The organism is Cerasicoccus maritimus, assembly GCA_031296935.1.
In the GTDB taxonomy this organism is placed as follows: Bacteria; Verrucomicrobiota; Verrucomicrobiia; order Opitutales; family Cerasicoccaceae; genus Cerasicoccus; species Cerasicoccus maritimus.
Window position 1 is genome coordinate 1 of the sequence record JAVDPD010000014.1, and the last position, 112,569, is coordinate 112,569.

The following is a 112,569-nucleotide window of genomic DNA, read 5'->3' on the forward strand; positions in this document are numbered from 1 at the left end:
GAACGCCATGGCAGACATGGATCGATGCCATACCCTTGTGGAAACAAAAAGTCGATGACCTCAACAACAACAACAACAACAACCAAACGAAAATAGCCTGACACTTTAATCGACCAGACAGCACGATCTGTCAGATCAGATCGTGGCTACTACACATTAGCTTAACTTCGCAATGGTCCAGCGCAGTATTAGCCCGGCGCCGATGCAAACAAAGGTAATTCCCCACACGATCATGGGCACCCAGAATGCGAGAAAAAGGCAGGCAGCCAAGCCGACCCAAGCCAGCCATTTGGGGTATATCCGTTTGTTGGTCGGCAGTTTGAGCGCCGCCGTGTTCATAATCGCGTAGTAAATCAAAACCGTGCAGGCGCTGAATGACCATGCCAGCTTGATCTCCCGCAGCAGGCACAGGACGCAGATTAGCCCAGCCATGCCGAGGATGGCCGCCATTGGCTCGCCGTTCTTGTCGAGCTTGCTGAAAAAATGCGCCACGTCGCCGCGCCGGGCCATCGCCAGCAGCACGCGGGACAGCCCGAGGAGCAGGTTGAGCAACACGCCGATCAGCGCAACGTAGCCCGCAATTTGAAACAGCTTGGTTGGTGCCGCGCCTTGAATCCACGCCCAGGCCACGCCCGCATAAAGCAGCGCCGAGGCGACCAGTGTAATGATCATCGCGCGGGGAATGTTCTTCTTCGGCTCGATGATTTCCTCGCCCATTGTCGCGATGCGGCCGTAACCGGTGTAGGCCACGAAGACGAGTGCACAGGCTTGGAGCACATTCGCGATGCTGAACTCCGGCGTCGCGAGGTCGGGCGCCACCCCTTTGGGGCCAAAGATCAGGCTGAGCAGACCGGCAATGGAAATTGTTAGGATCGCGGCATTAACCTGATTACTGCGGCGCAGGCCGAAGAGGATGGTCGCGGTGACAATTAGCACCGCAATGATCGCGCAGGCCACGTGAAAGTTGGGCCGGAAAAAGGTGCCAATCGCCAAAGCCGCGGTCGCCGCGCTGGCGCTTTTGGCCAGTAGAAACATCATGCCCGCCGTGAAGCCCGCGTAGGGGTGCAGCAGCCGGTAGCCGTATTCGTAAGCGCCACCAGAGACCGGATACGCCGCCGCCAGCTGCGCGCTGTTCAAGCCGTTAACCGTTGCGACAATGGCACCGACTGCAACTGCGAGCAGCGCCCATTCGCCTACCTGTAGCGTGACGAGCGACAGAATCACAAATACGCCCGTGCCCAAAATCGAGCCGAGCCCCAAAAAGACCGCGCCTTTGACGTCCGCGGTGCGCTTCAGCGCTGCTGACTTTTTCGCCATGCGCCCATCAGGCACACGCCCGCTGCGAAAGACAAGCCTGACCTATAAAATTCCGCGCAACTTGTAATGGCGCCCTCCGCGCCGATCCGCTATCCTACAGATATGTCATTAGTGCTCATTGCTGGAATAGTTATCATTGGAATCGTCGTGGCCGTCATCTTTCTGGGAGGTAAAAACGGATGAGCAGCCCCTACCCGCAGCTCGCGGCCGAGCTTGGCGTCCCCTTGCATGGCGGGGATCCCTATCTGCCCGGCATCCCGATTTTAAACCTGCTCAAGCGGCCATATTATGTAGAGGGCCCCTACCGCAATCGCCACCTGAAGATCTATAATTTCTCAAAAGGCAGCGGGAAAAACAGCACGCCCTACCACGCTGTCCGCATTAGCCTCGCGCGGTCAACCGACCTCACTTTCAAACTCAGTTCGGAAGGCTTTTTCGGCTCCATCGGCAAGGTCATGGGCATGCAGGATATTCAAGCCGGCAACGCAGCGTTCGACAACGCCTTCATCGTCAAGTGCAATGACCCCGGCTTCGTCCGGGGCGCGCTGTTGCCGGAAATCCAACAAGGCCTTCTGGCTTGTAAGGAGCACTACCGCGGCTTCGGCTCGATCTCGCTCAACGGCGCTTGGATCGGACCCAATGACTCCACGCTCCACTACGAGCAGCGCGGCTACCTCCGCCGGGATGAAGACCGTCTGCGCGCCATCGCACTCGCCCCCGCCATGAGCGACCTCGCCGACGCCATCGAGGTTTACACTGGGGGCTAAGCTTTTCTCTGGCCAAAGCCCCCGCCTTGGCATCCAATGGGGGTATGAAACATTTCATCATTTCTCTACTCGTCGGCGCGTCGTTGATTGGCGCTGGCTGCTCCGATAAGTCCGATGCAGAAAAAGCCGCCGAAGAAGCCAAGGAATCCACCTCCGAAGCACTCAGCAGCCTCAGCGATAGCATGAAGAACGCGGGCGATGCCGTGAGCGACAAGGCCAAGGAAATCTCCGCCGACATCTCCAACTGGTCTGAAGATCAGAAGAAGCAGGCCATCGCCAAGTTCAAGGAATCAGGCGACGCGCTGGAAAAGCAATGGAACGCCCTCGCCGCCAAGGCAAACGGTCTTTCCGGCGAAACCGAAGACCAGTGGGACCAAGCTGAAGACCACTGGGACGACGCCAAGAAAGCCTACAATGCCGCGCTTACGAACATGCAGGATGCCTCGGCTGATAACTGGGACAAAGTCGAAGCTGAGATGAAGAAGGCCTGGACTTCCATGCAAAGCGCGTTCAAGGAAGCAAGCTCTGCATTGCAAAGTAAGTAAGCACTCACAATCTTTTTCAACCCGGCCGCGGCCCCACCTGGGACCGTGGCCAATGTGTATCATTCTCCCAGACATCCCTGCTGACTATGGCCGCTGGCAAAAAAGAAACCCCGATGATGCAGCAATACTGGCGTTATCGCAAGGAGGACCCCCGCGTCCCCGCCGATGCGCTGCTGCTCTTTCGCTTGGGCGACTTCTACGAAATGTTTCATGGCGACGCCGAGGAAGGCGCGCGCCTGCTCGGCATCACGCTGACCCAGCGCGGCGGCTACCCGATGGCGGGCATCCCCTACCATGCGCGCGACACCTACCTGCCCAAGCTCCTCACACAGGGCGTCAAGGTGGCCATCGTCGATCAGGTCGAAACACCCAAGCCGGGTAAGCTTGTCGAGCGCGACTTAACGCGCGTCCTCACCCCCGGCACCACGCTCGAAGAACACCAGCTCGACGCGCGGCGCAACCACTACCTGCTCGCGCTGACCAGCGACCGCAAAGGCAACTTCCACGCCGCGTGGCTCGACCTTTCCACGGGCGAATTTCAAGTCGCTTCGGAAACCGATCCGGCGAAGCTCATGCCAGTCTTTCACGCGATCGACCCGAAGGAAATTCTCCTGCCGGAAAACACCGCGCTCAAATGGGCGCACAAGGAGGAGCTTCGCGCCTGGCACGAAGACTTCGACTACTACTGTCAGAACCGCCCCGTCACCATTTTGCCCGACTTCCAGTTTGAAGTCGATGCAGGCGCCCGCGCGGTGCTCGACGCCCTCGGCGTGCTCAATCTCAACGGCTTTGGTCTCGATGTGTCGCACCCTGCGCTCGGCAGCGCTGGCTCGCTCATTGCCTACGCGACGGACACCCTTTGCGCGCCGCCCAAGAACCTCCGCCACATCAAGGAATACCATACGCAGCGGACGCTCCTGCTCGATCCGTCGACGATGCGTAACTTGGAGATTTTCCAAAGCTCGCAAGGCGGGCGCACGGGTTCGCTCATCGCCGCAATCGACCAAACCGTCACCGCCGCCGGTGGCCGCTTGATCGAGCAATGGCTCGCCGAACCGCTCCTTGATTTAAAGGAACTCAACCGCCGCCAACAAGCCGTGGCGGACTTCCATGCCGAGCCTGCGCGCTGTGGCGCGCTCACGGATTTGCTCAAGGGCATCCGCGACATCACCCGCATTTTGGGTCGCCTGCAAAACCGCATTCGCAATCCGCGTGAGCTGGGCGGCATTCGCGACACGATCAACGCGATGCCCGAAATTCGCGAAGAGCTTGCGGCGTTCGCCGGCGAAGAGGTGCAAACTTTGCATGGCAAAGTAAGTTCGTTTGACGCCCTGCGTGAGCACCTCGCTCAAGCCCTCGCCGATGAGCTGCCCGGCAATATTGCCGACGGTGGCGTGATCCGCGATGGCTTTGACGAAGACCTTGACCACCTGCGCAGTCTCACGCGCGACAGCAAAACGTGGCTCAGCAACTTCGAAGCGACCGAGCGCGAACGCACCGGCATCAAAAGCCTTAAGGTGAAATACAACGGCGCGTTTGGCTACTTTATCGAAGTCACCAAAGCCAACGCCGCGCAAGCGCCCGAGGACTACATTCGCAAGCAGACGATGAAGAACGCCGAGCGCTTCGTGACCGAAGAACTCCGCGTCAAAGAAAAGGAAATTCTCCACGCCGAGGAGAAGGCGCTCGCCCGCGAAGACCAGCTCTTCCAAGAGCTCGTGGCGCGCATTTTGGAAGACGCATCGGCGCTCGAAGAAACCGCCGCCGCCCTCGCGCAGTGCGACCTCTTCATCGGTTGGGCGCAGCTCGCGCGCGAGTGGGATTACTGCCGCCCCGAGATCGCCGATGACGACGTGCTCGACATCGAGCAGGGCCGCCACCCCGTGGTCGAGCAGATGATCAAGGCGGACCGCCTCGGCCTGCGCGGCGCTCACGGCTTCGTGCCGAACGACACCTTGCTCACCGCTGGCGAAGAGCAGATCGCGCTGCTCACCGGCCCGAACATGGCCGGTAAGTCGACTTACATTCGGCAGGTGGCGCTGATCACGCTCCTGGCGCAAATCGGCAGCTGGGTCCCGGCCAAGCGTTGCCACGTAGGGCTCGTTGATCGCATCTTCTCTCGCGTTGGCGCCAGTGACGAGCTGGCCCGCGGCAACTCGACCTTCATGGTCGAAATGAACGAGACCGCGAACATCCTCAACAACGCCACGAACCGCAGCCTGATCATCCTCGACGAGATCGGCCGCGGCACTTCGACCTACGACGGCTTGAGCATTGCCTGGGCCGTGGTCGAGCACCTGCATGGCGACGAAGAGAAGGGTCCGCGCACTTTGTTCGCCACGCACTATCACGAGATCACGCAGCTCGAAAACACCCTCGCCCGCCTGCGCAATTTCAGCGTTTCGGTGAAGGAGTGGGCTGACGAAATTCGCTTCCTCCACACCGTCATCCCCGGTGCCGCGGACCGCAGTTACGGTATTCAAGTAGCACGCCTCGCGGGGCTCCCGGCAACGGTCATCACCCGCGCCAAAGCGGTGCTCGAAGAGCTGGAAAGCGAAGGCAACGTCCTCCGCGAAACCCTGCGCGAGCCCAACGCCCCGAAGCTTGAACCCAAGCCCAAGCCAAAACGCAGCCCCAAGCCCGCCCCCGCAGACGACGACCAACTGGCGCTGTTTTAGGAGCAACTATTTTTCCAATATGGAGTGCGCCAGTCCCCTGGCGCTTTCCCCGTAAGTTTAGTAGGTCAAGCAGTTGAAACAAAGCGCCAGAGGACTGGCGCACTCCATATTTGCCAAAGTCTTGACTCCACCACGTAGTCGTAGGGATGGAGAGCTTCTTCCCCGCATGAATACTGGGATTGAGGTGCGGATTCTCCGGCGCAAATCGTGATTTTAGAAATATTTTCGCTGGGCGCGATTTTCTCAACCAAGCTCAAAAGCCCATAAGAGCTGTTCGCGCGAACAGCGTTAGGATAAAAATAGGAATGATGCGCCCAAGCGCCTAGATCCCAAATCTAGAGTATTGGGGCGCAAAACGCAGAAATCTTCCATTAAACTGAAAACATAACTTGCAGAAATCCGTCCTTTTCGTCTAAAATAGACATATTAAGGAGAAATAGGCAACATGCAGATATTTACCGCCAACGACGCAAAGCAAAATTTCGGGCAAGTTATGGACAGCGCCTTGCAGGAACCCGTTTCCATCACCAAGCACGGTCGGCCTTCGGTGGTTATCACCTCGGACAGCGAGTATCGTGAATTGCTGAGGATAAAATATGACCGCTTGAAGGCCGACGTTCAGGCCGGATTTGAAGCTCTTGAGCGCGGCGAAGGCATTGCCATTGAGACTGAGGACGACTTGAAGGCAGTCATGGATCAGATCAAGTCTCGTGGTCGCAGCAATTTAGCAAAACGCTCGGAATAATCCATGAAGCTTGTTATTTCACCGAAGGCTCTCAATGACCTTGACGAGCTTTGGCTCTACATTGCTCAAGACGATCCTGTTGCTGCGGACGGAGTCATTGATTATCTCCAGTTGCAACTCCTAAAATTGGCTTCGATGCCTAGCATGGGAAGGGTTCGACCAGATTTATGGCCGGATGCTTATTGCCACTCGACGGGGAAAGAATCATGGCGGAGTGGCTTCTTAGTCTTCTACCGGATTGCTGACTCTCATATCGAGATCGCTCGCATCATTGAAGGCCATAGAGACATCTCACCCACACTGTTCGAATAGACCTTAGATAGGCAGATGCCAATCTTCACACGTAGATCAATCCAAAACAGGATTAATAAGCTCGCGGGTAAAATCAGCGACAGCAAACTCAACCGACTGATCAGCCTTCTGAATATCGAGGGTAGCCAAAGAAATACCCAAAGATACATCGAATGCCTAGCAGCTGTATGGGAAACCATTAGGGCACTGAAACACCATCAATATGCAAATATCAGACAAGACAGCATGAGCATAAAATTCAATGAAAGCGTAACTATATCGTCCCATGTTTTGCTGGAGATATTGGCGGGTAAAAGATCGATTGAGGAACTACATGGCTCCGATCTACCTAACCCCTTTTCAATGGCAATTAACAGTCATAAACAGATATCTTCAATTAAGCTTCTCGCCCAATCAGAGGAAGACGAAGATAAAGTTATTATTGAATTTTGTCAGGACGTTTCCCTTGGCCCTTTTATAAAGCCACAAAAAAATAGTTGATATCGTCAGATCGCGAGCCGAGACAGAGGCCAAACCGCTAGATATTATCTAAGACTTCAAAGAACATTTCTTTTTCGAAATCAGTAAAATTAAGAATATCGGGATCGATACCTCGAAGAGCATAAATGAACGAGTCTACTTCTTCTCCAAGGTCATACTTCCCAACGATCAAATCCGTCAGCTTGTATGGGAGCCCATACTCCTCAAGCGTAGTGACTGCTGGATGCATAAACAAATGCTTAACAGCCGCCCCATACGCAGAATAGTCCCCGGGATTGAGACCGACCGCCCCAAACACTGACGCCTGTATTCTGTCTAGTGCTGCCAAGTAACGAGGAAAATGAAATTCACCCCACTGTCGCAATATTTTCAAAACGCTCTCGATTGCTTCTGATGGGGTCCCGCTTTTAGGATTCTTAATTTCTTCTGCCAATATTTTCTGTATACTCTTTAGCTTTGAAAGCCGGGAAATGTGAAAACATAATTGACTAGCAGAAACGATTCCGTCCTTACCCGATCCTCCCATCAAATGATCGAAGATTAGACGACAGACCACCTGAAGCTGCTCATACCTGGGATGACCTCGCCAGGAAAGGAACTCATGGTATTGCTGAGCATTGTTCATGATTTCGGCAGCTAGATCAACTTGACGGCGCGGATCGACCCCATTGCTTTGCCTAATCACCTCCATTGGCAAATAATCTTGAGCATGCAGGTAGCGCAATTGTTCCAAAGAACGCTCACTTAGATCACCATGGTCAATATGAATCAATAACGACTCAGGGGCATCCTCCGGTTGCGTTATAGATGGAATATCTATGCTAGGCAGTTCAGGGTCAGGCTCAGGATGCAACACATAAACATGCCCGACAAAATGCTGAAACATGCGTCCAGCACGGCCCTTTATGTTATTGAATGTAAACTGGTCAAACTTCTTACTAGCGATCTTGTTCTCATAAATAATTATATTTTTAGCAGAGGTGTTAACACCCTCAATAATCGTCGATGTGCATAGCAGGAAACGAATATTTCCCTGATTAAATTTACGTAATAGGTGGTAAGCGATGGAACGTGGTAATGAACCATGATGCACTGCAAATCCAGCATCTAGCAGTTTGGGTAAAATCCATTCAGGATGATAATTCCGCCTGAGCCATTCTGCCATTTCAGAAGCTGAGGGATCGGCGAATGAAACACCATTTTCTATTAAATACTCAGCAAGCTTATAAGCGCCCTTTGCCGATCTACAAAATATGAGAGTTGGTTCTTCTATTTTCTCACATATCTCCAAAGCATTCTCTTCCTGGGTTCCATCACCTGCATATCGGATCTCTGTGGCGACTGTAGAAAAATTGAACCGATAGAACCTAAAGTTCAAATCAGTTTCATCCACTGTGATGTCTTGAACATTTGGACCGATCAAAAAGAACTGAGCGCCAGACTTGAACAGCTTATAAAAAGCTTGATTAAGGACAAAAGTCCTTTCATCGCCACGCTCAGGGCTAAGCTTGTAGAACTCGTCTAAGACAAAAAACTGAGGATTTATGTTATTCTGAAACTCTACGAATCTTTCTTGCGTGAGGATAAAAATATCTTTTCCAGTCCTGTCCTGGGTTGCATGAGTGATGACCTTGTATTCGCCGGAAAATCGTTTGGTCAACCGACGACGGGTTTCATCGATCAGTGCGATGGTTGGCACAATTACAACGATGCAATTAAACATTTTCGATGCAATCATGGCATCTATAAGCAAGCTCTTTCCAAAACTTGTGGGCGCACTGAGAATTACGCTGATACCATCTAGGAGAGCTCTATACACGCGTGCCTGAGCAGAGTGTAAGTAAATTCCTTCCAAGCCATCAGCCGTATGGTATTCATAGTTGACAAGCTCACCAGTCGTCATTCTTGCGTCTTCAAGTAAATATGGATACAGACCAGCCTTCTGAATTAAACTATCCAAGACATTTTGGTATCCATTAAAAATATGCCTATGTTCCAGTGTCCGAATCAAAAATTCCCTGCCTTGATTCTCGTCTATGCTCCGCGTTGAATCTAAGAGTTTTGAAATTTCAGCAAGAGCAGTGAAGCCATTCCCTGAAAGCCAATCTTGATCTGAAAACTTATTGTAGTTTCCACTCATCTCTGCATCCCCTCTAACTTAGCGTGCAAAAGGTCAACCAAGTCCTTCTTATGATGTAGGGGAACCAAGAATAGGTGAATTCGAACATCGGGCAATTCGTATTCAGAGAACTTTCTGTGAAGATCATGGAATTCTTGGCTCAATGCAGTGCGAAAACCGCCGATGCTGTGATTATCAGCCATTTCCTTTAGCAATTCACCAAACTCATCGGGATCGATGATCGCATCGGCAATCGCGGGGAGGTTTTGCAGATCGCGAGGACGCGTCGTTAAAAAGTGAGCAAGTAGGCCCTTCAGTGGTAATTTGGTATTCTCGGCAAAATAAACGGCTTCGCCCCCGGAGCCTTGAACAACACAACCTGCAACTACAGCGCTAATCAGACTTGCCGCGTTGGGATCGTAAGGATCAATTTCCCAGAGGGGATTGTAAGAGCAACTTCCCAAATTGCCCAACTGAAATGGATTGAGAAAGAAACAGGCATAGCCACGCAGCCGCCGCATCCACGCAGTCACTTTAGCGAACTCACCAGAAGGATCTAGTATGAGACCGCTTCCCCTGAATTTAGCAATAATATGAAACAATGAGTATACGGATTTCCCTGCGCCAGTGAGCCCAAGTAGAAGGAGGTGGGCTGAACTTTTAATCCCTACCCGCCGAGACCTGCTGTCAAATTTGAAACGTGATCTCCCCAAGGCGATTTGGCCCTTTTTCCACCACAGCAGCGGCATTGCCATCTTGCGGAACACACTTTCACCCGCCCATCGCATGGAGGCGCCCGTCCCCTGACGAAACGCATCTTGATACCATTGGCTCCCATTGACCCATTCAATGATATAACAGGCAAAATAGACGGCAGCGAACGCAGACAGGAGGATTTTCGCTCCACTCCAATCGATCTGAGCACCTTCCATCTGGAAATGCGGCAATATGTTGAACCACGCCCACAGTCCTGCCAGACAGAGAAACAGGAACCCCAGCAGTTGCTTCCAAACCGCAAAGGTCAGCGCATTTCGGCGGTGGAACCACTTGAGCAAGTAGAACAGACCGAAGCCAAAGACGATAAAAGGGAAGGAGATCATCAGTAGGAGCGCTCCTCGCTGCATTCCAATCGAGGCGATAACGATTTTGAAATTGTCGAAAGCTGGCACACCGACCAGGTGCTTGAAGCGATGAAAAAAGGCGCGCTTTCGGGCGATCCACTGATCATTGCCTCCACTCTTTTCCCTGAGTTTGGAAAAATTAAAAACTTTTTTCGGGAATTCGCCATATCCATCAAAAGGTTTAAGATCGCCCATAAAATGGATATATCGATCTTGCTTCTGGATTACCGAAATACCAAACTCGTTAATGTCAGATTTGAGCTATACGATGTTACTCAGACCAATGGCTCCAAACCCGATTCCGCCAGAATTGAAAAGCAAGTAAGAGCTTTTCTTGAACTCAAGCGCGACTTCGCTGAATCCATTGACATGAAGGTCTACCTCTACACAAGCTGGCCATTCGGACATTATTATCAGATTGGGCAACGCATCATGTATACCGGACAATTTCTGCCGGTCGATTCCGCGACAAGCGCTCCAATGACTATTATTCGCAACAACCAGACAGCGATCTGGCAGCAATACCAACGTAATGTTGAGAAAATGATAAAGAATGCAACTGATGCAGAAGACGTAATTGAAATTTAAGCTTCAAGAAATTTCCGGCGGCGAGCTTATGCTGCTGTCTGGCTCAGGCCAGGTATCTGGGCGCGCAACCTCATAGCCATACTGTCCCTTCCATCGATAGTAGCGCTGTGCTTGTTCGTCTTCAAGAGATTCGGAAGTTATCGGGCCTCCTCCTCCTTCAAGGGGCAGCTGATACTCAAAGCGCTTCATCAAATCTTCAGCGGCAGCCTGGTAAGTTTCTCCAATTCCAAACCATGCTCGACCATAGCCAAAGACTACTTTCTGCCCCTCATAGCCATGCTGGATTAAAATGGGCAACAGATCGTAGTAAGCAGATACCCAGGGCGCAACTGGGTGGTAACAATCCGGGCGCACCAACAACTCATCATCAAAACTGCCCGGTAACGCATCAAGATCAATAGTGGGAAGATACCAATCGAGTTTTGGCCAACCGTTATAGCGTGCAAATTCACGTTTTAGCTCCTCGCCTTTCAGACGCTTGATCTCATCTCGCGTCAACCTATCTGCACCCATTCGACCCCCTACCTAGCTCATTGGCATCAAGGACTTATCATATCACAAATCCATGCATATGCACAACTCGACCACCACATGACGAGATGTCAGACGTCTAAACAATGTAATTCCCAGATGGAATCACTGACATACCCTCAAATGCACTTCTCTGGCTTTGGGTTGCTGGCCAATGCAATGACACCAATTCAAGAATCAATCCGTCACCTGGACGGCCTTTTCATTCGGGTCTGGCGAAGCGCCGCGAAGAAAATCAACTCCCTCCATACCCGCCAGTGACCCCTCGTTGATTTTCTCCGACGGGCTTCGCCTTATTCATACCCGCAAGGCCGTTGAGGTGACGGCCAACTCTTAAACTGAAAGGTGTCAGCAATGACCAACGAAAACAATAAACCCATCCACAAAATAAATCTTGGGTCAGGCATAACTGCCTCTATCTGGGAAAACTCAACCGACAATGGCGTCCTTCACGCCGTCGAGGTGGAACGTCGCTACCTTCAAGGCGATGAATGGAAAACCAGTAAAACCTATGTCGGCTCACAGATACTCCTGGTATCCAAGGCCTACGAGCTGGCGTTCGATTACATCCAATCTATCAAGTCAAAGAACTAACCTAAAGCAGAGAATGGAGCCGAACTCATCGGCTCCTTTATCGCTGCTACTGGGCAGAATTCACCTGCCGAGTTTTCAAACCGAATAATTCCCGGTCGCTGTCACGATCAAGCTTCTGATCGAGCAATTCTCGCAGCCTATCTCGCCATTGTGTATTATTCTCCGATTCATTCAGCATGATCGCACCGACGAGAACTTTCTTCCGCGTACCAACGAACAGACCGACCGCATCGTTAAAGGCACTGAAATTACTGTTCATGATCAGTTGCTGTCCGAATGCTGTTTCATCGTCTATTGAACGAGGATCAACCATTGAAGCCAGGGCACTATCGACAGCCTCTTGTGGAAAATCTCCCAATTCGTAAACTGCCGCTAGCAAAGCCGCACTCTCGTTATGCTTTTTCGCTGATTCAGTAATTGTATTAATTGCAGATTGGGCTTGGCTAATTTTCTTCTGGTATTTGCGCCCTAAATTCTGCTTCGCACGATTAAATGAGGACTGAGATGCGTAGCTATCTCGTTTGCTAGCAAGATCATCATACTCCTGAGCCCATTCTTGTTGGTAGCCGGCAATGTCGTTCTCGTAATCTTCGATAGTCTTTAGACCATATGGATCAAACTTGGTCCAAGTCTTTTTCCCAAACCCCATCGTATGGAACGTCACTTCACCAACTACCCGGTTTTCGGCCCTGACGCCGATTTGATCGACCCGGAAGAGCTGCCCACTTGGGTCATCGAAAATAACGATGACTTGCTCGCCTTTGACAAGCCGGGGTGGGTCGTCTGCCATCCGTCGAAGAACGGGCCGTGGTCGAGCCTTGTCGGCGCGTGCCGCGAGTGGACCGGCATGGAGACGCTGCACCTCATCGCGCGGCTCGACCGCGAAACGAGCGGCGTGATTCTGCTCGCCAAGCACAAGGCTGCCGCCCGCAAGCTACAAATTGCGTTTCAAGACCGCGCCGTGGAGAAGACTTACCACGCCATTCTCGAAGGCGAAATGGCGGAGCCCGTCGCCGTCGACCAGCGCCTCGCCAAGGACCTGGAGTCCCCCGTCGCGGCCAAGGTGACGGTGCGCCGCTCCAATTCCTCGCAGCGGGCGATTTCCCACTTCACGCCGCTCGTCGCGCAAAATGGCTACACACTGGCCGAAGTGAAACTGGAAACCGGCCGCAAGCACCAGATCCGCGCCCATGCGGAATGGCTGGGCCACCGCGTAGTCGGCGACAAGATTTACGGGCCGGACTCCACGCTGTTTTTGGACTTCATCGAGCATGGCTGGACCGAACGACTGGAGGCCAATTTAGCCATGCGACGGCAGGCGCTGCATTGCACGGAGCTACGTTTTAGTGACGGTTTAACCTTCCGCGCGCCATTGGCCTGGGACATGCGGCAATTTGCCCGCGAACGCATGGGGCTGGCCGATTTGCCCGCTGCCTGCGTAGGGAATTAATGGTCAAATCACAACCGAGGCCTATTGACCCTAATAAATCGTGGTAGTGTGCTTGACCCATTGCTTGCTTCGCACAGAATGTTTTTACCCGTGAACACCATGACGGACACCAGCCGCCCGGCGCTATTTGATCTCGATGGCGCTATAGAGGCGATCAACAATGCGTTGATCGAGCCGAAGACGCGTTTGCGTTTGGTGGAGCCGGATCACGTGGACTACCAGCAGGACGCCTTTCGCAAGTTCCGCGATGTGCTCTCCGAATGGCGTGAGTTCGACAAGCGGGCGAAGTTTACCATCGTAGACGAGCGGGATCGAGCCTGTGGCTTCTTTGAATACGAGCGCTACTGGCAAGGTGCGGATGACTTGGGCCGCGACGACTTTATCGAGCTGCTGCAAATTCAGCTGCGTTTCCCCTTTGTATTCAAGGACGGCACATCGCTCTCCGGCTACTCCGGCAAGCGCGCGCGTGTGAAGCGGGGCGACGAGCCCACCAGTACGCTGTCGCTCAAGGTGGATCACGTCCCCCGGGCGCCGACGCTTTTTTGTCAATTTGGCACAACCTTTGGCTGGCGTATCGCAGACCTTTCGGACACAATGGTAGGCGAACTTTTCCGTTGATGCTATGACTAAATCTGGCTTCGACCCCGCTACGGAAGCTGCTATGTCCAACACCTATCCGCATTATCAAGTGCGTCTTGATGACGGACGGCTGATCGAATTGACCAGCCCTGATCGTATCTTGCCAGAAGCTTGGTCGCGAGTCCAGGGGCTCCCTGAATGGACGCGGCTTTCCTACCACCAATGCTCTAACTGTCCATTCGACGAACTGCGGATCGAGCGTTGCCCTGCTGCCGCTGCCGTCGCCCAGTTGGTGGAAAATTTTACCGAGGTCGTTTCTTTTCAAAAGGTGGACTTGGTCATCGTACGGGCCAATGGACAATACTCCGTTCGTGGCTCGGCGCAGATGGTCGTTTTTGCGATGCTCATGGAGTTCGTTTCCCGCGCCAAGTGCCCGTATCTCTTCGATCCCAGTGCGGACAAGGGCTTCTTCTTCCTGTGCCTGGATGTCGACCAGCTGCTCTACCGGTTTTTCGCGAGTTTCCTGATCCAGCACCATTTACTCAGCTCCGGCGAGCCCGATCCCAACGCCGTCAATTGGCACCGTTTCCAGCAATACATGGGCGAGATCCGCGTGTCGCTGGAGGGCCTGCTGGAGCGTATTCAGGCCTACTGCCATGAGGACGCCAACATCAACGCGCTCACCGGCGCCATCAGCATCAGCAAGCTCCTCGAAGAACACTGGGACGACAGCCTCCGCCTCTTTAAGGACATGACTTTTCACTAATTACAGACCCTCGCACTCACCGAACCAACCACTTATGCACATCATTCGACTCAGCCTTTGCCTTCTTTTCATCGCCATCCTCGGCGCCTGCTCCCGGGTCCCCAAGGTCCAAACACAGGCCAACCCGCAGGCCAACTTTAGCGACATCAAGACCTTCGCTGTCCTGCCGTTGCCCACGCAGATCACCGGCGCCGATCCGGGCGCGATGGTGGAAATCGCCGGCCCAGCCAAGGCGGCGATCGTGGGCGATATGGAGGCCAAGGGCTACCAACAAGTTTCCCAGGCCGACGCGGATATCCTCGTCAACCTTCACGGTGAGCTGCTCCCACGCACGCAGGTGATCGACACCGGCATCGCGCCGCCCCCCGGCTACTACGGCGACCCGTGGATCACTGGCTATCCCTACGCTTCTCAGCAAATCGTCCGCAACTACGAGCAGGGCACGCTGGCCATTGAGATTTCCAAAAACGTCGGCGGTCAGCCGCAGCTGGAGTGGGTCGGCTGGACCACCAGCAAGCGCGCCCCCGGCGCCAAGATCAACGTGGACAACGTTGTCGCCGGCATCCACGAGATTCTCGCCGACTTCCCGCCGGAGAAGTAGTCGTTAATGCTATCTGGTGAAGAGCTAGAGGAGCGCGCCCTTCGCTATTTGGAGGCGGATCGCTTTTCGGATTTCCTTGAGCTTTTTCCCAATCAGGAGCAGGCGTATTTTTACTACGCCGGTTTAATGGCCAAGCGGCATTCTGTTGCGGATCAGCCTAATGCCATTGCGTTTAAGCTCGTTTGGAGGCGTATCTACAACAACTTTTTCTTTCTGTTCTATTTGCGCCACAAGGAGTTTCATTTCGAAACGATCCACTACTTCGAGAAACCGGCGGCTCGGAAAGTGCAATTATGGAAATCACTGGGCGAGCTGGCTCGTTTTGCGGTGTTTCTCATGGCGATGATCGCTGGCGTGCTCCTTGTTTATAGCGTCATCCAGTTTATATTCGCCTGGAATGGGCGCGGAGGTTTTCTCGGACCAACTGCGACGTTCATAGGTATGTTGATCTTTATCTGGCTACAAGTGCTGCTCTACCGCAGTAGCCTTAGCTGGGGGCTTCCCGCTGATATACGTGCGATCGGGCGAGGCTACTTTGAGCTGCGCAAGATCTCCCGCTGTCGCTGAGTTCGCGGGAAGGTGCGTTCTCCGATTGACCTTTGTCCCGCCGTCATTCAACACTGCGGGATGACTGACAGTAGCGAAGTTCGCGTTCGTTTCGCCCCCAGCCCGACTGGGTTCTTCCACATTGGCAGCGCCCGCACGGCGCTGTTCAACTGGCTCTATGCGCGCCACACCAATGGCAAGTTTGTGCTGCGCGTCGAAGACACCGACTCCGCGCGCAACACGCCCGAGGCCCTCGCCGCCCTGCTCGACGGCATGCGCTGGCTTGGCCTGGACTGGGACGAAGGCCCCGAGGTCGGCGGCGATTACGGCCCCTATTTCCAGAGCGAGCGTCAGGACATCTACGCCGAGTATCTCCAGAAGCTGCTCGACGCCGGACGCGCCTACGAAAAGGACGACGCCATTTTCTTTAAGCTCGAAGGCGAGCGCTACGTCGAGTTCGACAAATACAAGAATGCCGAAGTCGAAAAGGTCCGCACCGAGCCCATCACCGTCAAAGATGCCATTCGCGGCGACGTGACCCGCAACGTCGAGACGGACTTCGTCATCCGCCGCTCCAATGGCGACTACGGCTTCCACTTTGTGAACGTGGTCGACGACATTGCGATGAACATCACCCACGTCATCCGCGGCGAAGACCACCTTTCCAACACCGCACGCCACGTGGAAATCTACCAGGCGCTCGGCGCTCAGCCGCCCGTGTTCGCGCACCTGCCGCTCATTCTCAAGACTGACGGCAAGGGCAAGATGTCCAAGCGCGACCAAGGCTCACTGATCGAGGAATACGTGCAGCGCAAGTTCATCCCCGAGGCGGTCCGCAACTTCATTTGCCTGCTCGGCTGGAACCCGAAGGACGGCAGCGAGATCATGCCCATCGGGGACATCATCGAAAAGTTCGACTTCCCCGGTATCCAGAAGGAAGCCGCGCGCTTCGACGAAAAGAAGATGTCCCACATCAACACGGAATACCTCCGCGCACTGCCCGTGGAAACCTTCTGCTGGATGGCCGGCCCCGTGCTCGCCGAAGCCAAGGTGATCGACGAAAGCACCGAGGAAGATTACCTGCACGCCATCCTCGCGATCAGTCAGGAAAAGGCGCGCGATTTCGAAGGCCTGCCCGAGCTCGTCGGCCCGCTCTTCAACGAGGACTTCGCCGTCGATCCCGAAGCGCAAAAGCGCGTCTTCAAAAAGGGCGAACCGCTGACCCGCCTCGCCGAGCTGCTGCCCGTGCTGGAGCAAGTCGACCCCTGGTGCGAAAACTCGCTCGACCAAGCCATCCTCGACCTCGCCGAAAAGAAGGGACAGCGCAAGTTCGACTACTTCCCGATCGCCCGCCTCGCGGTGAGTGGTCAGGCCGGCGGCCCGGACCTGCTCGCGCTGCTGCGCGCCCTCGGCAAGGAACGCGTCATTGCCCGCATGCGCCGCTTTGCGGACATGCAGGAAGCGTAAGCCAGCCTGTAGCAGAGGCGCCGAGCAGGAGGCACCCCGGACTGTAGGTGCTCCGCCATCGCCACAGTTGCCTCACCGCAAGGTCGTGCGGACGCTCCACGCCACCTTCGTATTTCCTGAGCGATTCTATAGTCTACGGTTGACCCCTTGCTCTGCCCCTTGACAATGGCGGCAGCGACAAACCCCGCGAAGAAGCTTTCTCCGAAGCCTAAGCATCCTCGCTCGGTCCAATCCTTTTAAACCGCGTCCTTTCGAGGGCGCGGTTTTTTCATGGACGCCAACAAACCGGATCCAGCATTCTGAATACTTGACTATACATCGATATACAGAAGCATCACTGTGCACTATGAGTATGATACGCTACCGCTCTGATATCGATGGACTACGCGCAATTGCGGTCATCCCAGTTGTCTTATATCATCTAAATCCACAATGGGTTCCGGGCGGATACCTCGGTGTAGATGTTTTTTTTGTTATTTCTGGCTACTTGATTTGCCGAATCATACTTCGTGAAGTGCAGGCTGGTACATTCACATTTAGGAAATTTTGGCTCCGACGTGTTAAGCGACTATTTCCCGTCAGTGCATCGGTCATCTCGGTGTCCATGGTCATCGGTTATTTCACCTTGTTTTACGACGAATGGAAATCGATGGCGATCCAGGCAGCGTCATCATTGCTCTGTGCTTCGAACATCTACTACTGGAAGCACGCGAACAACTACTGGGGAAGCCAAGTGGACGACATGCCTTTCCTCCATACGTGGTCTCTCTCGATCGAAGAACAATTTTATCTTCTATTTCCGCTATTTCTGTTCCTCATCACCCGTTTCCAAAAACAAAAGTATTTATTTTGGATACTGGTTACTCTTGTCTTTTCATTGTCGCTTTCAATTGTCACTTCAATACTGGCGAAGAGTGCAAACTTCTATCTACTTCCCACACGCGCGTGGGAATTGCTACTGGGCTGCGCTCTGGCAGCGAGCAGTCTAAAAAACAGCAATCCGCAAAAGGTAGGTCATTGGTGGTCCGCTCTAGGCCTTGCCGCTATCTTAGCTTCTTTTACACATGGATGGAACTACCATAGTTACAGTTCTGTTGGTCAACTGCTAGCCACTATTGGCAGTACATTGCTGATCTGGAAATGTGCGCCAAATGCAGGGCCAGTCGGCAAGCTGCTCTCTGCCCGGCCAATCGTCTTCATCGGAAAGATTTCGTATTCCCTCTATTTGTGGCACTGGCCTGTAATCATAATCTCCCGCTACATTGATGAATTCAATCCATTAGTTATTTTCTGCGCGGTGCTTGGCTTGTCGGTCATTTCATACTACTTAATTGAACAACAAACCCGCTACTTGAAAAATAGTGCGTTCGGTTTGGTTTTTGCAGGGGGTGTAGTCGCACTGATCGCAACGCTGACCATGCCTTTCTACACCAATCGAGATATGATCAATTATAACAAGCCTACATTCTGGTATAGCGTTAGCCTGAACCCACGCTTGAAAGAAAAAGCCGAATACAACGGACACAATGGCGACTACCGCACGGGCTTGCTACTCGATGATTTACCCGCTGATGGACGGCTCGATATATTGGTGATTGGAGACAGTCATTCCGCAATGTATTTGCCTGCAATTAAGAAAGCCGCAGAACTCAATAATATGACTGTTGGTTATTATGGCAGTGGCGATGGGGCCAGCCCTTTTTTCGTAGAGGGCATGGATAGCGCTAAGCTGCATCCCAAAGACTTTTGGGACCCGAATGTGAGGAAAGAATACGATCAATACCGATTAGACTTCATTGCAAAATATAACCCGCGAATTATCTTCGTAGGCGGACGCTGGGAGTCGTGGCAAAAAAAGCTCGGAAGTGAGAGCCTAGCCTTTCACGTTGATTCGCTGATCAATAGACTCGGCGATAGCAAAGTGTATTTCATCACCCAACCTCCTGTCCTTCCATTTGGAACTGATCGTTTTAACTCTGGCCTTCTCGATCATCCGCGTTGGCGTGGTTTTGAGGAACACAAACATAATACACAGAAACGAAATGATGCTCACGAAACTATTGAAAACATTACTAAACGATATGATAATAGTGAGCTCATTTCAACCGAGAGCATCTTCCAAACTAATAGCTCAATCCATTATCTGGAAGGTAACGAGATTCTCTACACGGACGACGACCATTTGAGCGTTTACGGAGCGTTGAAATGCGTAGAAGTTATTAATAAAGCGCTCAACTAACTGCCTGCGGCCTTATCAGCGCTAAGTAAGCCACAAGTATACGTGCCCATTTCGAGCGCGGCGCTGGCACATATATATGATTCAAGGCTCCGCCACTATTTCTTGTTCCACGATTGGAAGGCCCCAGTGGGCTTTGTTAAACTTACTTGCAGCATAATTTTTCTGGCATCGCCCCAGTAACCAAACGCAGCGGAAAGTCTCACTTTGTCCACCGACGCATTGCCTGTCCGCGCTTTGTGCGGCAAAGTTTTCATGGGTTCGCGGCCTCAAGCATTGGCTACTGCAAATGGGCCTACGCGTTTTATCCCGCGCTCGAGCCAAGGGCAAAAAGCACCATTCCGTCGTGCGATCACTCGCCTGCAAGTGGATGCGCATCATCTTCCAATGTTGGAAAACGCGCACGAGCTACTGCGATGAGAACTACTTGGCCACACTCCAGATTCGCACTCCACAACTGCACCTGCTCACGGTCAACGCGATTCTATAGTCTACGTTTGACCCCTTGCTCTGCTTTCGGTTGTGAATGTCACGTCATTAAAATACCAGAAATCTGTGTAGCAACAAAGCCATTGGTCCATGCGGTCTACATCACTGTTGGATGAGCATACTGCATGTCGTCACTGAATACAGTGAGCTATGCAGGAAGTTAAATTCTCTACGGGCTCACCCAACCTTGTCCTTCGACCCAGATTTCAGCGCTGGTAGAGGTTGTGTTGCTGGACAATGTCACCGTTGGAAAATGAATTTCCATATACCGGTCAACAGTCGAACCGCCCGGATTATCGAAGTGGTTTCCGCTGATGGTCACAGTAGACCAGGTTGCGTCTGGCTCAATGATCAGAGCGTCCACGTAGTTTTCTGGTCCAGTTACGTTGACGCCCGAGAACTGGTTATTCTCCACCTGAAAGTAGCCGAGCGCTTGGTCGGCATTGTTGAAAATCGCGTATTGATCCGAGTCAAGAATCTCGTTGTTGGATATGGTAATGTTTTCTAGGACGCCCATGGAGTCGATGCCCGAGTTTGCTGCTCCGTTTAGCACGTTGTTCGTGATTGCAATGTTGCGCGATTCGTTGAGTATTCGGATGCCTCTGCTCTTGCTGTCTATGATCATATTACCGTCGACAACGACGTCGTTGACGGTATGGCCAGAGCGCCCCAGCAAGGTTATCGCGCCGTGGGCTGAGGTGCTGTGAGCTGCACCGACGACCAAGTTGTCCAGAACCGAAACGTGGCTGACTCCATAGGTCAAATATCGGGAGCCTTCCGAAACAATATGGATTCCAGAACCCGCGCTGCCTTCGATATAATTACCGTCAATGTCGATATTGTCAGCACCGACGCATGTGATCCCGCGGCCATGCGATTGGTAGCGCACGTCATTGGCGTAGATCGAGATATCGCTGCAGATGGTCGGGTTGTCTTTGTAAGAAACCACAGCGATCATGTCGTCGCCTGATTGTCGAACTCGATTGTTCCAAATACCAATGTTATTAGCGCCCCGAGACAGGTGAATGCCATCTGCCAATGTCCCCCAGATCCAATTATCGAAAATTGATCCAGCTGAAGAAGTCAGATTGGTCGAGATGATCCCGACCGAAGCGCTGTCTTCAATATAGCAGCCGCTTATCTCGTAGTTGGTGGCACCCCAAACATGGATCGAAGCAGATTGCGGTGTGGATAAACGCTGGTTCGAGTTCGGAGAGATCAAGCGACACCCTCGAACAAAGACATGACTGCCGCTGAGTCGCACTGAGCTGTTTGCAGGGTCCGTGCCTGCCAACACGCTGATGTATCCATGCCCGAACAGGCTGGCGCCATCAAGCAAGAGATTGGAAGAGTGATTAAAAACACCGGGTGGTACGTAGAGAGCTTTCCCCTGAGAGTTGGCAGCTGCGATCGCACTATTGATGGCTACTAAATTGTCGGTCATGCCGTCTCCAACAGCACCGTAGGCGGTGATGTCGATGGCTGTACTAATATCGGCTGCTGAAGGCGGCGTGTCTCTGAGTAGAATGATGTCGTCGAAGTAAGAAGTCGTGTTGCCGCGAAGGTAAACCCGGCTAAAGCTGTTAAAGCTGCTATCGACAGTCTGGGCGATCGGTTGGCCGTTGATGCGAAGATAGAGTGTACTGCTACTGGCATCCCAGCTTAGCTCGATCAGCGCCATCGGAGCAGTGGTAGCATTGTGGCTGCTGGCGGTGGGGGTCGTCAGCTGTGACCCTTTATCCGACCAAGCTGGCTCAGCGCTCAGCGAGAACTTGCGGATGCTAACATAGCCCTCGCCATTTGCCTGGCCGCTGGTCGCCGAGTCCCATAGCACTCCGTAGCCTTCTTCGCCATCTGCATTGAGGACGCAAGCATAGAGGCCTCTCTGCCAGGTGCTGTGGCTGGCTCTGAACCGGAGCGTCCAGTTGCTCGTCACTGTAGAACCAAGTTCAGCACGGACCACACCGTTGTTGAGGGCGAGGTATGGAACAACCGCCAAGGATGCATTGGCGCTGTTCAAGCTTGGGCTCGATCCACTTACACTTGACCAATTGTCCAGATTTACCATCGGGTCCTCGAAGCTGGTCTGAAACCTCAAATTGTCGAAATATGAACTGGTGTTCCCGCGGAGGTAGATGCGTCGGAAGCTCGAATGGCTGGTGTCGACAGTCTGAGCAATAAGCTGGTCATTGACTCTGAGAGAAATGCTTCCAGTGGATGCTTCCCAGCTAAGTTCGAACTCGGCCATCGGTGTGCTGATTGCTCCATGACCGCTGCCTGTCGGGGTCGTTAGTTCGGAGCCCTTGTCACTCCATTGTGGCTGAGTGGTGAGCGAGAACTTGCGGATGCTGACCACACCTTCACCATTCACCTGGCCGCTGTTGGATGAGTTCCATAGAACGCCGTATCCTTCCGTTCCAGAAGCATTCAGCACGGCAGCGTAAAGACCGCGTTGCCAGGTACTGTGGCTTGCGCTGAAGCGTAGCGTCCAGTCTCCGGACACGGTGTAGGGTAGCTCGACATAGGCGACACCATTATTGAGGACCATATAAGGGATCTCGCTAAGTGCCAGATTCGCACTGCTTTGGCCAGGGCTGGAACCGTTGACTGAGATCCAGCCCGAAAGATCGTCCATTGTGTCCTTATGCAATTCACCATTGGCTGTTATTGCCAAGACAGTTGAAATCACAAAAAAGGAAAATATCGACTGTAAACTTTTCCTGTTATGATACACCTCAAGAGTAAGTGAGGCGACGAGATTAATAGGGCGCATGGGGTGCTGTGGGGTTGAGGGTAATTGCGCAACGTGACTGTTGAACGTTTCAAATAATACTCAACCGGATCAGCACTAGCCATTTTTTTTGCATGCTGCATGCTGCTTTATTCTTTTCAATGCAGGCTTATAACAATGGCATAAAATTGTTCTATATTATTTAGTCTCCCCTTAAGGATGGCAAATTTAGGCTAGGTTTAGTTTTGTTCGCTGGTTGGGAGAGCTTGGCTCCGTTAGCAGGAGTTCCCAGATTCGTTGGATGAGTTGCCAAAGAACCTCGTTTATCCATAATTTGAGGTTCCATGCGGCTGCTGCGAGGGTGAGGTTGATGGCGGCGCCTTTTGCTCCTTTGAGGAAGCAACGCGCCATGCGGAAGTCGCTCTTGAGGTGCCCGATGACCGGCTCGTCGGACAGGTTTTCCAGTTGCTTGAGCAGCAGCAAACCCGCCATCAAACGCGTCGGCAAAGCCGGGCTGCCGATGTCCGAATACAGGTGCTCGAAGCCCCTTTCCAGCGTAGCCCAGTCGATCCGATTGGCAGCCTGATAAAGGGCGTGACGCTGATCCAGCATATGCTCCAAATCCTGATGGAATAATTGAGGTTCCTCTTGAAGGCGCTTTTTCGGCTTCATCAAAGGACCAGATTTTCAGAGTTTAACTCGTTTTACTGGTCATAATAGTGGCCGCATCCAAGAGATAGGTCACTGATAGTCAGATAGATGGTGCGTTTTTCAGGGGCGACTACCTTCGTATTTGTTGGGCGATTCTATAGTCTACGTTTGACCCCATGCTCTGCTTCCATGCTCTGCTTTGACCCCATGCTCTGCTTTCGGAACCGCCGTGATGCGGACTCGTATCTCAGGTGGTGTGAGAGCTGGGAGTCAATGCATCTCGCTACTCGATTCGCTTTGGGGCGTGGAATCTGGAAGCACCCTAGATCTAGTGGCCTCCACCCCTCTTGCTGTTTTTGATCAGTTGTTTGAGCGGATCATAACCCTCCGGCACGGGAATCACCCCGTTGTCTTTCTCGTATTGTGCATACGCCTCGATCAGTTCCTTAACAAGTTCCGGGTTTTCATCAGCCAAGTTGTTCACTTCACCGGGATCTTTGGTGATGTCGTAGAGTTCCCACTCTCCAGTGCCTTTGGGTGGCGGGTTCTTTGACAGTTTGTAATTGTCCCTGAAGACGGCGCTACTGCCTGCCAGTTCATATCCGATTGTAGAACCCGGTGCATGCACCGTCTCTTTCTTTCCGGTCAAAAATCCCCAGGCACTCGTGCCGCTTGGGAGATAAATCTCACGTCCGTTGTATAGGGAACTCGGTTTTTCCACGCCGACCATCTCAAGCACGGTTGGGTAAACGTCCTTCACAAAGGCGAAAACATCGCTCCTCCGGTTGGCAGGAATCTTTCCGGGGAATCGGGCAATAAACGGAACCCGCAGTCCACCTTCTGTAGAGAAGGTTTTGAAATAACTGTGGGGGGAATTCGCGGCATTTGCCCAACCAGGGCCGTAGTCCGCGTATGAACCTTTCTGCCCCATCTTAGAATAGTCGCCATTGTAGTCCTCCAGGTAGGTGTAGGGATAATTTTTCTCATACCACGGGCGATACGCCGGATTCATGGAGAGCAGGTTCGGGTCCGCTCCATTGTCAGCCATGAAAATCACTAGAGTATTGTCAAGTTCACCTATCTTCTCGAGGTAAGTGAGAAGCTTGCCTATGTTGTGGTCCATATTGTCCAGCATACCGGCGTAGGTCTGCATACGGCGGGCGTTGAAGCGTTTTTCTTCGTCAGACAGAGCATCCCAATCTGGAACCTTCCAGTCCTCAACCGTCGTTTTGTTCAGCTCCTCGTCCAGTACTGTCGAGGCGGGAACGATACCCTGCATGATCTGCCTCTCCAGGCGCTGTCGGCGGAGAGCAGTCCAACCGTCGTCGTAGACCCCGTCATACTTGTCGATGAATTCCTTTGGAGCCTGATGCGGGTAGTGCACCGCTTGGTAGCCGAGCCAAACGAGGAAAGGTTTGTCCTCGTCCCGATCTGTCTCGATGTAGTCGATAATCTTCTGGGTCCAGAAATCGGATGAGAACGGTTTTTCTTCAGGCAAGCTGACCAATTCATGGTCTTCAAAGTAGTGGACTCGTTCGTACATCGGGGCATAAGGCGACTCGATCCAGTTGTCAGCGCCGCTTTCTGCAAGCGCAAAGGAGCGCCTGAACCCACGCGCCGCTGGGATTGATTCGGGGGTGCCGCCAAGGTGCCACTTACCCGCCATGTAAGTGTTGTAGCCTGAATCACGCAAAATCGTCGCGATCGAAACGACGCTGTTGTTCAGATGTCCTTCGTAGCCAGGTTGGTCGAACTGATTGTCCGCCATGATTTCGTGCATGTTGCCGAGGCCGGCCCGGTGGTTGTCGACTCCACTGATGAGCATTGTCCGTGTCGGCGAACAAGTCGCTCCGACGTGAAAATTCGTCAGGCTGATTCCTTCGCGCGCAAGCCGGTCGATATTGGGAGTTTTGATCTCGCTGCCAAAGGCTCCAATATCGCCATATCCCATGTCGTCGGCAATCAGGATGACGACATTTGGCGGCTTACCGTTCTCCTCCGCGAAAGAAGGTGAAGTGAAGATGGAGGCCGCAATATAGATCGTGAGGAGTAGGGGCTTGTGTGTTTTATTCATCGTATTTGACTGAAGGAAGAGGGGTATCAGTTGGAAAATGTTAGGATGGTGGCATCGAATTTGGGAAGCAATTTTCTTAGCGAACGCTAAAGCCAAGTGTGGAAATACGCTAGCATTTTCATCATCTGCGCTACGCCGATGACTTCCTCATCATGACCAAAACACGGGCCGAAGCGCTCGCGGTCATGGCGAAAGTCACCGAGCTGCTCGAAGCGCGCCTCAAGCTGATCGTCAACCAAGACAAAAGCAAAGTGGCTCCCTTGAAGGAATGCTCCTTCCTGGGCTTCCAAATCAACCGGAAGAAAATCCGGCGCACCGACCAAGCGATACAACGGTTCAAAACGCGGATCAAGGACATCACCGCCCGCAGTCGTGGCGGCTCAATGTGGCAACGCCTCAACGAGCTGCGCCAGTGCGCGGTCGGCTGGTTCCATTACTTCAAAATAGGCCTAGCCTATGCTGAAGCTCTCCGTCTGGACCAATGGATGCGCCGAAGGGTGCGCCTGTGCTTCTGGAAGAACTGGAAGTGGGCCCGAACGCGTAGGCCTCTGGCGCTTGTCCCGAAACTCACTGGTCTGCCAAGCCCTCAACGACCAACACCTCAAAAACCAAGGCGTCCCGTCTCTGCGGGACCTCTGGGTCGTCTTCAAATACGGCGAGAAGGCCAAAACCTAATCGCCGGTCACTGTCTCTTCGGAACCGCCGTGATACGGACCCGTATGTCCGGTGGTGTGAGAGCGGGGGGAGTCAATGCCCCTCGCTACTCGATTGGCTCTTCATTTTTGGAGCATTTCATCTAATTGGTCGAGGCAATAACGCTTGCCACCTACGTCAAACGAAACCCCTTCTGTGATATCATACTGCTTGAGCACAGCAACTGCCTCGATTAGAATTCTGTTTGTTGCGTTCGGTGATTCATAGCTCAGGTCAACATTCCAACCGCTATTTCCCGTTCCAGATCCAGAGACATCTCCGTATCCTTCAATTCTTTCAAAGATTCCATCTTCTATTTTGTCCAACCCACACGGTAATGGCTCAGTCCCGTAGATGAATATGTAAAGGTCTTCTTTCATTCAGTTCTTAGCCAACGCCAAGCTTTCACATGGACGGTAGCGCAGCTACCGGAATTGTGAACAGCGTCTTGTGTGTGCCCGTCATGGGCGCGTTGTCATGGGGTTCAAGTCCCCTGTTCATGAACTCAGATAAACTCCAAGAACTAGCTGATGGCAACTGCGTAATCGTGAGGTTACGTGGGAAGGAAGCCTATGGCAAAGATATGAGCCCACGGACAGTAACGTCATATAAGGCCGACGATGCGGGTGAGCTGGCACTACCGAGGAACGTAGTGACGACACTCGCCAGCGAAGCGCCAGCAGAACACACAGCGAAATCCGGAGTTCAATGCAGGAGGTAAACCACGGGGTTGTGTATCGGAACAACGCGTTCTTACCCGGGGAGGCCTCGCGATCGTGCGATGTCGGTTTCAATCGACCAGCAAATCATCGCGGTTGTGGCGGCAACGTCATGATTGTATCGCGAGGAGTCAGCCGAGATCATAGTAGCTGCCGGAAGCAAGCCAGGAGTAGCCGCCGACGGGTGACCCGTCCGGTGAAGAGTCTGGAAGCCTTGACCGCAGTGAAGGATCGAACCGGAGGGGCAGTAGGTGACTGTCAGAGTCTCTGTTCGCAGGCGGCTTTGGCACGGAGAATAAATGCTGCTTTATTCCTCGGAACCGTCCGGAACCGCCGGATACGGACCCGTATGTCCGGTGGTGTGGGAGCGGGGGTCAGCGATGGCCCTCGCTACCCGATTATGATTCCTGTTTCCATGCTTTGACGACCTTAAGATGCCAGACCTCTGAATTAACAGAACTAGATACCTGAATCATTCTGTCTAGTTCAACTTCATCCGGGTCTGAAAACTGCAACCCGAGGAGAATGTCCTCCGATTCTGTAATTGATGAGCGAAAGTCCAAAATAGCTTTGATGACAACGGGCATGAGTTCCTCAACAATGTTAACGTTCTCTGATGAATCGTGGCTCCGCTCCCACATTTCATGAACTATATGCTCGATTGAATCGAACTCTTTCAGATCAGTATAGAAATGCGCCCACTCGCAGGCACTCACTTCCGCATAAAGCGATATGTCCGGCCTATTGCGCTGGTAGTCTTTGAGCAGGTCCGGGTGATCCTGAAGGAGTATGAGAGTTTCTTTCTCAGATTCATTTAGTTTGTGAACGAGTCCTGGAAGATCTCTCTTGGTATTTACTGCACAGGCGATACTGCGTAGCCCAGAAGCTGCAAACAGGGAGAAACTGTATATTTCAGAACCTGATAAATCGATACTAGCTTTTTCCCAAGCGGACTTCATTCCGCTGGATAATAGCTCAAAAATCATTGCCCTAGATTTTTCCGTGTTCATTTTATAACGATGAGTGCACTCGCGGCGCGTTAGCGACGTTGAGTGACACGACTGGTTATGCTTAGCTTGCGTCCCATGTGCAATGCTTCTTTCCGTTTCGAGTGAAGAGGTAAATCGAGATATCATAATTTCCATCTTCTATCGAGGTGATTGGCTTCTCGGCCAAGTAATTCTCCCAGATGTCGCTCAGATCTGAATTCTCTTGGTCTTCTTTTGCAAAGCTGCTGATAAATTCCTCTTTATTGGTGAAATCCACCTTTGAGGCAATCTTCTCGAACACGCAGTAGTCGCCATCCCTGAAGGGCCAACACCGATCTTGCCAAGTCGGCAAAGCTGGGGTGCGAAAAACTATCTCTTCTTTTTGTTCATCGGTGCCTTCGAATGCTTCATTTGTTTCGATTTCTAATTCTTTCAGCTTTCCTTCGCTCAGGCAGGCTTCGCATATGCAATCGATGTCTTTTGCTCCATAAAAACCACCACCGTCGAACCAGATTCCTTCTTTCCCGCACACAGAACACGACTTCACTCCATCGGTTCGGAACGCAAAGTTCTGTGGATTACGGAAATACCTGAATTCTATTTTTTGGATAACGTGGAGAGTAGCTGACCGTCATGGAGCGCCGTAAGGCGCGGAATGAAGGGTCAGCTATCTCGTCTTGTTAGCTTCTCTGTATGGTGGTTTTAATATTCTGATTCTTTAAGAATTTCGTTGTGACACCAGCAAGGCGCTGGGATGCAGCTATAAGTGAATGGAGAAGAATAGGCTTCACTTGTGAGAACGGAAGCCTTTCGAATATGAGAAAATTTGCATCTGATGGACGACTAGCACCGTAGCGCACACCATTTTCGTCTAGCCATGAACCACCCCAGAGAGTGTATGTAACATCTGGATGGAACATGTCATATTTATTTCCTTCATCATCAGTGTCCATTATAAGGTCAATTTTTCGCCATACGAGGTGGTGCTGAATTGCGCTACGATGCGGGTAGCGGCCTAGCGAGCCAGTATTGTCCGAGTACCCAGAATCCCTCAGGAACTGCTGGAAGATGGTATCAATCTCCTTGAGGTGCTCTGCAAGCTTAACGTAATCCTCTGGCGAGTTAAGTGGCATATTTCAGCTAACTATGAGCTCTGGCGCGGCGCGTTAGCGACGTTGTCCAGTAGCGACTGGTTCGGCCTCCTTGGATAGTTTTCGTAGTAGGCGAGTGAGACGGCCTGCTTGCTTCTTCACGACATTCCATTCCCATAGGTCTGGCGACTCCAAGTCTGGGCAAGTGCTAAACCATTCCTTTGCTCTCGATTCTGAATTCACTGTAACCCGACATTCGATCTCTGGATCATTCCGAAAATTACACTGGAGCGAAATTAGTCCCCATCCTTCGATTGAGTATCGGTGCGTATGGCCTTCGACTGCACCTGGCTTTAATTCTATTCTCTTTTCTCGGAGATGTCCCTTGGCCTCTGGGTAATAGATTGAGTATTGGTGAAATTTCTTCTCCTCAAATTCTTTTCTCAGAACGTCCACTGACTCAAACTGCCTGATCGACTTATCGAAGTCGGAATAGGACTCCGTCACGACAGGATTCCCTTCTTGGAATACCGACTCAAGTAGCTTGTAGAGCTGTGGTAGTTGGATGTTCTGTGTGGTCTGCATTATATTTCGCCGAACGCTAAGAGTAGCTGACCGTCATGGAGCGCCGCAAGGCGCGGAATGAAGGGTCAGCTATCTCGTCTGGTTCTACTGCCCGCTCAGCGGATTTCCGCGTGATGGGAGTTCCTGTATGTATGATTCTAGTTGATCTGCATCGCATATCTTGGATATCTCAATATCAACGACTTCCATAAATGCAATGCTTCCGAGATCATAAAATTTATCTTTTTCAATGGGAGTTAAGTCGCGATTCAGCTTGTTGGCGCAATCAGCAATTAGACCATTAGCGTATTGCTTAAAGATATCATCATATGTGCGAGCATTTTTCATATCTTGTAGAACGTCGAGGTGTCTCAAGACTGAAGCGCGGAGCGCGAAAGGAATTGAGACCACCGGCTAGTTCGCATTTCTGGTTTAGAGTGTGATTGGAGTATAGGCCAAGGCTTTATCGACCACCTGTGCCGCTGTCATTTTTTCTTCTGGGTAGAATATTAGGTCTGAAACGTTTGGGTCTGGAACATTCTCCTCTAGGACTTCAATCATTCGATCTATTTCATTTTCTGATCCTTCTGCATTCTCTATTCTTTCAACGAGAGCGATCAGTTCTTCCCTAGTTAGTTTCGGTTTCATTTTCTTCTGCGAACTATTAGTTATGCGACATATTTATGTCGCATAAGTGAATGGTGTAAAGGGTTGATGGTGGTCATTGGGCCCCTGTTTCTGAGGGGACATGGTGCCTGCTGCTGGAATATGTGATTATGCTAAAGGGGACGATTTGTCCCCCTGCACTTATTGGGCAATTTGCTACTCCTTCCTCTCTAAGTGGCCGCCAAATTGGAAGCGCCAATGGCCAGACTCGCAGTCAGGTCGGTGGCCCGGACTTGCTCGCGCTGCTGCGCCCCTCGGCAAGGAACGCGTCTTTGCCCGTATGCGCCACTTTACCGCCATGCAGGAAGCACGCTGACGAACGCACTATTGTGTTGGCGTCGCAAACGTAAGGTTAGTTGTGGCGCGACTCCTCTAAGGGTTCCGACGCAACCGCCCCCTCAACGCGAGTCCCTATCTGCGACCCCAACTCGGCAGACCAAGCCCGCCCTACAACGCCTCCGCCCTCACCGGCGGGGGCGTTTTTTTGCGCCCGCTCGCCACGCCCCGGAAAAGCCTACGTAGGAAACTCGCAAAAGCCTACGTAGGAAACTTGGAAAAGCCTATACGGTTGTTTCCAAAAAGCCTACGTAGGAAACTCAAAAAGAACCGCTCGGTTCTTTCCTCAGTACAGCATCGGTTGTCGACCAAGTACAGCCACTGTTGTTGCTCCAGTACAGCAGCGGTTCTTTTTGAGAACACAGGTGTGGGTTTTGCATGGGCAATTTTAGATCTCCCAGTAGCAATACATCGCTTGTGTCGCTGAGCATTGGCTCACTATTTCACAAAGGCATCCAAACGCTGGATCCTTTTACGCGAAAGATTTTATTGGCGCCCGCCTAGTCGGTTTTCTATTTCATGTGTATGATCGACGATCCTTGGGCATACCGCGACATCATCATCGACCACGGGCACCATCCGCGGCACCAGGGCTTGCTCGACCCTGCGGACATTGCAGGCGAAGGCGCCAATCCAGATCGCGGTGACGTGGTGAAGCTGACACTGCGCCTGGCCGATGGCGTGATCAGCGAGGTCGGTTTCGAGTCCTCGGGCAGCACGGTGTTGACCGCCTCTTGCTCGCTACTTGGCGATGTGGTGTGTGGCCTAATTCCGGTGGACGCCCAAGCCCGCGCCGAGCGGTTGATCGAGCTCGTGACCGGCCCGGATGACGATGGCTGGGACGCTTTTGGCGAAGCCGAGGCGCTGCGGGGCATCAAGCAAAACCCCGCCCGCGTGCAATGCGGCGTGCTTCCCTGGCGCACGTTGATCCAGGTTTTGGCGGCCAAGGGCTAGGGACATTCATCTTGTATCTTGATTGCTGCTAACGCTGCCCCAACGGGGCTGCGCAAGAATAGCCCAGGGTTAAAGCGAACCGCTTGCGGGAAGCGCTACCCTGGGAACCGGATGCTTGGTTATCTCCCTGCCCCAACGGGGCTGCGTAAGATGTCGTTTTGCGCAATCCCGTTGGGATAGGCGATTTACTTATTCGAATTCCCAGGGTAGGCATTCAGTCGCTCTGCGGCCTCAAGCCAACCCTGGGCTATTGATGCGTAGCCCCGTTGGGGCAAAATCACTGAAAGTTGAATGTCCGTTAGCCCTAGAAAATTGCCGGTGGAGTGACGCCATGTGAGGGCCTTTTTGTGCATGGCTTTCGGGGGCGTTTGACCGGTTTTCGCATAGATTTTTTGCTTTAAGTGACGGCAGCGTGAAAATCGGCGGGCAAATTGCTTTTCCGGTTGGGAAATGCCGAAATCCAGACATGTTGCGCTGCTGATGGTAACGTTTTGCCGCGTATTGCTACTGCTGGGGCTGTTGTCTGTGACAACCGCCAAGGCCGCGTTTATTCAAATGCCGCCGACGATGCAGGAGACGTTGCAGCTGGGGGTGACGTCGTTCACTGAGGGCAAATACGACGAGGCGGCGCAGGCTTTTGAACACTTGGCGGAAAAATATGGCGCTGAGCATCAATACCAGCCGCTGATTCCCACGCTGCTCCCGATCCACGGCTATGCTTGCCAAATGAGCGACCGGCCGGATGACGCAATAAAGCTGTATTTGCAGTTTCTCGCTTTGGACAACCAGCCCGAGTCGCGGCGGGCGTTTGTGCTCTTTAGCCTCGCGCAGGCCTATCAAGCTGATGGCGAGTTCGACAAAGCCGTCGAGACCTACCAGGAGTTTATCGAGACCAAGCCGGATTCACCCGAAGCCGTGCTCAGCGCGATGCGCCAGGCCGAGCTCTACTTCGACTCCGATGACGATCAAAAGGGGATCGACCGGCTGATAGGTTTTGCCGCCAGTGAACGCGTCCCGCCGACCTTGGGCGCGCAGGCCCAGCTCCGCGCCTTGCAGAAGGCGCTGGAGTTGCATGATTTTCCGCAGGCGCAGAGCATTTTGTTTGGCTACGACTGGCAGGTGGAGGTCATGCCCGAGTTGGCCGTGCTGACCTTTGGCGCGCTGGAGGTGGGCAATCATCTGCTGGATCAGGGCAAGTTCGAAGACGCCATTCGCGCCTACCGTCTGGTGACGCCGCGCACGCTGTTGGTGGCTGCGCAAAACGCGCGTTTGCAGGGCCTGCAAAACGCCTGGACCGAGAAGCAGCGCGATGCGGGCGACGGCCATCACTCGGAAGCCATTTGGAACGACTACTACCGTGGACTCATGGCGCGGGTGCAGGCTCAGTTGGAGAGCCTCGAATCATCGGAGGACTTCACGCCCGGCTTCCAAATGCGCCTTGGGCAGGCTTTCCTCATGGCCGAGCGCGCGCGCGAAGCCTACTTGGTTTTTGAGCTGCTGGCCGACGATGAATCGCTGGATGACAGCCTCCGCGGCTCGGCGCACTACCGCTGGATTCTGTCCGCGAACGCCTTGGAAAATTGGGACGACTCGCTGCGCATCGCGCGGTTGTTTTTAGACCGCTACCCGAACCACCCGGAGGCACCGTCGGCGATCTTCCTGATCTCGGTGGCTTACCAGGAGCTCAAGGATTACCGGAAAGCAGTCGAGGTGCTCACCGAGCTGCTCGACGCATATCCGAACCACCGCCTGGTGCCGCGCTGGACGTTCAGCCGGGGCTACAACTCGCTGCTGGCGCAGGATTACCCGCCGGCGCGCGTGGACTTCGAGGCCTGTATGGCCACGAATCCCGGGCCGCTGCTCGCCGCGCAATGCCGTCTGTGGGACGCGATGAGCTATTTCTTTGCCCGCGATTACGGCGTGGCCATTGGCAAGTTTGACGCAGCGATTGACGCGACCGATCAGCAGAACCCGTATTACCCGGAGCTGGTTTACCGCCGCGCGCAGACGCTCTACTCGGACCGCAAATACCCCGAGGCGCTCGTGGCCACGGATGACTTTATTAAGCGCTACCCGGACAACTTGCGCACGCCGGAGGCTCGCGTTCTTCGTGGCGACATCCTGATGGGCGAGGGGCGTCTGCTCGAGGCCTCAAATCAGTTTGCCCGGGTGGGGCCCGACGCGGGCGCGCTCTTTACCTACGCAGTCTTCCAGCGCGGCAAAATTCAGAAAGCCATGGAGGCCTACGATCTGATGATCGAGCACTTTACGGACTTCGTGCGTCGCGAGGACGTGGAGGACAAGGTGCGCATCGCCGAGGCGCTTTACTGGATTGGCTGGGCCTACGAGCGCAAAGGCGAGCCCGAGCGCGCGTTCCCGCTGTTTGTTGAGGCGCTCGCCGTGCATGGCAACGAGGTCAAGGCCGGCGAGACGATTGCTATTTTGCAGGCGCTGCATGGGCAGCACACGCAGTATCACCGTGGCGAGTTGTTGCTCTCCAATGCCGATGGCGACGCGATGGGGCTGCTGACCACGCCCGACTTCATGGAGTGGCTGGAGAACCAGCACAAGGTGGCCGTCGAGCGCAAGGAATGGACTTGGATGGCGCGGCTAAATCTCTACCGAGCGCAGCTGTACCGCAAGGTGCGCGACGAAGAGCGCGCCGGCAATGCGGTCTTTGAAATCGTTAACAAGGCGCCGACCAAGGACCTCGATCCTGAGGCGCTGGCCGCAGCAGGCAGCTTTTTAACGGACCTCGAAATCGAATCGGCGGACGAGTATTTTGACTACTTGATCGAAGAGTATCCGAAGAGCGCGCAGCTCGGCGCCGCTTACTACGGGATGGCGCGGCTGGCCGTGATGGATGGGGACCTCGCCGCCGCTGAGGCCTGGTTGAACCGCTTTGAGCTGGAGACTGCTTACCACCCGGCAGGCAACGACGCCAAACTGCTGCGCGGTCAGCTCCTGGTAAAGCTCAACCGGCCGGACCAGGCAATCGACGTATTGGAGGGCCTGCTGCGCCTCAAAACGGCGCGGGGTCGCCCGCATGCCAAGGCGCTGCTCGGCATTGCGCAGGCCTACGAACTAAAAAACGAGCCGGATAAAGCCATTGCTTATTACCAACGCGTTTACACGCTCTACCGCGCCTATCCGGAGGAGATTGTGCAGGCCTATGTCGCCAGTGCGCCGCTGTTTGAAGCGCGGGGAGATTTGCGCGCGGCTTACAATTCCTGGTCGGAACTGGCAGCCGATCCACGGCTTGAAGACTTTGAGGAAGCACAAGCGCTGGCCGCCGAAGCCATGACGCGCCTGGAGCCGATTTTGCCACCAGAGCCTGAAGCTGTTACGGCCGAGGTTGAGGCGCAACCGACCACGGAAGAGGAGGCGTCGCTATGAAGATTTTTCTGATCGCATGGGTGCTGGCTTTAGCGGCTATTGCACTGCCGGCCATGACGCTTGAGCAGGCGCAGGCATCGCTGAATCAATCGCAGGGCTTGGTGCTCAAGGGGCGGCGTCCGCTGAGTGGCAAGGTGATGGGCATTGTCGATGATCAACTGGTGTTCCGCGCCGCGCGAGCAGGTGGCACGCTCGATTACCGCTACGATATCGAAGAGGTCGAGCGCATTCAGTTTCCGGGTAACGACGTGGCTTACGCCGCGCAGCAAGCCATGCGCAACAGCGAGGATGCCGAGGCGCTCATGCTGATGAAGGCCATGTTTGCGCAGCGCGGCAGTTACTTGAAATACCTGACGCCGGGCGAGCATGCATTCTTCTATCAGTATGCGGAGTTGGAGTTCGAGCAGGGCGACCCCTACGTGGCTGTGGCGGCTGGCATCGCGCTGCAAGATGCAGTCACCGACCCCGTGCTGCTTCGCAAAGTCGATGACTTGGTGCTACTCGGGCACTATCAATTGCCGCTGAAAGAAAACGCGCGTGAGCTCGCGGAAAAGTGGGTTGCCGAAACGCAGGGGTATGGCCCCTCGGCGCTGGGCTACTACGTGCTCGGGCAGCTGGATTTCGATGCGGAAGAATACGATGCCGCACTCTGGCGCGCGTTGCGACCGGTGACGTTCAGCAGCCAGTTCCCCATGGATTATTTGAACTACTGCTACGCGCTGGCCATCGCTTCTTGCATCGAGCTCGAGCTCCCGGAGGAGGAGCAAAAGCTCCGCGCCGAAATGACCGACCGAGGCTTTAGTTGGCCGAAAATCGAGGTCCTCGCCGCCTACGAAACGTCGGCACCTACAACTTTAAAAAACGAACCTGACACACCATGACCGTATCCAAAATCACCAACCGCGCCTTCTTCCTGGGCTGCGCCGCCCTGCTCACCGCCACCGCGCTCTACGCGCAAGAGGAGGCCGCTGCAGCGGCACCCGCGGGCAAGAGCTTGTTCGAACTGATTGGCGAAGGCGGCTGGGCGATGATCCCGCTGGGCCTTTGCTCGATCTTCATGTTTTTCCTGATCTTCTACTGCTGGAAGGAAACGGTCCGCGCGAAGTTCGTCCCCTCTGGTTTGGCTGACCAAGTTTCGCAATACTTGCAGGTGCGCCAAGTCGCGGACGCGCAAACCATTTTGCAGGGCTCAAATTCTGTGCTCGCGCGTGCTCTCTCACCGGCGCTGAGCAAGGCTCGCCCGGAGCGTCCCGATGCGAATCGTGGAAAAGTGGAAACCATCCTCGTTGAGAATCTGGAGTCGGAAGAAAACGCTGTGGGGCAGTGGGTCAATTACCTGAATGTGGTGGCTGCCGTGGCGCCGATGATCGGTCTGCTTGGTACCGTAAGCGGTATGATCAGCGCCTTCCAAACGATTGGCCAAGGCGGCATGGGACGCCCGGAGTTGCTCGCGGGCGATATCGGCGAAGCGCTCATCACGACCGCGACCGGCCTGGTGATCGGCATCCCAGCCATGGTGTTTTACTTCATCATGAAGAATCGCCTGTCGAACATGATGATCGCCACCGTGCAGACCGCGTCCAACCTGATTGATGATCTTGCCGAAGAGCCAGTTGATGCCGAAGAATAGTCCCTGATATGGTGAATGGAATTCAGGGCTATGAGCGCTCAGTCGAGCAGTTTGTTTCATCGAGTCAGCAATTGAATTTTCTGGAGACGAACCAGGATTTCCTGCCGTTTCTGCCTCCGGCGCCAGCGAGGGTCCTCGACTTGGGAGCAGGGGCGGGACAAAACTCGGCGGCCTTGGCGAACATGGGGTTTCACGTGCTGGCGATAGAGCCGATGCCAGATTTTCTACAATCGGCTCAGCGCACCTATGCTGGCTTGGGCATTGAGTGGCGGCAGGACAGTATGCCGCAGTTGAGTTCGTTGTTGGGGCTAGATAACACCTTTGAGTTTATACTGGCCGACGGCGTCTGGCATCACCTCAGCGACGAAGAGCGCAGTTTAACGTTCGAGCGATTGGCGACAGTCATGGCGAATGGCGCGAAGCTGGCGTTGAGTTTGCGTAACGGTCCGCCGGGCCTTGGTGCTCGTGTATTTCCAACGGATGTCAGGCGGACAATTGCCCAAGCGGAAGCGCATGGATTACGTTGCATTTTCCGGATCGAGAATCAACGCAGCATCTATCGGAATAAGCCAGATGTCCGTTGGGCAAGGGTGGCTTTGGAAAAGCGGCCTAACGCCAAGACGATTACTTGACTAAAATACGGATGGGGTCGCCAGCGGTTGGCTGGGGAGCCTGAGTTGGCTGGCCGACGTATTCGCCGCGATGCCAGAGTCCGCTGACGGGGGGCTTGCCGGTCGTCGGACCGAAGACCAGCGTGCCTTCGCCTTCGAAGAGGCTGTCGGCAAATTGCCCAACGTAGCGGTCGCCATTCGGAAACTCGTAAACGCCCTCGCCGTGAGGCAGGCCGCGCACGAATTCTCCAGCATAGCGCGCACTGTTGGGGTATTCGATAGAGCCCTTGCCGTGGGGAACGTCATCCTCGAAGTTGCCGTGGAACTCGCGTCCGTCGGCGTAAAGCACTTTGCCGTAGCCGTCGCGTTTTCCCTGTTTGAAATCGCCGCGAAAGATGTTGCCGTCGGCGTCGGTGAACTCTCCCTTGCCGTGCCACTTGCCGGCGAGGAATTCGCCCACGTAGCGCCCGCCTTCATCGGTGGTTTGCTTGCCGGGACCAGTTGCGTGGCCTTTTACGAAATTGGCTTCCAAGCGACCGCCCCGCGGACTCGTCACCACTGCTTTGCCTTGCGGGACGCCCCGGTCGAACTGACCTTCCACGCGTACGCCGTCCTCGTATTCGAAGACGCCCTGGCCGGCAATTTCATCGTTGAAAAACTGGCCGGTGTATTCGCCCATGCCCTGCTTGATATAGGTTCCCTGGCCGGACTTGTGTCCGTTAATCCATGCGCCGTGATAGTATTCTCGATCAGTCCGCTGCATGCCCTGGCCATGCAGCAGCCCTGTGCGAAATTCGCCTTCGGATAGCTCGCCATTGGGGCTGCGGCGCTTCCCTTCGCCGTCGAGCAGTCCGTTGACGAAGTGGCCTTCTTCGCGCGTGCCATCGGGGTGGATATAAATGCCTTTGCCTTGGATTAAACCTTGGGTGAACTCGCCCTGATAGTAGCCGCCATGCCGCCAAGTTAGTTTGCCCTGGCCGTGAAACAGGCCGTCAGCGAACTCGCCTTCGTAGCGTGAACTATCGGGTAGCTCGGCTGTGCCTTGACCGTTTTGTGGATGCTCGGAGCAACCGCAGACCAGCACGAGGAGCGTGATTAGTGAAAGGCGACTGAAAGCAACTAGCTTCACGTGAAAGATTGAAGCACAGCGCAGCGGCATTGGCAAACTGAGGTTGTGCAGAGGGGAATGTTTAATCATTTTACCTGCTGCCTTTAAGCAGTTTCGGCTCGCTTGTAAGCGTCGCCCTACCATTTGCCACACTGCCATTTGCGCACAGCGCAAATCAATCGGTCCAGCGGGACGCTGGGGAATATTTTGCGTGATAAACGCGGACGGTCTGCTTAGGCTATTGATAAGTGAAGCCCTTATCCGTAGCAGATTGGCCCCGCATTGCCTTGCCGGGGAGTCGTGTTTTTATTGGAAGCGGCGCGGCTTGCCCGCAGCTTTTAGTGGAGCACATGCTGGGCGCGCAGAATTCGCTGGCCGACATTGAGCTGGCGCACATTCGAACTTATGGGCCGACGCCGTGGATTGAAGAAAAGCGCCGACACATATTTCGCGCCAATGCATTCTTCATGGGGCCAGGCATTCGTGATGCAGTTAATGCGGGTGTGGCCGACTACACGCCCTGCTTTTTGAGCGAGCTGCCTTCCTTGTTTTTAGAAGGCGTGGTGCCGCTGCGCGCGGCGCTGGTCATGGTCTCCCCGCCAGATCGGCAGGGGTATTGCTCGCTGGGGGTCAGTGTGGATGTGGTGCATGCGGCTTGTCGTGCGGCGCAAGTGGTGGTGGCGCAGATTAATCCGCGACTACCGCGGACTTTCGGCGAAACATTCCTGCATACGAGCGAGATTGATTACTGCTTAGAGGCCGAAGCGGAGTTGCCTGAGTGGGCACCGGACTCGGCTGATGCCGTTGTGGCGGACAAAATTGGCGAATACCTCGCGCAGCTCGTTGAGGACGGGTCGACGCTGCAAGTCGGCATTGGCGACATTCCCGATCGGGCGATCCGCGCTTTAAAAGACCACAAACACCTGGGCGTGCATACCGAGATGTTTAGCGATGGCGTGCGTTCATTGATCGAGTGTGGCGCCGTGGATAACTCCGCTAAGCGCATCAACCGAGGGGATACGGTGGCTTCGTTTTGCGTTGGGTCGCGGACGCTGTATGACTTTGTCCACGAGAACGCGCACATCTCCTTCCGCCCCACGGAATACACGAACAACATCGCGCAAATCGCCAAAAACCGTAAGGTGGTGGCGATCAACAGCGCGATGGAGGTGGACTTCACCGGGCAGGTTGCGGCTTCGGTGAGTGGGCAGTTTTATAGCGGCATTGGCGGGTTGATGGACTTCACCCGTGGCGCCGTGTTGAGCCCTGATGGCTTGCCGATCATTGCGCTGCCCTCGACGGCTCAGGATGGCGCCAGCTCGCGCATTGTGCCATTCCTATCGGAGGGCGCAGGGCTTGTGGGCAGCCGTGCGGACATCCATTTCGTGGTCACGGAGTATGGAATCGCCACTTTGCGCGGTCGCAATGTGCGTGAGCGCGCATTGGAGCTGATCCAGGTTGCTCACCCGAATTTCCGCGAAGAGCTACTGCGTTCGGCGCGTGAGAGGAACCTTATTACAGCTTATGAAAAGCTTGTGCCGCGCCCGGTAAAAGAAATTGGAGGCGTCGACTTTCAACGTATTCGCATAAGGGATAGGGACTATGTGTTGCGCCCGCTTCACCCTTCTGATGAACGTAATTTGCAAGAGTTCTTTTATTCGCATACGGCAGAGACGATTCAAAAACGCTATGGTTATAGCGTTCAGCGTATGTCTCGCGAGCGTGCGAGTGAACTAGTGGGCGTGGATCAGGAAAAGGATTTGGCCTTGGGTGTGTTTGAGCGTCGTGGTCCGCGCCAACGACTGCGCGCAGTAGGTCGCTATTACTTGGAGGAAGATGGGCAAACAGCCGAAGTTGCCTTTGTGGTGCATGAAGAGATGCGTCGCCACGGAATGGGTAGCCTCTTGCTGCAGCGGATGATGGCCATTGCCGGGCGGCGGGGACTGGACTCCTTATGGGCGCTCGTCTCTCCAGATAATACGCCGATGCTGCGTCTGTTTGAAAAGCATGAGGGCAAGCGGGTAGGTGGAATTTCCGATGGGATGGTTCATATTCGGATACCCCTTAGTTCCAATAAATGAATAAGCTTATCGCGTAGAATTAATAAAAGATAAGCAGAAATAGTGCTTGCGCAGTGCAGTGATGACCTTTTCTTTTGTGCGCTTTAATAAGCAAACCCAATCGATACTTACATGGAAATTGCAGATCAATTAAAGGCGCTTGAAGCTGAGAAAAAGGCATTGGCTGCCCGCGAAAAAGAACTCAAAGAATTGGCGAAGGAGCAAAAGGCTGCCGCCCAAAAGCTTGACCAACTTTACAAGTCCAGCGAATACGAAACGCCTAAGGCGCTCGTTGAAGCATTGATCGAGCACTTCGGCGTTACCTTCCGCGGTCGCAAGAAGGGTAGCACGAACAAGAAGTCCGAAAGCACACCGCGCCGCAAGCGCACCAAGGTGACCGCTGAACTGCGCGATGAGATCAAGGGCGAAGTCGAAAGCGGCTACTCGATGAACCAAGTCGCTAAAGCGCGCGAAATCAGCTACTCGGTTGTTTCGAAGATCTGCAAAGGCGAATACGACGAGATTTAATTTTTCATCATCCCTCCCCTGTTGAGCCCGGTGTGACGACTGTCCACCGGGCTTTTCTATGCCCAAGGCGTTGGCGCTTATGGGCTTGCTGATCGCTGTTTGCTGGCATAAGCTATGCTTAGATCTAAGTGCCATGAAGCTCGTGCAACCAATCTGTCGCGACGGGCTGACGAACGCTGACCTTGCGTTTTTGCAGTCGGTCCTGGCGCCCGACGGCTCTGCCGCCGAGGCACTCTTACTATTGCTCGCTGACCCGCCGATGCGGGACCAGCTGCTGGACGAACCGGCTGTTTTCCAAGCCGTGCTCGAACAGCCTTTGCCGATCAACATATCGCCGCGCCTGTACTTCTATGTCTTGGTGCGTCATCGCTTTCACGAATGTGGACTCGAAGATCGTAGCCTGGCGGACTATGTGGCCTCGCTGATGGCTGACTCGATGGCGGGCTCGCGCATCTTTAATTCCGGACAGGGTAGTGCGCGTCAGGCGGCTTTTTACGCTGTCGATGTCATGGCTCAGATCCAACAAGCTGGCTTTTGCGAGCGTTTCTGGTTAACGGTGTGCTTGGCGGAAAGATCCCTCGTAGTGACCGGACTGTTTCGCCCGCATGTGGACTACCGTGCGACATACCGCGGTGCGCCTGGGCTCAACTATTATGAAAACATCGGGCAGGCGCATTACCGAGCAGCAGGGGATCACCACCTCGCGCATGAGTATTGCCTGACAGATTGCTATCAGGCCCTAGGCAGCCGCTTCACGGAAGCCCGCCGCGCGCTCAATTACGTCGCCGAAACACTCACCTTCATGGGCCAAGACGGCCTCAACTAGCAGCGTGCCGCTGCACCCAGAGATTTCGCCATTGGCGAAATGCGGTGGGGCAGGATTTGTTGGAGCGAATCAGTCAACGGGTACGAAGAGCTTGCGCACGTCGCGGCGGTGGAGAAAGGTGCGTGTTTCTATCGTGCCTTGCCACTCGCGCAAGTCTTGCCAGCCCGCGAAACGGGCATACTCCCGGCGACTGATTTCCATTTCCTTTTTGAGAATCGGGACGAGTTGGTTGAGCCGTTTGCCTTTCTTAATGATCAATTTGCTGCCGGGAAGAGGGTTCACTGAAAGCCCGGAATTGGAGACGGTGATGGTGTTGGCCTGCGTGTCGAAGGCGCAAACGGATGGGGCGACACCGTAATCGTTTGCTGGCTCATCCTTTTTCAGCACACTGATATGAGCAACCATCTGACCGCAGTTGGAAAGGTAAATGATGCTGCCTGATTTATCTGCCTTATGGGGAAGTCTTTGGTAGCCCACCTCGCGAAAACCCAGTGGTAGGAGCACGTCGCCTTTCTGGCAGATGCGTCCCAGGATATGAGGCGCGATGTCGCTGCGCTGCGCTTCCATCACGTCGTAGTCCGGTGGCATCGGCTCACGGCCTTGGGGCGGCATGAAGCGCCCGAGGGCGAAGCCGAGCAGTCCATTGAAAAATCCTCCAATGCGCATCATTTCTCCAAATGAAAGCGCTCCAAGGTTTGTAGCGTAGTAGGCGGGGGGAATTTTTTCCATCGTTCTAGAGTAGCTGGATACAACTTAGTGAAAGTAATGGGCGAGCCAATAAAAAACCGCCGGGCATGAACCCGGCGGTTGGTAAATAATTCGTTGCCCCTCGGCATTTGCGCGACGCGCAAATCTATGGGTGCAGCGGCACGCTGCTAGGCGTCGAGTTGGGGGCGTGCGGGGTCCGGCCAGTCGATGTGGAAGAACTTGCCGCGCGGCGTGTCGGTGCGCTCGTAGGTGTGGGCACCGAAGAAGTCACGCTGCGACTGGAGCAGGTTCTGCGGGAGGCGGGCGCTGCGGTAGCTGTCGAAGTAGAACAGGGCGCTACCGAAGCAGGGGACCGGAATGCCGTATTCGCAAGCCGTGGCAACGACCTTGCGCCAGCTGGCCTCGAACTTGGCGACCGTTTCCTTGAAGTACGGGTCGAGGAGGAGGTTGGCCAGCTCGGGGTTGCCGTCGAAAGCGTCGGTGATCTTCTGGAGGAAGCCAGCGCGGATGATGCAGCCGCCACGCCAGATTTGTGCGATTTCGCCAAAGTTGAGCTTCCAGGAGTATTCTTCCTGGGCTGCGCGCATGAGCTGGAAGCCCTGAGCGTAGGAGCAAATCTTCGAGCAATAAAGGGCGTCGTGGATCGCGTCGATGAGGGCCTGTTTGTCGCCTTCGAACTTCTTGTTCGGGCCGGCGAGGATTTCGCTGGCGGCTACGCGCTCTTCCTTGATGGCGGATACGCAGCGGGCGAATACTGCTTCAGCGATGGTCGGCGCGGGGGTGCCCATGTCGAGTGCACTGATGGAGGTCCACTTGCCGGTACCCTTTTGGCCAGCGGTGTCGAGGACGATGTCCACGAAGTCAGCGCCGGTAGCCGGGTCCTTCTGAGCAAGAACTTCTGCGGTGATTTCGACGAGGAAAGAGTCGAGGAGGCCGTCGTCCCACTTCTTGAAGATTTCAGCCATTTCCGGAGCGGAGAGGCCGAGGAGGTTCTTCATGAGGTCGTAGGCTTCGCAGATCATCTGCATATCGCCGTATTCGATGCCGTTGTGAACCATCTTCACGTAGTGGCCGGCGCCGTTTTCACCGATGTAGGCGGTGCAGGGCACGCCACCTTCGACGGGCTTGCCGGGGGCAGCGCCTTCGAGCGGCTTGCCGGTCTCGGCGTCCACCTTGGCGGCGACAGCTTCCCAGATCGGCTGAAGTTCCTTGTAGGCGGATTCCTTACCGCCGGGCATGAGGCTCGGGCCGAAGCGTGCGCCCTCTTCACCGCCGGAAACGCCGCTGCCAATGAAGCGCAGGCCCTTTTCGGTGAGATCCTTTTCGCGGCGGATGGTGTCCATCCAGTAGGCGTTGCCGCCATCGATAATGATGTCGTCCTTTTCGAGCAGCGGGATTAGGCCGTCGATCACGGCGTCCGTTGCGCGGCCGGCCTGAACGAGGATGATGATCTTGCGGGGGCGCTTGAGGCTCGCGACGAACTCCTCGAGAGTCGGGCTGCCGACGAGGCCACCGGGGGTGTCCGGGTGCTTGGCCACGAATTCTTCCATCTTCGAGGTCGTGCGGTTGTAGACCGAGATTTGGAAGCCGTGGTCGGCGATGTTGAGCGCGAGGTTCTGACCCATGACGGCGAGGCCGATGAGTCCGATGTCGGAGCTTGCTTCTGGCATAGTAAACTTACACGTGTTGGGTGGTAGTTGTCGCCGTCTGGGTTAGGCGGCGAAATGGAAAGTGTGCAGTTTTCTAATCTTACCCATATTCTGCAATAAAAAAGCGCGGACCTGGGCACTTGCGGGATGAAAACTATTCATGCAGTCCATGATGATTTGTCGCTTTTAGTTCATGTAGTGATTGGACTATTCTTAGCAGTAGGTGTGTTTGTCCAGATCGGCTGCGCGGCTATGCCGATGGCCGGAGCCTGCGTTCTGCGAGTGCCTTTCCCGAGTTGTCTGAGAGGGCGTCTAAAAAGTCTGATCGAGTCGGCGAGATGTATTCGAGAGGCAAAATTTCGGCTTCTGAATCGAGGCGAAACCAGTTTCGTCGAGATGAAGAAATGATATTTTGGCCTCGGAGGCGCTCTCCGACGAAGACCACTTGAGTTTTTAGACGCCCTCTTAGGTAAAATTTGCTGGGTTTCAGATCAGGTGTACGGGTAAATTCTATCCCCAGATCGACTGACTGATTAAACAAGATTTCATCACTTTAGGGAACTTCGATTCATTTTCTATGAGCGAGACGAAAGTGATTTAGATTTTGAGCGGTGCCGCTCAGTTCGAGGCTGGGCTTCGAGCCCAGGCATCAAACAGAGCGCTTTGCCTGCCTTTCAATGGTTGGGCGATCTCGTCTTATGGGAGGTTAACCGAAGTGCCCTTTAACAGCAATGTGATTGCCGAAACCGTGCACTGGAACGCTTTTTGTTGTAATTTATGGTCAATGCGGCTTAACTGTGAGGCTGTTTAACTTCAAATCTGCTGGTCATGATAGAAGGTGTATTTTGGTTAACTTTTTCCATACTCTCAATCGGCTCTGCCGCATTGGGCTGCTATCTGGTGTTCGCACCTCGTGACGCGTTGGCCGTGCGTTATCAGAATTACATGCTCGCGAAGACCATGCGTCCGCTGAAGGACGAGGATTTTGGCCACCTTCCTAAGATTGTATGGGGATTGAAGGGTGCCGGACTGCTTTGCCTCTCTCTAAGTGCAGGCATGATTGTGGGGGTTTCGCTTTTCCGCTAAGGTAGCCAGGGGATATTTGAACGACCAAAGGCGATGGGTTGCACATCGCTTTTTTTGTTGGTCAAGATTTAGAGGTGGATGCTTTTTGTGCGACCAGACACTGGTTAGATCGTTCGCTATTTGCGCTTTAGGATGCTTCTACACGCCACCGCCATTGCTTAAGACTCGTGGGGCGATAGTTCTGCTTTTGATAGAACGCCTCTGCCGGTGGATTATGCATGTCGGCAAGGAGCTGGAGGCGGTGGTAGCCTTTGACTTCGGCGGTGGCCTTCAGGTGATCCATCATTTGGCGACCGACGCCTTTGCCGCGAAAACTATAGTGCACGACGACGTCTTCGATCAGCCCAACGACACCACCCTCGGTCGTGGAAATTAGCTCTTGGATGGTTGCCATTGCGGCGACCACGCCGCTGACTTCGGCAACGAGGATATATGCGTCTGGCTTATCGAGGAGAAGTTTGAGGCCAGTGCGTTGTTTTTCGGCATTAAAGGCGAAATCGCGCTCAACTTTGGTGAGTTGACGGAGCAGTTCGACCAGCGCATTGAGGTCGGATTCCTGGGCTAGGCGAATGGCCATGTGGTAGTGCAAAAGCGGATGTCTTTAGCGGCTATAGTGGCGAGTCGCCAGCCTGAACGCACCGTCTATAGCTTGGTCTTGTGGCAGTCGCAGTTGCCACCGCATCCCTTCTTCGGCGAGGTCGTTTTCCGCCACTTATTGAACAAAAATGCGGCTGCGGCTAGCACAATGGCGGCGACTACGATGGACTCCAGCATGGTTAAGACAGAATGGCGGTTCCGAGTTGATAGACCAGCACGGCACCTAGCCAGGCAATGCTCGTTTGGAACACGAAGCTGCCTGCCACCCACTTCCAGCCGATTTCCTTGGCCATGACGGCGAGCGTGGCACCGCACTGTTGGCACAGGGCGAAGAATACCATGATTGCAAAGACGACGGGCAGGGTGAAAATTGGCGTGCCAGCGCGGGGGCCTTCCTTCCAGGTGGCGTTGCTCAAAGTGGTCATCAGGTCCGGGGATTCTTCGTCCACATCGCCGCCGAGGCTATAGATAACGCCCAGTGTGGAGATGATGACTTCACGTGCGGGGAAGCTGGCCACAACGCCCACAGTGATCTTCCAGTCGAAGCCTGCGGGTGCAAAAACGGGTTGGATCGCTTTGCCGATGCGGGCCATGAAACTCTGATTGATATAGGCCGCATCAATGGTGTTGCTTAGCTCGACGGAGAGCTCGGAGTCCGGGTCATCCAGAAGCGAAGCGCTGGCGGGATTGGGCTCAATGTGCTCGGCGTAAAATTCCTTGGTCACTTCATCTTCAAGCCCTGCTGGACGCGGGAAGTAAAGCAGCGCCCAAACGATGACGGTGATCGCCAGGATGATTGTGCCGGCGCGGATGACGAATTCTTTGCCTGCCATCCACATGCGGAAGAGCACGTCTTGCATGCGCGGGAGACGGTAGCTGGGCATTTCCAGGAGGAAAGGTTGCGGCTTGGTTTTGATGACAAATTTCGTCAGGATGTAAGCAGCGGGCACCGCAACCAATAAGCCAACAATGTGCATCACAAACAGCGCCAAACCGGCGGCCCATGGCCCGTATTTGGGCTCCACAAAGGCTCCGATCAGCAGCACATAAACGGGCAGGCGCGCAGAACAGCTCATGAGCGGGGTGACGAGGATCGTCACCATGCGGGCCTTGGGGTCTTCAATCGTGCGGGTGGCGAGGATGCCTGGGATGGCGCAGGCGTAGCCGGACAGCATGGGCACGAAGCTCTTGCCGTTGAGGCCACACCAGCCGAACAGTTTGTCCATCAGGAAGGCGGCGCGCGCCATGTAGCCGGTGTCTTCGAGTAGCGCGATGAAGAAAAAGAGGATCAGAATTTGCGGCAGGAAGATGGCAAACGCTCCGACGCCTTCAATGATGCCGTCTGTCATGAGGCTACTCATCATTGGCCAGGGCTCTAGCCAGCCGCCCACGATGCCTTGCACCCAGCCCTTGAGACCGTCCACAAGGTCCATGAGCGGTCCGGCCCAAGAGTAAACTGCCTGGAAGACGACGTACATCATGGCCGCAAAAATAAGCAGCCCGGCAAAACGATGAAGCATTAGTTTGTCGATGGACTCCGTGCCATCGGGGCCGTTGGGAGCGTCTCCGGCTTGCTTGATTACGCCCTCGAGGAGTTTGTCGAGGTGCTTGTAGCACAAAACGGCTTCAGCCGCCATGGGATTGAGTCCCAGCTTACGAAGGTTTTCGCGGCCTTCGCTGATTGAGGCGCGTACTTTCTCGTGGTTGCTCTGGACGCGGTCGAGCACGGCGGAATTCGCGTCGAAGAGCAGGCGTCGCACTTCCATGTCGGTCAGTGGGACGGCGGTATGCCCATCGGCAGCGCAGTGGATGTTGTTGACGGCTTCGTTGACTTCCGCTGGCCAAGTCATGGGTGCGAGGCAGCGTTCCTGCGTCGCGGCTTTGGAGATGGCGTCGCGCAGCTCGCTGATGCCGATGCCTTTGCGGCCGACGGTGGCGACGATGGGGACGCCGAGTCGTTTTTCGAGCTCAACGATGTCTATGCTCAGCCCTCGCTGTTCGAGTGCGTCCCAGAGGTTGAGTGCGATGACCATGGGGATGCCGAGCTCGGCAATCTGCATGGCCAGGAAAAGATTGCGCTTAAGGTTGGTGGCGTCGATGACGCAGACCACGATGTCTGGCCGCTCAATGCCGGGTAGGTGTCCACTCAGAACGTCTACCGCAACGCGCTCGTCCAGCGAACTGGCCGAGAGGCTATAAGCGCCTGGGAGGTCGATCATGGTGGCCGGACCATCAGCCAGGTAAGCCGTGCCCAGCTTTTTCTCGACGGTGACGCCTGGGTAATTGCCAACACGCTGACGCATGCCCGTAAGGCAGTTGAACAGCGACGTTTTGCCGGTGTTCGGGTTGCCAATCAGCGCAATATGCTTCATGCGCTGGGCCGCAGCTGGTTCAGCGGTGGTGGACACGGTTGGTTTGATACCTTTAGACAGCGACGGGCTCAACTTCGACCAAGGCGGCTTCGCGCCGTCTCAGGCTGAGTTTCTGTCCTTCGAAAGTAATGGCGATGGGATCTCCAAGGGGTGCAACTTGAGCCATTTCGATTTCCTGCCCGGGCAGCAGCCCGAAATTCGCCAAGCGCTGGCAAATTGCGTGGTTGAAATTGATGGCGGTTACCCGGCAGCGACGGCCGATTTGAATTTGGTCAAGGCGCATGGCTTTTATTGGTTTAGGCTAAGGTATTTGTTCGAAACCGAGTCTCAAGCACAATTGACGCCATGAGGGCACTTTTCCCTGCGAGGGGTTCTCAGTAGAAGGCGTTATTGATGTGGCAATTAGGGGTATTGATTTTCATGCATGGCATCCGCTACTCGTTTCTATTTGGCGGGGGGAAACCATTGGTAGAGGAAAAAATAGACCAACACGCCGGTCACGCTGACGTAATACCACAGCGGAAAGGTCCATTTTGCCCACTTCTGATGTTTCTCGAAGCGTCCCTGGAAGGCGTGCCAAAGCGTAATGAAAATAAGCGGCACAATCACCATCGCCAAGAGAACGTGGCTGATCAGCATGGGAAAATAGATCCACGCCCAAATGCCTTCGCCGGTAAAGTGGGTGTTGACGGCCTCACCCGCGCTGGCGCGCAGACCTTTGTGCAGTAAGTAGGAGATCAGGAAAACGACGGACACTGTGAACGCGCTGAGCATGATGAAGCGGTGCGCCTTCATGTTTTGCTCGCGGTCAATCTTGATCAGGGTGAAGCCGACGGTGAGCAGGAGGGTTGCCAGGCCGTTGAGGGATGCATTGATGGCTGGCAGGCTGTGGAGTAGTTCAGTAGACATATTGTTGAAGAGCAGAGGAGTTAAGGCAGGCGTGTGATGAGGAAAATTGCAAACCGATAGCATCGAAATTCCGGGTTGAGCTCGCCTCAAGTGTGCCGATTATACGGGCTAATGCGTTTGTGCTTCGCAATAAGTTTCCTGCTTTGGGCGGCCTCGACTCACGCTGTCGGGCAGTGGATGAGCATTTTGCCGGACTATGTGGTGGTCGGCATTACGCGCATTGGCGAGGCTCCGGCGGATGTCGTGGTCGAGTCGGCTGCGGGGGATTCCGTTCACCGACGAGTCGGTGATTGTGTGGGCGAATTCGTGATCGCAAACTTTGTCCGCGTCGAGGGCGAGTGGTTTGTCGAAGTTCGACGGGAGGGCATAGGCTATCTTTTCGCGTGCAAGCGCCCGCAGGAAGCGCCGTTTGCAGCGGGTCCTTTGGCTAACGCCTACAGCGCCGGTCTCATCGGCCGGGATGGCAAGCTGACTCACGACGGCCGCAATGCCATTGCCGAGCACCTGTTGGCGATTGCCAACGCTGGGCATGAGTACGTGGCGTATACCGGCGCCGAAAAAGTAGACTTCGTCGACATGGCCAAGCAGGGGTATTTGTCACCCGATTTGCTCCAGCCGGTAGCGGGGGAGGACTACTCGCAGATCGTTGTCTCCAGTCGCGGCGGCGCACTCATGGTCCGAACCGGCTTTGGCGAAGTCGTTCGCTGGGCTTATTAATCGCTCAGTCAGGCGAACGCCCTACACAATCGCGGCGGCAGCGGCGGCTTTCTTTTCCTGGGAGCGGCGCTTGAAAAAGCGGATGATCGTGCGGACCACGAAGAACATCAAAATCAGCACCAAGATGCTGGCCAGGATTGGCACGAGGATCGCCAGTAGCGCCGTGACGATGGAGCCGCCAAGCTCGGCCGTGGAAATGATCGGGTTGCCGACTCCACCGGTGGTGGCCGTCGAGGCCCCGCGGGTGATCACGGATGCGCCTTGGACAGCGCCTGCGGTTCCGCCACCAGCGATGGCTGCGGCGATCCATTGGAAGGCGCCGTCGCCCATGAAGTCTGGCATCACGGCGCTGCTGATGAAGGTGCCCGCGATCACGGCGGCGGGCGTGGCGATGGAGTCCAGCGCGTTGTCCAACCAGGGAATGTAATAGCTGGCGATCTCAACCCCGGTTGCGACGCCGAGGGCGAGGGTGACTGGCGTGCTGCCGAGCCATTCGTAATTTTGCCCCAACATTTGCTCGAAATTGATGCCGCCAAAGGCGTCCACTCCGGTATTGGCCGCCAGGCTGGCGACAAATAACGGGACGAACACCCGAAAACCACAGGCCGCTGCGAGGCCAATGCCCACGAGAACGGCCATGATCTGATTTACGCTTTCCATCGTGCTATCTAAACTAAGCTTTTTTCGCGCCAGGAGAAGGCTAGATTCACGCCTCTGTTGGCGTTCTAATGGACACGCGATTTGCAGACGAGTTTCGCAGGTGATATCATTTAATAATGAAAGCGGCCTGCTCATCGCTTCTTCTGTTCTTCGCTTGGGTAGCGTTGGCTGCGGCGGATTTTGGGTTTGGCTTTGGTTATGCCTTTTTGCAGCCGCTGGGGGACTACCGGATTGTCGGCGTGATGCGCGTGGGTGACGAAGTCGAGGCCGTGGTCGAGCGCACCAAAGATGGCGCGCGGACTTGGGTGCGTGAGCAATCGACGTTCGATGGTTATGTGGTCGAGCGAATCGTGCCGCAGGGGGCGGCGTCTACGCTGGAGGTGTCCCGCGCTGGCCTGCGTTACCAAATCGGATTGCGGGCGCCCAAGGGCGGGCCGAAGGTTCAATTTGACACGGAGATGGCGCGCCTCAATGGAGACACCGACGCGCTGGGCAACTTGACGCGGCAGGGACGCGCGAAGATACTCCATCAGGTCAGTTGTTTCGCCAATATTGCTCAGAAACTGATGGCCAGGGAGCCGGCAAAAACTGAATTTTCAATGAACGATGTTCGCACCCTCTACCAAGCGTATAAGCTCTATGGGGAGATTCCGGAGGAGCGGGAGATGGCTGATCCATTTTCCGAAAAACCTCTGGAATGGCAGATTGCGGATTTTATTGAAGAGTTTCATTCCGTGGCGGGGGAGAGCTATGCGGGTATCGTGATTACTGCGGGCACGACTCAGCTCAGCGTGACCACGGCGCGGGGGGAGGTCGTGACCTTTGCCATGCAAGAGATGAACGGGGAGAATCTGTTCGAAAGCATATTCAGTTGTGGAAATTAACGCCTCGCTACCGCTCCTTCCGGGGGGGGGGCTACGGCCCGGCGGGCATTTGGTCGTTTTCGGTTTCAAGGTCGGGGATGTGGGTAAAGGCGATGCGCATGGGGGTGTCGTTGCGGGCGGCGTGGCCGCCGGCGTAGTAAAGCGTCTTGGCGCCGAAGCGCTTGTTGAGCGAGTCCATGGCGGAGTCGAGCTTCACATTGCGCGGGTTGTTCATGTGGGTGAAGAGTGGGTTGGTGTAATTTTGCGCGGAAACAAGCTCGCCGAGGACCACGCTCACCTTGCAGGGGGAGGGGGCGTCAGGGGGGATCTCGGCCCATAGCTGGCGGAGCTCACGCAGGAAAATCCGGCTTTCCTGCGTGGGGAAAAACCGCGTGTCGCGGCCCCAGCGGTAGTCGAAGCCCAGGCGCACACTGATGGAGAGGCTGCCCGCGTAGTGGTCGAGCTTGCGCAGGCGCATGGCAGCTTTTTGCGTGAGGCGGTGGAGGACGGCAAAGGCATCCTCGGCATTGCGCAGGTGGGGGGGGAGGACGTGGGAATGGCTCACCTGGCGGCGGACGGTTTCGGCGTGCTCAATGATCTCCCCCCGCAGCTCGGCGTACATTCGGTCGCCCTCGACGCCACCCCAGATCGAGTGGAGTTTCTGGCGACTACAGGCGTAGAGGTCCTCAATGGTGTGCACGCGGTGGCGGAGCAGGCGCTGGTGCATGCGCTTGCCGATGCCGTAGATGTCCGAGAGGTCGAGCGTGGCCAGCGGGCCGGGGAGGTTGTGCTGGTCGAGCACGGTTAGCCCGCGGGGCTTGTTCATGCCGCTGCCGATTTTAGCCAGAAAGGGGTTAGGGCCGATGCCGATGGAGCAGGAGACGTGCTCGCCGGCCACACGGGTAATAGTCGCCCGAATGCGCTCAGCCAGGGCGGTGGCTTCACGCTCGTTTTGCCAACTGGGGGGGAGGGCGCCGCAAAACTCATCGATGGAGCGGATGGTGATGTCGGGCAGGCAATGCTCGGTCACGGCGTCGATGATGCGGTGGTGGATCTGGATGTAGTTGGCGTGTCCGGCCTCCACAAACTGAATGCGCGGGCACAGCCAGCGGGCTTCGCGGACGTTGGTGCCCGTTTTGACGCCGAAGGCCTTGGCCTCATAGCTGGCGGCAATGCAGCAGGTAGAGTCGGTCATCATGGGCACAATGCCCACCGGCTGGCCCCGTAATTTGGGGTCGCGTTGTTGTTCGCAGGAGGCGAAGTAGGAGTCGAGGTCGACAAAGAGATAGCGTAAAGACATGGCTGGTAAAATGTTCACCTTTAACCGTAGTCTTTTGCGTTATGATTGCAAATAAAAACAGTACTAAAATGTTCACTTTTCGGCCGTTTCGTTGTGCGTTGAACAGCAAGGGTTTCGGTGGCGCGTCAGGCTGGAGGCCTGATGGTTTGGTAGCGGTTTTGGAGTGTTTTTTTAGGTTGGCAGGTGGCGCTTCTGAGTTGGGAGAGCAGACATTAGCCAGGGAAGATGTTCAGCATGGGGTGCGGCGCGGGACGCGCCTGCGCTACCTCAGACAGTTGGATTAGGGCACAGGCGGGACGCCTATGCTACTTTCGGCGAGGCAATGTAGCGGCTTGTCTGGAGACTGCGCCCTACCTCAGGAGTTGGATTGGCCATTTGCCCAATGGGCAAATCTACCGGTGCAGCGGGACGCTGCTCTAGCTGACGACGCTGGACTGGCGGATGATCAGCTCGGGTTTGACGCAGTTGGACTCAACCTGCTTGCCCTCAATGAGTTGCTCCAGCATCTCGACGGCGGCGTAGCCGCGCTGGGTGGGCTTTTGGTCAACGCTGGTGATGGGGACGCTGCACGCCTCGCAGAAAGCGGAGTTGTCGATGCCAGTGACTTTGACGTCTTCTGGTACGCGGATACCCCGACTGATGAGCTCGTTGATCACGCCGATGGCTTGTGAGTCAGATTGCGCGCAGATGCCGTCAAATTGATGGCCGGCTTCGAGGGCGCCGATCAGGGCCGCGCGGGCAGTGGAGCTTTTAAAGCCGGTGTGCATTTGTGGCATGGGGAACACAAGGTGCTCGTTGACCTCCAGTCCGGCTTCGCTCATGGCGCGACGGAAGCCCTTGGTGCGCAGAGGCATGGTGTCGAAGGTGGCAATTTTTTTGCAGCCCTGTTCGATTAAATGCTTGGTGCTCAGGTAGCAGGTGTCTTCCTCGACGAGGCCCGTGTTGGGGATGCTCTCGTGGATCGGGTCGCTGAAGGTGCTGACCAGGTGAAGGCCCTCCTTTTTGAGCTTGAGGAGCAGCGGGATGGCTTCCATGTGGAACACGCCGCTGAGCACGACGCCGTCGACCATGCCGGTGTGGAGTCCCTCGAGCCGCTGGATGTAGTCTTCGTGTTCGGTGACGAAGTTTAGCATCATGCGGAGGTTGAGGTTGTGCGCGGCCTCGGCCATGCCCTCCAGTGAGTCCTCAGTGAGGCTGGCCCCCTTGGCCCCCATGCGATGCATGAAGACGCCGATTGCGCCTTGCCGTTTGGCCAGCAGGGCGATGGAGTTGAAGTTTCGCTTGTAGCCGAGCTCTTCGGCTTTGGCTTTGATGGCCTCGATCAACTCTTTGCGGGCGCCGGTGGTGCCCAGCTTATCGTTGATCACTTTAGAAACAAGGGAAACGGAGACGCCGACTTCATCGGCAATATCTTTGAGGCTGGCCATAAGCGTAGAATCTCAATGGCTGTTCTCGGGACAGGAAAGCAAAAAAAAGCAACTGAGAAATATTAGTAGTTAATCTATCCCTTGATAAAGAGCGGCAGGGCAATATAGTTTTCCTCAAATTTGGTTTTGTTTACTTAAAAATGAGGGTCTGGCTGATTAGCTCAAAGCCGGGCATTGCGTTGGGGAGGTCATCGGACATGTAAAATTCCGTGACGAGAATGCCCTTGTTTTTGCCGGGAACGACACAGGCAAAGACGCGGCAGCCGCCGGGCATGATGTTCATAACCTTGCCTTTGAGGTGGCGGCCGACACCGTTGTACTGGCCCCAAGTTTCAAAATCGCCGTAGGAGTAGGTGTTGACCGCTGTGCCATCGAGCGCGGTGAGCACGCTTTGCATGGTGCTCTCCAGGTTCATGCCTGAGTTGGCGTCGAAAATCTCGATCATGATGTGGGAAGCGCCCCCGGTTTCGATCGAAAAGAGGCGGTCGGGATCGTAGTCGGCCTGGTGACTCGCGATTTCCCAATCCTTGGGGTATTTCAAGCTGAAACCAGGGCGGTTGATCGTGGCCAACTCTGACTCCGACCAAGTGGCAGCGTCTTCGAGAGCTTCTTCTCGGTCGTCTTCGGGGTCGTCGAAAAAGAATGCGAGCGGTAAGGTCAACACATTTGCTGAAGCCCAAGTGGCGACAGTAAAGAAGACCATGAGCAGGATTTTCGGACGACAGTAGCTGGCTGCGAATTTATGCATCACCTATACTTATTAAGATATACAGCAGGACCTTTGGTTCAACCTAATTTTATAAATTGTTTACAATTGGACTTCCTCCCCGGGCAGAAGGTCATGCACCTGTAGTTTGGGGTTGAAATCCAGCAGTTCGTCAAAGAACCAACCGCGGGCCTCAGGGTCGCCGTGAGTCAGTGCAATGGCGCGTGGGTCTAGCGAATTGGCGAACTGAAGCAGCTCGTCGCGGTCGGCGTGGCCACTGAGGTCAAACTGCTCGATGTGGGCGCGCACGGGGGCGGCGTGGTCGGGCACCGAGAACAGGAAGCTGTCGTTATGGGCTGCCGCAAGGAGCTCGCCGCCGGGCGTTTCCGGGTCGCAGTAGCCAACGAAGCAAATGGAGTTGGCGTGGTCGTCGAGCATGGCCGCCGCAGCGTGGTACGAGGGCGTGTGCTCCACGAGCATGCCGCTGGAGAGCACATAAATGCCCTTGGAGCCAGGGCTGTTGCCGGGCTTGAAGGGAGGTGGAGGCTGGACTTTGAGTTGCTTGAGCACTGAGCGGCGGAAGTGCACGCCGCCGACTTTGCGCGAAATCGCGTCAAAATAATCCACAATGTCCATGCCGAGCCCGGCGCAGTAGATTGGGCACACGGGCAGGTCGCCGGTTTGGCGGGCATTGTAGAGCAGTTGTAAGATCTCCTGCATGCGGCCGAGGGCGAACACGGGGATTAGCGCGCAGCCGCCGCGGGAAATCGTGTTGGAGATGGTGGAAATCAGGCGCTCGACTTCGCTTTCGCGTGTGCGGTCGGGCACGCGGCCCTTGCTGCCGCGCGTCGTCTCCATGACGAGCGTGTCAGTGGACTCGATGGGGAAATCCGCGCCATCGAGCGTGGCCTGGTCGCCAAACATGACGTCGCCCGTGAAGAATATGCGGCGGTGTTTGTAAACAAAGCTCACGCCGGCGGCTCCGGCAATGTGGCCAGCGCGGTGCAGGGTAAAAGTCAGCTCCTCGCCGTTGCGCTCGATGCTGCGTGGCTGATTGTAGGTGAGGCCCACGAGGGCGCGGTCGACCTCGTCGACTTCGGCAAAGGTGTAGAGCGGCAGGTCGACGTTGCCGAGCTCGTCGCGCTGGCGCTTCATTACATTGACGGAGTTGCGCAGCATGCGGTGGGCGAGCATTTGGGAGGCGCGGCTGGTCACGAAGAGTGCTTCGGGGTGCTGGCGGCACACGATGGGCAGTGAGCCCAGGTGGTCGAGGTGGCAGTGGGTGAGCACCACGAGATCCAGCGGGCCGTCGCCCAGCAGGTCGTAATTGGGGGTCGACTCACGGCCGACGCTTTTCGGGTCGAGCCCGGCGTCAATCAGCACGCGAAAGGGGCCAATCTCCGCAAGGAGGGAGTTGGCGCCGATGCGTCGGTGTCGGCCTAAGTCAGTGATCTGCATGAGGTCCAATTTTGAACCATTTGCGTGGTGAGTCGATGGCGGAATCTGTGTGCGGTTGCTCAATTTAAATCAGTCGGAATATTCATTTCGAAGCGTGGAATGCGGGTAAACACGGCCCCGCCCAACTCATCAAGCCCATGAAATGCGCCTTCGGCGGCGGCATTTTGGTCGCTGATGTGGTAGCTGTTGTAGGTAAAGCTTTCTCCGGGCTCTAGGCGAGGTGTTTTCTGGACGATTTTATTGCCCTCCACCACGATCTTGTTGCCGTCGGCATGTTCGATGATCCACTTGCGTCCGAGCAGGGTGACGGCGCGGTCGGACAAGTTTTTGATCGTGATGAAGTAGATGAACGCGTGGGCGCGCCCGTCGGTGGGCTCGTCTATTTGCTGGTAAACCACACGGTCGATTTCGACGCGCAGGCCGGGCAGTTCCAGCGCCACATTTTCCGGTTGGCTTTCGGACATCAAAGCAAACTGACCATTTTTCGGGCCAGTTGCAATGCAAGGTGTTACGGAATTGTCCGTCGGTACTTCCGACCGCTTAGCGGTCAATTCACCCGCGAATGGGTTCGGCGGCTACGCAAGACGAAGACCATGCCTAATAGGCCGGTAATCAGCGCATAAGTGGAGGGCTCGGGGATGATCGGTTCGGCGGCCAGTGTCGCGGTCCAGTTGATGGTATTGCCGCTGCCGGTCAGCACGCCGGAATCGCCGTTGCTGAGTCCGAGATCCGCCAAGGTAATTGAGTCAAAGGTGATGTCGCCGACAATATAGTCGCCCGCAGTGTAATTTTCGGGAGCGTAGAACTGCGTCGTCGAAAAACCGAAGGACATGCCTTCGAAACTGTCGGCTTCCAGGACCGTGCCGTCGGGGAGGCCGTCCCAGGGGTAAGGCGTGTCCACGCCACCGCTGGAATACGAGTAGTCAGAGAGCGAGCGGAGGCCCTGATCGTCACTGATCGACCAGTAGTCGCCAGCTTCATTCGCAACGAGCGAGTAGCTGTCCAGCGAGCCAGTGTAGCTCATCGTGACGCTGTTCAGGTCGGTATCGTAGCTGATGGTGAGTTCGATCACGGCAGATGCTGAGGTGCTCAGCAGGGGGGACGCCGCGAGAAGTAGGCTGGGGATTAATTTCATAGCGTATGCATAAAAACGCCTGCCACCACCTCGATGTCAATGAGGGCTAAGGATACTAATCTCTTTACAATGCGGCCTTATTTCTGTTGCGAAACGTGCTAATAAATATACTTAAAATACCATATTGAAATTTTTGACTGGATGCGCACAAAAAAACGCCAGCTCGGTGGCTGACGTTTTTGAAAAGATTGATTGCTCGATCCTTTAGGCGGGCATGCCTGCTGGGGCGGCACCGGGGAGGCCTTCGTCGTTGTCGTCCTCCTTGGTCTTCGGCTTTTGGGTGGGCTTCTCCTCTTCCTCTTCCTTTTCGGGGGGAGGTGTGGTGTTGTTGATCACCGGAGAGCGCAGCTCGCCAAACTCGAGGATTTCGTGGACGTGCTTGCCGTCGATCGTCTCGTATTCGAGCAGGGCTTCGGCAATGCCTTCGAGGGCCTTGCGATGCTCTTCGATGATCTGCTCAGCGCGCTTGTATTGCGCGTTGAGGATCTTCTGCATCTCGGAGTCGATCTTGCGGGCGGTTTCCTCGGAGTAGTCCTGGTTGCGGGTGATTTCCTTGGCCAGGAAGATGTGCTGCTGGTTTTCGCCCAGTGCAATCGGGCCAAGCTCGCTCATGCCGAGGTCGCACACCATGGTGCGGGCGGCGCGGGTGGCCTGCTTGATGTCGCTGGATGCGCCGCTGGAGAAATCGCCCGTTTCGAGCTCTTCGCCAATGCGGCCTGCCATGCAGCAGCAAATGAAGTTGAGGATGTCGTTCTTGGTCTCGCCGAGGACTTCTTTGGTTGGCGTGAGCATGGCCATGCCGAGGGCGCGTCCGCGCGGAAGAATCGTCACCTTGTGCAGCTCGTGATTCTTGCTCTTGAGAACGGCTTGGACGAGCGCGTGGCCGGCTTCGTGGAAGGCGGTGGAGCGCTTGTCTTCTTCGTCCATAAGCTTGCGGCGCTCGCGGCCATAGGCGATCTTGTCACGCGCTTCCTCGATGTCGGCGGCGTCGACTTCGGTCTTGTCGCGACGGGCGGCCACGAGGGCGGCTTCGTTGAGCAAGTTGGCGAGGTCGGCACCGGAGAATCCTGCGGTGCTGCGGGCCACGCGGCCGAGGTCGATGTCGCGCGCCATCTTGATCTTCTTGGCGTGCACGCGGAGAATTTCTTCGCGACCCTTGAGGTCGGGCAGGTCAATCAACACCTGGCGGTCGAAACGGCCGGGGCGCAGGAGCGCCTTGTCGAGGACGTCCGGGCGGTTCGTTGCGGCGATGATGATGATGCCTTCGTGGCCGTCAAAACCGTCCATCTCAACGAGCAGCGAGTTGAGCGTTTGTTCGCGCTCGTCGTTGCCGCCGCCAAGACCGGCGCCACGCTGGCGACCGACGGCGTCGATTTCGTCGATAAAGACAATGCAGGGCGCGTTCTTGCGGCCTTGCTCAAACATGTCGCGGACACGCGCGGCGCCCACGCCGACGAACATTTCCACGAAGTCTGAGCCGGAAATGGAGAAGAAAGGCACGTCTGCCTCGCCAGCCACTGCCTTGGCGAGCAGCGTCTTACCGGTGCCGGGAGGGCCCACCATGAGCACGCCCTTGGGCACCTTGCCGCCGATCTTCTGGAATTTCTTCGGGTCCTTGAGGAAGTCCACCACTTCGGCGACTTCTTCCTTGGCCTCATCGCAGCCGGCCACGTCCTTGAAGAGGAAGCGGTCCTTGTCGCGGGTGAGGAGCTTGGCGCGGCTCTTGCCGAAGGACATCGCGCCCTTGCCAGCCATCTTGAGCTGGCGCACAAACAGGAAGTAAATCAGGCCAATGATGATCAGGAACGGCAGCAGGTTGACGAGGATTTCCATCATTACGGTGCTGGCCGGCTTGGCGACTACCTTGTAGGGTGCGTCCGGGTTGGTTAGCATATCGTAACGGGAGTCCGTCAGCTTGCCCGAGCAGGTGAACTGAATCAGGTCGTCCGGGAGGCTTTTGTCCGGGACCGCATTGTTCTTATTAGAACCTTCGGGGGTCGAGCCCGTGCTGGTGGAGGCGGCGTCAGCCTTTTCGACTGCTTCCGGCTTGGCGTTGGGGTTCTTCAGGGTGCCCCACATGGCGTACCACTGGCGGCCGCCGCTGGGATCTTCTTTGAGGTATAGCTCATTCAGCTCGCCGTTTTCCGCTTTGCGTATCAACTCGGACACGGTCAACACCTCTGCGCCAGTCGGTTGACCGGGCGAGAAGCGCCACAGGAGGACAATCGCGGTAATGACCGCCAGCCAGATGAAGATCATTTTCGGATGAAATGATCCGGGCGGTGGATTTTTTTGCGCGTCGTCGCGTTTTTCTTCGTTATCGCTCATTTATAGGTAAAAAGAGTATCAATAATCACCTAGGACGTCCGGTAAGTCAACCAAAGAGCCGATTTGGCTTCGGGCTGGATGCGGGCGTTTTCGCAGGGCAGTAGGCCAGGGACCCAGAGGATGTCCCCGCGTTTATCACAGACCACGGGCAGTCGCTTTCGTTCCCTTTCGGGGATTTTCCGGTCGGTGAAGCAATCTTGCAGCTTGCGCGAGCCGGGGCTGCCGAGCGGGCGGTAGCGGTCGCCGGGCTGCCAAAGCCGCACGGTTAGCGGGCAGGAGCCGATCCGGTCGGCGTCTAAATAAACGCATTCAGCCTCGGAAAATTCTCCGGCGCGGATTTGCGCATTGAGGCCTGAATCGAGCTCGACTTGGCGGCACATGAGCAAACCGGCGTCGGGTAAGGCGAGGCCGGCGCCGGGCGTTAATTTACGCGGCGACCAGCTGGGCGCGCGTTCGTCGATACGCAGGTGGATGAGGCCCTTGTCGTCGGCGACGAGGAACTGGCTTTTGCCCACGCTGAAGCGCAGCGGCTCTTCCTCGATCCAGCTCAGGAGCAGGTCGTCGATCGCGCCAGCGGAAAGATTATCTAGCAGGCCCATGCGGGCTAGCCAGCGGACGAGGGCGCGGCGCCAGATGGCGCGGGGCTTGCCGCGCAGGCTGTTGGGCGCGAGGCGGTCCTGCTGCTCCTTGGCGGGGAAGACGGACTCCAGCCAGCTCTCGAGCGCATCGGCGTCTTCTTCTAACAGTTGGCGCGCGCGGATGGCGCCGGAAAGCGCGTCGCTGGGGCTGGCTTCCTGGAGGGCGGGCCAAACGCTTAGGCGAATGCGGTTGCGGAAGTATTCGTTGGACTGGTTGCTGGCGTCCTCGCGCCACGGAATGTCGAGCGCGCGCAGGCCGTCGACAATTGCCTCGCGGGACCACTCCAGCATTGGGCGCAGGTGGACGGGGCTGTTGCGGGCCGGTTGGCTGACGGGGCGCGGAGCGGCGAGGCCGTCGGACCCCGAACCGCGCGCCAGGCGCATGAGCTGGGTTTCGGCGACGTCGTTGGCGTGCTGGCCCAGGCAGACGATTGCGCAATTGGCGTCCGAGAAAAACTTCAGGCGCGCGTCGCGGAGTTGGCTTTCGCTGGCTTGGTCACCGGGCTTGAGGCCCGCGTGGCCGAGGTCAAACTTCAGGCCGAGGCTTTGGGCGACTTCGCGCACGAAGGCGGCGTCGGCATCGGCAGCTTCGCCGCGCAGGCCGTGATTGAAATGCAAGACGCGGAGCTGGCCGCGACGTTGCGGGTAGCGCGCCCAGAGCAGGAGCAGCAAAGCCAGAGAATCCGCGCCACCCGAGCAGGCGACGCCCCAGCTGACCTTAAACTGGTCAATGACGTGGGTTGTGGCCGGGTGTAGCGACTCCTCTTTCCAGAGGTCGGCGAGGCGCAGTGCTTGTTGGAACCAATCAGTCACGGTGGGGCAGTATGACAAATGCTCGGGCCAACGCGAACACTCGCGGCCCGGATGCGTGCTTTGGCGATTGTTTTACAGGACTTACTCGGCGGCGAGGTCGAGCAGCTCCTTGTCGCGGGCGGCGCGCACGGCGTCTACGATGGCGATGCCCACCAAGTCCATGGAGGCCAGCTGCTGGAACCGTTCTTCGAATTCGTCGCGCTCTTCTTCGGTGAAAATCTTGCGCTGCAGGCGGCAGGCTTCCACGAGGGCCAGCAGGGCGGTTTCCTCGGGGGAGGGGATTTCGTCGGGGTTGAGCACGAGCTCGCGCACTTGCTCAATCACGTCGGCGCGCATGCGCTCGTCAGCCTGCGGGTAGATGGGGGCCTTGCGATTCTTAATGAAGAAAATCTTGTCCTTCTTTTCGAGGATTTCCTCGTGGACGAGGCTCTCCAGCGTCTTGGAGACGAGCAGGTTGCCCTGGAGTGCCAGACGGCCAACGGCCTTGCGCAGCGGAATTTCCTTGTCGCCTTCGCGGACGACTTGCAGCGCGGAGTTGAGCAGCGGACGCTGTGGATAAGCCTCCTGCAACACGATGATTTTCTCCGCATCGGAGTCGATGATCTTGCGGAAGGTCATTTCGAGCAGGAACGCGCCCGCGAGACCAATCTCCAGCGACTTGCGCGGAAGAGCGTGAAATTTGCCGGTTTTCGGATCCAGTGCGAGTACGAGTAGCTGCTCGGCGAATGTCATGGGCGCAGTGAAGCGTGTTTCGGCTCCGGCGGAAAGCCTATTTTTCGGAGGACGGAGGTCGGAGGACGGAGGACGGGGGTCAGAGATCGGAGGTCAGCAGTCGGATGGTCGGAAGTCGGGGGTCAGAGATCGGAAGTCGGAGGTAATCCATACCTTGTTTCAGTTGCTCTATGCTAAGTCCTCCAGCGATTGTTTCAGATTATCCGACTGCCGACCTCTGACCTCCGACATCCGATCACTGGCCTCCGGCCTCTGGCCACCGAATTCCGTAACTAACGCGTATCACAATTCTTCCTTGCAAGTAGTTAAGAATTCCTCCATTACTCGCGTCCGTTTTTACTGGGAAGAAGCGTGCGAAAAGTTAATTCGCGGGCGGAACTTCGGCAAAGACCCCGGGTGATTACCACCCACAGTGAGCTTGGTTCGGGGCGCCGGAATCCTGCTCGTTATCCTCCGGCGCTGAACAAGAAAAGAATCAAGACAGTGGACATATACGTTGGGAATATTCCCTACGATCTTACCGACGACGAACTGATGGGCATCTTTGGCGCCCACGGTGAAGTCAACTCGGCTAAAGTCATCATCGACCGTGAAACCGGTCGTTCCAAGGGCTTCGCGTTCGTCTCCATGGAGAGCGAAGAAGAAGCTAACGCAGCCGTAGAGGCCCTCAATGGAGCAGAAATCGGCGGACGCCCCGCCAAGGTTAATATTGCTCGTCCCCGTGAAGAGCGTCCCCCTCGCCGTGACTTCGGCGGTGGCGGCGGCGGCGGCTTCAAGCGCGGCGGCGGCGGTGGCGGTGGCTACCGTGGCGGCGGCGGTGGAGGCGGCTACGGCGGTGGCGGTGGCTACGGTGGCGGCGGCGGTGGCCGACGCGAGCGTGGCGGCGGCGGCGGTCGTGATCGTCGCGCCTTCTAAGGCAGCTCAAGAGCTAACCATCTCCAGCTCTAGACAGCTGTTTTACGAGGTTGACGGCCCGGTAAGGGCCCAACCAAAATTTTCATCCTTTCCTGCGACACAAACGTCGGCCTGCAATGGCCGGCGTTTTCTGCGTCTGGCTGTGGTGTTGGGGGAAACGAAAGCCTCGCCAAGCGCCACGCGTGCGCCATAGTCACGGCATGTCATTTTGGAAACGATTGCTGCCGGGCAAGCAATGGCGCTTACTTACCGGCAAGGTTTCGGGCATCCCGGATAGCTTCGAGGGCATGACGCAGGCCGTTGGGCTGGGTGCTTGTTCTTGGGCCGACCCGTTTCCCGTCGCCCGCGATGGCCGCTGCTGGGTGTTTATCGAAGAGGTGATCCACCACCCGAAAAAAGGCCGGCTGGCGGTCTTTGAACTCAATGCAGATGGCTCTGTGGGCCCGATGACGGTTATTTTGGAGCGTGATTATCACCTGTCGTATCCCAATGTTTTTCAACATGATAGAGAATGGTGGCTCGTGCCAGAATCCCGCGCCAACCGCACGGTGGACCTCTATCGCTGCGTCGAATGGCCGCATCGCTGGGAGTATGAAAAATCGCTCATGCGCGACATTGAGGTGGTCGACGCAACGTTCTGGCAGAGGGATGGCCGTTGGTGGCTCTTTGGCGGAACCCCCGCCACGCCGGGTGGCAATGCCTCGGGGCAGCTTTGCCTCTGGTCCGCAGATTCTCCCATCAGCGAGGACTGGACACCGCATCCGGCTAATCCCATCGTCGCAGACCGCGCCTGCGCCCGGCCAGCTGGAAGAATTTTCGAGCACAAGGGCATGTTGATTCGCCCGGCGCAAAACTGCGTTAAGCGCTACGGCTATGGAGTTCATTTGATGGCGATTGAGGAGTGGACGGACACGACTTACCGTGAACGGCTTTTCCAAGCCTACACGCCGCCGACCATGCCGCCAGGTGCCATCGCCACTCATACCTTCAATCAAGCGGCGGGCTATTTTTGGGGTGATGTAGCGTTACGCACCTGGCCAGGTTAAGTAGGTAGGGACTTATGGTAGGAGGCTGGCTGGTCGTAGCGTGAATTTTCAAGGAACTATAAAAATCTGTAAAAAAATCGTCAATTAATGGATGGAAGCAGCTGAATGTCATCAATTTATGTTCGCCATTTGCTCAGAGCTTGCCATGTTACAGGCATTAGGGTCTGCTCCCGTTGTATAAATTTGAATCATGAAAATCCGTTTCTGGGGAACACAGGGTTCGCTGCCCGCGCCGATGACCGCGCCCATGGTGCGTGAGAAAATTTTTCGGGCTCTCGAAGCGGCTAACGGGCAGGATCTTTCCAGTGAGGAAAAGATTAACGCCTTCATGGATAGCAACTTGCCGTTTGCGGTGCGTTCTACTTACGGCACCAATACATCCTGTATCCAGTTTGATAATCCCGGTGGCGCATACATGATTTGCGATGCCGGTTCGGGCATCCGAGACTTGGGGCACAAGTTGATGACGACCGGCGAGGCCAAGCAGCCGAGCACGTATCACATTTTCATGACTCACTTGCACTGGGATCACATCCAGGGCTTTCCGTTTTTCGTCCCGGCCTACATCCCGGGCAACAAGATCATTTTCCACACTTATCACCCGCAGTGCGAGGATGCGCTTCGCCGTCAGATGGCTGGCCCGGAGTTTCCAGTTCCTTTCGACGCGATGGGTGCAGACATCGAGTTCGACGTCCAGCCGCCGCTCACGCCCTACAACGTGGAAGGCTTCGAAATCGACACTATCGAGCAAAATCACCCCGGCAAGTCCTACGGCTATCGGTTTAAAAAGGGCGGCAAGATCGCCGTTTTCTCGACTGATTCCGAGCACACTCACGAGGCTTACGAGGAGGATTACCCGTTTGTGGACTTCTTCCGTGACGCCGACATTGTCATCTTTGACGCCCAATATACCATGGCGGACGCCACCTTCACCAAGGCGAGCTGGGGCCACTCCAGCAACGTCATGGGGGTTGAGCTGACTGCCCGCGCTTGCGCCAAGCGCTTGGCCATTTTCCATCACGAGCCCATCAACACCGATTGGCAGCTCGACGACTTTCTTCGAAATACGATCATGTACCGCAGCATCTACCACCAGGAATCCAACGAACAGCTTGGACACGCACAGTATCCCGAGGAAATACTGCTCTGCTACGACGGTCTCGAACTCGACCTCTAGGCCGGCCATCTGACATCCCAGGATTGCCTGTTTTGACATCACATACATCACACAAATCTAGTCCTGCGACGACTTCCGAGCTGGAGCCGTTGCCTATTGCGCTGAACATCACCAAGGAAGAAATTAACCGTCTTCCGCTGGGCCGTTTCGAAGGCGCCATTCACTTGATCACCACACCAGCGGCAGCGCGAATTGCGGTGGAAAAACTCCTCCAAACCGAGGTGCTTGGCTTCGACACCGAGTCGCGCCCAGCTTTCCGCAAGGGCGAGAATTACGACCCGTCTGTTGTTCAGTTTGCGACCAATTACGAGGCCTACCTTTTCCAAGTGAAGCGCATTGGCGGGCTCAAGCCCCTCTTTCCCTTGCTGGAAAACGCCAAGGTGAAAAAGGTCGGCGTGGCCCTGCGAGACGACATCAAGCGCCTCCAAGCTATTGAAAAATACAAGCCCGCGGGCTTTGTGGAAATCAGTGACATCAGTCGCCGTTTGGGCATTGAAAAAACTGGCCTCCGCAGCTTGATCGGCATGTTCATGGGCCTGCGCATTTCCAAGAGCGCGCAGGTGTCCAATTGGGCCCGCCACAGCCTTAATCATAAGCAGATCGTCTATGCGGCAACCGATGCCTGGATGAGCCGCCGCCTCTACATGCTCGTGCGCAAGGCCGAGCAAGAGCAGAACAGCTGAAGTAATTATGAATGATGAATTCAGAATTATGAAAGTCTGCTGGGGGTGCTTTGAACAGACGACTTGTTGAGTTCGCTAACGGTTTATTGGTTATTCGCTACGTTCCTTTGCTCCATGCAGAGAAAACCGTGCTTCCGCATTGCGTCAGCCTTTCATAATTCATAATTCTACATGCCTAATTTCATAACTTTCAAAGAACAGAAATCTGCGAAACCCGCACAAATCCTAAACAACATGCCTACCGCAATCCTCGAAACCAACCAGGGTAACATTGAAATCGAGCTGATGCCCGACATCGCTCCCAAGACTGTCGAAAACTTCGTCGGCCTCATCAACAAGGGCTACTACGACGGCATCATTTTCCACCGCGTCATCAAGGACTTCATGCTGCAAGGCGGCGACCCGACCGGTACCGGTATGGGAGGCGAATCCCTCTGGGGCGGCAAATTCGAGGACGAGTGTGACCCAAGCGTGAAGTTCGACCAGCCCGGCCTCCTGGCCATGGCCAACGCTGGCCCCGGCACCAATGGCTCCCAGTTCTTCATCACCACCGTGCCCTGCGGCTGGCTCCACATGAAGCACACCATTTTTGGCAAGGTAACGGCCGGTATGGACATCGTCACGAAGATCGAAAATTCCAAGTGCGACGCCCGCGACAAGCCGGTTGACAAGCAATACATCGTCAAAGCTTCCGTTAAGTAAAAACATCTGACATGGCCGGACCGCTTCAACATGCAACCGGCCTTCAGCGATGGGATTCGCCGGGGCAGTCGCCGCTGTTGGCGCTCCACGGCTTTACCGGCGATGCCGAAGACTTTGCTTGGCTCGCCGGTCAGTCCCGCGAAAAGCTCGATTGGTGGGCGCTGAATCTGCCGGGTCATGGCAATGCCCTTGTAGCCGACCCGGATGCCCTCGTGCTCGATGATTTTCTGGACGAGGTGGAATCCGCGCGCCGCCGCATTGTTGCCGAGACGGGGCGCACGCCGATCCTCCTCGGCTACTCTATGGGTGGGAGGGTAGCCCTGCACGCCGTCGCGCGCAATCCGTCCAAATGGCGCGCGCTTGTTACCGTGGGCGCGACACCTGGCATTGCCGACCCGACGCGTCGACTCGACCGCCTGATGATGGATGAAGACCTCGCCCATCGCATGCGCGAGCAGACCGTCGACGAATTTTTGCAGGCCTGGCAGTCGATGCCCATCATCCAGAGTCAGGACAATATTCGCCCGGAAATTTTGGAGCCGCTGCGCGAACGCCGCCGTCGCAATGATCCGGTCCAGCTCGCGGGCGCGCTGCTGGCCATGAGCACGGGGCGCATTCCCTCGCTCTGGGATTACCTGGTCGACCTCGACTTGCCGTGCTTGATTACTACGGGCGCGTTCGACCACAAATTCTGCGACATCGCCCACAGCATGGAGCCGCGTTTGCCCTACCCATCGATGGCAGTGGTTCCCAAAGTGGGACACTGTGCCCACCTCGAAGCCCCGGAGCAATTTCTCCGCGTCTTGCTGAGCTTCGTTTCGTATTTGGTGGATTGAGTGTTTAATGCAGACCAATGCTTAACGGTTATGCGCAAGTCGATATTTCATGAAGCGTTTGCTGAAGCGCGTGCCCATCCGTTAGCAATGAGTTTGATGCCAGGCCTTTGATTGATCCACCAGTCTTGGGGGCGTGCTGCGACGGCTTGGTCGAGTCGTTCGATGCTTGGCCCGCGGTTGTTGGCAGTGTGATCTTGGATGAGGTCCAAGGGATTTCGATTGGATTGAACTCAGACTGTATGGTAGCAGCACATTCGTTTGGATTCCCTCGGGTAGGGGGTAGTGGAGGATTGATGAAACCCATCAAATGATAGGATTATCGATTGAAAGCAATCTTACCTTGTTATATACTTAAATGGTAGCAATGCTACGATTTTTATGCGGTCATTTCGTACATGAAACGTTTCAGGTATAACTATAGTTGGATGAATTTAGAATGTTAATTATTGCAGCAGTTAGTCTGCTTTATGGGGTTGGGGCAGCGCTGATTGCCTCTCGCCAAAAGCGAATGAAATTGGCCTTATTCAGTCCGATTGCATTCGCAGGTGGGTATCTCCTGTTCGCCCTTGGGATTATATTTTTAGAAGACTTCAGGATCCTTTTTCCATATTCCATTCAAGTATATGGAAGCACCCTGATCGGCAAGACGCTGCTGGCCAGTTCCTTCATCTTGGTTGGCTGGCTTGTGGTGGATGCATTCATGGAAAAGAAAAGAGAATATGTTCCTCTATGCATTGTTCTGATTATCGGAATTCCCACTGTCTATTTGAGGACTTTCGCCACAGACCTATCTGCATTATCTTCGACGATACCTAGAGATGGATACTTAACTCAGTCGACAGATTATTCCTGTTCTGCGGCATCTGTTGCCAACCTATGCTTTTCTTTGCTGAAAACGCCCATCTCCGAAAAAGAAGCTGCTGAAATGATGAGACTCAGTAAGTTTGGCGGAAGCGTTTGTCAGATTGGATATGCCCTGGAGCAGAATGGCCTATTATTTAAGGAAATAGACGCTAAGCCTATCGAGGAAGTATCATTTCCAGCCATACTAGTCGTGAACTATGGCAAACTGCAGGATGGGCATGCCATTTTGGTACTCGAAAACCGGAATGAGAAATTCTTAGTTCTCGACCCTCTCATGGGGAAAGAAGAGGCGAGAAGTGCAATTTGGTTTCACCAGAATTGGAATGGCTTAGGTATTGAGGATATATCCAACCAAGCCCAGGTGGCAATGCCATAGGCACCCTCATGTAGCCACCGCCTAGCGATACAGCTCAACTGAATTCCGCACCGCCGACATCTCCGGGACCTTGATGACGCCCTTGCCGGGTGCGCGCATCTAAAAACCATCAGTGTTTTTCAGCAAAAATCACTGGTGGTTTTTTACCGAAAACACCAGTGGGTTTGAAAAGACGTCTAAAAGCGCATGCTTGGTGCGTTCCAGTAGTATCAGGTTTTGTTTATCACTGGCGATCTTCCCTTGTCATGTGGGCAATCGGCAGCAATGATGCGATATGAACGCACCCATTGGTGCATGAAACTCAAGGATAATTACAGTTCTGCGGAGGAAATGAATCGACTACTGCTCCCATTGATAAGCCTGCTTCCCTTCGTCCTTACAGCTGAAGAAAAGAAAATGGAGTTCACCGACTTTGAAGATCTTGTAGCTCAATCTACTGATTATATGCGCGCCCAAAACGAAAAGAATAACCGTCTTTTCGGGATTGGAGACTACGCTAGATACGAGTATGACCTCTTCCGAAGCGTAATCTGGTGGAGCGACGAAAAAGAACCGAAGGTCAGAGCTAAAGTCACAGTTGTCGGATCCACATCAACAAAATCCGATACTTGGATGTGGGCATGGGCGAACCCACATTTCGGCGACATAGAAATTGGTTTGATTGAAAAAGTAAAAGAATTTGGAGAAAGAGAATCTATTCAGAAGTTAGTTGAGAAAAAGTGGGATGCTGATGAAATCGATGGCTGGGAGATGACCTCTATTTCGGGACGGTTACTTGAATCTCAGGGTGCATACAAATCACCGGGAACGAATGGTTCGCTTTTCCTTCTTTACGATGGACTAGAATTCATCCCCGAAGAGGAAAAGGAGCAATATAGACCTCTTAAAAAGGATGGGGCGGAGCCAGACGCAGGTGGCAACGGCTAAAGCCAGGCCACAGTTCGACGTTAGAAACTCTAAAAATGGAACCTCCAAGCAAAACCAACGCTCCTCTTATTTCATTCATTTGTGGAGTATGTGGACTATTTGGTGGCCTAGGATTCATACTTTGCTGGCCAGCAATCATCTTCGGCCATGTGGGGCTCAAGAAACTGAGCATCATGGAAAAAAGGTCAGGGCGATGGATGGCAATTTGGGGACTCATTCTTGGCTATTTTTACTTAGCACTCCTTTTCTTCGTGCTTGGCTGGATCGCATGGGAGGACGCGCACGGGAGAAATCCATGGAGATGAGATTTATTCTATTTAGTTGCTCCATAAAGCTCCGGCCATCGCTCCACGATGACCTGCGCTTATGAAATTAACGTTACCGCCACCTAGCGATACAGCCCGATGTAATTCTGGACCGTCGAGATCTCCGGGGTGTTGATGAGGCCGTGGCCGGGGGCGCGCATCCAAAAGCCGGTTGATGGGCCGCCGTCGAGGTTGAGCGCGTTGACGATGTCGAGGTGTTCGCGGACGGCGTCGGATTGTAAAATCTCGGCGATGCCGAGGAGTGTGGCGCTGTCGCACATGCCGATGAGGAAGCGTCCGTCGCGGCCTTCGCAGATGAAGGTGCGCGCGTGGTAGCGGTCCTTGCCGAGGCCTTGCTTGGGGATCTCGCCTTGGTAGATGAGCCACGGGCCGGATTGCAGGAGCTGGGTAATGGCGTCGGAGTCCTGGAAGTCGTCGCGGTGGAAAATCGACAGCTCGCCGTCTTGGACCTGCACAACGCCCTTGATCCAGGTGTCGCTTTCGAACTCACCCGTGCGCCCGCCATTGCTGACTTGCAGGCCGCGCGGCGTGAAGGCGGCCACTTCGTAGAAGCCGCCGTTGACGCCTGCCACGTAGTTGCCCTTCGACATCGCGTAGGCTAGCTTCTGAACGCGAGGCAGGCCGAGGTGGTTCATGTTGTCCATCACCCGGAGCTTGATCTTTTTCGGGTCGAAAATACAGAGGTCGAGCTTGGCGGTTTTGCCGTCTTGCTCCACTTCGAGGTGCTGGTATTCGAGGTCCGGCTGCTCGGTTTGCGCGGGGAGGGGCAGGACGGCAATTACGCTCAGGAAGAGGGAAACAAGGAGGCGATGCGGGGGCATCATTAATTATATCACCTCGGCGGCCCGCCCAAAGTCATCATTGACGTTTTGCGGGAACTGGAGACGATGTTTCCCTTGGTTATGTCGCAAAATCTTTCCAACGAACCTTTGGTCATCGCCGGTCGGGAGTTCCCGAGCCGGTTGTTGGTCGGCACGGGCAAATTTGCCTCCAACGAAGTGATGCGCGATGCTTTGCGCGAATGCGGAACCGGCCTGGTGACTGTCGCGCTCAAGCGCGCAAACCTGTCCGACAAGGCTGATCCGTTTGCCGACATCCTCGACTTTCTAGAGCCCGACCGCTACCTGGTGCTGCCGAACACCGCCGGCGCCATGAACGCGGAAGAAGCCGTCCGACTCGCGCGCCTGTCGCTCGCCGCTGGGCTGCCGCAGTGGGTGAAGCTGGAGATCCACCCGGACCCGAATTACCTGCTGCCCGACCCGATTGAGACGCTTAAGGCCGCCGAAATCCTCGTGAAGGAAGGCTGGACCGTGATGCCCTACATCAATGCGGACCCCGTGCTCGCCGCGCGTTTGCAAGACGTCGGCTGCGCCACTGTCATGCCGCTGGGCGCCCCGATTGGCAGCAACCGCGGCATCGAAACCCGCGCGCAGATCGAGATCATCATTGAGCAAGCCCGAGTCCCAGTGGTGGTCGACGCCGGCATCGGTGCGCCGTCCCACGCCGCTGAGGCGATGGAAATGGGCGCGGACGCCGTGCTCGTCAACACCGCCATCGCTGTAGCGAGCAACCCGGCCAAGATGGGCCAGGCCTTCGCTGCCGCCGTCGACGCCGGTCGCGCCGCCTACGAAATGGGCCTCGGCCCCACCTCCCAAACCGCCAACGCCACCAGCCCGCTCACGGCGTTTTTGGGGTAGTCGGGGTTAAAATGCTTGCGAAACTTGCAAGAAATGGCAAGGTGGATGTATATTATACATGAAAGCAGAGGATCCTTGGAGCATTTCGAAAGACTATGCGACCAAGTCTTCGTTCAAGAAGTATGCAAAAAAACATCCAGATGAGTACACGTCCTGCTTTGCAAATTTGGATAAAATCATCTCACTTCTTAATGGAGGCACTAAACTAGCTCAATTGAAGATCGGATTCTTCCGATCAGAGAAAGACGACTTATGGCGAATTGGACAGACTCAGGTTCAAGATGCCCATGAGACTCGTCTGTATGTTTCTATAAATGACGTTACCAAAATAATTCATATCTTGAAAATCGGAGATAAATCGTCTCAGGCACAAGATATACCAGATTGTAAAAAAATAATCCGTTCAAAGATCAAAGCATCTTCCACCAACCTTTCCCAGAAGGACCAAAATAAACGGCAATAATATGTCCACCACACGAAATGTCGCACAATTGGCCGCTGAATTAGCTGATGACACATCGCTCGAAGAGAGGATTAATAATAAGATTAAATCCTCAAGACTCACTACTAGCCTGATTGATTTACGTTTATCTAAAAACATAAATCAAAAATCTGTCGCAGAGAGAATGTCATGTGATGCCAGTAAAATCTCACGACTAGAGTCGGGCAGTGATTTCGATTGGAAATTCACCGATGTTGCCCAGTACGTTAATGCAGTCGGGTATTCTATGCATATATCGTTTTGCGATGAAGAATTGCCTTTGGCAGACAGAATAAAGCAAAACGTTTTTGAAACAAAAGAACTGTTGGATGAATTGGTTGAACTAGCAAATGATAATGGTGATGACGGTATTCTCGTCGACAAGATACACCAATTTTTTGGCGAAGTTTTATTCAACTTCGTAACTAGATTTAGCGATTCAAAAGATAACTTACCACCAAGTTTAAGCTATGATGAGGGAAAGATCTCTGAGTTGCTTGACGATGATTCAGTAGGGCAGGGACAATTGGCGGAGTGTTAGTAGACGAGTTAGTCGTTATTGTTGGCTGTATATGATAGCTATTCAATTCGGCTCCTTCAGCTCCACCAACAAGCCGCGTAAGTCCAGCGGGCGTGTGAACATGCTGGGGTTGCCGTCGGCGCTGCGGGGCCACTCGGATTGCGGGCGGTCGCGGTAGAGTTCCACGCCGTTTTGGTCGGGGTCGCTCAGGTAGAGCGCCTCGCTGACGCCGTGGTCCGACGCGCCGTCGAGCGGGTAATCCGCCTCCAGCAGGCGCTGGAGGGCGTCCGCCAGTGACGGGCGGTCCGGGTAAAGAATCGCCAGGTGGTAGAGGCCCGTGGTCCCGTAGGGCGGGGGCTTGCCGCCTTTGCTTTCCCAGGTGTTGAGGCCGATGTGGTGATGGTAGCCGCCGGCCGAAATGAACGCCGCCTGATCGCCAAAGCGCTGCACGAGCTCGAAGCCGAGCACGCCGCAGTAGAACTCCAGCGAGCGGTCGAGGTTGGCGACCTTCAGGTGCACGTGGCCAATACTGGCTCCGGGATGAATCGGTTTGTTGTTTATAATATATCTTTATGTCGAGATAACGTCATTTGCAATGCGTCGCTTAACTTTTATTTCTAGACAAACATTCCGGTTTGAAAACGCGGGCATTCGTGCGAAACTAGCCTGATGTCCACACCACGTAAGTACCACCATAGCCACGAAGCGCCGGTCGGGATGTTTTCCGAAGCGTTTGCACGGCTGCCGCTGGAGCAACTCGCCGATCAGTCGCGCGAGGCGAACTTGGCGCGGGTGGATACGGTCTTGCGCCGTGGGCGGGCGACTTCGCTTGAGGACTTTGCCGCGCTGATCTCGCCGGCGGCGGGTGAGCGCATCGAGGAGATGGCCGCACATTCGCAGCGGATTTCGCAGCGCTTTTTCGGGAAGACGGTGCGCTTGTTTGCGCCGATGTATCTCTCCAACGAGTGCGTCAACGTGTGCAAGTATTGCGGCTTTTCGCGGCACAACGACATCCCGCGCGTGACTATCCCCGTGTCGAAGGTGGTCGAGCAGGCCGAGCGCCTGGCGCGGCAGGGCTTTCGTTCGCTGCTGCTGGTGGCGGGCGAGCACCCGAAATGGGTGTCCAACGGTTACGTGGCGGAGTGCATTAAGCGCACGCTGCCGATCATGCCGGCGGTGAGCATCGAGCTCGGGCCCATGCACACCGAAGAGTATCATCATCTGGTCGACGCCGGTGCCGAGGCGCTGATCGTTTACCAGGAAACGTATTACCAGCCGACCTACGAAGAGCTCCACACGATGGGGCCGAAGAAATACTTTGCCTGGCGCATGGACACCGCGGAGCGCGGTTACGACGCCGGTTTCCGACGCCTGGGCATCGGCGCATTGCTCGGTCTGCATGACTGGCGTTTCGAAGCCATGGCTGTGGCCGCGCACGCGCAACACCTGCTCCGCAAATGCTGGAAGGCGCAAGTCTCCGTGAGCCTGCCGCGCATGCGCCCGGCGACGGGTGGCTGGCAGCCGAAGACCGAGCACCTGATGGGCGACCGCGAGCTTGTCCAGACGATCTGCGCGCTGCGCATGCTGATGCCGCACGTGGGCATTACGATTTCCACCCGCGAGCCTCCGGCCCTGCGCAATGGCATTGCCCCGCTCGGGGTGACGCTGATGAGCGCGGGCGCCTCAACGGAGCCCGGCGGCTATGACCACTTTGATGAAAATGCTTGGCAGCCGACCAAGGAGCAGCCCGGCGAGCAATTCCACATTGCTGACGAGCGCGCACCGGCCGACATCGCCGCGATGATTCGCAGTCATGGTTATGAGGCGGTGTGGAAAGACTTCGATCAAGTGCTCGTGACGGATCCATCGCGCGAGCTGGCACCCGCATGAGCAAGCGCGGGTTCAGCCTGAAGCGCTTCGCGATCCTGCTGGCGGTGTTGGTGGTTTTGTCGGCGGTGGCATTTGTCAGCGTGTTTTGGTCGCGTATCCAGCTTGGGCTGAAGTTCCCGGGGCGTGTGGGCACGGCGGCGGATCATTATTTCTTCGACGGCAGTGAGACGGAGGGTTTCCGGTATTTAACGTTCACCTTGGGCGATGGCGCCGAGTGGAAATTGGTCGAGGCCAACACCCACGGCCAAGACTCTTTGCCCACATGGCTAATCTTCATGGTGCAAGGTCCGGACAAGCAAACGCTGATCCTCGAAGAGCGCTTCGACAAGGGGCGCATGTTGGACATCGGCAACAGCTTCTTTACGCATGCCTTCGAGCCGGAGCCATTGGAAGTGGCGCGGCAAACCGCGAGTGAAACCATCCCCGCCGACTCGCCTTACCTGGCCTTGATCCAGGCGCGCAACTCCGAAGAGCTGGTTGTCGCAATGCAGGCGATGGGCTTTCGGCGGACGTCGTTTTAAATTTTCATTCGCGTTCATGCGCGCGATGTTTACCTCTATCAACATGATCAAGATCACCGCCAACGGAGAAACGTTTTCCATCGAGGACGGCACGTCGCTGCCGGACTTCCTGGCTGAGCGCGGGCAGGCGCCGGAGCGCGTCGTGGTCGAGCGCAACGGCGAGGCGCTGACGCAGTCCGACGCCAAGGCCGCGACGCTCGCCAGCGGCGATGTGCTGGAGATTGTCCGCATTGTAGCCGGTGGTTAGTGATGGCTGATCTCGCTACAATTGAGGCCGCTCTGCGGCAAACGTTGGCCGACGGGAAAATCTCCCGCAGCGAACTACAGGCTGTGCGCGGGCTTTTGCGTGACGCTGAGCTGGACAGGCGCGAGCTGGCGATTCTGCGCGCAAAGATTTTTGACTTGGCCCGGAGTCAGCTCGATGCCGGCAATGCCCTGGAGCTGATCGACTGGCTGGAGGATGCGAGCAAGACGGTGCTCGAAATCCAGCGCAAACCGCCGCAGCAGATTCAAAGCAGCGCGTATTTCAGCCCGGGTGTTGACTGCCTCAATGCGATTATCGGCAGTCTGCGCAGCGCCCGGAAGTCGCTGGATATTTGCGTTTTTACGATTACGGATGACCGCATTGTGGAGGCCATTCTGGATGCGCGGCAGCGAAGGGTCGCGGTGCGCATTGTCACCGACAACGACAAGGCGCGCGATGCGGGCTCCGACGTGCGCCGGATGGACCGCGCGGGCGTGGCCGTGAAGGTGGATGTCGCCCCCGACCACATGCACCACAAGTTTGCGCTGATTGATGGCGCCCGCCTGTTGACCGGCAGCTATAACTGGACGCGCAGCGCCGCTTCGCACAATCAGGAAAATCTGCTCATCACCAACGACGGCAGCGCAGTCGAAGCCTATCAGGCCGAGTTCGAAAAGCTCTGGCGCACGATGGCGGATTATTAGCCGGCGGCCTGCTGGAGCAGCATGTCTTTGGCGTCTTCGAGGCCAGGCGTCTGGATCTGGCTGAGGATTTGGCGGGCCTCTGCGTAGTGCTGCATGTTGATGAGCACGCGGGCCTCCTGGAGGCGAATCCAGTCGCGTTCAGCCGGGTCCGTGGAGCTGACCTCCAGCTTGCGCCAGAGGGCGCGAGCCTTGGGCCAGTCTGGTGCCTCGACGTCGAAATAAGACTCCGCGTAACGCTGGTTGAGCTGGCGGTTGTTTGAGTCGAGTTCGTGGGCTTTGGCAAAGGCATCGAGCATTTGTTGATCGAGCAGGGCGGGCTCCAGAGCATCGCGCTCGATCAGCTCGGCGCGGTAAGTGTGTAGCAGTTCGCCGATCTGGTAGGCATAAACAGGCTCGTTGGGCTCGAGTTCGGCGGCGGAAATGTAGTAGGCCAGGGCGACGCTGGGCTCGCCTTCTTCGGCGAGGTAATTGCCGATCTGCTGCTTGACGACGGCAATGTTGGGATCGAGGCGGTTGGCGCGGAGGAAGGCGATGTTTGCCTGCTCGCGCTGGCCGATATCGCGAAGCATTTTGCCGTAGAGAATCACGCCATAGACATTGTCCGGGAAGTCGAGGAGGTAGGACTGGTATTGGGTAAGGACTTCCTTGATGAGGCGGTCGTATTCCGGGTCGCGCAGCTCGGCTCCCTCGGCGCTGAGGCGCTGGTAAAGACTCTGTTGGTTGTCGTAGATGTCGCGCAGGCGTCGGTCGGAGAGTGTCTCGCCTCGGGGGGCGCCAAACTCGGGGTTGGCGTTTTGGATGGCGGTCACGCGCTCGGCGCGGGCCTCGCGTGTGGCGTCGGATTCGTCGTCGCTAAGGCCGAGCCAGGTGCAGCCTTGGAGGGCCAGGGTGAAGATCAGCGCGGCGATGGGAAATCTTTTGTCCATAAAGCAAATAAGCGGCGCATTTCGCGTCGCTTATGTCAATCCATCATCGGGACGTGGTTAGTGAGAGCAGCCGCAACCACCGCCTTGGCAGCAGCTGCTGTTGCCGCCTTGCGGGGCACCGCTTGCCGCGAAGGTGGAGAATTGCTTATGCAGGTGTTCGCCACCGCATTTTGGGCACTTGGGCTGTTCGCTGGAATTGCGGACGAGCAGCTCGTGGTCGCTGTCACAGTCCGGACAATGGTATTCGTAAATTGGCATAATGGCCGAGTGTGGCGATTTGCGCTCAAAATGCAATCATGCCGTTCTTGCGCATCGGCGGGTAAATTATTAACTCTCAATCTTGAGAGGGCGCTGAAGAGGCTAAGGCGATAGTTTCATTTTGCGCCGGTAACTGGCGTAGCCGAGCAGCACAATTGTTAGCAGGGATACGCCGACGCCGATGGTGAAGGACAGTGGTTGGTAGCTGAGTACGATGCGTTGGTTGTCGCCACTAGGCGCATAGACGGCGATGAGTCCCTCGTGATCAATCACTACGTGGCCGCTGGGGCTGGACCAGTCGGGGCTGTAGTTTTGGTTGATCACTAGAATGTCGTCCACCGGGGATGAGTAGTCAATTTCCAGAACGTTGGGCGACCAGTAGGCATAGGCCGAGGTACCGCCTTGTAGTAGGTGGACTTCGCCTCGGTATTGCCGGGATTCCGCCGGGACGGCATGCGGCCCGAAGGTCATCATTTCGTAGGCGCGAATTGAGCCGAGATTGGCTTTGGCGTGCGCATACATTTGGACCTCGTTGCCGAGCACTTGACGAAACGGTTGCTCGGCCTGTTGGGGTAACGGTGCAATGCGAAAGACCGGTTCCAGCAAGGTCCGGTTTTGGTAAGTGATGTCGCCGATGGTCCAAATCGTAAGGGCAATGACGGCTGCGGTGGGCAGGGCCGTAGCGAGCTTGGGGTGGTTTTTAAATGCCGGTAGCGGGGCGTCTTGACACCGCTGGCGGAGCCTGAGCTCCAGCGCGGTCACGCCGGTGGCAAACGCGATGCCCAGCGCCAGTAAAAACCCGGGCAGGAATCGCGTCGGCACGTGCATGGATTTAAAGACCGGCAGGTGGTGTAATATATCCCAAGGCGAATACGGAAACAGGCTACCCAATGCCAGCAAGACAAACACCAGGCCGGGTGCCACGGCGGCGGCGAGGAGCTTGTTCGTGCGCCAGCGGGTCGCCAGGCAAATGAAGAAAAACACGATCGCGATGACAGCCGGGATGGCCCCAATGTAGGCCGCATATTCAATGAAGGCCCATTTGGCATTGGTCAGTAATTCCGGGTGTGCGTGAATGTCTGGGACGGTGAGGGCGTTCCAGAGCATTGTCGGGCTTAGGCTGTCGGTTGAGTCGATGTGGCGCGGAAAACGTCGGAAGAAATCCAAGAATGGCAGCAGTTTGACGGCGGCCAGCCCGCAAGTGATGGCGACCAGCTGTAGCATGCGCCAGATCGGCGTCAGGCTGCGAGTGAGCCCGGCGTAAATTAAGGCGATCAAGCCGCAGTAGATCAGGACGTGGGGCACTGTGTAAATGCCACCCTCAAAGAGCATCAGCGCTATGAGTAGCGCGGCGGGCCATACCGGGCGCTTGTCTCTTAGACAGCGGAGCAGAAAGTAAATGACCCACGGGAAGTAGGCTTGGGAGAAAAACCAGGTGTGTCCGCCGATCATGCGGTGGGCGTAAATGCCGTTGCCCAAAATGATCAGTGCGCCAGCCAGCGAGATGATTGACCGTGCGCCGAGATAGCGGCAGAGCACCCACCCGCCGATCAGCCCGATTGCCAAATGCAGAAACAGCTCCAGCTTCAGCGCGACCGGGGTGTCAAAGGCCAGATGCAGCCCGAAAAATGGCGTGATAATGCGGGTTTGTGGATAAGCCAGCAAGGCGTTGCCGCCGGAATAATACGGGTTCCAGAGCGGGAGTTGCCCATACTCCAGCACGCTTTTGGCGGGGACTTCGTGGTAGAAAAAATGCTGATCCCAGTCGGCAATGCCCTGGTTGTGAATGTTTTCGAAAACAGGGCTGCTATAGGCCAACGCCACGAGCATCAGCAGGACGAAATATATCCAGCTGCCTTTGTGATTTGGGCTAGTTGCAGGCCGATTCATTCCCGTGGAATATGATAGGCCATGCGGTCAGCGCAAGGTCGTCTTTCGCAGGTCGTGAAAATGCCTAAACAGAGAAGCTTTCGCCGCAGGAGCAGCTGCTCTTGGCGTTCGGATTGGTGAACTTGAAGCCGCCGCCCACCATCTTGTCCGAATAGTCCATAATGGTGCCCTTCAGGTAGAGTGCGCTCTTCATGTCGACCACGACTTTCATGCCGCTGGTGGGCACGAGGATGTCGCTCTTCTTGGGGGCGGCGACGAACTTCATTTTGTAGGAGAGGCCGTTGCAGCCGCCGCCGTTGATGGCCACGCGCAGGTATTCGCCCTTTTGCTCGCGTTCGATGAGGGACGTCGCCTTCTTGCCGGCCGACTCGGTGAGGCGGATCAGGCGTTCGTCGCCAATGCGGACATCGGCAGGCGGATTTAGCGTGGCTGGATCAGACATACTCCCTAATCAAACCCGCTCCGCGCAAAAAATCAAGCTTAGGCCCAAGTATCAGGCGCCGGCGTCTTGTTCGTTGAACTTGCCCAAGTATTCCGTGATGCGCTGAGCCTGAATCCGGTAAGAGCCTTCGCGACGTGGCGGACGCAGAATCATGAGCGTACGTCTCTCTGGATAGAACCGAAGTTTATTGACGAGCACCTTGTGGATTTTATCGCCATCTTTCACGACCAAGCCCACGGGAATTTCGTCCTCATAATAATCGCTGATATCAATGGCTCGGTTGGCGCCGGGTGTTATCTCAATTTTTTTGTCGCCCAGAATTCCGTGGAAGGTAGCGGCGGTGCTATTGAAGAACAGCAGGCTGCCTTCCGGGAACTGTGAGTCGTCATATTCCATGCAATGGCTGGGTAATGGCAGTGGTTGCTGCTGTCCATTGGCTGGTTCTAATATGACGAGCCATGAGCCGCGGACTCCAGGCACATACACTTGGTATACCGGCGTAAGCACCATAAAGCCTTCCGTGCCTAGTTCCTTGCGGAAGACCGGCATCGGGTTGGGCCCTTGATAGGAGTAATAACCTGAGCGCTCGCGCGGGTTGAGTTCCAACGCCACGGCGTCGTTGAGGTCCGGCTCGCCGTCTCTGGTGTAATAGAGTGTTTCCTTGCCGACATCGGAGGACAGAGGAAGCGTCGCAAAGCGAATGTTCAGCGTGGGGCTCTCATCCTCACCGAGAGCCAGGGCGTTCTGCGTGAGCAGCAGAGCGATTAATATACTTCCGATTTGTCTAACCATCGCCAGGAAACGATTTCAAATTCACGTGGATTGGATTCAAGGGCGTTGTCCTCTACTTGGCCACTCGCATTTGTGAGGTTGGGGAGTCGGCGGACAACCCCTTCTGCCCAGGCTTGAGCCGTGACTTCGCCGGTAATCGCGTTGCGAGCATCTCCGTAGGAGCGAATCAGGAATGTATCCGAGCGGGAGGTGAGCAGATCGGCTCGTTGGGCAGCGATGTCTCCCTGCGTAATGTATACATTGGAGTTTTCCAGAATGTCTTTATTGATTTCGGTCTCCTCCAAGAGTTCATCGATTATACCTGAGTCGAGGAATTCATCCACGGATGCATAGGGCTCACCGCGCTGTTTGAGGTGGTCGACGATGCCTTCCGCAATAATCAGCATTTTTTCATGGGCATCGGTGGGATCGAGCTGGCGCATACCTTGTTCATAAACCGGCGGCATGGTCACGCTGGCACCCGTGCTGCGGAGTACTGATTCGTTGGTTACGATGTCTGGGTGCTCGGCTGAATAGTAGGGCATCCGGGTGAACAGGTGGCGTGCGGTGATGTTGTCGCCGGTGGCATCCTCGATCACGCCGCGGCTGCTGAGGAAGCTCATCCATGCCGCGACTGAAGTGCTGTTGATGTTGAAGCCCCCGTTGAGTAGGGCATTGGCCGCAACATCCTTGGCGGAAAGCATCGAGACTTCCTCCAGGTAGGACAGGTGCGGGTTGGTGTCTGGCGCTGCGCTTCCGGCCATGGCAACTCCGGAGTTGGCGACAAAGTATTCGTCGAAGATTTCGTTTTTCGCGTCTGGGTGGGTGGAGCCCAGGGTAGCGAGAGACTCGTTCATGACGGGTAGATTGCGCAGGGCACCTAGTGATACGAAGTCGCTGTCTTTGCGGGGAATGTCGTAGGCGAGGATGGAGACGTTTCCGGTTTCGCCGCCGCCAGCATACTCTAGGTGTTCGCGTTCCTCGTTGACCTTGAATATGTCCAATATGGAGAAAAATTCAGAAGCGTATTGGGCAGCGTCCGCTGGGTTGGTGCTGGCCTGTAGAATGTAGTCGGACACTTTGTGCTCCGAGCCGTCTTTTCCGGTGAATGTCCCTTGGGCGTCGAGTACTGGGTCACGTATGTCGAGTCCTTCGATCAGCTCTTTCAGCAGGCCCGGGTTGGTCTCGTCAGTGTCGAGACGATAGTGGTAGGCGATCGTGTAGTCTCCTTGAGTATAGGAGCTGCTGCTGCTGCGTGAAAAAGAGTCGCCGCTATTTCCTGCGCTGCTGCGAAAAGTTTTTTCGATTTCGAAGTCGTCGAATGCAAGGTTCTCAATGACGAAGACTTCATTGCCAGATTTGTAGTCTTCGACGATGATTTTTAGGCCGTTATCCGGGTGGACTGCGCTGATTTTAATTTTGTCCGCATCATCAGGTCGGGTGTCTTGGTTTCCCGACCAGCGGATAGTGCCGAAGTCTCGAGCCAAACCATAAGCTTGAGTGTTGGGGTTCGGTTCGGTGACGCCGTAAACTTCGCCTGGTCCCAGCTCTGGTTTGTTGAGGGAGCTGATGGTCGGTATCTCAACCCAAGAGTTAATGGTCTCACGGTAGTTGCCATCGGCGTAAGCGGAGAAATCATTGAGGTCCTCAATGATCGTCGGCGCTTTCATGTTGCCGGAAATTTGTTCAATGGTGACCGTGGGCAGGTTTTCAAAGCGGACGGTGAATGCGCGGTCGTATCTGGAGTCGGTGTCAGAAGCGTAAATGAGTGGAATGGTGTAGGGGTTCCAGAATTCGCATTGCAGGTGGAAGCGGATGCGTAGCTTGGCATCAGTCCATGTATGAAAAATGCCGATCCATAGCGTCAGTTCCGTGGGGATGGCGCGCGGTTCGAAGTAGGGTTCGCCGTCGGCGATGCCGCTGGTGCTGTCGGTGCTTGCGTCGAGGGTGTCTTCGTAGCCCACCAGAAAATCGCGGGTGGCGCTGTTGGCGATTGCATCGGTCAGGGTGTCATCAAATAAATTGCGCTTCAGGCCGCCATCTTTGGTGTTGGCCAGTACGGACCAGGTATTGGCAGTGGCGTCGTGCGAGAAGCCGCTTGATCGCCAAGTTGGGAAAGCGGCGTCGTTACTGTTTGTCAAGTCGATGAGTGCAAACTGATCGTTGGAAATGGCGTTGGCTAGCATGTCGCCGAGATCGCTATTGGCATTAATATCGAAGTTGTCGGTCGTCGTGGTGGTGTAGCCTGCTGAGTCCAAATAATTCAAGTCAGGAACTATGCTTTGGTATTCCAAATAGCGTCGTTCTGTTTCTTGAGTTGGGAAATCCGCGACTCTCTCCATCGCACTCAGTGAAAGTTTTTCATTTTCACCGCTGATCCAGTAGGCGTAGTTGCCAACATGGGTCTGGTTCTCAAAGACTTCAACTGCTGGCGCATTGACGGCGGGGATTATTTGGCCAGTTATCGGCGAATATGTGCTTTTAACCAATTGAGCTGTGTCGGAGGGCGCAGTAGTCACCACGGGGCTGCCGGAGACTAGCCACACGGGATCTTCGCTCATGTCGGTGGTGTCCCAGACGCCGGTCCAATACTGGTTGGAGGCATCGTAATTGCCGTCGCCGAGGATTTCGGCGCGGGCGGTGACGCGTTGGTCTGCGCCGGCGGCTTGCTGTAGCTGGCCCAGGGCGACTAGAAGGCCCAGCCGGGCGTTTTCTTTGGCGGTTGTCTCAGCTTTCGTGTGGCTCGCGGTGGCAAGCTCGACCTGAGTCAGCGTGGACATGCTGAAGATCAGCAAGAAAATAAAGGACATTAGGGCTAGCGCGGTGACGAGCGCGAAGCCGCTTTTACTCCCATTTTTGCGCAAATGGGAACCTTTGTTTGGTTGAGTATACGATTGGCTATTCATGCCTGAAGTTCAAGAAAGCAAATTGCATGCGAGGGTAGCCTTACCGTGCGAAAAACACGATAAAACTCAAGATGATGGCGCCGCTGACGACGAAGTTTAACCTCGGCGTCACAGAGTCAAAGGACCCCGGTTGCTGAACGCTAGGACATTATTTATTAGGCAAGGTCTTTAAAATCAGACGCTTATCAGTGGTAAATCGCTCTTGGGCGAAAGCGGTGAGCTGATCGAGGCTCAAATTGTGCACACGATCCGGATATTTTCTCCAGGAGTTGACCGGTTGGCCATAAAGTGCGTTCAGGCAGGCGTGCATGGCGCGGGAACCCGGAGATTGCTGGCCCTGAGCGCGGCGAACGACGAGACGTGTTTTGCAAGCCGCCCATTCCTGCCCGGTGAAGCCGCCCGCGCGGGCGCGCTCGACTTCGGCCAGGATTTCGGCCTCCACCTCGTCGGCCTGCTGCTTGCTCGTGCCGGCGTAGAAGGTGAACATCCCACAGTTGAGCCCGAGCATGCGCTGGGACCCGACAAAGTAGGCCATGCCTTTCTCCTCGCGAACCTTTTGGAAGAGCTGGCTGGACATGCCGCTAAAGAGCTCGTCGAGCGCCTCGCCGGCCAAGTAGGCGTCGGCGTCGACCACCCCGCTGTCCGGGTAGCTGACGAGGACAATGGCCTGCTCGCGGTCGCGCTCCAGCAGGATGCTGCCGGTTTCGGCGGGGGCGTCGTGCGCGGGGGAGGCGAGGTTGGCAAAGTCGGCTGGCAGGGCTTCGAGGATCGGCCCGAGGGTGTTGACGACTTGGTTGCGGTCAAACTGACCCGTCACGGCGACGAGCGCATTGGGGCCGGCGAGCAACTGCCCAGCAAGCGCGCGGACGTGGTCCGGCGTCAGCGACTTGAGGTCGTTTTCGAGCCCGAGGTAATCCACCGCGTAGGGGTGGGCGCCGAAGTATTTTGCGCGCATCTGACGGCGGCTCCATTCGAGGACTTCGTCGTCGTCTTCCTGGAGGGAGGCGATCTGCGCATCGCGTTCGATCTCGAACGTCGTGGGCAAATACGAGGCGTGGTGAAGCGAGTCGCTGAGTAGCTCGGCGGCGAGGGGGAAGTCCCCGCTCAGGGTCTCCACGGAGAGGCCAAAGGTGTTGTTGCCGACATGCTCATCAAAGCTGCCGCCGACGGATTCAATCGTCGCCGCGACTTCGGCTGCGGTCCGCTTTGAGGTGTCGCGCGCGAGGAGCGTGGCAAACACACCAGTCAAGCCGCGCTGGCCGACGGGGTCCCACAGCGGGCCGCCGCGGGAGACGTAGCGCACGTGGGTCTTGGGCACGCTGCCGCCGTTTTGCAGGAGCAGGCGCGCGCCGTTTTTCAAGGTCACTTCTTCAAAGTCGGGCAGGCCGGCGCCGGTGTTGATCGACGGCGCGGAGACGGTTTCCTTCTTTGGCTCGATGGAGGCTGCGGTCTCGGCAGTTTCGACGAGGTAGCGCGAGGCGGCCTGAAGCACGGACTCGGGCGTCAACGCGCTGAGGCGGCGCAGGTGCTGTTGCGGGAAACCGAGGTCGCCGGCAACGACTTCCGCCGATCCCAGGCGCGAGGCTTGGCCACCAACGGTTTTGCGGGAATTGACTTCGCCTACGAGCGCTTGGCGGACAATCTTGGCGAGCTCTTCGGGCTGCGGGGCGCGGGTTTGCGCGATGGAGAGCTCACTGCGGATGGCGGCTTCGACGGCTTCGCGTTTGCCCGGGTCGCAGAGGTAGCTGATCCAGAACAGGCCGTGGTCGCCGGGGTTCCAGCAGCCGGCGGAAATGTTGTGCACGAGGCGTTGTTTTTCGCGAAGGCTTTGCCAGAGCCAGGAGCTGGCACCGTTGCCGAGGAGGCGGGCAAGGACGTCGAGCGCGGGGGCGTCTTCGGCACCGAGGCCGGGCACCTTGAAGCCGATGAAGCCGCGGACGATGTTGAAATCGCCCGTGGAACGGTCTTCGCGGGGGGCGAGTTGCGCGGGCTCTTGTGGCACGTAGGCTGGGGCGAGCTGGCGCATCGGCTTTTGGCCAAAATGTTCCTCCGCTAGGGCGCGGCACTCGGTCTCGGACAAGGCACCGACGACGACGAGCACGAGGTTGTTCGGCGCGTAGCGGCCGTGGTAATATTCACGGAGGTCGTTGGGCGTCACGCCCTCGAAGAGCGCACGGTGGCCGATGACGGGGTGCCGGTAAGGGTGCTCGCGGAAGGCGGTGTGCGCGAAAGTGTGGAAGAGGCGGCGGTCGGGGTCGTCGAGGCCCATATCGATCTCGCGCAAGATGACGTCGCGCTCGCGGATGATTTCGTCTTCCGGCAGTGAGGCGTTGAGCGACATGTCGGCGAGGACGTCGAAAATCGTGCCTGCGGCGTTGGACGGGCCGTCGATGTAGTAAACCGTGCGGTCGAAGGTGGTGTAGGCGTTGATGTAGCCGCCGCAGCCGTTGATTTCGCGGCTGATGTCCAGCGGACCGCGCTTTTCGGTGCCCTTAAAGAGGAGGTGCTCCAGGTAGTGGGACAGGCCGGCGCCGAGCATCGCGCCCTCGTGGATGCTGCCGGTCTTGACCCAGGTTTGCACGGAGATGAGCTCAGCGGCGCGGTCTTCCCTGTGGACGACGGTCAGGCCGTTGGCGAGCTGGTAGCGGTGGATGGTTTCCTGGGCAAGCGCTTCGATGAGGCCAGCATTGGCAGAATAATCGGGCATGCGGGGCAGGTAACAGCTTTGTGCTGAAAAATGAAAGCACAAAGCGTCGTCGCTGTTACTGACTGGCAAAGAATGAGCCGTAAACGACGCCGATCAGGTTGTCTGGCGTCACGTAGTCGGCGTCCTCATATCGGTTGTTGATACCCTTCACGGTCCAGTAGGCGCCCTCTCTCTCACCCAGACGATGAACCACGCGCATGCCCTGAAGGTTGTGGTAGGCAATGAGCATGCCCGATTGCAGCTCATTGAAAGCGATGGGCGTGATGATCAGGTATGCGTTGTCACCGTAAAGCGGCTGCATGGAACTGCCTTGCGCAGGTGCGCTCAGCCGCCCCTCCTGCTCATGCTCTACGGATCGCGCCGCGCGGCTGGATTCACGGAATGAAACCGCAGAGGCTGGTGCCGATAAATTAGGCGAATCATTCGTTACGCATCCGCATAAAAGCATGCTTATGAGCATCGCCAGAGCGCTCACTGTGCCCTCTGATTGCATGCCTGTTAATATAGTTTAAATCATTCGGTTAATCAATCGGGTTGAAGCTGTATGTTGGAGTCAGTGAATCAATGATGCGGGATACTGGATTTTACGATTATTTCATCAAGCATGCATTCAATGCTGGTGCATGATCCGCAGCCTGAAAATATACAGTAGTGTGGCTAATTATACAGAAGCTGCACATTAAAAATACAACGTCGAGTGGCTACCCGAAGAGCTTGATTTGAAGTAAACTTTGGGCATGAACTTTAAACGCCTCCACCTGATGCTCGCCTGCTCGATTCTGATGCTGGGTATCCGCGCAGAATCAAGGCAGATTGAAGTTAATTGCTCGACGAATGTATCGCTGCAACAAGCGATCAGTGATGGTCAGAAAGTTGCCGAGCGCAATGCTGGCTGGGAGGTGATGCTTGGTGGTGGCCAATCGATGGCTCCCTACTTTGGCAATGGTTCAGTTTTACTGGTGGATGAGGCCCCAATGAGCAAGCTGAAGCCCGGCATGATGGTCGTCTTCGAAGACGAAGCCGGTGACTTGGTTGGCCACTGGCTGATGCGCAATGAGGATGGTCGCTGGATTACCCGAGGGGTAAACAACCGCAGGGATGACCCTGGCAGTTTGAACGCCCATAACTACCGTGGCGTGATCTTTGGTGTGCTGAACTCTGCCGGAGAGGATCCGGCTGGGCTTGCTTACGCCGCAAAGTGTGGCATCCCGCGTGTGCTGGGTAAAACCCGCTAACCTATTACATTGAGCAGTGTTTGCACTCCATAGTTATCGTTATCACTACTGATCGTGAAAAGAGCCCCGGGTTATCCTGGGGCTTTTTCATCGGTTGGCTGATCCGAGATTTGGGAGTGGGGATGCAGCTTTATTCGCCGTAAATGTTGACCAAGCCGTTGGCGATGGCGAAGCGGGTCAACCCTGGCGCATCGTGGATGTTCAGCTTGGCAATGATGCGATTGCGGTGTGTTTCCGCAGTCTTCACGCTGATGCTCAGCTTTTGTGCAATTTCCTTGTTGCTGAAGCTCTCGGCAATGAGCTTGAGAATTTCGACTTCGCGGTTGGTCAAGTCATCCAGGCTGAAGGATTGGTCTGGGTGGATCATGATTTCGCGCATGATTTCCGCAACCTTGGGGCTGAAGTAGCTTTGGCCTTCAGCAACTTTGTTGATCGCGGTTTCTAGGATTTCCAGACTCTCGGTTTTCTGCACGAGCCCGCGGGCACCAGCTTCGATCATCTGCTTGACCAGCATCTTGTTTTGGAAGGAGGAGAAGCCGAGAACGTGGAGGGCTGGTTGCTCCTTGTGGAGGCGCCTCATCAAACTAATGCCGTTTAGACCGGGTAAAATGACATCCAAAATGAGCATGTCCGGCTTGAGCTCACGGGTGATTTCGTATCCTTTGAGGCCGTCGCCGGTTTCGCCAACGAGTTCCAGCATGGGGCAGTTTTCAACCAAAGCACGGGTGAATTCACGTAAAATGGTTTGGTCCTCGATTATTACGACGCGTTTCATTTGAGTATAATAATAAGTCGCAGCTTTTGGTTTGTCAACGACCGGTGGGATTATCCCTCTTAATAGATGTTTGTAATAAACCGAAGTTTATAAAGATTTAAACCCTAGATCTCGCATTTGGGGTGTTTATGATAAATGAGTATCGGGAATTATGCTGATAGGCAAGGGGATGCAGATTGTATAGGCAAGGTTTTTTCCTTACATGATAGCCTTGGTGACTGAAGTTTATGCCTCTGGCGTATTTAGATTAACCTCTCATGGGCGAGATGAGGCGCTTTGGATTCAGGGCGGCGTTGCTCCGGGCATGAAGCGCACTTCGATTCTTACGGTTTAGGTTGGACCGCCTGGTCGGGATGCCAGAGGTTGGCGCCGTTTGCCGGGGAAAAACTTTGGGTAGGGCTGAGCCATTCGGTGTGGCCATCGCAAAATACGAAGCCGGCTAGATCGTTGCTGCGGATATCGAGATCGTGTTCGGCATCCGCAGTGCTGGCCCAATCGTGCGCCATAAAGTGGTCACTGCTGTCTAGTTGATTGGTGGCGAAGATGACGGTTGATTCCGGGTGTGGGGTGCGGTAGACGGTGTTCCAGCGCTGAGGTTTGCCATCGTAGTCATCCAGTTCGCCGAGTTGCAGGTAGACGTTGAAGCCATAGCTGAATTCATTGCTGTGGCCCCCGGGCGTCTCTTCGGGGTCGAGTGGGTCGCGTAAAATTCCGTTTAGGTAGTCGGCGCGGCGTGGGTCGGAGGCGCGGGTAATATCACTGCCCAGATAGGGCGCCAGGGCCAGCCACCATTGGGGGGAGGCCTGAGTGTAAGCGTGGCTGCTTTGAGGCCAGGAGCCAGCGTGCTCGATGGAGTAGAGCAGCGCGCTCGAACCCAGGTTCTTCAGGCGGGCGGTTGACTTTGCCTTTCGCGCGTTTTCGCTGACCACGCCAACGACGCTGATCAGGATGCCAGCGAGGATGGCGATGATCGCCACCACGCTTAGCAGTTCAATGAGGGTGAACGCCGCCCGGTATGGAACCAGGCGGCGTTGCGCAAGTTGAGCGCTCATTGGGTGATCAGCGTTTTCGACGGATGGTGGCTAGAGCCAACGCGCTTGCGCCCAGCAGTACTGCATACGTGGATGGCTCGGGCACCGCAGTCAGATTTAGCGTGAACGGGGCTGCCTCATAGCTGGGGTCAGCGACACCATTCTCGTCACCAATATAAACAATGCCGCTAACGCTGTAGTTGCCTACGTTGTCTGTGGCAAAAACCGGGTGCGTCATCGAGTCTGGGTATTGCCAAAGGAAGCTGGAGCCGTCTGTGCCGAATATTGCCTCGAACGTGGCCGGGGACTCCCGATAATAGTAGGCCTCGAGGCCAGCACTGACGGCGTCCAGACTGACCCAGAAATACAGGTCATCGGGCGCGGGATCGAGTGTGGAGACGAAGCCGTAGCGGCGTGTCCATGCTAAGCCCTCCTGGCTCGGATCGAGTGTGTCATACCACGGGTCGGCTGGGTTAAATGAGTCGCCGGGAGAGAGGATGCTCAGTGGCGTCATTTGCGGGACGTCGGAATCGACAACCGCCGCCAGCGTGTTGTCGAACGAGTTGAACTGAATGCTGATGTGGACCATCGGCATGATTTGGCCGACGCTGGATAGCTCGGCGGCGTGAAGGGAGGCCGCGCTGGCGGCGATCGCCAGGCAGGATGCAGAAACGAATGATTTTGAGTACATAGCTAGATTGGTTGGGTGAATACGTCAGGCGGGCGCGCCGTCGTGGCGCGTCGTCAACGGTTCGGGGGGACCAATCTAGGCTCGTGGAGGGGGTGGCTCAGGCGTCAGTCTGCGTAGGCCTGGGATACGGGGTTCCGTGGGTTGCGGCAATGCGGCCGCTGGCGGTGGGACTAAGTGCGTGGCTTGCCCCAGCAAGATCAATTTGGCTTCCTGGTGGCTGGGGAGGGCCTCCCAGTTGGCAGGGAGATTTTCCGGCGTTGGCGCTTGGCCACAGAATTCCACTTCGCCAATGGAGTGCTCAAGCGCCTCGCGGAGGCTCATGAATTCGCTGTAGCGCTGGAAGAGGTCGACTTTCTGCGCCGCAGGTTGACTCAGCATCGGCCAGACCCCCGCCAGGTTGACCACCAGGGCGAGGACAACAATTGCGCTCAGGCGCAGTTGTCGGGCATTGCGGAGAAACATTAACGCTAGGTTTAGCAATGCTTATCGCGGTGTCAAATGCGAGTTGGCGGAGAGGAAAAAGATTAAAGGAAAAAGGAAAAAGTCGCGACCGGGACGCGGTGGAGAGTCGCCATGCACGGCAGAGAACCACAACGCACGGTAGAGAACGACAATGCACATGGATTCCTTTATGGAGTGCGCCAGTCCTCTGGCGCTTTAGCATGGAACTATGTCGACATAAAACTTCTCCGTTTTCGTAAAATACTTAAAGCGCCAGAGGGCTGGCGCACTCCATATCGCAAAGAACACCGCTATCACTTTTTCCTTTAATCTTTTTCCTTTTTCCTCCCGGAGCCCCGCAGGGGGCCGGGGGAGGGGGGGGATCTTGGGCAAAAATCTATCAAAGAACACATGGGAAACCCGGGCGAGGGCCGCAATGGGCGTTCGCTTGGGGATTGGCGGGCGAGGCCAAGGCGGTCGCCAGCGGATAATCCGGGCGACGGGGGGAGTTGCCGTGCGCAAGTGGCATCAATGAGCCAAAGCCGGGCTGCCTCCGTTGGCGGGGCAGGGGATTAAAGTCAGCGGGGCGTCGCGAAATGGATTTTATCCGCGAATGAGCCCCGCCCGTGACTCCGGTCCTGGAGCATTGCAGGCGGGCGGGTGGACGCTGCAGGGCAGCGCCGTTTTGCTAGATGGGAGGGCGGTGGGGGAGGTTCATGGGTATGTGGGTTTGTAAAGTTACGAGTGGTGAGTTGGGAGTTGGAGGAGCGCGAAGCTTCAGCGAGTGCTGCGTAAGGATAGCGTTTTGTTGCGAGGCAGCATAAACACTCGCTGAAGCTTCGCGTTCCGGCAGTGAAGGCAGCATTTGCGTGATTGTTTAGACACTATCATGTAGGCGTGCTTTTACAAATAAAAAGTGCACGCTTGAGCATTTTACTAGTGAGTAGCTCTCACTATTAAACGACGTTGGTAGTCAAAGGGTTAGGGAGCCAGAATGTGTGAGAGAGCTCGCTTGTTTGCCCAACGGAGCTCCGCTTTAATCCTGGGCTATTGATGCGGAGCCTCGTAGGGGCAAGGTGGCGGTTGACGTTGGCTGGTTAGCGCTTCGGCTCGGTGATCTCCATTTGGAACTCGATGGCGCGGTCTGGGATGTTTGGGTATTGCTGAGTGGTCATCATGGTCTCCCATTGTCCGGCGGCGGGGCGTTGGATGTCTTTGTCGACATCGAAGGAGAACCAAAGCCAGGCGGCGTCGTAGCCGGGGGCGTCAGCGCGTATTGCCCAGCTGCCCTCTTTTACGCGCCGCAGGTAGGCTTGGCCGTCGGGCTTGATTTCGGCGACATGGCCCACGGGGTCTTTGGAAAAGTAGCTGATTCGTTGCTGGATTATGGCACTTCCGCTGCCGATCGGCTCCTGGGTTACGGCGTCGCGGAAGTGCAGGGTGACGGCTTTTTCCTGCCCGGCGCAACCGGTCAGCGAGATGACTGCCAGGTAAAGCAGGCAGGTGGAGATCAGAGATTTCATGGCGGTGTTGGCTAGCCTGTGGCTTATGCCCGGCAGCGGCAATGCTTCTTGTGTGGCGATTGAGTGAATTACGATTGAACGCTTTTGCCACGAATGTCGTCCAAACTTGGCAATTAACTAGCTACATTACCCCAGATTTTTACCAATTTTAGCGCTTATGGTTTGAGCTAGCCAGACGACCAATTCTTCTATTACATCCTCCGAAAAATTCCCTGATCGGGGATCTATTTTTAAATACAAGTGATGGAATCTCTGCACGCCTATTGGCGCATGGCCTACATCGAAGCCCCCAAGTCGGACAAGGAGGGCGGGAATCCCTTTGCCCGCATCCCAGCCAGTGACGACGATCGCGCGAACCACTTGCTTTGGCGCGGGGAGCATTCGTTTCTGGTCATGAACAAGTATCCGTATAATGCGGGCCACCTATTGGCCGCGCCCTACCGCGAAGCGCCGCAGCTAGCTGACCTGACCGCCGCCGAGCGCGCCGACCTCATGGAAACCATCGTGCTGGGCCAACAAATCCTGACCGACGCACTTCGCCCTAATGGGTTCAACGTGGGCTTCAATTTTGGCGACGCCGCTGGTGCCGGCATCCCTCAACATTTGCATTGCCATATCGTTCCCAGGTGGAACGGCGACACTAACTTCATGCCCGTTTTGGGCGACACCCGCGTCTTGCCCGAAAGCATGGACGCCATGTGGCAGCGCTTGCGCGAGTTCACCCCGGCGCACGCCGTCTAATTTTAATAAATGGCTACTGAAAAGCTTCAATTTCCCAGCCCGCGGCACCTGAGTTCGCTCTACTGCAGCAAGGAGGACAACCTTAACCGGGCGGAGAATGCATTCGACGTCAAGATCGTCACCCGTGAGGACTGGCTGGAGCTGGAGGGCGAGGAAGCCGCCATCGCTGAGGCAACGAACTTCTTTAAGACGCTCGACGCCGCCCGCAGCCAAGGCATCAACCTGACCAACAACGACTTCATGAACATTCTGGAGACCTTTTCGACCGGCAAGGGTGACGAGGTTATGGAGGTGTTCAATGACCCGTTGGTCATCAATTTGCGTCGCGCGAGCATCGTCCCCAAGACGATCAACCAGAAGCGCTACCTGCAATTCATCCAGAAGAACGACGTCGTGTTCGGCGTTGGCCCGGCGGGCACGGGTAAGACTTATTTGGCGATGGCCGCCGCGCTCCACGCTCTGCAAGAGGGCGAAGTGAAGCGCATCATCATCACCCGCCCGGCTGTGGAGGCCGGTGAGGCGCTGGGCTTCCTGCCGGGTGAGCTGGAGCAGAAGCTCGACCCGTATCTGCGCCCGATATACGACGCCATGTTCGACATGGTGGGCAAGGAGGACTCCGCCAAAATGCGCGAAAAAGGCCTCATCGAAATTGCCCCGCTGGCCTACATGCGCGGCCGCACGCTTTCGCACGCTTACGTGATCCTCGACGAAGCGCAAAACACGACTCCCGAGCAGATGATGATGTTCCTGACCCGTTTGGGCGAGGGCTCGAAGATGATCGTCACAGGGGACATTACCCAGGTTGACCTTCCCCGCTCCAAGATGTCGGGTCTGAAGCAGGCCGTACAGATTCTCGCCAGCATCAAGGGCATTAAGCTCTTTTACTTCGACGCGATGGACGTCGTCCGTCACCCGCTCGTGAGCCGGATCATTCAGGCTTACGAAAAAAGCAACCTTGAGAGACAGACAGGTCGGTAATCCACCGATCCACGCTGCAGAAAGGACTCGATGTCGATTCTGCCCAAGAAAAAGTCGAAAAAACAGCAAACCACCGATGCGCGCCGAAAGCGGCGCGATGCGGAGCCGAAGAAGGCCGCCACGTTCTTTGAGACGAGTCAGATCGTCTCAGCGGGTATCTTTGTGCTCATGGCGTTTGCCATTATTGTTATTTGCTTCCTCGGCCAATCACCAGCTGGGCCACCGATCACGCCGAACCAGACGGCCAATGTGCGCATCACGGCGGATTTCCCGTTCAGCTATGTCAGTAGGCTGGCTACGGCGGATAAAAAAGAGCAGCTCCGCCAGCGTGTGCTCCCCCGCTACAAGCTGGACCCGGAGCCATTCAAAACTTTCAACAAGGCCATTGATCACCTCAATACGGCGATCGAAACCAGCCTCATGCCGCAGCTGGCTGAGCTTCCCAAGAGTGAATGGCCGCCGGTTATTGACCAGTTTACCGCCACCTTTGGCGCGGAAACCGGCCTGATGATCAACGCGGAGGACCTCACCACGCTGCTGGAGAAGTCCACTCCGGAAGAACGCCACTCGCTTCTGCGCGAGGGCGCGCTGGCCCTTCGCGACGTGATGCGTGATGGGGTTTTTGAGCAGCCGGGGAGCTCCCAGACCAGCGTGGATGGCTCGCCCGTGGTGCCGATGGTCGTGCTGGGGCGTCGCGGCGACAACATCCAGTCGATGGAAGAGGCCGCTCGCCTGTTGAACATTAACCTGGCTGGTCTCGGCGATGATCTTTCCCTCTCTCGCGCGCTCTACCGCATCTTCAAGAAGGGGCTGGAGCCCAATCTGGAATACGACGCAGCGACCACGGAATCGATCAAGGCGCAAGCCGCCAGTGGGGTGGAGCCGGTCAAGGTGTTTTACGAGCAGGGCCAGGTGATTGTAGAGCCGGGTAACGTGATCACCGACGAGCAGGTGGAGGCCGTGGCGGCCTACCGCGTGCAGCTTAACAAGAGCACGGAGATCGTTTGGGGCTTTAACGCCACACTGGTTCAGCGCTCGGTGATGACGATTGTGCTGATGGTTTGCGGCATCCTGTTCATGCAGACGGTTTTCTCGCTGCATGGTCGCTCGAACCGCCGATTTGGGCTCATCGCCACGGTGCTCATGCTGAATTTGCTTTCGCTGCGGTTCATTCAGCAGCTTGGGGCAACGCCGCTTTTTGGCGGTAACTCAGGATTGATGGCGCTGTTGCCGTTTGCGGCTCCAGTTGCGCTGGGGGCGATTGTGATGGCGATTATGGTTGGCCCTCGCCCGGCTGCCTTGATGTCCCTGGCTGTCAGCGCGCTTCACTCGCTGATGTGGGGCGGCTCGATTGACAGCTTTCTGGTTTCGCTATTGGGCGGGATGACGGCGATTTATTTTGCGCGAGACGTTCGATTGCGCGGCAAGCTGATGCGCGCGAGTTTGCTCTCGGGCTTGGCCGTGGCGTTGGTGGCGGCGTTCTTCGGTTTCATGAACGAAATGGATCCGGTGACCGTCGGCGAAATGGTCCTGACTGCGATTGGCGCGGGCTTGATCACGGGCGTCATCGTTATTGGCCTGTTGCCGATTTTTGAGCACCTCTTTAAATACACGACGGACATCACCCTGCTGGAGCTCACGGACTTCAACCACCCGCTGTTGCGCAAGCTCCAAATGGAAGCCCCGGGCACCTATCACCACTCGTTAATGGTCGCCAATCTGGCCGAGCGCGCCGCCAACGAGATTGGGGCCAACCCGCTGCTCTGCCGCGCCACCAGCCTCTTCCACGACATTGGCAAAATGGTCAAGCCGGAGTATTTCACGGAAAACCAGCACGAAGGCTACAATCCGCACGACGAACTGACCCCGGCCATGAGCGCCTTGATCATCAAGAGCCACGTGAAGGAAGGCGTGGACATGGCCAAGCAAAGTAAGCTGCCGGATGTGTTTGTGGACGTGATTCGCCAGCACCACGGCTCGACGCTCATTAAATACTTCTACAGCAAGGCCTGCAATCGTCAGCAGCAGACAGTGCTGCCCTTGCAGGCTGGCATGTCTAGCCCTCCCTTTGATAGCCGTGATGAGGTGGACGAGAGCACATTCCGCTACGAGGGGCCCAAGCCGCAAACGCTCGAAAGCGCCGTTATTTTCTTTGCCGACGCGGTCGAAGCTGCTTCTCGCAGCTTGAAGAAAGTCACGCCGCAAAGCGTAGAGGAGCTCGTCGACGGCATCTTTGCCGCGCGCCTGGATGATGGGCAGTTGGACGAGGCACCGATGACGGTGGCCCAGATTCGGAAAGTCCGCGACAGTTTCTGCTTCACCTTGCTCAATATGTTGCACAGCCGTGTGCAGTATCCCAAGGATGACACCAGTAAAAAAAAGCGGGGGCATTCAGCCGCTCCCGTCCCGATGACTGAGCCGCGCCCTACTCCTGACTCCCATGCCCCGAATCCTTCAAATAAACGCACAGCAGTATAGCCGTCTTGCGGTGAATGAGCCGAGCCTTGAGCGTTGTTTTGCTCAACTGGATGGCTGGAAGGCCTATCACGCGCCTGATGGCGAGCTGTCACTCGTGTTTCTGACGGACGATGAGTTGGCCCAGATCCACGACGACTTCCTTGATGACCCGACGCCGACCGACGTCATTACCTTCCCTGGTGACGCGGAAATGGACTTTGCGGGCGAGATCTGTGTGAGCGTTGACCGTGCGATTAGTGAGGCTCCCAAGCATGGCTGGAGCTTTGCTGAGGAGCTGACGCTTTACCTGGTGCATGGGTGGCTACACCTGGCCGGCCATGATGATCTGGATGACGAAGCGCGCGCCGAGATGCGTAAGGCGGAAAAACTATGCCTTGAGCGGTTGAAATCCATGGACGCAATGCCTAGTTTTACGCTCAACTCCTAGAATTTGGTTTCGCGTAAGCCAGCCATTACGATTGACTTCCGGCTGCGCTTCACAGCTTAATGGCCAACCACGCTGCATGGGACGAAGAATTCTCATAGTCGATGACGACGCTGATTTTAACCAACTGCTGACCGACATTTTCAGTCAGGCCAGTTATGAAGTGGAGTCCTGCGAGCAGCCGGAGCGTGCCGTAGAGTACTTCACGAACAATGCGTATGATCTGGTAGTTACCGACCAGAAAATGCCCGGTATGTCGGGAGAGGAGCTCATCCGCACGCTCAAGCAGATCAAGCCGGATGTGCCGATCATCATGGTCTCCGGCTATCTGGATAATGATACGATCCGCAGCCTCATCCGCGAGGGGGTGGGCGGCGTTTTCCTCAAGCCGCTCAATGTATTTTCCCTGCTCAAGCGTACGGCAACGCTCATCGAGGAGCGGGAGGCTGGCTTGCGCCGCGAGTCTGGGGTGGATGATGTTGAGGAGGAGGAGAACTTCCACCACAGCCTGCCGTTCCGCTTTGAGACGTTTCCCGCGAAAGACCGCCGGGCCCGTGAATTTGCTCAGAAGCTCTACAAGCAGCGCGATTTTAAAAATAACCTCGTCATGGTCACCCCACGGGGCACGGATCTGGAGGCCATTACTACAGATTTTAACGGATTCGACTCCGATCAGAAGGACTTTTACGTATTGTTGGACCGCTCGCGTATTGATCGCGAGGCCCTGATGAAGCTCGTAGTCGAAACGACGCAAAAGGGCTGGGACCGGTTGACGTTTATCATCGCTGCCGCGGAGACCGTGACCCGCGAGCAATACTCGCTGATCATGCGCATCGGGCGCAAGAAAGACCCCTTCGACACGATCCCGATTCCGATGCGCTTCATCTTCTGTGTAAGCCGCGACCTGGACTTGCTCTACGACGAGCGTGTGGTCGACGACGCGGTTTACATGTTTATGGGCACGACCGAGATCGCTGTGCCAACCCTCTCGGATATTGCGGACGATATTGGTGAGCTTGCGCTCCGTTACCTGGACGCCGAGGCGAAGGTCCACGGACTCAACAAAGCGCCGAAGCTCGAAGTCAGCGCAAAAACATATTTGCGAGAGCAGCCCTGGGGTGGCAATGCGGGTGAGCTGCATCGCTTCATTCGCATGGCGATTTACCTCGATAAGCCAACGCTGAGCATGGAGGATCTTGAGCGCGTCGAGCAGAAGCTTGCGTCTGCCGTAGGCGGTGCCCGGAGCCTGCATCAGGGCTTGCAGCTTTACCGCGATGAATACGTGAAAGCAGTTACCGTTCTTTTGGGCGATGAGGCGACTGCGTGCGATGTTTTGGGGGTGGACGCCTCGCTCATGCAACGAATCCTTAAGTAATCTGTAGCAAATCCCAATCGGGCGATCATGGAGAAACAAACGCTGGAACCCAAACTACACATTCGATTCACCAACGACTTTACGGCTGTTCAAGTCGAGGGAGATATCGAAGACTCCAGCAGCTTCAGCGTGACCTTGATGACGGCGATTCGCTCGCTCTCATCCGGCGCCGAGGCGCTTTCCCTGGGCGAGATCAAGTCGTTACGCGGAATCGATTGCGGCCAAGGCTTCCAGCTGACGCTCGACGAATCCGGGCACAACCTGAAGCAATACCACGGGGTGGTGTCATGGGCGGACTTGGGCGTGAGTTCTAGTGCTCAGGGCACGTCATTTCCAGTGCTGCCTGCGGAGGGCGACTTGACGGGCTGGATTGATCAGCTCAATGGCGTGCGGTGGCGCGGTTTACGCAGCCAGGCTGATGACCAGTGGCAGCATTATCTACGCAGTGATGACGAGTCGGCGGTATCGCAGTTTGCGCTAGCGGTTCTGCAACTGGATTTACTGGTGCGTTCGCTCAGCCTTCCGCGTCGCCAACTACAAATACAATTCGCCGATTCAGTTCTCTGGATGGCGGTGAATGACGACAGTGATTTTCTGCTGGTTCTGTGTGATGCTTCACTGCCTGGTCCAAGCTCAGTAACCTTGGAGCGTTGCCTGAGCTTTTTCTGTTGGCCGTTGTAGGCAAAACGGTCCACTCGCCTAGGGTAGATGGCCGGTTAGGGCCTAAAGCAAGCTTGAAAGCTGGGCAAAGGCGCCCCATAACTATGCCCACGTCAGCCGACTTGGTGGGCGAAACTTACTACTAAATATGGCACAGCGCATCCTCGTTTTAGACGACGAAGAAAATTACGCCGACATGCTTCGGGCATTGTTGGAGCAGCATTCCTTTATTGTCGATTCAGTTACTGACCCGATGCGCGCCATCGAGAGCCTGCATGGAACGGGCTATGACCTTGTCGTTTCCGACTACAAAATGCCGGGCATGGACGGCGCCGATTTCCTGAGCAAGGCGCGTGAAATGAACCCCGACCTGCCTGTCATCCTCGTGTCTGGCCTCATGAACACGCCCGACCTGGTGAAGGTTGCCAATATGGGTGTGACGCTTGTCCTTGAAAAGCCGATCGATATTCAGCACTTCATTGGCCAGGTGAAACGCTTTGTGCAGCCGGCGACTAAGGATGAGTTCCGTGCGCATCGTCAGGGGAAATCCGGTAGCGAAGAAGCCGCGCTGAATTTCAAGCAAACGTATCCCGCGCACCTCGCGCACCTGTGCGACCGTTCGCACATCTTCCGTTTTTTCCTGGAGCATGTGTGGAATGCCTCCAATGAGCAGGACCACATCTTTATCTCTGCGCCCCGTGGCAGCGAGTGCGACCTGCTTCTGCGAGAGGTGTCCGCTTGGCGCAAGTTCAGCACCAAACGCGTTCACTGGTTGGACCTGCGTAACCCGAATCCGCCCAACATGGCCGAGGCCCTGCGGTCGATTTCTCCCGAGGGGCCAGGCAGTGAGCTCGTCGGTGTGATTGGTTTTGCCGACTCCACGCTCGCTGCTCAGGCGCAAGTCGTGGACGTGATTCGTGAGTCGCCGGAGCACTTGGCCTTCATCTATTTTATTGAGCGCGATTTGATCGACACTGATTCACGCCAGATCGACCCCGAGCTGCGAGAACTGATCGACCAAAGCCTTTGCGTCATGCCGCCACTGAACGCACGGCTGGCTGACATGGCTGCCTACGTGCAGCGTTACTTGCCACTGATTGCCAAGAGTATGGGGCGTCCGGATTGCGCGGAGCTCGATCCCGCCGCGTTGCCGATGCTGCTCAACTACGAGTGGCCGGGGAACTTCCGCGAGCTCATCGATGTGCTCCGCGCGGCTGTCTCCTTGCGTGAGGCGGGGCCGCTCATGGCGCAGGATATAAGTGATGCTCTGGGCCGGGTGTCGGGCTTTACTGAGGCGTTGCCGCAGCAATTTAAGTCTCTCAACGATGCCGTCCGTGATCGGCAAATGGAAATTGTCAGCAGCGCCATGCGCGCGGGGCAGAACCTGGAGAGCGCCTTGAATACACTGGGCGTGGACCCCCAGGCCGTGAACCCGGAGGCTTCGGCAGATTCGCTGCCACTGCTTTATCCGGAATTATTGAAGTAACCAAGACAAACGCTAGACTATGCCTCTCGCACGCATCCAAGCGGCCATCGTCCGCAACCTCAAAGATTACAACCGCCTGACGGAAGAGCAGGCCGAAAATATCATCAACACCGACGAGGAGCTCTCTGGCGAAGAGGTGGAGGCGTTGCTGGGGCAGGATTACGGGATCAGCGAATTTCAGTTGTTGGCGGCCAAGAGCAAGGCCTTTGGTATGGCGCCGTTTAACGCCTTCCACTATGAGCCAGACGAGCGCACCTTTGAGAAGCTCGACAAGGAATTTTGCGAGGAGCACATGGTGCTGCCCGTTGGCATTGTGGGAAGTATCTTTGTGGTCGCGGTCCACAATCCGTTTGACCTGACGGTGCTGAACCTCGTGCAGGAGCAGACTCGCCGCAAGGTTGCCCCGCTGCTCGGCATTAAGCGCGAAATCCAGGCCAAGCTCAAAATGGGTGAGGAGGACCAGCCCGTTGTTGCTGAAGGCTTTGGTGACGTGGTGGACGCTCTGGACATGGAGTTCGATATCGACGAGGAAAAACTCGACGATGAAGGTGACGCCGAGGACTCCGCGCCGATCATCCAGCTGGCCAACCGCATCATTGAAGACGCCTATTATTCCGGTGGGTCCGACATCCACATCGAGCCCTTTGAGAAGGATTGCCGCATCCGTGTGCGCATCGACGGCGTGCTTCAGGAAAAACTCAATGTGTCCTCGAAGGTCGCTGGCGCCCTCCTGGCACGTCTCAAGATTATGGCCAACCTGGACATTGCGGAAAAACGTCTTCCGCAGGACGGCCGTATCGTCTTCAAGCAGTTTACCCGCAAACCCATCAACATCGACTTACGTGTTTCCACCGCGCCGCTCAACCACGGCGAAGGCACGGTTATGCGTATTCTGGATAAGTCGAAGTCGACCCTGCCGCTGCCGGCCCTGGGCTTTGAGCCGGAAAACCTAGAGCGCTACCGCGAGTGCATCAGCAGGCCTTACGGCATGATCCTCCACTGCGGGCCGACGGGTTCGGGTAAGTCGATGACGCTGTATTCCGCGCTCAACGAAATTAACGACCCGGGCATCTGCATTCGCACCGCGGAGGACCCGATCGAATACACCTTGCCCGGCCTCTGCCAGATGCAGATGCACCGTAAGATCGGGCTGACCTTCGCCGCTGCCCTGCGCGCCTTCTTGCGTCAAGACCCGGACGTCATTCTGGTGGGGGAAATTCGTGACTCGGAAACGGCAGGTATTGCGGTGGAAGCCGCGCTCACCGGTCACATGCTTTTCTCGACGCTGCACACCAACGATGCGCCCGGCACGGTTGCGCGTCTCACGGAAATGGGTGTGGAGCCGTTTATGATCTCCGCTTCGCTAGTGGCTGTTTGCGCTCAGCGACTTATGCGCCGCGTGTGTAAGAGCTGTCGCCAGCCTTACGAGGCTGAAGGCCGCGAGTTGGAAATCCTGCGCAAGTCGATTCAGTTTGAAGGCGGGGGCATCTTCAAGGCCAACCGCACGGGCTGCCCCGCTTGCGGCGGCAAGGGCTATAAAGGCCGTGTGGGTATCCACGAAATGATGACTTCCAGTGAAGCGCTCATCGAGTCAATCAACAAGGAAGCGGAGACTGCGGAGTTGAAGCGTGTGGCGATGTTCAACGGCATGTTTACGCTGCACATGGACTCGATGAAAAAGGTGCGCTCTGGCCTGACTACGATGGAGGAAGCGATTTCCACCGTGCCGCCGGACATGGAAGACCTCGAAGCCCTCTCGGAAGAATTTGAGCTGCAAGCTAAGCTGAAGAACAAAAAGGACGCCGAGCGCAAGAAGGAGATCGAAGCCCTGCGCGCCGAAGCAATTGCCCTGGAAAACGAAGACAAAGCCAAGGAGGATGCCACGGCGCTCGAAGCCACCGAAGAAGCTCCGGCCAGCTAGAGAAGCTTTAGCCCGCTACGCCGGTTTTTCCAAGACGAGGATAAACGTGGCGACGGCATGCTCGCGGTCGCTGTGGGCGCGTAAGCTGGGTGTGAAACCAGGGCGCGCGCGGCGAACGAATTCCTCGCTGGCGCGCCAGGCATCCTCGGGAATCTCTTTAGGGGCGACGTCAGCCCAGTGCTTGGTGGAACCCGCCAAGTGGCGGATGCGAACTGAGTAATTGCAGCCACTGGCCTTTGCCCAGTCGATGTATTCCTTATACCGCACGCGGTTGGGGCGACCGGTGTGGCGCACCATGCGGCGGTGTAGCTGGGGGGAGGTGCTGAGCCAGGCGAGCTCGCCCCACTGGCTCAGGATGCCCAGGCTGCGGAGGTCGATCACGTGCGCCATGCGACCACCGGGCTTCAGGCGATCGTAGCACAGTTGGAGTAGCGGCAAGGGGTCGGTGGTGTGTTGGAGCACACTGTTGCTGACGATCAAGTCGTAGCGCGCGGGGTCGTGCTCCAGATAGGATTCCGCCGTAACGCCATGAATGACACGAAATGCTTTTGCTGGATCAACGGCAGGGAAGGGCGGTGAATCATTCGACGCCAAGCTGGATTTGCGCGTTTCATTTTCGTAGAGTAATTGGCAGATGGCGCGTTCCTGTTCGCTGGGCTGGCGCTGAAAGCGCTCAAAGAAAGTTACGGATTCCGCGCCACGGAGTTGATACAGCACGCCTCCGCCGAGGGAATCACCGGGACCGAGTTCACAGACGTCACCGCGAAAGGCGCCTGAGCCGCCGAGCAGATCTTCGAAATGATTCACGTAGCTTTCGATGTATTCTACCGACTGGCTGGCATTGTAGCGTGCGTGTCGTTGCCCGCTGCGGACTAGTGAAAGTCCCAGCATGCCGCAGAAGCCAGCAATGAGGTCCGTAGCAACGTAAGCACAGCAGCTGAGGTGTTGGTGGAGTGACATCAAGGGAGCTTAGAATGCTGCCTGTTTGCTCATCTGTCACGACGAATTAAGCAGGCTTGTGTGCTGTATGGTGATGGGGGCTAGAAGAGGGTCGAATATAGGGCCATATAGGCTTTACAAATAGAATAAAATGGGCATGCTTATCAGGGTGTTCCCTGCTCTTCAAGTTAAAGCCTGCCGTGGCGAGCGTGTCTCCCGGTTTGGCTGTCGTGTTGCGCGTGAGGTGTGTTCCCGTTCCGGGATGTCGCTCGTAGAAGTGCTGGTGGCGACAGTGCTGTTTGGCATCTTGGCGATGGCGACGGGGGGCTCGGTCCTTATGTCCCGGCGCATGGCGGAGACCAATTTGTATTCGGTGACGGCGCATGACATTGCACAGGGTTATGCTGAGCAGATTATGGCGATGGATTTCGATGGGGATATCGCTGCCAGCGTGATCAATAATTCCCTTCCGTTGACCCTTAAGTCGGTCACTCCCTCGCTCACCAATGAGTCTTCAACGGTGGATGACTACCTTTACTTTGGAGGGGACACGACGAACGAGAAGATGATCATGATCGATCTGAAGGGGGATGGCGATGAGCAGCGTCAAGTGGAGATGCCGATGCGCTTTACGCTACAGGCCAACGATCTAAATACGGGCAGCAATCCCTACCAGGCTTACGAAATTCGAATTGATTACGAATACCAAACTCCAGCAGGCCGCGGCCAGCGCTGGGTTTCTGGTTCTGTGTGTCTGGTTAAATCCGTTATCCCCATTTACTAGCCATGAAGAAAGCGATTTACATGACAGCAAGTCGACGTGGCATGACTCTGGTTGAGATCATGGTGTCGGCCACTGTGCTTGGACTACTCATGGTGGGGGTTAGTCAGTTTTTCATTGGCAACTTCAGGACGAGCTTCATCACCGAGAAAAAACTGGAGATCAATCGCGATGTGCGGACTGTGACCAGCGAAATGGCTAATGAGGCGCGCCAGGCCAACAGTTTTGTGCTCTACAAGAGCTTTTTTAAATTGCCCGAGGGCTTCATCCCGGAAGGCGATTTCCGGGACCCTCCCAACCCTTACGAAGCGGTGGACTACCGGCAGTATGCGGATCACGAAGGCGATTTTGTGGTTTTCATTTTCAACGGCGAAGATGACAATTACTACGACGATACTCCGGCGCCAATCACTCGCATCATTGGCTACTTCCGCGATGATCGCGATGTTTTGGGGATGGAGGCGCCGGTGCGAAAGTTCGACATCGAAATTCCTGAAGAGAATCAAACGAACCCCATTGAAACCTTAATCCCTTCCATTGAGGAAGCGGAGAAGTTTTCAGAAGTCATTGATATGGTCAGTGGCTTATCCAATGGATTCCTTTTTTACAACGTTCACGGCAAGAGCGTTCTGGTGAACGGCAAAATCATCCATGGCAATGACGCCAAGGAAGTGACCGGCACCTATAACTTTACCATCTCTCCACGCGGCTAATTGAACTTCCTGCAACTTAATCCTGACCAGACTTCCACCATGAAACAGATGCATTTAGATACTCGGCGCCCTGGTTCTGCGTTGGCGATGGTGCTCATCGTTACGACTGCACTCGGCATCATCGTCGCTTCGTTGATGACCGGTACCATTTCTGAAATGAGCATGAACGAGCGGCACATCGTGCGGCTCAAAGCCCATAACGCGGCAGAGTCCGCCTTGGAGTACGGCGCTGCTGAGTTGGCTTCTCGGTTTGTGCGTTCGTCGTCATTCGATACCTATGAGCTCAAGCCAGAGAATAATCCGTTGTCGATTCCTGAGAGCGTGAAAAGTTTCTACAGTGAAAACCAAGTCGACTCTGGTTCGCTGAAAGTGCAGGGCGGCGTGATTCCTCCTGGCGAATGGAAATTTATCGATCCGGATGATCCGGCCAATGAACTGGATGAAATGCGCGGCAAGCGGATCTTCGTGCGCGGCATTGAAGTTTATGGATCAGGCAGTGCGCAGACTTCGGGAGGGGACGTCATTACTTCCTATGCTCGCGAGAAATTTGAAATCCGCGACGCGCCGCTCTTTTCCAATGCGATTTTCTACAATTCTGAACTGCTCGCACAGCCGGGTTATGATTTTGATGTCTATGGCCCGGTTCACGCCAATGGCGACATGAAATTGGGGCCAAACAAAGGGTACACCTTGAAAATTATAGGTAAGGTCACGGCGACGGGGGGAATTTATCAGATTAGTGGTACTGGGACGACCAAATTGCCAAGCTCATCCACCAATCAAGTCGCGATGAATGGTCTGGATTCAGATAGTCCCAACTGGTTGACCGAAGCCCCTCAGCGGTGGAAGGGCTGGGTCGCCGATGGCCAGCTCGGCGTAAAACCTCAGAACATCGTGGCCTTTGGCGATTCGGAACGCGATGACCAGACCACGGTGGAAAATGAGCGGGTCAATACTGGCTATGCACTGATCGAGCCGCTCCTGCCTTCTGGCCACGCTGATCGCAAGACTGATGATTTACGTGCGCAAAAAATGGCATACAAGGCGGGTTTGATTATCAAAGTTGAGCGCAACACTGCGCAGACCGATGCGAGCCAGCAGGATTTTTATAAGCTGCAAGGTTATCGCTATGACCGGACAAATGATAGCGATCCGCTGAGTGCTCCCGAAGCTGATGAGAATGGCGATCTCAAGCTGGTCGCGGTGGATTTACCCGCAGATATCATTGGGGACGCCAATTCTTCCATGACCTCCATCGATGCGCCTTATCCGGAGTTGTTTAGCGACGGGAGCACGACCTATACGGTTACCGAAAACGTCAAAGTTCTTGATTATTACGAGACCACTACCGAAGAGAAATGGGTCAAGAAGAAAGGCAAATGGAAGAAGGTGGTAGTCGAGGTGCAAACTCCGGTTTACAAGTGGGAAGAGCAGACCAACACCTACACGACCGGTGGGGATGAAATATCCGGCGGGCTCTATGACCATCGTGAAGACAAGGCAATTGACGTCGTCTACCTTGACCTCGAAAAACTAGGCTCCTACATCGATAGCAAGGATAACTCTGAAACCGGTTTCAACGGCACCTATGATGTTGATGCTGATTGGAATGGTGTCGTTTACGTGGAGTTCCCCACGAGCACCACGGATAGCGATAACGACGGAACCTTTGATTATGGATCTTCCTCTGGGCAGAATACTTATAACATCGTGCCCCAGGCTATGGACGACATGGCCTTGATGGTGATCGATGCGCAAGAAATTCCCCAGCCCAGCGGACAGAGTGACCCTGGCTTCACGCTGGCCACCAATGCTCCGCTCTACACGGTGGGTTCCTACAATGCGGATGGCTCAAAGCAGACCAGCTCCGCGACCAAGCCAGACGATAGCGCAGAGCTGCCGGCGGCGATCATGGCCGACAGCATTACCGTGCTCTCCGACAACTGGCCGAGTAACCGCGCAAACAGCGATGTCAATGGTCGTTCCACGATCCAGAGCAAACGCCCTGGTGTCAGCCACATGGAGATTGCTGCGGCCTTGGTTTGTGGAACGCCGGATGACTTGATTAGTAACTATGTTGGGGACCGTGATACTTCTCGCCCGTATGGACTGGGGGTGATTAATCTGCCCCGCTTTCTCGAATACTGGGGCTCCAGCCGTACCGTGACGATTCGCGGTTCGTTGGTGTCGCTTTTCGAGAGTGAAGTGCGTCCAGAAGGCGCGCCTGATAATTTTAATGATTACTACGTGCCGCCGAGTCGTAATTGGGGCTTCAATGAGCTGTTTGCGCAGGGTAGCTATCCTCCAGGCACGCCTCTGGTACGCACCTATCGTCGCGTCTTGTTTGAGTACCTGACGGAGAGCGATTATCAGGATGGCATTGCCAGCCTTTATTAATCAAAGATATGGCGATTGGACGAATCTCTCTTTGGCGTTTTCTTGGATTGCTGGGCTGGATGTCCGCGTTTTCCGCGCAAGCGCAAATCTTCCCTGTGCCTACGAATCAAGTGGTGCCCGCCACTGTAGAAGTCGAAAGTGAGGAGGTGGATGGCTACACCGCACGCCGCATGCTGATCACCGCTGGTGATTTGCGTTTGGCTGGCCCTCCACCGAGGCCATGGACGTTCTATTCTGGAGAGAAGGGTGCGTCTGTTAACATGGATTTGCCCTACAATGCTGAGGTGAGCTGTGCGCTCTATTTGATGCCAGAGGGCGCACTGGTGCCAGGATCGTTGGCTCAGTCAATTCGTGCTTACGCCAGTGCGCTGGAAGCCAAGCCGGGCGTAAAGGCAGAATTCGTTCGGGACGAAGAAACCAAGGCCGTCCGCATTGATCCGCCTGCCAAAAAACAAGTGCGTGAATTTTACAATGGGGACGGAGAGGTCATTGCCAAGCGCGAGCGCGTGAATTACCCACACATCTTCGGCCAGCGTTTCTACGAAATTGATTATGTGCTCTATCCGGGCTCCGAGCGCGAGGTGGCAATTGGTGAGTTTTGGTTTAATCTTGGAGAATATCAGGCGCTGGTATTGCTCAAATGCCCTAAGGCTGAATTTGAGAAGATGGCGACTATGCTGCGCAATAACCTGAAGGGCTTCTATGTGGAAGATGCCACTTCGGGTGATGTTTCCATGAATTAGAGATACCATGAAGTTACCGGGTCCAGCACTTGCCCAGAATACTTTGACCCGGATCAGCAGGCTCACTGGAGAACAAGCTATTTTCTGGAACTTCTAATAAAAAATTGCTCTGGAGGGTGTCAGTACAAGCGTACTGCATTTCGCTCAAGTTGCGCGATGTGGTTATCGAGCGCTGCGCTGAGTTCGGCTTTGATCGACGCGGCGGTTGGTTCGTTGGAGCGGTTCACGCTCTCGTGCGAGTCGTCCAGCAAGGAGAACAGTTCTTCGCCGCCGTCTTCGTAACGGACGTATTTCCAATCTCGGCGGCGGGCCATGAATACTCGGGGGTTGTGCCATTCGGCAAAGACAATCTCGTGCGCGCTGTCGGCGCGTTCTCCCATGATCCAGGGAAGTAGGCTCGTGCCCGACATCTCAGGCTCCGTTGGCTGACCTGCAAGGCTGAGAATTGTCGGGACAATGTCGATCAGGCTGCATTGGCCGTTTAGCTGTGCGCCGCGTAACCCGACTTCTTTAACTTTCCGTGAGACGTCGCCGAGGAAGCGCCCGCGCGGTGGCACGATGACTAGCGGCACGCGGGTAACGCCCTCATACATAAACGCGCCCTTGAAAGGAATGTTCTGCTCACCTGCCATGTCGCCGTGGTCGGCGGCAAAGATGATCCACGTGTTACTGAAAAATCCGCTACAGCGTAGCTCATCGAGCAAGATGCCAATGTCGCGGTCGACCTTTGCCACGCGTTCGGCGTAAAACTGATGGTAGGCGCCCCAACGTTCTTCGGGCCAGTCAACCCGTTTGCTCGCTGCGGTGGCGGGGTAGCTGTCCGCGGGACGATCGAGGTTTTGCCAAGGGCGCTGAAAGCCTTCCACGCGCTCGCTGGGATCGTAAAAATACAAGTCATGGGGGTCGAGAAAGGATACCACGTGAAAGAATGGTCGCTCGTGTTCGATCCAATCGCGGTCGCGCCAAAAGCGGGACGCAAGCTGACGCGTGGTCTCGTCGTGCGAACACTCCTCGGCGGTGTCAAAACCGTGCGCCTGGATGCTGCCACCGAGGTGCCACTTGCCGTGGTAAGCCGTCTCGTAGCCAGCCGCACGCATTAGCTTGCCGATGCCGACGTTGGATGGATCCAGCGGCGGGGCAGGGGCGTAAAGATTGCCCGGCATACCTGCTTCGGTCGGGTAGCGACCGGTCATTAATGTGGACCGTGACGGCGAGCAAATCGGCGCTGTGCAATGGCAGTCGGTAAATGTAACGCCTTCGCGGACGAGCGCATCGATGTTGGGCGTCTCCACTCCAAACTTACTGCCCAGCGCGGAGATGGTGTCCACACGCTGTTGATCCGTGAGTAAAAGCAGGATGTTAGGACGGGCGTCTTTCATGTTAGGCAATCGTAGATCGCTGCGCTTATCGCTGACAAGTCGGATTTATCTACGGCGCATCCTGCAATTGTCAGACTAAATTGATCCGCGCCTGCATCCAGCTGTGTTCCTCGGACTGAATCAACCAGCGGGCAACGAGCTCGTTACCCAACACCTGCAGGCTGACATCGCTGACACGGTTGGCGTCGTTGGGCGACATCAGGGTAATGAATACTGCGTGTTGGCTGCGTTGCTCCGCCCAGATGCCTTCTCGACCGGGGGTGTATTCCGGTACGGTGAAATGTTGTAGCGCAAATTCGCGTCCGCCTGAAATGGTGAGGTAGGCCTTTCCGCTTTTGATTCGATGAAACAATTGAGCTGGCGCGCTGCCTTCACATTTGAAAAAACGCCAAGGGGTTTGATCTGAACTTTGCAACGCAAAGTCGCTTTGGAAGGCAGAGCTATCTGTGCCCTGCGGCAGGTGGTAAAACAAACGCCACGTGCGCTCGGTCGCTGCCGAAGCGATGACGCAGTCGCAGATCCAATCGTCGCTCATGCTGACAAAGCGGCCTTGATGAATGCCGTCCTGCAATTGCTCGTGTTCGTCGACCATGGCCATCCGCTGGATGCGCCCGCCCGTACTCCACTCACGAATTGAAATGGGTGAGGCGTGCGTTTTTTGATCGAGGTCGTCGATGGCCAGTTGACTGTGCGCTTGGGGCCAGCGGTTGAAGTCGTCTTGAATGCTGTCGGAGAAGCCGTGCGCGGACTTGGCGCGGATATCCGTGCATCCGAGCACACGCTCGTCTCCGAGCTGCACTTGGAGTTGGAGACTGTCGCGCTGGTGGTGGATGCCGGAACGGTCGCCGGTGAGAAAGGCTTGCTTGTGGATGGTGTTATCGTCGCGCAAGAGCGTATAGCCGTGCTCTGGGAAAATGCGTGAAACGACCGTTGGCAGCTCGGTGGTTGTGGGCTTTTCAGGTCCGAACATCAGTGCGAGTAATGGGCTGATGTGCTCCTGCTCCTGTGCGATGCGCGTGTATATCGGGTTGCCGTAAATGGCGTGGGCGATGGTGTAATGAGTCTGCTTGAGCACGCTCATGTCACCAGCGTAGGAGTCGCCGATACGCGGTAGCTCGAGGTTGCGAAATAGCAGTGCGAGGGGACCACGCAGGTAGGACTCTATGTTGCGCCCATCGGCTCCGGCGAGGCGAAACAAGTCTGGTCGATCGGGTAGCAGCGCACGCTGCGTCATGGCCGCTTGTATGAGGAAGAGCGCAGTCGTGTAGTGGTAGAGGATGCTTGACTCGTAGCAAAGGCCATCGTCATAGCAGGCACCGTTGAGGTAGTTGAGCAGGTAGCGGTCATCGGCGGGATCGAAGGCTGGATCGATCAAGGAGTTGTCTCCGAGTATGGCACCTAGTGCGATGCGTGAGCCTTGGTGGCAAATCAGATGGTTGTTGAAAGCCATCCGGCTCAGGTGCTCGCGCCAATAGTCATTGCAGCGCGTCACAGCGTCTGCTACCTCGCGTAGCTGGCGATGGGCACGGGCTTTTTCATCGACGGTTAGCAAGTCATCTGCGCCCAGGGTAGCGTCGATGAGCGCGTTGCCGACGATGCCAAACTCCATCCCCGAGTCGTAGTGCATGATATCGAAATTGAGGGCCTCAGCAATGCTGAGAGCGACGTCAAATGCCTGGCGCCGGTAGCCATCGTTGCGCAACACCAGTCCTATCAGGGCTTGTTGGCGGATGCTGAAATACACATCGCGATGCTGGGACACATAGCCATGAAACTGTTGATAAGTTTCGCTGTAGGGCTGGGCGGGGTCATACCACGATGAGTCAAATTCTGGCACGTCAATGCCCTGCTCAAACAATGCTGCGGCTTCGTCGTCGATCTGTTGGCGGCATTTGGCCCAACGCGGGGTCTGAGCACGCTCGATAGCGCGCTGGATATCGGCCGCAGTGTATTGGCTGGTTTGCTGGGGCATGGGCAGGAAAATTGTCTCCCAAACTACCGGCCCTAAGTCCAGATTCAACGTTTAATTGGGCGGTTTTTGGTTGCATCTCGGGAATTAGTGAAGATGACCGCCTTTGGAGCTGCTTCTCGCGCATAGATGTGTCGTATCATATCGCCCTGCTCGACGGTTGGAAACGGCGCAGACTAATGAGTGGTGGCGGGCAGGGGGCCTCAGCGATGGGGTCCAATCCCGATCTATCTATTCTGTTTTGTGAGTTTTGGCTCCCTCTCAATCCCCATTCCCATATCCTCTGTCCGCTGCTGAAGCGTTCGTGATTTTCGCTCCGAAACCAATCTAATGACTAGCCACAGATTCAACATGAATCCAATCATCGGTATGAATTGAGTTAGGTTATTCTCTCCCAGCATGCCTCCGGTTGAAAGTGAGGCAGAATTAGCAATCCAATACCACAGGAGCATGGACGCCCAGCAAAGGCTAATGTTTAGCATATATCTCATTTTATTGAACCTCTAGCTCACTCGCGAGGGCTTGCTTATGTTGCGCGGAGCGTTTGGTTGGGCCCGATTTGCTCATTGTTTCAAATGCTTATTGGAACGTTTAGCTCGTCTGGAATTGTTCGATTCGACGTCCGTATCCAATGCGGCCTGAATCTTTTCTTTCGGATGGTTAGAATGTGACTTCGCCTACGTAGAGAAAGCGCTCTCCGCCAGAAGCAGTGACGACCACCTGAACCATGCCGCCATCACTGTCGTAGCGTCGTTCGATCAACGCGTCTTCGCCATCGCTAATCCACCAATCAACCTTTTCGGGTAGGCTTCCCAGCAGGTCGACGTCTTGATTTTCCTTTTGCGCCAGCTCGCCTAAAAGTGCGGCGGTTTGTTGCTCGGGAATCTTAAACTTAGCCAGAAAGGCAGGATCAATGGGCGGGACGTAGTAGTAGTGCAATGCTTGGCTGCCCGGCGGCAATTTGAAACCTGCCGCAGCCAGAATCGGCACGACCACCTCATCAGTAATCTCGTCTCCGGTTAGCTCCCGCTCTTGGTCATCCGCCCCACAGTCGGTGAAGAGCAGCAACGCCAGGCAGCTCAGTAAAAGTAATCTCATTGCCCTACCATATGGGAAAGCCACGGATTATTTAAACATAATAAATCCCGTGGCGGGAGCTGATTTCGATGATCTTGGGCATGTCGGGTGGGCCGTCGCGGGAGAACTCTTCGGCGAATGGCTCAAGGAATACTCGTACCGCACCGAGAATTGATGGAGCAATGCCCACGGACTCAACTAAGCGCACTAGGCTGATTCTTTGGCTTCAACCACTTCTTCTTCGGCGAAGTTATACGTGACCACTTCGTTCTGAAGCGTGATTATCTTGCGTTTTGCTAGTGTGTTAATGATCCGCGTGATCTCATCTTCTTTCAGCGACTTCATGAAGAGCGATGAGATCGCGTTGTGCAGCGTCTTTTGGCGGCGCGGGCGTGAATTGCCACGGCCTTGGAGTGACTTAATTACCGTCTCTACCTTGTCAGCATAGCTACCGTTCGCGCTGCCATTTAAAACCATGATATCTGACAGCTGCACGACTCGCTGGGCCAGAATCTTTGATGATTTCAGGTGCTTGATCAACGGGTCGAAACCCTTGTCTTTCGAGACAATGTGAAAGTAGGCATTGGAATCACGCTCGGCCAGCCGACCAATCCAATAGGCCAAGTGAAAATCGAGCGCATTCTGTCCGCTACCGGAGATCCGCACATACTCAGCGCGTTCGCCCAACGCTTGCAGCTTCGCGGCTAGCTCCAGCGATATCTTCTTCTGTGATTCACCGATGAAGACAATCACCTTGATCGGCAAATCATTCGCGCAATCGAACGCATCAGGCTGCACGTTCTCGAAATCGATGAGGATGTAGTTCGTTTTCAAATGTGATACGAACAATGAATTGGCATGCATAATACGTCAATGCGACAATCACACATCAATTCCTATAAGTAATAATAAATCCCGTGGCGGGCGCTGATTTCGATGATCTTGGGCATGTCGGGTGGGCCGCCGCGGGAGAACTCTTCGGCGCATTCGGCGAAGAAGTTTTCGAAGCCGCCTGGGATGGTTTGGATCAGCATGGTCAGCGGTTCCGCGTTGGGGTTGCGGAAGGTGTGGACCGAGCCGCGCGGCATGAAGGCCGCCGTTTTCGCCGGGACCGTGAGCCACTCGCCGTCCTTGAAAAACTCGCAGGGGCCGGACAGCGGCCAGAACCACTCGTCTTCGTTTTCGTGGCGGTGCGGCGGCGGGCCACCGGCGGGCGGCGTCACATTGGTCCACATGGTGAATTTTCCGCCAGTGTCGGCGACTCCCAGGTGGAGGATCATTTCGTCGCCAAAGGCCCGGATCACGCGGGCTTCGTCGGGCTTGCGAATTACGGGAGGCATTTCCATC

111 protein-coding genes are annotated in these 112,569 nt (G+C 55.7%); 57 read left to right on the forward strand and 54 right to left on the reverse strand.

What is annotated here, in order from left to right; all coding sequences use genetic code 11:
* Positions 1-156: 156 nt before the first annotated feature.
* The gene (locus RBB62_RS10255; protein WP_309398706.1) at positions 157-1,317 is read right to left on the reverse strand and encodes an APC family permease; all 1,161 of its coding nucleotides are present in this window, start codon (positions 1,315-1,317) and stop codon (positions 157-159) included.
* A gap of 179 nt (positions 1,318-1,496) precedes the next feature.
* Here RBB62_RS10255 and RBB62_RS10260 point away from each other — a divergent pair, with 179 nt between their 5' ends.
* The 6 genes from RBB62_RS10260 (at position 1,497) to RBB62_RS10285 (ending at position 6,844) form a co-directional block, all read left to right on the forward strand.
* Complete coding sequence (locus tag RBB62_RS10260; protein WP_309398707.1) at positions 1,497-2,084, forward strand: hypothetical protein; 588 nt, start codon at positions 1,497-1,499, stop codon at positions 2,082-2,084.
* Between the two features lie 44 nt (positions 2,085-2,128).
* The gene (locus RBB62_RS10265; RefSeq protein WP_309398709.1) at positions 2,129-2,629 is read left to right on the forward strand and encodes a hypothetical protein; all 501 of its coding nucleotides are present in this window, start codon (positions 2,129-2,131) and stop codon (positions 2,627-2,629) included.
* 86 nt (positions 2,630-2,715) lie between these two features.
* Positions 2,716-5,307, forward strand: a complete 2,592-nt coding sequence (gene mutS, locus RBB62_RS10270; protein WP_309398710.1) for a DNA mismatch repair protein MutS — start codon at positions 2,716-2,718, stop codon at positions 5,305-5,307.
* A gap of 445 nt (positions 5,308-5,752) precedes the next feature.
* On the forward strand, positions 5,753-6,052 hold the full coding sequence (locus tag RBB62_RS10275; RefSeq protein ID WP_309398712.1) for a type II toxin-antitoxin system Phd/YefM family antitoxin: 300 nt from the start codon (positions 5,753-5,755) through the stop codon (positions 6,050-6,052).
* A 3-nt stretch (positions 6,053-6,055) separates the two neighbouring features.
* Positions 6,056-6,364 (forward strand): type II toxin-antitoxin system RelE/ParE family toxin, encoded by a 309-nt coding sequence (locus RBB62_RS10280; protein ID WP_309398714.1) that lies wholly within the window; start codon positions 6,056-6,058, stop codon positions 6,362-6,364.
* Positions 6,365-6,379: 15 nt separating this feature from the next.
* Complete coding sequence (locus RBB62_RS10285; protein WP_309398715.1) at positions 6,380-6,844, forward strand: hypothetical protein; 465 nt, start codon at positions 6,380-6,382, stop codon at positions 6,842-6,844.
* Positions 6,845-6,881: 37 nt separating this feature from the next.
* Here RBB62_RS10285 and RBB62_RS10290 read toward each other — a convergent pair whose 3' ends face one another.
* Together RBB62_RS10290 and RBB62_RS10295 are read right to left on the reverse strand one after the other, a co-directional pair.
* On the reverse strand, positions 6,882-8,984 hold the full coding sequence (locus RBB62_RS10290; RefSeq protein ID WP_309398716.1) for a DEAD/DEAH box helicase: 2,103 nt from the start codon (positions 8,982-8,984) through the stop codon (positions 6,882-6,884).
* On the reverse strand, positions 8,981-10,279 hold the full coding sequence (locus RBB62_RS10295) for a type IV secretory system conjugative DNA transfer family protein (protein WP_309398717.1): 1,299 nt from the start codon (positions 10,277-10,279) through the stop codon (positions 8,981-8,983). Before RBB62_RS10295 ends, RBB62_RS10290 begins: the two co-directional genes overlap by 4 nt.
* Positions 10,280-10,282: 3 nt before the next feature.
* Between RBB62_RS10295 and RBB62_RS10300 the strand changes: the two genes are divergently transcribed.
* Entirely contained in the window at positions 10,283-10,672 is a 390-nt protein-coding gene (locus RBB62_RS10300; protein WP_309398718.1) for a hypothetical protein, read from the forward strand.
* Positions 10,673-10,675: 3 nt separating this feature from the next.
* Here the strand turns inward: RBB62_RS10300 and RBB62_RS10305 are convergent, their stop codons facing one another.
* The gene (locus RBB62_RS10305; RefSeq protein WP_309398719.1) at positions 10,676-11,185 is read right to left on the reverse strand and encodes a hypothetical protein; all 510 of its coding nucleotides are present in this window, start codon (positions 11,183-11,185) and stop codon (positions 10,676-10,678) included.
* A 372-nt stretch (positions 11,186-11,557) separates the two neighbouring features.
* Between RBB62_RS10305 and RBB62_RS10310 the strand changes: the two genes are divergently transcribed.
* Positions 11,558-11,797 carry a hypothetical protein gene (locus RBB62_RS10310; RefSeq protein WP_309398721.1) on the forward strand — a complete coding sequence of 80 codons (240 nt, stop codon included), beginning with the start codon at positions 11,558-11,560 and terminating at the stop codon, positions 11,795-11,797.
* Between the two features lie 46 nt (positions 11,798-11,843).
* Here the strand turns inward: RBB62_RS10310 and RBB62_RS10315 are convergent, their stop codons facing one another.
* The gene (locus RBB62_RS10315) at positions 11,844-12,461 is read right to left on the reverse strand and encodes a hypothetical protein (RefSeq protein WP_309398722.1); all 618 of its coding nucleotides are present in this window, start codon (positions 12,459-12,461) and stop codon (positions 11,844-11,846) included.
* Here RBB62_RS10315 and RBB62_RS10320 point away from each other — a divergent pair.
* From RBB62_RS10320 to RBB62_RS10355, 8 genes are all read left to right on the forward strand, one after another.
* A complete protein-coding gene (locus RBB62_RS10320) occupies positions 12,450-13,247 on the forward strand; it encodes an RluA family pseudouridine synthase (protein WP_309398723.1) in 798 nt (265 codons plus the stop codon). The two genes, RBB62_RS10315 and RBB62_RS10320, sit on opposite strands and share 12 nt — an antisense overlap.
* A gap of 78 nt (positions 13,248-13,325) precedes the next feature.
* Complete coding sequence (locus RBB62_RS10325) at positions 13,326-13,865, forward strand: hypothetical protein (protein ID WP_309398724.1); 540 nt, start codon at positions 13,326-13,328, stop codon at positions 13,863-13,865.
* A 4-nt stretch (positions 13,866-13,869) separates the two neighbouring features.
* Positions 13,870-14,592: a DUF6901 family protein gene (locus RBB62_RS10330; RefSeq protein ID WP_309398726.1), complete on the forward strand. Its 723-nt coding sequence runs from the start codon at positions 13,870-13,872 to the stop codon at positions 14,590-14,592.
* Between the two features lie 34 nt (positions 14,593-14,626).
* Positions 14,627-15,193 carry a DUF4136 domain-containing protein gene (locus RBB62_RS10335; RefSeq protein ID WP_309398727.1) on the forward strand — a complete coding sequence of 189 codons (567 nt, stop codon included), beginning with the start codon at positions 14,627-14,629 and terminating at the stop codon, positions 15,191-15,193.
* Between the two features lie 6 nt (positions 15,194-15,199).
* The gene (locus RBB62_RS10340) at positions 15,200-15,760 is read left to right on the forward strand and encodes a hypothetical protein (protein WP_309398728.1); all 561 of its coding nucleotides are present in this window, start codon (positions 15,200-15,202) and stop codon (positions 15,758-15,760) included.
* A 60-nt stretch (positions 15,761-15,820) separates the two neighbouring features.
* Positions 15,821-17,206: a glutamate--tRNA ligase gene (locus tag RBB62_RS10345; protein WP_309398729.1), complete on the forward strand. Its 1,386-nt coding sequence runs from the start codon at positions 15,821-15,823 to the stop codon at positions 17,204-17,206.
* A 352-nt stretch (positions 17,207-17,558) separates the two neighbouring features.
* Entirely contained in the window at positions 17,559-19,445 is a 1,887-nt protein-coding gene (locus tag RBB62_RS10350; protein WP_309398731.1) for an acyltransferase family protein, read from the forward strand.
* Positions 19,446-19,788: 343 nt separating this feature from the next.
* Positions 19,789-19,932 (forward strand): hypothetical protein, encoded by a 144-nt coding sequence (locus RBB62_RS10355; protein ID WP_309398732.1) that lies wholly within the window; start codon positions 19,789-19,791, stop codon positions 19,930-19,932.
* Between the two features lie 168 nt (positions 19,933-20,100).
* On the opposite strand, the gene RBB62_RS10360 is transcribed toward RBB62_RS10355, so the two are convergent.
* The 3 genes from RBB62_RS10360 to RBB62_RS10370 all read right to left on the reverse strand — a co-directional run bounded on the left by RBB62_RS10360 (position 20,101) and on the right by RBB62_RS10370 (position 25,387).
* Positions 20,101-22,620: a glycosyl hydrolase family 28-related protein gene (locus RBB62_RS10360; protein ID WP_309398733.1), complete on the reverse strand. Its 2,520-nt coding sequence runs from the start codon at positions 22,618-22,620 to the stop codon at positions 20,101-20,103.
* A 270-nt stretch (positions 22,621-22,890) separates the two neighbouring features.
* Positions 22,891-23,334 (reverse strand): transposase, encoded by a 444-nt coding sequence (locus RBB62_RS20390; RefSeq protein WP_484487964.1) that lies wholly within the window; start codon positions 23,332-23,334, stop codon positions 22,891-22,893.
* 307 nt (positions 23,335-23,641) lie between these two features.
* Positions 23,642-25,387: a sulfatase family protein gene (locus RBB62_RS10370; RefSeq protein WP_309398735.1), complete on the reverse strand. Its 1,746-nt coding sequence runs from the start codon at positions 25,385-25,387 to the stop codon at positions 23,642-23,644.
* Between the two features lie 152 nt (positions 25,388-25,539).
* On the opposite strand from RBB62_RS10370, the gene RBB62_RS20280 reads away from it, so the two are divergent.
* Positions 25,540-26,187, forward strand: coding sequence for a group II intron maturase-specific domain-containing protein (locus RBB62_RS20280; protein WP_425499889.1), 648 nt, complete (start codon positions 25,540-25,542; stop codon positions 26,185-26,187).
* Here the strand turns inward: RBB62_RS20280 and RBB62_RS10385 are convergent.
* From RBB62_RS10385 to RBB62_RS10410, 6 genes are all read right to left on the reverse strand, one after another.
* Positions 26,164-26,460, reverse strand: a complete 297-nt coding sequence (locus RBB62_RS10385) for a hypothetical protein (RefSeq protein WP_309398738.1) — start codon at positions 26,458-26,460, stop codon at positions 26,164-26,166. The two genes, RBB62_RS20280 and RBB62_RS10385, sit on opposite strands and share 24 nt — an antisense overlap.
* A 737-nt stretch (positions 26,461-27,197) precedes the next feature.
* On the reverse strand, positions 27,198-27,809 hold the full coding sequence (locus tag RBB62_RS10390; protein WP_309398739.1) for a hypothetical protein: 612 nt from the start codon (positions 27,807-27,809) through the stop codon (positions 27,198-27,200).
* A 61-nt stretch (positions 27,810-27,870) separates the two neighbouring features.
* Positions 27,871-28,398, reverse strand: a complete 528-nt coding sequence (locus tag RBB62_RS10395) for a CbrC family protein (RefSeq protein WP_309398865.1) — start codon at positions 28,396-28,398, stop codon at positions 27,871-27,873.
* A gap of 70 nt (positions 28,399-28,468) precedes the next feature.
* Positions 28,469-28,921, reverse strand: coding sequence for a hypothetical protein (locus RBB62_RS10400; RefSeq protein ID WP_309398740.1), 453 nt, complete (start codon positions 28,919-28,921; stop codon positions 28,469-28,471).
* 627 nt (positions 28,922-29,548) lie between these two features.
* A complete protein-coding gene (locus RBB62_RS10405) occupies positions 29,549-29,791 on the reverse strand; it encodes a hypothetical protein (RefSeq protein WP_309398742.1) in 243 nt (80 codons plus the stop codon).
* Positions 29,792-29,875: 84 nt separating this feature from the next.
* The gene (locus tag RBB62_RS10410; RefSeq protein ID WP_309398744.1) at positions 29,876-30,091 is read right to left on the reverse strand and encodes a bacteriocin immunity protein; all 216 of its coding nucleotides are present in this window, start codon (positions 30,089-30,091) and stop codon (positions 29,876-29,878) included.
* Positions 30,092-30,970: 879 nt separating this feature from the next.
* Between RBB62_RS10410 and sufU the strand changes: the two genes are divergently transcribed.
* From sufU to RBB62_RS10435, 5 genes are all read left to right on the forward strand, one after another.
* On the forward strand, positions 30,971-31,399 hold the full coding sequence (gene sufU / locus RBB62_RS10415) for a Fe-S cluster assembly sulfur transfer protein SufU (protein WP_309398746.1): 429 nt from the start codon (positions 30,971-30,973) through the stop codon (positions 31,397-31,399).
* A 450-nt stretch (positions 31,400-31,849) separates the two neighbouring features.
* Positions 31,850-34,795 (forward strand): tetratricopeptide repeat protein, encoded by a 2,946-nt coding sequence (locus RBB62_RS10420; protein WP_309398747.1) that lies wholly within the window; start codon positions 31,850-31,852, stop codon positions 34,793-34,795.
* Positions 34,792-35,676, forward strand: a complete 885-nt coding sequence (locus RBB62_RS10425; RefSeq protein WP_309398748.1) for a hypothetical protein — start codon at positions 34,792-34,794, stop codon at positions 35,674-35,676. The genes RBB62_RS10420 and RBB62_RS10425 overlap by 4 nt, the downstream gene beginning before the upstream one ends.
* The gene (locus tag RBB62_RS10430; protein WP_309398749.1) at positions 35,673-36,425 is read left to right on the forward strand and encodes a MotA/TolQ/ExbB proton channel family protein; all 753 of its coding nucleotides are present in this window, start codon (positions 35,673-35,675) and stop codon (positions 36,423-36,425) included. The genes RBB62_RS10425 and RBB62_RS10430 overlap by 4 nt, the downstream gene beginning before the upstream one ends.
* An 8-nt stretch (positions 36,426-36,433) precedes the next feature.
* Positions 36,434-37,057: a class I SAM-dependent methyltransferase gene (locus RBB62_RS10435; protein WP_309398750.1), complete on the forward strand. Its 624-nt coding sequence runs from the start codon at positions 36,434-36,436 to the stop codon at positions 37,055-37,057.
* Here the strand turns inward: RBB62_RS10435 and RBB62_RS10440 are convergent.
* Positions 37,050-38,165 (reverse strand): MORN repeat-containing protein, encoded by a 1,116-nt coding sequence (locus tag RBB62_RS10440; protein ID WP_309398751.1) that lies wholly within the window; start codon positions 38,163-38,165, stop codon positions 37,050-37,052. The two genes, RBB62_RS10435 and RBB62_RS10440, sit on opposite strands and share 8 nt — an antisense overlap.
* A gap of 227 nt (positions 38,166-38,392) precedes the next feature.
* On the opposite strand from RBB62_RS10440, the gene RBB62_RS10445 reads away from it, so the two are divergent.
* The 3 genes from RBB62_RS10445 (at position 38,393) to RBB62_RS10455 (ending at position 41,558) form a co-directional block, all read left to right on the forward strand.
* Positions 38,393-40,225, forward strand: coding sequence for a GNAT family N-acetyltransferase (locus tag RBB62_RS10445; RefSeq protein ID WP_309398753.1), 1,833 nt, complete (start codon positions 38,393-38,395; stop codon positions 40,223-40,225).
* A 111-nt stretch (positions 40,226-40,336) separates the two neighbouring features.
* Complete coding sequence (locus tag RBB62_RS10450) at positions 40,337-40,732, forward strand: hypothetical protein (protein WP_309398755.1); 396 nt, start codon at positions 40,337-40,339, stop codon at positions 40,730-40,732.
* 133 nt (positions 40,733-40,865) lie between these two features.
* A complete protein-coding gene (locus tag RBB62_RS10455; protein WP_309398756.1) occupies positions 40,866-41,558 on the forward strand; it encodes a hypothetical protein in 693 nt (230 codons plus the stop codon).
* Positions 41,559-41,627: 69 nt separating this feature from the next.
* Here the strand turns inward: RBB62_RS10455 and RBB62_RS10460 are convergent, their stop codons facing one another.
* Positions 41,628-42,287 (reverse strand): hypothetical protein, encoded by a 660-nt coding sequence (locus RBB62_RS10460; RefSeq protein ID WP_309398757.1) that lies wholly within the window; start codon positions 42,285-42,287, stop codon positions 41,628-41,630.
* A 146-nt stretch (positions 42,288-42,433) separates the two neighbouring features.
* On the reverse strand, positions 42,434-43,936 hold the full coding sequence (gene gndA / locus RBB62_RS10465; protein WP_309398758.1) for an NADP-dependent phosphogluconate dehydrogenase: 1,503 nt from the start codon (positions 43,934-43,936) through the stop codon (positions 42,434-42,436).
* An 807-nt stretch (positions 43,937-44,743) separates the two neighbouring features.
* Between gndA and RBB62_RS10470 the strand changes: the two genes are divergently transcribed.
* Entirely contained in the window at positions 44,744-45,001 is a 258-nt protein-coding gene (locus RBB62_RS10470) for a hypothetical protein (protein ID WP_309398759.1), read from the forward strand.
* Between the two features lie 127 nt (positions 45,002-45,128).
* Here RBB62_RS10470 and RBB62_RS10475 read toward each other — a convergent pair whose 3' ends face one another.
* From RBB62_RS10475 to RBB62_RS10490, 5 genes are all read right to left on the reverse strand, one after another.
* Positions 45,129-45,578, reverse strand: coding sequence for a GNAT family N-acetyltransferase (locus RBB62_RS10475; RefSeq protein WP_309398760.1), 450 nt, complete (start codon positions 45,576-45,578; stop codon positions 45,129-45,131).
* A 65-nt stretch (positions 45,579-45,643) separates the two neighbouring features.
* Positions 45,644-45,775 (reverse strand): FeoB-associated Cys-rich membrane protein, encoded by a 132-nt coding sequence (locus RBB62_RS20285; protein WP_425499890.1) that lies wholly within the window; start codon positions 45,773-45,775, stop codon positions 45,644-45,646.
* Positions 45,776-45,777: 2 nt separating this feature from the next.
* On the reverse strand, positions 45,778-48,006 hold the full coding sequence (gene feoB / locus RBB62_RS10480) for a ferrous iron transport protein B (RefSeq protein WP_309398761.1): 2,229 nt from the start codon (positions 48,004-48,006) through the stop codon (positions 45,778-45,780).
* Positions 48,007-48,022: 16 nt separating this feature from the next.
* A complete protein-coding gene (locus RBB62_RS10485; protein ID WP_309398762.1) occupies positions 48,023-48,253 on the reverse strand; it encodes a FeoA family protein in 231 nt (76 codons plus the stop codon).
* 161 nt (positions 48,254-48,414) lie between these two features.
* Positions 48,415-48,879 carry a DUF420 domain-containing protein gene (locus tag RBB62_RS10490; RefSeq protein ID WP_309398763.1) on the reverse strand — a complete coding sequence of 155 codons (465 nt, stop codon included), beginning with the start codon at positions 48,877-48,879 and terminating at the stop codon, positions 48,415-48,417.
* A 111-nt stretch (positions 48,880-48,990) separates the two neighbouring features.
* Here RBB62_RS10490 and RBB62_RS10495 point away from each other — a divergent pair, with 111 nt between their 5' ends.
* Complete coding sequence (locus tag RBB62_RS10495; RefSeq protein ID WP_309398764.1) at positions 48,991-49,596, forward strand: hypothetical protein; 606 nt, start codon at positions 48,991-48,993, stop codon at positions 49,594-49,596.
* Positions 49,597-49,617: 21 nt separating this feature from the next.
* On the opposite strand, the gene RBB62_RS10500 is transcribed toward RBB62_RS10495, so the two are convergent.
* On the reverse strand, positions 49,618-50,256 hold the full coding sequence (locus RBB62_RS10500; RefSeq protein ID WP_309398765.1) for a DUF4126 domain-containing protein: 639 nt from the start codon (positions 50,254-50,256) through the stop codon (positions 49,618-49,620).
* 116 nt (positions 50,257-50,372) lie between these two features.
* On the opposite strand from RBB62_RS10500, the gene RBB62_RS10505 reads away from it, so the two are divergent.
* Entirely contained in the window at positions 50,373-51,140 is a 768-nt protein-coding gene (locus tag RBB62_RS10505; RefSeq protein WP_309398766.1) for a hypothetical protein, read from the forward strand.
* A gap of 31 nt (positions 51,141-51,171) precedes the next feature.
* On the opposite strand, the gene RBB62_RS10510 is transcribed toward RBB62_RS10505, so the two are convergent.
* From RBB62_RS10510 to RBB62_RS10550, 9 genes are all read right to left on the reverse strand, one after another.
* Positions 51,172-52,419 (reverse strand): DNA polymerase Y family protein, encoded by a 1,248-nt coding sequence (locus RBB62_RS10510; RefSeq protein WP_309398767.1) that lies wholly within the window; start codon positions 52,417-52,419, stop codon positions 51,172-51,174.
* A 416-nt stretch (positions 52,420-52,835) separates the two neighbouring features.
* Positions 52,836-53,846 (reverse strand): LacI family DNA-binding transcriptional regulator, encoded by a 1,011-nt coding sequence (locus RBB62_RS10515; protein WP_309398768.1) that lies wholly within the window; start codon positions 53,844-53,846, stop codon positions 52,836-52,838.
* 130 nt (positions 53,847-53,976) lie between these two features.
* On the reverse strand, positions 53,977-54,594 hold the full coding sequence (locus tag RBB62_RS10520; protein WP_309398770.1) for a hypothetical protein: 618 nt from the start codon (positions 54,592-54,594) through the stop codon (positions 53,977-53,979).
* A gap of 60 nt (positions 54,595-54,654) precedes the next feature.
* Complete coding sequence (locus RBB62_RS10525; RefSeq protein WP_309398771.1) at positions 54,655-56,010, reverse strand: MBL fold metallo-hydrolase; 1,356 nt, start codon at positions 56,008-56,010, stop codon at positions 54,655-54,657.
* A gap of 59 nt (positions 56,011-56,069) precedes the next feature.
* On the reverse strand, positions 56,070-56,474 hold the full coding sequence (locus RBB62_RS10530) for an ApaG domain-containing protein (protein WP_309398772.1): 405 nt from the start codon (positions 56,472-56,474) through the stop codon (positions 56,070-56,072).
* A gap of 83 nt (positions 56,475-56,557) precedes the next feature.
* Positions 56,558-57,145 (reverse strand): PEP-CTERM sorting domain-containing protein, encoded by a 588-nt coding sequence (locus RBB62_RS10535; protein ID WP_309398774.1) that lies wholly within the window; start codon positions 57,143-57,145, stop codon positions 56,558-56,560.
* 204 nt (positions 57,146-57,349) lie between these two features.
* Positions 57,350-59,473: an ATP-dependent zinc metalloprotease FtsH gene (gene ftsH, locus RBB62_RS10540; RefSeq protein ID WP_309398775.1), complete on the reverse strand. Its 2,124-nt coding sequence runs from the start codon at positions 59,471-59,473 to the stop codon at positions 57,350-57,352.
* A 29-nt stretch (positions 59,474-59,502) separates the two neighbouring features.
* The gene (tilS, locus tag RBB62_RS10545; RefSeq protein WP_309398776.1) at positions 59,503-60,924 is read right to left on the reverse strand and encodes a tRNA lysidine(34) synthetase TilS; all 1,422 of its coding nucleotides are present in this window, start codon (positions 60,922-60,924) and stop codon (positions 59,503-59,505) included.
* Positions 60,925-61,005: 81 nt separating this feature from the next.
* On the reverse strand, positions 61,006-61,656 hold the full coding sequence (locus tag RBB62_RS10550; RefSeq protein WP_309398777.1) for a GOLPH3/VPS74 family protein: 651 nt from the start codon (positions 61,654-61,656) through the stop codon (positions 61,006-61,008).
* Positions 61,657-62,139: 483 nt separating this feature from the next.
* Between RBB62_RS10550 and RBB62_RS10555 the strand changes: the two genes are divergently transcribed.
* From RBB62_RS10555 to RBB62_RS20290, 9 genes are all read left to right on the forward strand, one after another.
* On the forward strand, positions 62,140-62,571 hold the full coding sequence (locus RBB62_RS10555) for an RNA recognition motif domain-containing protein (RefSeq protein ID WP_309398778.1): 432 nt from the start codon (positions 62,140-62,142) through the stop codon (positions 62,569-62,571).
* A gap of 200 nt (positions 62,572-62,771) precedes the next feature.
* The gene (locus tag RBB62_RS10560; RefSeq protein WP_309398779.1) at positions 62,772-63,617 is read left to right on the forward strand and encodes a glucosamine inositolphosphorylceramide transferase family protein; all 846 of its coding nucleotides are present in this window, start codon (positions 62,772-62,774) and stop codon (positions 63,615-63,617) included.
* 190 nt (positions 63,618-63,807) lie between these two features.
* Positions 63,808-64,794 (forward strand): MBL fold metallo-hydrolase, encoded by a 987-nt coding sequence (locus RBB62_RS10565; protein ID WP_309398780.1) that lies wholly within the window; start codon positions 63,808-63,810, stop codon positions 64,792-64,794.
* Between the two features lie 32 nt (positions 64,795-64,826).
* Positions 64,827-65,477: a 3'-5' exonuclease gene (locus RBB62_RS10570; RefSeq protein WP_309398781.1), complete on the forward strand. Its 651-nt coding sequence runs from the start codon at positions 64,827-64,829 to the stop codon at positions 65,475-65,477.
* Positions 65,478-65,711: 234 nt separating this feature from the next.
* Complete coding sequence (locus tag RBB62_RS10575; protein ID WP_309398782.1) at positions 65,712-66,179, forward strand: peptidylprolyl isomerase; 468 nt, start codon at positions 65,712-65,714, stop codon at positions 66,177-66,179.
* 11 nt (positions 66,180-66,190) lie between these two features.
* A complete protein-coding gene (locus RBB62_RS10580) occupies positions 66,191-67,015 on the forward strand; it encodes an alpha/beta fold hydrolase (RefSeq protein ID WP_309398783.1) in 825 nt (274 codons plus the stop codon).
* A 436-nt stretch (positions 67,016-67,451) separates the two neighbouring features.
* Complete coding sequence (locus tag RBB62_RS10585; RefSeq protein ID WP_309398785.1) at positions 67,452-68,255, forward strand: cysteine peptidase family C39 domain-containing protein; 804 nt, start codon at positions 67,452-67,454, stop codon at positions 68,253-68,255.
* Positions 68,256-68,549: 294 nt separating this feature from the next.
* Entirely contained in the window at positions 68,550-69,182 is a 633-nt protein-coding gene (locus tag RBB62_RS10590; protein WP_309398786.1) for a DUF6882 domain-containing protein, read from the forward strand.
* A 35-nt stretch (positions 69,183-69,217) separates the two neighbouring features.
* Positions 69,218-69,487 carry a DUF4190 domain-containing protein gene (locus RBB62_RS20290; RefSeq protein ID WP_425499891.1) on the forward strand — a complete coding sequence of 90 codons (270 nt, stop codon included), beginning with the start codon at positions 69,218-69,220 and terminating at the stop codon, positions 69,485-69,487.
* An 83-nt stretch (positions 69,488-69,570) separates the two neighbouring features.
* Here the strand turns inward: RBB62_RS20290 and RBB62_RS10595 are convergent, their stop codons facing one another.
* Positions 69,571-70,332, reverse strand: coding sequence for a phosphodiester glycosidase family protein (locus tag RBB62_RS10595; RefSeq protein ID WP_309398787.1), 762 nt, complete (start codon positions 70,330-70,332; stop codon positions 69,571-69,573).
* A gap of 78 nt (positions 70,333-70,410) precedes the next feature.
* Here RBB62_RS10595 and RBB62_RS10600 point away from each other — a divergent pair, with 78 nt between their 5' ends.
* Genes RBB62_RS10600 through RBB62_RS10610 form a run of 3 tightly spaced genes read left to right on the forward strand, consistent with a single transcriptional unit; the run spans position 70,411 to position 72,227 of the window.
* On the forward strand, positions 70,411-71,205 hold the full coding sequence (locus RBB62_RS10600) for a thiazole synthase (protein ID WP_309398788.1): 795 nt from the start codon (positions 70,411-70,413) through the stop codon (positions 71,203-71,205).
* 58 nt (positions 71,206-71,263) lie between these two features.
* A complete protein-coding gene (locus RBB62_RS10605) occupies positions 71,264-71,668 on the forward strand; it encodes a hypothetical protein (RefSeq protein WP_309398789.1) in 405 nt (134 codons plus the stop codon).
* A gap of 1 nt (position 71,669) precedes the next feature.
* Complete coding sequence (locus RBB62_RS10610; protein ID WP_309398791.1) at positions 71,670-72,227, forward strand: helix-turn-helix domain-containing protein; 558 nt, start codon at positions 71,670-71,672, stop codon at positions 72,225-72,227.
* 42 nt (positions 72,228-72,269) lie between these two features.
* Here RBB62_RS10610 and RBB62_RS10615 read toward each other — a convergent pair whose 3' ends face one another.
* Positions 72,270-72,770, reverse strand: coding sequence for a VOC family protein (locus RBB62_RS10615; RefSeq protein ID WP_343219085.1), 501 nt, complete (start codon positions 72,768-72,770; stop codon positions 72,270-72,272).
* Positions 72,771-72,875: 105 nt separating this feature from the next.
* On the opposite strand from RBB62_RS10615, the gene thiH reads away from it, so the two are divergent.
* From thiH to RBB62_RS10635, 4 genes are read left to right on the forward strand one after another with little or no spacing between them, the layout of a single operon-like run.
* The gene (gene thiH / locus RBB62_RS10620) at positions 72,876-74,096 is read left to right on the forward strand and encodes a 2-iminoacetate synthase ThiH (RefSeq protein ID WP_309398793.1); all 1,221 of its coding nucleotides are present in this window, start codon (positions 72,876-72,878) and stop codon (positions 74,094-74,096) included.
* Positions 74,093-74,617 carry a hypothetical protein gene (locus RBB62_RS10625; protein ID WP_309398795.1) on the forward strand — a complete coding sequence of 175 codons (525 nt, stop codon included), beginning with the start codon at positions 74,093-74,095 and terminating at the stop codon, positions 74,615-74,617. The genes thiH and RBB62_RS10625 overlap by 4 nt, the downstream gene beginning before the upstream one ends.
* Before the next feature lie 25 nt (positions 74,618-74,642).
* A complete protein-coding gene (gene thiS, locus RBB62_RS10630; RefSeq protein WP_309398796.1) occupies positions 74,643-74,864 on the forward strand; it encodes a sulfur carrier protein ThiS in 222 nt (73 codons plus the stop codon).
* Between the two features lie 2 nt (positions 74,865-74,866).
* Positions 74,867-75,565: a phospholipase D-like domain-containing protein gene (locus tag RBB62_RS10635; protein ID WP_309398798.1), complete on the forward strand. Its 699-nt coding sequence runs from the start codon at positions 74,867-74,869 to the stop codon at positions 75,563-75,565.
* Here the strand turns inward: RBB62_RS10635 and RBB62_RS10640 are convergent.
* From RBB62_RS10640 to RBB62_RS10675, 8 genes are all read right to left on the reverse strand, one after another.
* Entirely contained in the window at positions 75,562-76,491 is a 930-nt protein-coding gene (locus tag RBB62_RS10640; RefSeq protein WP_309398799.1) for a tetratricopeptide repeat protein, read from the reverse strand. The genes RBB62_RS10635 and RBB62_RS10640 overlap by 4 nt on opposite strands.
* Before the next feature lie 57 nt (positions 76,492-76,548).
* A complete protein-coding gene (locus RBB62_RS10645) occupies positions 76,549-76,749 on the reverse strand; it encodes an FmdB family zinc ribbon protein (protein ID WP_309398800.1) in 201 nt (66 codons plus the stop codon).
* Between the two features lie 102 nt (positions 76,750-76,851).
* On the reverse strand, positions 76,852-78,639 hold the full coding sequence (locus tag RBB62_RS10650) for a hypothetical protein (protein ID WP_309398801.1): 1,788 nt from the start codon (positions 78,637-78,639) through the stop codon (positions 76,852-76,854).
* A 64-nt stretch (positions 78,640-78,703) separates the two neighbouring features.
* Positions 78,704-79,081, reverse strand: a complete 378-nt coding sequence (locus RBB62_RS10655) for a HesB/IscA family protein (RefSeq protein WP_309398802.1) — start codon at positions 79,079-79,081, stop codon at positions 78,704-78,706.
* A gap of 51 nt (positions 79,082-79,132) precedes the next feature.
* Positions 79,133-79,873, reverse strand: coding sequence for a hypothetical protein (locus tag RBB62_RS10660; RefSeq protein ID WP_309398803.1), 741 nt, complete (start codon positions 79,871-79,873; stop codon positions 79,133-79,135).
* Positions 79,846-82,662, reverse strand: coding sequence for a hypothetical protein (locus RBB62_RS10665; protein ID WP_309398804.1), 2,817 nt, complete (start codon positions 82,660-82,662; stop codon positions 79,846-79,848). Before RBB62_RS10665 ends, RBB62_RS10660 begins: the two co-directional genes overlap by 28 nt.
* A 244-nt stretch (positions 82,663-82,906) precedes the next feature.
* Positions 82,907-85,465 carry a M16 family metallopeptidase gene (locus tag RBB62_RS10670; protein WP_309398805.1) on the reverse strand — a complete coding sequence of 853 codons (2,559 nt, stop codon included), beginning with the start codon at positions 85,463-85,465 and terminating at the stop codon, positions 82,907-82,909.
* A gap of 55 nt (positions 85,466-85,520) precedes the next feature.
* Complete coding sequence (locus RBB62_RS10675; RefSeq protein WP_309398806.1) at positions 85,521-85,913, reverse strand: S24/S26 family peptidase; 393 nt, start codon at positions 85,911-85,913, stop codon at positions 85,521-85,523.
* 289 nt (positions 85,914-86,202) lie between these two features.
* On the opposite strand from RBB62_RS10675, the gene RBB62_RS10680 reads away from it, so the two are divergent.
* The gene (locus RBB62_RS10680) at positions 86,203-86,700 is read left to right on the forward strand and encodes a S24/S26 family peptidase (RefSeq protein WP_309398807.1); all 498 of its coding nucleotides are present in this window, start codon (positions 86,203-86,205) and stop codon (positions 86,698-86,700) included.
* Positions 86,701-86,830: 130 nt separating this feature from the next.
* Here RBB62_RS10680 and RBB62_RS10685 read toward each other — a convergent pair whose 3' ends face one another.
* The 5 genes from RBB62_RS10685 to RBB62_RS10705 form a co-directional block, all read right to left on the reverse strand.
* Positions 86,831-87,475 (reverse strand): response regulator, encoded by a 645-nt coding sequence (locus RBB62_RS10685; protein WP_309398809.1) that lies wholly within the window; start codon positions 87,473-87,475, stop codon positions 86,831-86,833.
* 323 nt (positions 87,476-87,798) lie between these two features.
* A complete protein-coding gene (locus RBB62_RS10690) occupies positions 87,799-88,527 on the reverse strand; it encodes a type II secretion system protein (protein ID WP_309398810.1) in 729 nt (242 codons plus the stop codon).
* A 7-nt stretch (positions 88,528-88,534) separates the two neighbouring features.
* On the reverse strand, positions 88,535-89,197 hold the full coding sequence (locus RBB62_RS10695) for a PEP-CTERM sorting domain-containing protein (RefSeq protein WP_309398811.1): 663 nt from the start codon (positions 89,195-89,197) through the stop codon (positions 88,535-88,537).
* A gap of 75 nt (positions 89,198-89,272) precedes the next feature.
* Complete coding sequence (locus RBB62_RS10700; protein WP_309398812.1) at positions 89,273-89,659, reverse strand: hypothetical protein; 387 nt, start codon at positions 89,657-89,659, stop codon at positions 89,273-89,275.
* A gap of 1,076 nt (positions 89,660-90,735) precedes the next feature.
* Positions 90,736-91,161 (reverse strand): hypothetical protein, encoded by a 426-nt coding sequence (locus RBB62_RS10705; RefSeq protein WP_309398813.1) that lies wholly within the window; start codon positions 91,159-91,161, stop codon positions 90,736-90,738.
* Between the two features lie 243 nt (positions 91,162-91,404).
* On the opposite strand from RBB62_RS10705, the gene RBB62_RS10710 reads away from it, so the two are divergent.
* The 8 genes from RBB62_RS10710 to RBB62_RS10745 all read left to right on the forward strand — a co-directional run bounded on the left by RBB62_RS10710 (position 91,405) and on the right by RBB62_RS10745 (position 101,224).
* Positions 91,405-91,902: an HIT family protein gene (locus RBB62_RS10710; RefSeq protein WP_309398814.1), complete on the forward strand. Its 498-nt coding sequence runs from the start codon at positions 91,405-91,407 to the stop codon at positions 91,900-91,902.
* A gap of 9 nt (positions 91,903-91,911) precedes the next feature.
* Positions 91,912-92,880: a PhoH family protein gene (locus RBB62_RS10715; RefSeq protein WP_309398815.1), complete on the forward strand. Its 969-nt coding sequence runs from the start codon at positions 91,912-91,914 to the stop codon at positions 92,878-92,880.
* A gap of 30 nt (positions 92,881-92,910) precedes the next feature.
* Entirely contained in the window at positions 92,911-95,358 is a 2,448-nt protein-coding gene (locus RBB62_RS10720) for an HD family phosphohydrolase (RefSeq protein WP_309398816.1), read from the forward strand.
* Positions 95,321-95,785, forward strand: a complete 465-nt coding sequence (ybeY, locus tag RBB62_RS10725) for an rRNA maturation RNase YbeY (RefSeq protein ID WP_309398817.1) — start codon at positions 95,321-95,323, stop codon at positions 95,783-95,785. Before RBB62_RS10720 ends, ybeY begins: the two co-directional genes overlap by 38 nt.
* A gap of 76 nt (positions 95,786-95,861) precedes the next feature.
* On the forward strand, positions 95,862-97,157 hold the full coding sequence (locus RBB62_RS10730; protein WP_309398818.1) for a response regulator: 1,296 nt from the start codon (positions 95,862-95,864) through the stop codon (positions 97,155-97,157).
* A 27-nt stretch (positions 97,158-97,184) separates the two neighbouring features.
* Complete coding sequence (locus tag RBB62_RS10735; RefSeq protein WP_309398819.1) at positions 97,185-97,838, forward strand: hypothetical protein; 654 nt, start codon at positions 97,185-97,187, stop codon at positions 97,836-97,838.
* 127 nt (positions 97,839-97,965) lie between these two features.
* Positions 97,966-99,303 (forward strand): response regulator, encoded by a 1,338-nt coding sequence (locus tag RBB62_RS10740; protein WP_309398820.1) that lies wholly within the window; start codon positions 97,966-97,968, stop codon positions 99,301-99,303.
* A gap of 19 nt (positions 99,304-99,322) precedes the next feature.
* The gene (locus tag RBB62_RS10745) at positions 99,323-101,224 is read left to right on the forward strand and encodes a GspE/PulE family protein (protein ID WP_309398822.1); all 1,902 of its coding nucleotides are present in this window, start codon (positions 99,323-99,325) and stop codon (positions 101,222-101,224) included.
* Positions 101,225-101,239: 15 nt separating this feature from the next.
* On the opposite strand, the gene RBB62_RS10750 is transcribed toward RBB62_RS10745, so the two are convergent.
* The gene (locus RBB62_RS10750; RefSeq protein WP_309398824.1) at positions 101,240-102,184 is read right to left on the reverse strand and encodes a class I SAM-dependent methyltransferase; all 945 of its coding nucleotides are present in this window, start codon (positions 102,182-102,184) and stop codon (positions 101,240-101,242) included.
* A 136-nt stretch (positions 102,185-102,320) separates the two neighbouring features.
* Here RBB62_RS10750 and RBB62_RS10755 point away from each other — a divergent pair, with 136 nt between their 5' ends.
* From RBB62_RS10755 to RBB62_RS10770, 4 genes are read left to right on the forward strand one after another with little or no spacing between them, the layout of a single operon-like run.
* Positions 102,321-102,947, forward strand: a complete 627-nt coding sequence (locus RBB62_RS10755) for a type IV pilus modification PilV family protein (protein ID WP_309398866.1) — start codon at positions 102,321-102,323, stop codon at positions 102,945-102,947.
* 2 nt (positions 102,948-102,949) lie between these two features.
* The gene (locus RBB62_RS10760) at positions 102,950-103,657 is read left to right on the forward strand and encodes a PilW family protein (RefSeq protein WP_309398825.1); all 708 of its coding nucleotides are present in this window, start codon (positions 102,950-102,952) and stop codon (positions 103,655-103,657) included.
* Positions 103,658-103,696: 39 nt separating this feature from the next.
* Positions 103,697-106,054: a hypothetical protein gene (locus RBB62_RS10765; RefSeq protein ID WP_309398826.1), complete on the forward strand. Its 2,358-nt coding sequence runs from the start codon at positions 103,697-103,699 to the stop codon at positions 106,052-106,054.
* 8 nt (positions 106,055-106,062) lie between these two features.
* Positions 106,063-106,797 carry a hypothetical protein gene (locus tag RBB62_RS10770; protein WP_309398828.1) on the forward strand — a complete coding sequence of 245 codons (735 nt, stop codon included), beginning with the start codon at positions 106,063-106,065 and terminating at the stop codon, positions 106,795-106,797.
* Positions 106,798-106,916: 119 nt separating this feature from the next.
* Here the strand turns inward: RBB62_RS10770 and RBB62_RS10775 are convergent, their stop codons facing one another.
* From RBB62_RS10775 to RBB62_RS10800, 6 genes are all read right to left on the reverse strand, one after another.
* A complete protein-coding gene (locus RBB62_RS10775; protein ID WP_309398830.1) occupies positions 106,917-108,176 on the reverse strand; it encodes a sulfatase family protein in 1,260 nt (419 codons plus the stop codon).
* Between the two features lie 70 nt (positions 108,177-108,246).
* Positions 108,247-110,148: a hypothetical protein gene (locus RBB62_RS10780; protein ID WP_309398832.1), complete on the reverse strand. Its 1,902-nt coding sequence runs from the start codon at positions 110,146-110,148 to the stop codon at positions 108,247-108,249.
* Positions 110,149-110,805: 657 nt separating this feature from the next.
* Positions 110,806-111,243 (reverse strand): hypothetical protein, encoded by a 438-nt coding sequence (locus tag RBB62_RS10785; RefSeq protein WP_309398833.1) that lies wholly within the window; start codon positions 111,241-111,243, stop codon positions 110,806-110,808.
* 31 nt (positions 111,244-111,274) lie between these two features.
* Entirely contained in the window at positions 111,275-111,430 is a 156-nt protein-coding gene (locus tag RBB62_RS10790; protein WP_309398834.1) for a hypothetical protein, read from the reverse strand.
* Positions 111,430-112,056: a PIN domain-containing protein gene (locus RBB62_RS10795; RefSeq protein ID WP_309398835.1), complete on the reverse strand. Its 627-nt coding sequence runs from the start codon at positions 112,054-112,056 to the stop codon at positions 111,430-111,432. Before RBB62_RS10795 ends, RBB62_RS10790 begins: the two co-directional genes overlap by 1 nt.
* A 62-nt stretch (positions 112,057-112,118) precedes the next feature.
* Complete coding sequence (locus tag RBB62_RS10800) at positions 112,119-112,562, reverse strand: cupin domain-containing protein (protein ID WP_309398836.1); 444 nt, start codon at positions 112,560-112,562, stop codon at positions 112,119-112,121.
* Positions 112,563-112,569 lie beyond the last annotated feature (7 nt).

What these genes read in the sequence shown, in the direction of transcription:
- RBB62_RS10255 (WP_309398706.1), bottom strand. Translation starts at nt 1,317, where the DNA reads ATGGCGAAAAAGTCAGCAGCGCTGAAGCGCACCGCGGACGTCAAAGGC.
- RBB62_RS10260 (WP_309398707.1), top strand. Translation starts at nt 1,497, where the DNA reads ATGAGCAGCCCCTACCCGCAGCTCGCGGCCGAGCTTGGCGTCCCCTTG.
- RBB62_RS10265 (WP_309398709.1), top strand. Translation starts at nt 2,129, where the DNA reads ATGAAACATTTCATCATTTCTCTACTCGTCGGCGCGTCGTTGATTGGC.
- mutS (WP_309398710.1), top strand. Translation starts at nt 2,716, where the DNA reads ATGGCCGCTGGCAAAAAAGAAACCCCGATGATGCAGCAATACTGGCGT.
- RBB62_RS10275 (WP_309398712.1), top strand. Translation starts at nt 5,753, where the DNA reads ATGCAGATATTTACCGCCAACGACGCAAAGCAAAATTTCGGGCAAGTT.
- RBB62_RS10280 (WP_309398714.1), top strand. Translation starts at nt 6,056, where the DNA reads ATGAAGCTTGTTATTTCACCGAAGGCTCTCAATGACCTTGACGAGCTT.
- RBB62_RS10285 (WP_309398715.1), top strand. Translation starts at nt 6,380, where the DNA reads ATGCCAATCTTCACACGTAGATCAATCCAAAACAGGATTAATAAGCTC.
- RBB62_RS10290 (WP_309398716.1), bottom strand. Translation starts at nt 8,984, where the DNA reads ATGAGTGGAAACTACAATAAGTTTTCAGATCAAGATTGGCTTTCAGGG.
- RBB62_RS10295 (WP_309398717.1), bottom strand. Translation starts at nt 10,279, where the DNA reads ATGGGCGATCTTAAACCTTTTGATGGATATGGCGAATTCCCGAAAAAA.
- RBB62_RS10300 (WP_309398718.1), top strand. Translation starts at nt 10,283, where the DNA reads ATGGATATATCGATCTTGCTTCTGGATTACCGAAATACCAAACTCGTT.
- RBB62_RS10305 (WP_309398719.1), bottom strand. Translation starts at nt 11,185, where the DNA reads ATGGGTGCAGATAGGTTGACGCGAGATGAGATCAAGCGTCTGAAAGGC.
- RBB62_RS10310 (WP_309398721.1), top strand. Translation starts at nt 11,558, where the DNA reads ATGACCAACGAAAACAATAAACCCATCCACAAAATAAATCTTGGGTCA.
- RBB62_RS10320 (WP_309398723.1), top strand. Translation starts at nt 12,450, where the DNA reads ATGGAACGTCACTTCACCAACTACCCGGTTTTCGGCCCTGACGCCGAT.
- RBB62_RS10325 (WP_309398724.1), top strand. Translation starts at nt 13,326, where the DNA reads ATGTTTTTACCCGTGAACACCATGACGGACACCAGCCGCCCGGCGCTA.
- RBB62_RS10330 (WP_309398726.1), top strand. Translation starts at nt 13,870, where the DNA reads ATGACTAAATCTGGCTTCGACCCCGCTACGGAAGCTGCTATGTCCAAC.
- RBB62_RS10335 (WP_309398727.1), top strand. Translation starts at nt 14,627, where the DNA reads ATGCACATCATTCGACTCAGCCTTTGCCTTCTTTTCATCGCCATCCTC.
- RBB62_RS10340 (WP_309398728.1), top strand. Translation starts at nt 15,200, where the DNA reads ATGCTATCTGGTGAAGAGCTAGAGGAGCGCGCCCTTCGCTATTTGGAG.
- RBB62_RS10345 (WP_309398729.1), top strand. Translation starts at nt 15,821, where the DNA reads ATGACTGACAGTAGCGAAGTTCGCGTTCGTTTCGCCCCCAGCCCGACT.
- RBB62_RS10350 (WP_309398731.1), top strand. Translation starts at nt 17,559, where the DNA reads ATGATACGCTACCGCTCTGATATCGATGGACTACGCGCAATTGCGGTC.
- RBB62_RS20390 (WP_484487964.1), bottom strand. Translation starts at nt 23,334, where the DNA reads ATGAAGCCGAAAAAGCGCCTTCAAGAGGAACCTCAATTATTCCATCAG.
- RBB62_RS10370 (WP_309398735.1), bottom strand. Translation starts at nt 25,387, where the DNA reads ATGAATAAAACACACAAGCCCCTACTCCTCACGATCTATATTGCGGCC.
- RBB62_RS20280 (WP_425499889.1), top strand. Translation starts at nt 25,540, where the DNA reads ATGACCAAAACACGGGCCGAAGCGCTCGCGGTCATGGCGAAAGTCACC.
- RBB62_RS10385 (WP_309398738.1), bottom strand. Translation starts at nt 26,460, where the DNA reads ATGAAAGAAGACCTTTACATATTCATCTACGGGACTGAGCCATTACCG.
- RBB62_RS10390 (WP_309398739.1), bottom strand. Translation starts at nt 27,809, where the DNA reads ATGAACACGGAAAAATCTAGGGCAATGATTTTTGAGCTATTATCCAGC.
- RBB62_RS10400 (WP_309398740.1), bottom strand. Translation starts at nt 28,921, where the DNA reads ATGCCACTTAACTCGCCAGAGGATTACGTTAAGCTTGCAGAGCACCTC.
- RBB62_RS10405 (WP_309398742.1), bottom strand. Translation starts at nt 29,791, where the DNA reads ATGAAAAATGCTCGCACATATGATGATATCTTTAAGCAATACGCTAAT.
- RBB62_RS10410 (WP_309398744.1), bottom strand. Translation starts at nt 30,091, where the DNA reads ATGAAACCGAAACTAACTAGGGAAGAACTGATCGCTCTCGTTGAAAGA.
- sufU (WP_309398746.1), top strand. Translation starts at nt 30,971, where the DNA reads ATGATCGACGATCCTTGGGCATACCGCGACATCATCATCGACCACGGG.
- RBB62_RS10420 (WP_309398747.1), top strand. Translation starts at nt 31,850, where the DNA reads ATGCCGAAATCCAGACATGTTGCGCTGCTGATGGTAACGTTTTGCCGC.
- RBB62_RS10425 (WP_309398748.1), top strand. Translation starts at nt 34,792, where the DNA reads ATGAAGATTTTTCTGATCGCATGGGTGCTGGCTTTAGCGGCTATTGCA.
- RBB62_RS10430 (WP_309398749.1), top strand. Translation starts at nt 35,673, where the DNA reads ATGACCGTATCCAAAATCACCAACCGCGCCTTCTTCCTGGGCTGCGCC.
- RBB62_RS10435 (WP_309398750.1), top strand. Translation starts at nt 36,434, where the DNA reads ATGGTGAATGGAATTCAGGGCTATGAGCGCTCAGTCGAGCAGTTTGTT.
- RBB62_RS10450 (WP_309398755.1), top strand. Translation starts at nt 40,337, where the DNA reads ATGGAAATTGCAGATCAATTAAAGGCGCTTGAAGCTGAGAAAAAGGCA.
- RBB62_RS10455 (WP_309398756.1), top strand. Translation starts at nt 40,866, where the DNA reads ATGAAGCTCGTGCAACCAATCTGTCGCGACGGGCTGACGAACGCTGAC.
- RBB62_RS10460 (WP_309398757.1), bottom strand. Translation starts at nt 42,287, where the DNA reads ATGGAAAAAATTCCCCCCGCCTACTACGCTACAAACCTTGGAGCGCTT.
- gndA (WP_309398758.1), bottom strand. Translation starts at nt 43,936, where the DNA reads ATGCCAGAAGCAAGCTCCGACATCGGACTCATCGGCCTCGCCGTCATG.
- RBB62_RS10470 (WP_309398759.1), top strand. Translation starts at nt 44,744, where the DNA reads ATGATAGAAGGTGTATTTTGGTTAACTTTTTCCATACTCTCAATCGGC.
- RBB62_RS10475 (WP_309398760.1), bottom strand. Translation starts at nt 45,578, where the DNA reads ATGGCCATTCGCCTAGCCCAGGAATCCGACCTCAATGCGCTGGTCGAA.
- RBB62_RS20285 (WP_425499890.1), bottom strand. Translation starts at nt 45,775, where the DNA reads ATGCTGGAGTCCATCGTAGTCGCCGCCATTGTGCTAGCCGCAGCCGCA.
- RBB62_RS10485 (WP_309398762.1), bottom strand. Translation starts at nt 48,253, where the DNA reads ATGCGCCTTGACCAAATTCAAATCGGCCGTCGCTGCCGGGTAACCGCC.
- RBB62_RS10490 (WP_309398763.1), bottom strand. Translation starts at nt 48,879, where the DNA reads ATGTCTACTGAACTACTCCACAGCCTGCCAGCCATCAATGCATCCCTC.
- RBB62_RS10495 (WP_309398764.1), top strand. Translation starts at nt 48,991, where the DNA reads ATGCGTTTGTGCTTCGCAATAAGTTTCCTGCTTTGGGCGGCCTCGACT.
- RBB62_RS10500 (WP_309398765.1), bottom strand. Translation starts at nt 50,256, where the DNA reads ATGGAAAGCGTAAATCAGATCATGGCCGTTCTCGTGGGCATTGGCCTC.
- RBB62_RS10505 (WP_309398766.1), top strand. Translation starts at nt 50,373, where the DNA reads ATGAAAGCGGCCTGCTCATCGCTTCTTCTGTTCTTCGCTTGGGTAGCG.
- RBB62_RS10510 (WP_309398767.1), bottom strand. Translation starts at nt 52,419, where the DNA reads ATGTCTTTACGCTATCTCTTTGTCGACCTCGACTCCTACTTCGCCTCC.
- RBB62_RS10515 (WP_309398768.1), bottom strand. Translation starts at nt 53,846, where the DNA reads ATGGCCAGCCTCAAAGATATTGCCGATGAAGTCGGCGTCTCCGTTTCC.
- RBB62_RS10520 (WP_309398770.1), bottom strand. Translation starts at nt 54,594, where the DNA reads ATGCATAAATTCGCAGCCAGCTACTGTCGTCCGAAAATCCTGCTCATG.
- RBB62_RS10525 (WP_309398771.1), bottom strand. Translation starts at nt 56,010, where the DNA reads ATGCAGATCACTGACTTAGGCCGACACCGACGCATCGGCGCCAACTCC.
- RBB62_RS10530 (WP_309398772.1), bottom strand. Translation starts at nt 56,474, where the DNA reads ATGTCCGAAAGCCAACCGGAAAATGTGGCGCTGGAACTGCCCGGCCTG.
- RBB62_RS10535 (WP_309398774.1), bottom strand. Translation starts at nt 57,145, where the DNA reads ATGAAATTAATCCCCAGCCTACTTCTCGCGGCGTCCCCCCTGCTGAGC.
- ftsH (WP_309398775.1), bottom strand. Translation starts at nt 59,473, where the DNA reads ATGAGCGATAACGAAGAAAAACGCGACGACGCGCAAAAAAATCCACCG.
- RBB62_RS10550 (WP_309398777.1), bottom strand. Translation starts at nt 61,656, where the DNA reads ATGACATTCGCCGAGCAGCTACTCGTACTCGCACTGGATCCGAAAACC.
- RBB62_RS10560 (WP_309398779.1), top strand. Translation starts at nt 62,772, where the DNA reads ATGTCATTTTGGAAACGATTGCTGCCGGGCAAGCAATGGCGCTTACTT.
- RBB62_RS10565 (WP_309398780.1), top strand. Translation starts at nt 63,808, where the DNA reads ATGAAAATCCGTTTCTGGGGAACACAGGGTTCGCTGCCCGCGCCGATG.
- RBB62_RS10575 (WP_309398782.1), top strand. Translation starts at nt 65,712, where the DNA reads ATGCCTACCGCAATCCTCGAAACCAACCAGGGTAACATTGAAATCGAG.
- RBB62_RS10580 (WP_309398783.1), top strand. Translation starts at nt 66,191, where the DNA reads ATGGCCGGACCGCTTCAACATGCAACCGGCCTTCAGCGATGGGATTCG.
- RBB62_RS10585 (WP_309398785.1), top strand. Translation starts at nt 67,452, where the DNA reads ATGTTAATTATTGCAGCAGTTAGTCTGCTTTATGGGGTTGGGGCAGCG.
- RBB62_RS10590 (WP_309398786.1), top strand. Translation starts at nt 68,550, where the DNA reads ATGAAACTCAAGGATAATTACAGTTCTGCGGAGGAAATGAATCGACTA.
- RBB62_RS20290 (WP_425499891.1), top strand. Translation starts at nt 69,218, where the DNA reads ATGGAACCTCCAAGCAAAACCAACGCTCCTCTTATTTCATTCATTTGT.
- RBB62_RS10595 (WP_309398787.1), bottom strand. Translation starts at nt 70,332, where the DNA reads ATGATGCCCCCGCATCGCCTCCTTGTTTCCCTCTTCCTGAGCGTAATT.
- RBB62_RS10600 (WP_309398788.1), top strand. Translation starts at nt 70,411, where the DNA reads ATGTCGCAAAATCTTTCCAACGAACCTTTGGTCATCGCCGGTCGGGAG.
- RBB62_RS10605 (WP_309398789.1), top strand. Translation starts at nt 71,264, where the DNA reads ATGAAAGCAGAGGATCCTTGGAGCATTTCGAAAGACTATGCGACCAAG.
- RBB62_RS10610 (WP_309398791.1), top strand. Translation starts at nt 71,670, where the DNA reads ATGTCCACCACACGAAATGTCGCACAATTGGCCGCTGAATTAGCTGAT.
- thiH (WP_309398793.1), top strand. Translation starts at nt 72,876, where the DNA reads ATGTCCACACCACGTAAGTACCACCATAGCCACGAAGCGCCGGTCGGG.
- RBB62_RS10625 (WP_309398795.1), top strand. Translation starts at nt 74,093, where the DNA reads ATGAGCAAGCGCGGGTTCAGCCTGAAGCGCTTCGCGATCCTGCTGGCG.
- thiS (WP_309398796.1), top strand. Translation starts at nt 74,643, where the DNA reads ATGTTTACCTCTATCAACATGATCAAGATCACCGCCAACGGAGAAACG.
- RBB62_RS10635 (WP_309398798.1), top strand. Translation starts at nt 74,867, where the DNA reads ATGGCTGATCTCGCTACAATTGAGGCCGCTCTGCGGCAAACGTTGGCC.
- RBB62_RS10640 (WP_309398799.1), bottom strand. Translation starts at nt 76,491, where the DNA reads ATGGACAAAAGATTTCCCATCGCCGCGCTGATCTTCACCCTGGCCCTC.
- RBB62_RS10645 (WP_309398800.1), bottom strand. Translation starts at nt 76,749, where the DNA reads ATGCCAATTTACGAATACCATTGTCCGGACTGTGACAGCGACCACGAG.
- RBB62_RS10650 (WP_309398801.1), bottom strand. Translation starts at nt 78,639, where the DNA reads ATGAATCGGCCTGCAACTAGCCCAAATCACAAAGGCAGCTGGATATAT.
- RBB62_RS10655 (WP_309398802.1), bottom strand. Translation starts at nt 79,081, where the DNA reads ATGTCTGATCCAGCCACGCTAAATCCGCCTGCCGATGTCCGCATTGGC.
- RBB62_RS10660 (WP_309398803.1), bottom strand. Translation starts at nt 79,873, where the DNA reads ATGGTTAGACAAATCGGAAGTATATTAATCGCTCTGCTGCTCACGCAG.
- RBB62_RS10665 (WP_309398804.1), bottom strand. Translation starts at nt 82,662, where the DNA reads ATGTCCTTTATTTTCTTGCTGATCTTCAGCATGTCCACGCTGACTCAG.
- RBB62_RS10670 (WP_309398805.1), bottom strand. Translation starts at nt 85,465, where the DNA reads ATGCCCGATTATTCTGCCAATGCTGGCCTCATCGAAGCGCTTGCCCAG.
- RBB62_RS10675 (WP_309398806.1), bottom strand. Translation starts at nt 85,913, where the DNA reads ATGCTTTTATGCGGATGCGTAACGAATGATTCGCCTAATTTATCGGCA.
- RBB62_RS10680 (WP_309398807.1), top strand. Translation starts at nt 86,203, where the DNA reads ATGAACTTTAAACGCCTCCACCTGATGCTCGCCTGCTCGATTCTGATG.
- RBB62_RS10685 (WP_309398809.1), bottom strand. Translation starts at nt 87,475, where the DNA reads ATGAAACGCGTCGTAATAATCGAGGACCAAACCATTTTACGTGAATTC.
- RBB62_RS10690 (WP_309398810.1), bottom strand. Translation starts at nt 88,527, where the DNA reads ATGAGCGCTCAACTTGCGCAACGCCGCCTGGTTCCATACCGGGCGGCG.
- RBB62_RS10695 (WP_309398811.1), bottom strand. Translation starts at nt 89,197, where the DNA reads ATGTACTCAAAATCATTCGTTTCTGCATCCTGCCTGGCGATCGCCGCC.
- RBB62_RS10700 (WP_309398812.1), bottom strand. Translation starts at nt 89,659, where the DNA reads ATGTTTCTCCGCAATGCCCGACAACTGCGCCTGAGCGCAATTGTTGTC.
- RBB62_RS10705 (WP_309398813.1), bottom strand. Translation starts at nt 91,161, where the DNA reads ATGAAATCTCTGATCTCCACCTGCCTGCTTTACCTGGCAGTCATCTCG.
- RBB62_RS10710 (WP_309398814.1), top strand. Translation starts at nt 91,405, where the DNA reads ATGGAATCTCTGCACGCCTATTGGCGCATGGCCTACATCGAAGCCCCC.
- RBB62_RS10715 (WP_309398815.1), top strand. Translation starts at nt 91,912, where the DNA reads ATGGCTACTGAAAAGCTTCAATTTCCCAGCCCGCGGCACCTGAGTTCG.
- RBB62_RS10720 (WP_309398816.1), top strand. Translation starts at nt 92,911, where the DNA reads ATGTCGATTCTGCCCAAGAAAAAGTCGAAAAAACAGCAAACCACCGAT.
- ybeY (WP_309398817.1), top strand. Translation starts at nt 95,321, where the DNA reads ATGCCCCGAATCCTTCAAATAAACGCACAGCAGTATAGCCGTCTTGCG.
- RBB62_RS10730 (WP_309398818.1), top strand. Translation starts at nt 95,862, where the DNA reads ATGGGACGAAGAATTCTCATAGTCGATGACGACGCTGATTTTAACCAA.
- RBB62_RS10735 (WP_309398819.1), top strand. Translation starts at nt 97,185, where the DNA reads ATGGAGAAACAAACGCTGGAACCCAAACTACACATTCGATTCACCAAC.
- RBB62_RS10740 (WP_309398820.1), top strand. Translation starts at nt 97,966, where the DNA reads ATGGCACAGCGCATCCTCGTTTTAGACGACGAAGAAAATTACGCCGAC.
- RBB62_RS10745 (WP_309398822.1), top strand. Translation starts at nt 99,323, where the DNA reads ATGCCTCTCGCACGCATCCAAGCGGCCATCGTCCGCAACCTCAAAGAT.
- RBB62_RS10750 (WP_309398824.1), bottom strand. Translation starts at nt 102,184, where the DNA reads ATGTCACTCCACCAACACCTCAGCTGCTGTGCTTACGTTGCTACGGAC.
- RBB62_RS10755 (WP_309398866.1), top strand. Translation starts at nt 102,321, where the DNA reads ATGCTTATCAGGGTGTTCCCTGCTCTTCAAGTTAAAGCCTGCCGTGGC.
- RBB62_RS10760 (WP_309398825.1), top strand. Translation starts at nt 102,950, where the DNA reads ATGAAGAAAGCGATTTACATGACAGCAAGTCGACGTGGCATGACTCTG.
- RBB62_RS10765 (WP_309398826.1), top strand. Translation starts at nt 103,697, where the DNA reads ATGAAACAGATGCATTTAGATACTCGGCGCCCTGGTTCTGCGTTGGCG.
- RBB62_RS10770 (WP_309398828.1), top strand. Translation starts at nt 106,063, where the DNA reads ATGGCGATTGGACGAATCTCTCTTTGGCGTTTTCTTGGATTGCTGGGC.
- RBB62_RS10775 (WP_309398830.1), bottom strand. Translation starts at nt 108,176, where the DNA reads ATGAAAGACGCCCGTCCTAACATCCTGCTTTTACTCACGGATCAACAG.
- RBB62_RS10780 (WP_309398832.1), bottom strand. Translation starts at nt 110,148, where the DNA reads ATGCCCCAGCAAACCAGCCAATACACTGCGGCCGATATCCAGCGCGCT.
- RBB62_RS10785 (WP_309398833.1), bottom strand. Translation starts at nt 111,243, where the DNA reads ATGAGATTACTTTTACTGAGCTGCCTGGCGTTGCTGCTCTTCACCGAC.
- RBB62_RS10800 (WP_309398836.1), bottom strand. Translation starts at nt 112,562, where the DNA reads ATGCCTCCCGTAATTCGCAAGCCCGACGAAGCCCGCGTGATCCGGGCC.